A 102,303-nucleotide genomic window follows, 5' to 3' on the forward strand; every position below is an offset into this window, starting at 1 on the left:
CATAAAACGCCAGGGCTGTCAGCAAGCACGCCAGCCAGACGAAGATCCCGGCCCAGAAGGTGTGGGACATGTAGTGCCAGCCTTGCAGAACGCGCGTGGTGCCGTAGACGAAACCAAGAATCAACGAGCCCCACAACACGGCTTTGGAAAAACGCCATTGGTAACGGCGTGCCACGAAGTACAGCGCGAGCATGGTGAAACCACCCGACGCATGACCACCGGGCCAGCAACGACCGTCGCCGGCTTCCCTGAACAGCTGGAAGTTGTTGTACCACTCCATGTGGGCAATTTTGCCGCCATACAGAGTCGTTTCAATCGGGCAGTACACGCTGGTGTGCGCCTTGAGGAAATGGATCACGCCGGTGCAAACGGAAAACGCCACCACCACGAAGATGAAGTCACGGCGATGCTCGTAGGTAAACCGCAGCACGGAAGCGGCTTTGCTGCGTTCCAGAAAACCGCCGAGGCGTGGATGTTTTTGCGTGTTGATTCGCGGCCAGACAAACGACAGTATCGCGCCGATCACGGCGATTTCGCCGGTCCAGTTGGGAATGATGCGCGCCCATTTGTGGGTGAGCTTCTCAAAGAAGTGCACCTTGTCGAGCGGGAAAGTCTGGCTGACCGGATCAAAAAGAAGGTTGCTGAACGCGATGTCAATGGTGGTCATGTCGAACATCAGGAAAACCACGGCCGCGCAAACCAGCGCAATACCAAAGTTCACCCAGTAAAAGCGGTGTCGGGAAAAATTCAGCATTGTGTGTCCTGATCCAGATAAAAAGTTATTCGGTGGTCACCGCGCTCCAGTCGGAGGCCTCAATGAAACCCAGCATGTGAGCCGATTGCGGTGTTGGAGCGGAGATAAACAGCGAAGCGCCGTAATCCAGGGTGGAGACTGGCAACTTGAGGTCTTTTTCAAGTTGATCCATGCATTCACTGTGGGTCACCAGAACCAGATTGCGGCCCGCCGCTTTGTGCGCCAGCGCATCACGCAACATAGTGCCCTTGCAGATGATTAGCCAGTCTTCGCCGACGCCTGCCTTGTTAAACATATAACTGGCGGTTTGCGCAGCCCGCAGGATCGGGCTGTGATAAATGTCGGTTTTGTCCAGTCCGAGCCGTTGGAAGTGCGCGCCCACACTGGCCGCGACGCCTCGGGAACGCTCGGTGATGCCATCGTTTCCAACCAGGCAAGGGGCGGTGGAGTGATCGCAGCGCTCGACATGGCGCACCAGCACGATCATGTCGCCCTTGGTCCAACCGGCCGCCAATGCCTTGGCACCGACAAAATTGCCATGGGCCAAGTCTGGCACGGCGGCAGGCTGCAACAGCCACAGCGTCAACGGGATCACCAGCAGCGCCGAGGCAAGCACCACCGCCGCATTACGAAAACGGGCATAGCGGCTCAAATCAATCGAGCGCTTTATCCCGAATAGATTCAGTCTCAATTCCACATCAGGCCGCCTCGCCGGCACGTACCACTGTCATTTAATCCCGGGAAGTTAGCGAGGCGTGCGTTGGCAGCAAGTGAAAGTCATGTGAAAAAAAGCTGAAACCCGCGCAAAGTCTTGTTACAGGATCCGTCCTACAAAATCCTTTCAGCTCTCGCGAATGCGGCCGATACAGACCTGCTACCTACTTTGCTGGCTCCCAAAAACAACAATCTTCCAGCCAACTGACGATCAAGAAACACAATGTTCCTGGAGGAATTGATGAATAGCTGGTTCGGCAATATCAGCGTGAACATGAAACTGGGCCTGGGGTTCGGCCTGGTCCTGGCTCTGACCTGCGTCCTGGCCCTGACCGGCTGGACAAGCCTGGGCAGCCTGATTGACCGCAGCAACTGGATGAGCGACATCACCCAGCTCAACGCCGGCCTGACCAAGTTGCGCGTGGTTCGCCTGCAATACATGCTGACCAACGGCGACGAAACCGCAGCGCAGAGTGTGCAGACCACCCTTGACGCCTTTTCCGCTCAGCAGCAGGCATTGCTGACCAAGTTCAAGAGCCCGGAAAACCTCAAGCTGCTCAAGGAACAAGGCAGCGTCATTGCGGCGTACCAGACGTCCCTGAACAAAATGCGCAGCGCCTACCGCACCGGCAATGGTGCCCGCGACGCCATGGGCGCCAATGCTGAAACTGCCGGCACGCTGATCGAAACCATCAGCACCCGCGTGCAGCAAATGCCGCTGAGCGATCAGCGTTTCGAACAATTCCAGGCCATCACCGCCGCCAAGGAAGCGTTCATCCTCGCCCGTTACGAAGTGCGCGGCTACACCGCCGCCACCAACGCCGAAACCGAGCAAAAAGCCGTCGGCCAACTGGATGCGGCGATTGCCAGCCTCAAAACGCTCAATGCGCAATTCGCCGACACTCAGCAAGACGCCTTGCGTCAGCTTGAAACCGCGCTGAACAATTACCGCAGCGCCTTGCAGGCCTACAAATCGGCCAGTTCCGACGCTGTGCAGGCTCGCAAGGAAATGACCGACCAGGGCGCCGCCATCGTGACCCTTAGCGATCAGCTGTATCAGATCCAGCTCGACCGCCGGGACGCCGAGAGCGCCCAGGCCCGCACCCTGCAATTGATCAGCATCTTGCTCGCGTTGCTGGTTGGCGTGATTGCCGCCGTGATCATCACCCGTCAAATCACCGGTCCGATTCGTGACACCCTGGCCGTGGTTGAACGCATTGCCAGCGGTGACCTGTCCCAGGACATCAAAGTCACCCGCCGTGACGAACTCGGCGTGTTGCAGCAAGGCATCGCGCGCATGGGTGTGACCCTGCGCGACCTGATCAGCGGCATCCGCGATGGCGTCACGCAAATTGCCAGCGCCGCCGAAGAACTGTCGGCCGTGACCGAACAAACCAGTGCCGGGGTGAACAGCCAGAAGATCGAGACCGACCAGGTCGCCACGGCCATGCACGAGATGACGGCCACCGTGCAGGAAGTCGCGCGCAATGCTGAAGAAGCCTCGCAAGCCGCCGCAGCGGCAGACGGCGAAGCCCGCGAAGGCGACAAAGTGGTCAACGAAGCCATCGCCCAGATCGAGCGTCTGGCCAGCGAAGTGGTGCGTTCCACCGAAGCCATGAGCGTGCTGCAACAGGAAAGCGACAAGATCGGCAGTGTCATGGACGTGATCAAAGCCGTCGCCGAGCAGACCAACCTGCTGGCGCTCAACGCTGCGATTGAAGCGGCCCGTGCCGGTGAAGCCGGTCGTGGTTTTGCGGTGGTGGCCGATGAAGTGCGGGGCCTGGCCCAGCGTACGCAGAAATCCACCGAAGAAATCGAAGGCCTGGTGGCCGCTCTGCAGAACGGTACGCAACAAGTGTCGGCGGTGATGAACAACAGCCGTGCGCTCACCGACAGCAGCGTCGCCCTGACCCGCAAGGCCGGCGCGTCGCTGGAGAACATCACCCGCACGGTGTCCAACATCCAGTCGATGAACCAGCAGATCGCCGCCGCTGCCGAACAGCAAAGCGCGGTGGCCGAAGAAATCAGCCGCAGCATCATCAACGTGCGCGATGTGTCCGAACAGACCGCCGCCGCCAGCGACGAAACCGCCGCCTCCAGTGTTGAACTGGCGCGGTTGGGTGGTCAATTGCAGCAGATGGTCAGCCACTTCCGCGTTTGACGCTCCGTCAGCGCTGAGTCAACGATCCAATCGCGAGCAAGCTCGCTCCCACAGGTACGGGGTCGAACCACAGAATTTGTGAACGACCCCAAGTCCTCTGTGGGAGCGAGCTTGCTCGCGAATGCGTCAGGTAAGTTACCGCGTCCCGCGCTGACGCAAGGCCGACGGCATGAAGTACGCGTCTTCCGGCACCGATTGGGCGAAGTCCACGGTTTCCGGTTCTTCGTTGTCCAGGTTCTGCACGTAGTAACGACGCGCCTGCAAGTCGTGGAAGACGTCCAGTGCACTCCAGGTGGTGGGCAGGTCGTAGAAGTTTTTCAGGTAGGCCATCGACACCCGCCACAACTCCCCTCGCCCGTCATATTGATCCACCAGCGCGGCGCCCCAACTGTCCTCGTCCAGAAACAGCACGCGCTTGGAATAGATGTGCCGCGCACCTGGCTTGAGTGTGCCTTCGACCACCCAGACCCGATGCAACTCATAACGGGTGTATTGCGGGTTGAGGTGGCACGGCGTGAGCAACTGCGCGTACTTCACCTCAGGGCTGCCGACTTTGTAGCTGTTGTAGGGAATGTAGACCTCTTGCTTGCCCTTGAGCTTCCAGTCGTAACGGTCCGGCGAGCCGTTGAACAGGTCGGTATCGTCCGCCGTGCGCAAGCCGTCGGATGAGGCGATCGGCGTGTCATACGCCAGGTTCGGCGCCCGCCGCACACGGCGTTGGCCGGCGTCGTAGACCCAGGCCTGGCGCGGGTCCTTGAGCTGGTCCAGGGTCTCGTGAATCAACGCCGCACCGCCGGCCAGCCGGGCCGGGCTCTTCACGAATGCCAGGTAGTAAAACAGGATGTTTTTCAGGTCGGCGAACTGACCGCCCGGACGGTAGTAGTTGAACATCCCTTCCTGCTGCGACGTCACCAGCGCGAAGCTGCCGTTGCGCTGTACCGGCGCTTCGGAGGCACGACGGACCACGTAGATGCCGCGATAACGGGTGATGTGGTTCCACAACGCCTCGACGCCATCCTTGGGCACGGGGAACGGCACGCCGCCATAGGCATCGGCAAAACCGGTTCCGCCGTCGAGCAGCTTGGCCGAGGTCGCATTCTTCAAGGTGTTGTCATACAGCCACTGCGGCGCCGAACCCGAGCGACGAGAGGTATAGACCGGCATCTGGAAGGTGTCGGGGTAGCTGTTGAACAGCGCGATCTGGCCCGGGCTGAGGTGGGCCTTGTACTGGTCAAGGTTGGCCTTGGTGATGGTGAACAAGGGCTTGTCCGCCGCATACGGGTCCGGATGATGCTGGCCCGGTTTGTAGCCGGCCGGCGCCTGGGTGATACCGCCGCTCCAGGCCGGAATGGTCCCGGCCGCGTTGCCGGCACGCTCGGCGCCCAGCGGCGTCAGCGTGGTTTTCAATTGCTCGGCTTGTTGCGGCGTGATGGCGGCCATTGCGCTGCCGGTGGCCATGCTCAGGGCCAGCACCAGTGCGGTCTTGGTGAGTCGTGAAGTGTGAAACATGATCGTTCTCCGAAATACAAAAACCTGTGGGAGCGGGCTTGCCCGCGATTGCGGTGGGTCAGCCAACATTGATGTCGAATGTGCTGCCGTCATCGCGGGCAAGTCGGATCGCCGCACCGCCGCTCCCACAGGGAGATGAGCTGCCGCGATGTTTGTTCTTGGCAATCAAAGGAAGTACTTGAGGTTGAAGCCGACGTTGTCTCGGTCGCGAACACCGTTGTCCTGCCCGCCGCCGTAGAACTCGGTGTATTGCAGCTCGGCCTCCAGCTTGTTCTGGTAGTTGGCCTTGATCCCCAGGGTGTAGGCCTTGCGGCCGTCGATCGTGTTGCCCGCCTGATAGCTGTTGCCCTTGAAGTCATCCTTGTAGACGACGTAGGGCGAGACGTTGACCCCGGCGTACACGTCGTTCCAGGTGCCGTTGAGCATCGCGGTGTAGCTGTAGGAGTTGCGGTTGACCTGGTCGCTGCGCTCACCGCCGGACACATAGGAAAAGTTGCCGGTGCCCGCGTAGTAACGGGTGCTGCCGTCAAAAGCGGTGTATTGCAGATCGCTGCCGCGCAAGTGCTCGGAGGCGAGTTCGAACACGCCGAACATCGAGTCGAACGACAGGCTCGGGCCAAAGTTGTAGATGGTGCCCAGGGACGTGTTGAACGCTTCCACCCGCTCGGCGTTATTGATCTGGCTGTCGAGCGTGACCATCTGCCCGCCAATGTTGATGGTCTTGCCGGACGCGGCAGCAGCTGCGCCATTGGCCAGGTCGCCGATCAGGTCGTTGGTGGCGGCGACACCGATGGGCAGGTTCGGCCGATACGCGACTTCACCGAACACTGACGCCTCGCCCAGGGTGGTGTTGAAGCTGAAGCCGTACATGCGGATGTCTTCGGCGTAGCGACGATGGGCCTGAATACTGCCCAACACATCAATGGTCGTCAGGCCGTTGGCCAGTTGCCCCGCCTGACTGCCCGCCACACCGGACAACACGTTAGTCAGCGCGTTGATGTCGACGCCTTGGTACCCGCCCAGGTCGGCGGAAATGGTCGGTTCCTTGGCGTGGTAATTGACCATGTACACGCCGAACTCGGTGCTGTTGAGTTCTTCTGCAATGTAGCGAAAGGCAAAGCCGAACTGACCGTCGTTGCGCGCGTTGTAATCCTTGCCGACCGAGGCCACCTTGAGGGTGTTGCCGAAAGCCGGGGTCACGCCGTTGGCGTAAAGGCCAGTGGTGCTCAGGGCCTGGTTGAGCAACGGATTGTTGCCCAGTGCGGTGTACAGTCCGATCACGTTGCCGAAGCCGGGAACCGGCGTGTCCAGCGCGGTGTTGCTGAAATTGTTGTAGCCGGTGTTACCACCGTCGGCGAACAGGTCCGTCTGCGAGTAGAAGGTGCCGACCGGGTCGATACGGGTTTCCTTCCAGTTCGTCTGGTAGAAGCTTTCCAGGGTCAGGCTGTCGGTCAGGCCAATGTTGAAGCTGAGCGCTTCCACCGGCACCAGCACTTCCTTGACTTCGGCCCCGGGCAACCGGTACTTGGCGGCGTCTACCGGGTTGGTGGTGTTGATCCCGCCACGGTAGAAAATCCCCTCGCCCCAGTTGAACACCTGGCGCCCGACACGGGCCGTGACAGGCATTTGCGCAACGTCCCAGTTGCCATAAAGGTAGGCATCGAGCATCTCCACCCGGCTGCCGGCGATGTCGCGGGTCTGGCCAGTGAAGTGGTCGTCCTGGGGGTAACTCTGGCTAGGTTGCGACGGGTTGTTGTTGCGGTAGTAATCGTTGCGCTTGTCCATCAGTTGGGTGTCATAGAACGCGGTGCCGCGCATGAACATCCCGTAGTTCTGATAGTTGGCCTCAAGTTCCGAAGTGATCTTGTACACCTCGGAAACCAGCCCGGTGTCGAAGTTGCGATTACCGTCGTTGGTGTTGACGTCATCGTTGTTTTTGTCCCGGCCCTGGACCCGCCACAAGCGGCCATAAGACAAGGTACTGTCGAACGAACCCGTGACCTGTTTGTCCAGCACACTGAATTCCACGGCCTGCACGCCGTCGACCGCGCACAGTTGCAGCAGCCCTGCCAGGCCGACGCCAGGTAGCGCCGCGCCAGACAGGCGTAATCGAGTGCTCATGATCTGTTCCTCTTCCCTGGGTTTATTGTTTTTATGATTGCTGTGTGAGTGGGCAACGCTGCCGCGATGGCTAGGGCGCCAACCCCGCATTGACATAAATCCGGCTGTGCGCGCCGAAATGTCCCAGCAGCGTGAACATCTGCTGATTCAGTGCCGGGTGGTCGTAGTCTTCGCGCTTCACTTGATTACTGGCGCTGAAATCGCTGGTGACCGGTGCCGTGTCCAGCCACTGCCCGATGGCTTCATCGAACGCGGCGGATTCCTCGGCAGACTCGGCACTCACCACCTCGCGCAGGTAGTCCACCGAGTACGGCGGGTAGCGAACGTCTTGTACGAGGTCGGCGTAAGCCTTGAGCATCGGGTGTGGCTGGCCTTCGCGCAGCAAGCGACGCAGCCAGGTCGACTGATATTTCTCCACTTCCATGTGCCGGGTCGCGACCCGTTCAATGGCCGCGTGCTTGTCGGCATCGAAGCCGGCCAACGCCTTGCTTTCCAACAGCAACAGGCTCGCCAGTTCGACGCCGGGCAGCGGCTTGGCGTGATAAGGCTGGGTCAAGTCCTGGACGTGGTGCAGGCCCCAACCGAGAAAGCGATAACCCCAATACGGATGGCCACTGACGAACGCCAATCGCGCCAACCCCATGTATTGGTAGGCGCGCCAGTCCGGCCAGCTGCGCTGAAGAAACCCGGCGGCGGCATACACCACCGGGCTCTCATGGAAGAACCCCATATGGAACGGCGCCTGGGAGCTGTACTGAAACCGCGCGTCGCCGAAAGACTGCGGACCGAAGCCGTACAACGCGCCCACCAAGCCTGGGTTGTCGCTGAACAGGTTGATGTCGTGGCCGTAATCCGGTTCATCGGCGGCGCTGGCCAACACGGCCAGGGGCGCGACTTTTTCGCCGTCCGCCACACGGATGAAACGCTGGCGGTTCCAGGGTGAGAGCGTCTGCTCGACCATGACCTGTTCGGCTTTCAGGTGTTCACGCTCGGGCAAATCCTTGCCCGGCAATGGCTGGATAACCATGGCCAGATGAATGTGGGGATTGATCCGCAACGCGGTGAGGAAGTCGTGTCGCAGATTGTCCCCAGGCTCGGCTGGCAGCCGCAGGTTATCGGGGCGCGGCGGGTACTGGGCGAAGTGCTCGCGGGCGAAGCGTTCCTGCTCGTCCAGCAGCGCGATCACGGCGGGGTATTGTTGCGCGAGAAACTGCTCCAGCGGCTCGACTTCAACCTGAGGGGCTTCGCGCAAGGCCGGCAAATCCTGCAACGCCAGGTAGCTGCCCACCGTATGGTTGGACCAACCCCACGCCATCGGGGCGGTTCCACAAAGCAGCAGCAGGAGAAAGGTCAGCTTCATTGCTTTTGGTTCTTATTGGATGTGCTGTGGGGTTGAGCCTAACAACCGACCCTGTCCCTGACACTGTCCAATCTCACCAGAAAAGTTCTCCGATAGCGCCACGCCCAAGGTGCAAAAAACACCACGGATCAATGTGGGAGCGGGCTTGCTCGCGAATGCGCAGTGTCAGTCACTACTGATTTCACTGACCCACCGCAATCGCGGGCAAGCCCGCTCCCACAGGGGTTTTCGGTGTTGTTCTAAGCGGGGTAACCGGTGATTTTGCGGATGCTTTGGTACAACGGCTTGAGCTGTCGGTACATGCGCAAGTACACCTCTTTGTACAGTCGCTCATAGACCTGCTGCGCCTCGGGTTGTGGCATGAACACCGCACCGACCCGCGTCATGGCCGCCATCGCCGTGGGAAAGTCCGCGTACAGACCCAGCCCCACCGCGCAGCAAATCGCTGCGCCCAGACCGGACGCTTCATAGACATGCGGACGCTCGGCCGGCAGGCCGAAAATGTCGGCCGTGAGCTGCATCGCCGCATCACTCTGGGAGCCACCACCGGCAACACGCAAACGCGTGACGGAGACTTTCGAGCGCTTCTCGATTTTCTCCAGGCCCTGACGCAAGGCATACGCCAGGCCTTCGAGGATCGCCCGATAGATATGCGCGCGGGTATGCACATCACCGAAGCCGATCATCGCGCCCTTGGCCTCCACACCCGGTTCGCGGATGCCGGGCGACCAGTAGGGTTGCAACATCAGCCCCATGGAGCCCGGCGGCACCGCATTGACCAGCGCATCGAAGAGTTGCTCGGGCTCGATGCCCTGCGCCTTGGCCTGCTGCATTTCCCGCAGGCCGAACTCGTTCTTGAACCAGCTGACCATCCAGTAGCCGCGATAGATCATCACTTCGCAGTTGTATTGATCCGGCAGCGCAGACGGGTAAGGCGGAATCAACGGGACGATTTCCAGGTAGCGCGACCGAGTGCTGGTAATCGTCGCCGTGGTGCCGTAGGACAGGCACACCGTGCTCGCGTCGACGACGCCGGAACCCACCACTTCGCAAGCCTTGTCGGCACCCGCGGCGATCAGCGGCAACCCTTCGGGAATACCGGTGTGGCGGCTGGCTTCAGCGGTGATGAAACCCAGGGTTTCGCCGGGCTTGTGCAGGCTCGGCAATTGCTCGGGGCGCACCGCCAATGCCTGCCATTTCCAGTCGCTGGGCGCGGCCCATTTCAGACGTTTGAAATCGAACGGCAGGTAACCGACGCAACAGCCCACGGAATCGACAAAGCGCCCGCACAGGCGATGGGTGAGAAACCCCGAGAGCAACAAAAACTTGTCGGTCGCCGCCCACACTTCAGGCTGGTGCTTCGCGATCCAGTTGGCCTCGGCCTGGGCGCGGAAATAATCCACGGTGGCTTGCGCGCCGACCAGTTTGAACAGCCAGCCCCACGGCCCCTTGATGCCGCCTTCGACTTCAGTCTGGCGTTGATCGAGCCACAGGATCGCCGGGCGCAGCGGCTTGCCTTGGGCATCGACGTTGATCAAAGTACCGCGCTGGGTGGTCAGGGAAACGCCGGCAATCTGCGACCGATCGATACCGGTTTGCTGCCACACCTGCTGGCAGGCCTCCCCCAGTTTCGCCCAGTAATACTCCGGGTCCTGCTCGGCCCAGCCCGGTTGAGTCGAATAATAGGCCTGCAACTCGACCTTGCCTTTGCCCAGCAAATTGCCCTGCAGGTCGAAGAGCAGCGCGCGCACGCTCTGGGTGCCATTGTCGATGGCCAGCAGGTAACGCTTGTTCGGGTGGTTATCCATGGAGCTCTCTTCAATGGGCATGGGTGGCGCGCATTCCTGAATGTTCTAATCCGTAGCAGCTGTCGAGCGAAGCGAGGCTGCGTCCGAGGACAACGTCCTCGCAATCACGGGGGCGACGGCTTCGCCGCCGAACGCTGCCTCGCTGCGCTCGACAGCTGCTACAGGGCTGCAGGGTCGCAGGGCAAACCGTGATGACGTTGCCACAACGCCTGGTAGCGCTGCTGCTCCTGCTGCCAACGCTCGTCGTCCCAGCCCAGTCGTGGTTGGCAGAGTTGGCGAATCGCAGTGAAATAATCCTCGCCACCGTGCGGCAGCAACAGGCCCAGACGGGTTCGGCGCAGCAGCAGGTCATCCAGGTGCAGGACCATTTCCGACTCGCAGGCAAAGGCCAGCTCCGCCCACAACGTATCCGTGACGCCAACCGTGTCATGACCCAACTCGGCGAGCAGTTGCGCCAGCCTCGGCAGATCACGGCCATGCCGCCCCGCCAGACGTCGCCACTGGCTGCCACTGAGCCCCGGGATCGCCAGCGGCGGTACGGCGGCAAACACCGGCCCGGCGTCATCATCGAAGGGACGTTCGAGCATGTTCGCGCAGGCCTTGAGCACTTCGATGGCCTGCGGGCGAAAGGTGGTCAACTTGCCGCCGGCCAGGGTCACGCAGCCAGGCTCCTGCCACAGCACATGCTCGCGGGTTTCATTCGACGGTTTGCCTTGATGTTCACCCGCCGCACTGCCCACCACCGGGCGCACCCCGGACCAGGTCGACAGCACGTCGTCAGCGACTACCTCTGCGTGGGGAAATTGTTGAGTACAGGCCGCCAGCAAATAGTCGAGCTCCTCGCGGCTGATGCTCGCGCTCTGGTCCAGGTCTTCGTGATGATCGAGGTCCGTGGTGCCGACCACCGTGGCGCCCTCCCAAGGAAAAACGAACACCGGTCGACGGTCGCGCTCGTGCAGGAAGGTGAAAGCCTGCGCCACGGGCAGACGCCAGCCCGGTAGCAACAAGTGACTGCCCCGCAACGGGCGCAACTGACGAGGGGCATCGGGCAGGCGCAAGCGCTCGGCCCAGGCGCCAGTGGCCACGGCCAGCACACCACAACGCAAGGTCAGCAATCCGTCACCCTCGCAGTCCTTGACCTGAACCCCGCAAACGCGCCCCTCTTCACGCAGCAATCGCTCCACGCGCACGCCGTTGAGTACCACGGCGCCGTCGCCTCGCGCCTCGCCTAAAACGCGCATCACCAGACGCGCATCATCGGTCAGCGCATCGACAAAACAGGTGCCGCCCAGCAGGTCATCTTCCTTCACGCCCGGCGCCAGATAATGCAGTTGTTGCGCGTCATGGAAGCGATGGCTGCGCCGCCCGGCCAACGCGTCATAGATGGACAACAAACCACCCAGCACCCGTGGGCCGGGAAAGCCGCCACGGTAATGCGGCATCATGAAACTCATCGGTTCCACCAGCCCCGGCGCTTCGTCGAGCAGGCGCTGGCGTTCGCGCACCGAATCACGGGTCAGGCGCCACTGGCCCTTGGCGATGTAACGCAAACCGCCATGGACCATTTTCGAGGATCGGCTGGAGGTGCCCCAGGCGAAATCGCGCTGTTCCAGCAGCAGGCAGCGCCAGCCACGGCGCGCCGCCTCGCGCAGGATACCGGCGCCGCTGATGCCGCCGCCGATCACGATCAGGTCCCAGGTTTCATCCGCCAGCGTCGGCAATACGTGCTGTCGCCACGCGGCGTTCCAGTCCAGGCTCATGGCCGTCACTCCTGCAACAGCGTGCCAGGGTTGAGGCGCCCGGCCGGATCAAAATGTCGGCTCAGCGCCTGCAAGGTGTCCATCGCCAGCGCGCCCTTCTCGCGCAGCAGGTACGGCGCGTGGTCCTTGCCCACGCCATGCTGGTGACTGATGGTGCCGTGGTTGTCGACGATGGTCTGGCTGGCCGCGTGCTTGAGCGCCTGCCAGCGCGCCAGGGTGGCGGGATAGTCCGCCGCCGGGCGAAACACATAGGTGGTGTAGATGCTCGACCCTTCGCCGTAGACATGCGACAGGTGAGTGAACACGTGCACCCGCTCGCCCTCAGCCGCCAAGGCGTCGCGCAGGCTGTTTTCGATCAGGGTGAGCAGGTTGTCGACATTGCTCCAGTCGGTAGCGGTTTCCAGGGTGTCGACCACGTAACCGGCGTTCCACAAGTTCTCGCGCAGGTAGGGAAAACGGAAGCGGTTCTGCGCCCACTTCTTGCCGAGCAAGGTGCCGGTAAACACTCCGCCGAACGCCTTGAGGTGCTGGCGGGCCTGGCTCAGGGACAGCGCATTTTGCTTGCGATTACCGGTCACGCCGAAGGTCAACAGGCATTTGCCCGCACCGGCGCCGCGCAGGTTCAGGTACTTTTCCAGCCAGGCGATCTGCTGCGGGTGACCGGCCAACGCCAACTGGGTTTCGGTTTCCACCGCGTTGGACAGGCGCAGCATCGACAGCGGCACGCGCGCCTGGGCCAACTGGCGGATGGCTTGCAGCGCCTGGGTCCAATCGGGCAGAAAGACCCCGTAGAAACGTTCATCAGCGGGCAATGCACTGACCCGCACCTTGACCTCGGAAATAATCCCGAAACGGCCTTCACAACCCAGCACCACCTCGCGCAGATCGGGGCCGGCAGCCGAGGCCGGGAAGGTCGGGATCTCCAGAGGTCCGGCGAAGGTTTCCAGAGTGCCGCCAGCGAACAGTTGCTCGATTCGCCCATAGCGCAGCGACTGCTGGCCACTGGAGCGGCTGGCGACCCAACCACCCAGAGTCGAGAGCTCCCACGACTGCGGAAAATGCCCCAGCGTATAACCCCGGGCGCGCAGCTGACTTTCCACCTGCGGCCCACTGGCGCCAGGGCCGAAGGTGGCCAGCAAGCTGTGTTCGTCGAGGTCCAGCAGGCGATTCATGCGGGCCAGGGACACCGTCACCACCGGCCGCGCGGAACTTGGCGGGTTGATGTGCCCGGCCACCGAGGTGCCGCCGCCATAAGGAATCAGGCACAGGTCCTGCTGCTGCGCGAGCGCCAACAACTGGCGAATCTGTTCAGCCGTCTCGGGAAAGGCCACGGCGTCGGGATAAATCCCCAGAGCCCCTTCGCGCAACGCCAGCCAGTCCGGCAGGCTCTGCCCCCGTGCATGCAGCAAACGATCATGGGCATCCACGCTCAAAAGCGGGTGTTCCTGCAACCGCGATGCCGGCACACGGGCCAATGCCGTCTCAAGCGTGGCATCGGGCAGCGCTCGACCGTCACCCAACCGTTGCGCGAGAAAACTCGCGCCCTGGGCCGGCAGTTCGACCACCGTGGTTGCATCTCCCCAGCCGTTCCAGCGTCGCATGCGTGTGTCCTTTTGCGGTTCTGATCAGTGAAATTTCAGGCCCCCATACTAATCAGCGGCCCGAAAGTGTCACGGTCGCATCCGGCCAGTTCGAGTAGCCAATTGAGTCAAACGTCGCGCAGGTGTCAGCCATTTACTTTAGCCGTGGTTTCAAATTACCTTTCACGGGCATTCATCCGCGCATGCGGGCCTTGATCAAAGGAAGACGATCATGCAATCCCTGGGCTTCACTTCAGTTCCGCCGCTGCTCAAATACCTGCGTCATGCCGAACAACTGGGCGTGGCCATCGAGCCTGCGTTGGCGGCGGCCGGGTTGCAGGCGCAGCAGTTGAGCGATAACAGCCTGCGGCTGCCGGGTGAAGCCCATGAACGGTTACTCGATTATTTCTGCGAACACTCGGGCGATCCGTTGTTCGGTCTCAATGCCGCGCGTTTTGTATTGCCCAACTCCTGGAGTGTGCTGGGTTACATCACCATGAACTGCGCGACCCTGGGCGATGCCATGAGCCGCATCATGCCCTTCGAGAAGCTGGTGGGCGACATGGGCGTCAGCCGCGCCGAGGTGCAAGGCAGCGAGGTGCACCTGATCTGGGCCTGCCGCCATCAACGCCCGCGCATTCGCCGGCACCTGGTGGAAAACGTGCTCGGTTCCTGGCTGCAATACGCACGCTGGATCGCCGATACCCATCTGTCGCCGGCCGCCGTCTGGCTGGAACATCCACGCCCGGCTGACACGGCGCTGGCGCAATACGAGCAGTTTTTCGACTGCCCGGTCCTGTTCGACCAGCCCTACTCGGCGCTGATTGTGCCGTTGCCGTACTTGCAGCTGCCCTTGCGCCAGGCCGATGCGCAATTGCTGCGCACCCTGGAAGAACACGCGATGGGATTGATGGCCACGCTGGAGGACGCGTCGCTGGAACAGCGGGTCAAGAACATCCTGCGCCAGTTACTCAAGGAAGGCCTGCCACGCAAGGAACAAGTGGCCGAGCATCTCGCCGTGTCGGTGCGCACGCTGCAACGCCAGTTGCATCAGGCCGGCACCTCGTACCAGCAGATCCTCGATGACCTGCGCCAGGAATTGGCCGAGCATTACTTGCTCAACAGCACCTTGCCGATCCAGGACATCGCCCAGTACCTGGGTTTCACCGAACCGCGCTCGTTTCACCGCACGTTCAAAAGCCGGCGCGGGATGCCGCCCGGTGAGTTTCGCCAGACTCATCGGGGGTGACTGCGCTGGCCTCTTCGCGAGCAAGCTCGCTCCCACAGTGGATCTTCATTGACCACCGATTTTGTGAACCACACAAAATCCCTGTGGGAGCGGGCTTGCTCGCGAAGGCGTCAGTCGCTACAGCGCAAATAAACACCTTTCAGTGCGGGTGTTTAAAGACACTCAGCGTTACGTGACAACGCCCACAGATCCTTGCGCCGCTGCCTACGACTGCGCCAGAATCCGCCGGCTTGTGCGCTTGGGGGCTGCTCGGTAACTTGGATCGGGTCACTGATTCCCAGTGATCGGGTTTAGCAGCCCGGCTATGTTCGCTCCTGGTTGCACAAGTATCATCCAGTCAGGCATTTGCCTACGCTTGATGGTGGCTGTGCGCATGGCACCTTCGGGTGCGCCGGGATGGGATGCGACCGGTCTGCTAACTTGCGCATAGCCGCCACCCATTCGCTTAGCAGCGAAAGGGATGCGGCCTTACAAGGTACGCTCCCATGTTCAAAGTTACGCCAAACCCACCGGACACCGATCCGGCATCCCCCTACGAAACCCCTGAGTCAAAGAAATTCCACGAAGCCGCCGAGCGCGCGCTCAACCACTATCTTGGTCCTCCTCCGGCCGCCCAGATCATGGCGACGCCCTACCAACCGAACCGCCTCTACATGGCCAACCCGGCGTCCGGCACGGAACCCTTGCTGGCCGACGCCAGCGAAACCCTGGGCTCAGCCACCGTCATGCTCAACGACTTCGCCGCCCTGCTCCAGGGCTCGCACCGCAAAACCGTGCAAGGTATCGCCCAAGTGGTCATGGTGGCGGAAATGGCGGTCAATCAAGTGCTGGATAAATTAGTGCCTACAGAGTGATCAATGCGCTGGCGCTTGCCACATTGACCGCCGATCCCTGAACGAAAAAGCCCGCGGCCAAACCGCAATGGTTTGGCAGCGGGCTTCTTTGTGCGGCGGGGGCTTTTCAGCTCAAAGGCTGATCGCGTTAGTGAACACCAACCGGTTGCCGAACGGATCGGCGATGGTCATGTCCTGGCTGCCCCACGGCATGGCCTGAATCTGTGGATGCGAAAACGCGTATTCCTTGGCAATCAATTGCTGCTGGAAGGCTTCCAGTTCACCGGTCTCGATGCGCAGGGCCGAACCCGGCGTGGCGTCGCCATGGTGTTCGGACAGGTGCAGCACGCATTCGCCACGAGACACCTGCAAGTACAACGGGAAGTTCGCTTCGAAACGGTGCTGCCAGTCGACTTTGAAACCCAGGAAGTCGACGTAAAACTCCAACGCCTTGGCTTCATCGAAAATCCGCAGGATCGGGGTGGTTTTACCGAAACTCATGCAGTTACTCCCTGACTGAAATGACGCCCAGTGTAGCTAGGCCGATTGTCAGCGCTTCGGCTTGGTAGCGGCTTTCTTTAGTTGCAATGTGCCACTAGTGTGACAGACCACTAAAAATGCTCACACAAACCCATCACGCAAATCGCCTTGCCGCGCCAGGAACCGCCCTTCCCTTTGACCGTTCGCCTGCCCTTCGCTGTAACTCAATACACCGTTGACCCACACGCCATCGATGCCTTCTGCCGCCCGTTGCGGGTCATTGAAATCCGCCACGTCACGAATGGTCACCGGGTTGAACAACACCAGATCCGCCCAGTTGCCTTCACGAATCTCGCCACGCTCTTTCAAGCCAAACCGCGCCGCCGACAGCCCGGTCATCTTGTGTACCGCCGTGTGCAACGGAAACAACCCGACATCGCGACTGAAATGCCCGAGTACCCGTGGAAATGCGCCCCACAATCGCGGATGCGGGAACGGGTCTTCCGGCAATCCGTCAGAGCCGACCATCGATAGCGGATGCGCGAGGATTCTGCGGACATCCGCTTCGTCCATTCCGTAGTACACCGCACCCGCCGGTTGCAGTTGGCGGGCGGCGTCGAGTAACGACAGGTTCCACTCGGCGGCGATGTCCATCAGGTCGCGGCCGCCCATTTCCGGGTGCGGTGTCGACCAGGTGATGGTGATACGGTGCGCATCGGTGACTTGCTTCAAATCCAGCGTCGAAGAACTGGCCGCGTAGGGATAGCAGTCGCAGCCCACCGGGTGGGTTTTCGCCGCGTGTTCAAGGGACGCCAGCAATTGCGAGCTGCGCCCCCAGTTACCGGCACCCGCGCATTTGAGGTGGGAAATGATCACCGGGGATTTCGAATGACGACCAATCTGGAAAGCCTCGTCCATGGCCTCCAGCACCGGTTCGAATTCGCTGCGCAAATGGGTGGTGTACACCGCACCGAACGCCGTCAGCTCTTCGGTCAGTTGCTTCACTTCATCGGTGGACGCCGAGAACGCGCTGGCGTACGCCAGGCCTGTGGATAACCCCAACGCGCCGGCCTCAAGGCTCTCGCGCAGTTGCTCGCGCATTGCGCTGATTTCATCCGCCGTGGCCGTGCGGAACAAGTCGTCGAGGTGGTTGCTGCGCAACGCGGTGTGCCCGACCAGCGCTGCAACGTTCAACGTGGTGTTCGCCGCTTCGACTGCCGCGCGGTAGTCGCTGAACGTCGGATAAACAAAGGCTGCGGCGGTGCCGAGCAGGTTCATCGGGTCCGGCGGATTGCCCTTCAAGCTCACCGGTGAAGCGCTGATCCCGCAGTTGCCGACGATCACCGTGGTCACACCCTGGCTGAGCTTGGGCAGCATCTGCGGTTGGCGGATGACGACCGTGTCGTCATGGGTGTGCACATCGATAAAACCCGGCGCCAGCACGCGGCCGGCGGCGTCGATTTCTTCGGTGGCCGTGGCATCGTGCAAATCGCCGATGCGCTCGATGCGCCCGTCCAGGATCGCCACATCGGCGGGGTAGCCAGGACGATTGCTGCCGTCGATGACCAGGGCGTTGCGAATCAGCGTGTCGTACATCATGTCAGTCTCCCAGCGGCAAGTGATCGTCGCCGCCGCGGTAATCGTCCAGGGCGAGTTTTATTCGCCGCAGACGCTCTTGATTGTCTTCAGGGTTAGCCAGCGCCAGCTCGGTGGCCAGCACGTCGATCGCCAGCAGCATGCCGTAGCGTGCCGCGGTCGGTTTGTAGATAAAGGACGTCTCGGCGCTTTGCAGCGGCAGCAGCACATCGGCCAGTTGCGCCAGCGCCGAGTCGGCCCGGGTGATCGCCAGAATTCGCGCGCCGTAGCTGCGGGCCAGTTCAACGGCTTGAAGCAGCTCGGGGGTAATGCCGGTCAGCGAGCAGACGATGACCGCGTGCTCGGCGCCAAGGCTGGCGGCGGTGACGCGCATCATCACCGGGTCGTGGCACACGGCAATCGGATAACCGAGCCGCACCAGCCGCACTTGCAGCTCATCACTGCACAAGGTCGAGCAGCCGCCCATGCCGAATGCATGAATCATGCGCGCCTTGCCCAGCAGCTTCACCGCATCGGTGAAGCGAGTCTCGTCGAACGCCGACAGATGCTGGTGCAAGGTCGACTCGATATCACCGACGATCTGCCGGTAAAACGCCGACTGGTCCGGCGTGCCGGCCGGGTCGAGAAAACGGCTGCCGACGCCACTGGCCTGGGCCAGTTGCAGGCGCAAATCGCGCAAATCCCGGCACCCTACCGTGCGGGCGAAACGCGACAGGGTGGCCGTGCTGACTTCCGCTCTCAGCGCCAGCTCATCAAGGCTGGCGGACGAGGCAAAGCCTACGTCGTCGAGCATCAGACGAGCGATGCGTCCTTCACCGGCACTGAAGGAATCCTGGCGGGCGCGGATCTGGTAGAGGATGTCCATGGCAGGCGACTCCGGTTAAATCAGGTAGGAAAGGCCCACGGTCAGACCGAACGCGACCACCGAAATAATAGTCTCCAGCACGGTCCAGGTCTTGAAGGTCTGGGCGACGCTCATGTTGAAGTATTCCTTGATCAACCAGAAGCCACCGTCGTTGACGTGGGAAAAGATCACCGACCCGGCGCCGGTCGCCAGCACCAGCAATTCTGGATGCGGATAGCCGAGCCCAATGGCCACCGGCGCGACAATCCCCGAAGCGGTGGTCATCGCCACCGTCGCAGAACCGGTGGCGATGCGCATCAACGCGGCGAACAACCAGCCCATGATCAGCGGCGACAGGTGAAATTCGTGGGCCAGGCTGACGATCTGGTCGGTGACGCCGGCGTCCACCAGAATCCGGTTGAGGCCGCCACCGGCGCCCACCAGCAAGGTGATGCTCGCGGTCGGGGCCAGGCATTCGTTGGTGAATTTAAGGATCGATTCGCGGCTAAATCCCTGGGCGATGCCGAGGGTCCAGAAGCTCAGCAGCGTGGCCAGCAGCAAGGCGATCACCGAGTTGCCGATGAACAACAAAAACTGGTTGAGGCCGCTGCCTGGCGTGGAGATCAGGTTGGCCCAGCCACCAATCAGCATCAGCACCACCGGCAACAGAATGGTCGCCATGGTGATGCCGAAGCCCGGCAGGCTGTCGCGCGGTTCGCGCTCAAGGAACTGGCGTTCCAGCGGGTTTTCCGCCGGCAACTGAATGCGCGGCACGATGAACTTGGCGTACAGCGGACCGGCGATGATCGCCGTCGGAATGCCGATCAGAATCGCGTACATCAACGTCTGCCCGACCGACGCCCCATACACCTGCACCGCGAGCATCGCCGCCGGGTGCGGTGGCACCAGCGCATGCACCACCGAGAGCCCGGCGACCATCGGCAAACCGACCATCAGAATCGACACGCCCACACGCCGCGCCACGGTAAAAGCGATCGGCACCAGCAACACAAAACCGACCTCGAAGAACAGCGGCAGCCCGACCAGGAATGCAATGCAGACCATCGCCCAGTGCGCGTTCTTCTCGCCGAAGCGGTCGATCAAGGTCCGCGCCACCTGCTCGGCGCCGCCGGACTCGGCCATCATCTTGCCGAGCATCGTCCCCAGCGCCACCACCAGCGCAATGTGCCCCAGGGTTTTGCCGACCCCGGCCTCGTACGCGCCCACCACGCCGGACGCCGGCATCCCGGCCAGCAAGGCCAGGCCGATGGACACCAGGGTGATGACGATAAAGGGATTGAGCCGGTAACGGGCGATCAGAACGATCAGTGCAATGATGGCGATGGCGGCATACACCAGCAGCCAATAGCCGAAGGACAGGGTCATGCGGTACTCCTCGAAAGGGTCACGTCGAATGGATTGTGAAACTCTTAAAACATTTCGAGAGGTGATTTTCAAACGAGGTGAAAGTAATTTTCGCGAAGGGGTAAGGGTTGTCGTTGAGAGATATGCGCGGTCGAGGATTATGAAAATCGGGCAGGCGGATTTTCATCCCTTCACGCTGATCGTTCCTACGCTCCGCGTGGGAATGCAGCCAGGGACGCTCTGCGTCCCAAAGTGGACGCGGAGCGTCCGGTGAGGAATTCCCACGCAGAGCGTGGGAACGATCTCGAGGTGGGCTCAGTCGTGACTCACGCGGGCGCGTTTCAGCAGTTTTTTGCAACGCTCCGACACGTGCAGCACGCGCAGGTGCTTGCCGGCCTTGGTGTAGCGTTCGCGCAGCGTATCCAGCGCGGAGATGGCCGAGTAATCAACGAAGCTCAAATGACGGCAATCGAGCGTGACCTGGGCAGGATCATTGGCCGGATCGAATTGATTGAGGAAAGGGGTCGTCGAGGCAAAGAACAGCGTGCCATGCACCCGGTAGAGTTTGCTGCCGTCGTTCTCCAGATGACTGTCGGCGTACAGCTGCCGAGCCTGCTGCCAGGCAAAGTTGAGCGCCGCGATGATGATCCCGCACATCACAGCGGTGGCCAGATCGGTGAACACGGTGATGACCGTCACCGCGATGATCACCAGCACGTCGTTCAACGGCACTTTGTTCACCACCCGCAGCGAGGCCCAGGCGAACGTCTGCTGGGACACCACAAACATCACCCCGACCAGCGCCGCCAGCGGGATACGCTCGATCAGCGGCGAAAGAAACAGGATGAACAGCAGAATCAGCACCCCGGCCACCACTCCGGATAACCGGCCGCGCCCACCGGAGCTGAGGTTGATCACGGTCTGGCCGATCATCGCGCAGCCCCCCATGCCACCGAATACGCCCGAGACCATGTTGGCCGCGCCCAGCGCCACGCACTCGCGATCCGGGAAGCCGCGGCTCTCGGTGATTTCGTCGGTCAGGTTCAGGGTCAGCAGGGTTTCCAGCAGGCCGACCAGCGCCATCAATATCGCGTAGGGGGCGATGATGCGCAGGGTTTCCAGGCTCCAGGGAATGTCTGGCAGCGCAAAGGTCGGCAGGCCACCGGCGATGTGCGCCATGTCACCCAGCGTGCGGGTCGGCAAGCCCAGCAGATACACCGCCAGGCCCACGCTCAGAATCGCCACCAGTGCCGGCGGCACGGCACGCGTGAGGCGCGGCAGCAGATAAACAATGGCCATCGTCACGGCCACCAGCCCCGTCATCAAGGACAGCGGCGTGCCGCTGAGCCAGGTCTCTCCGCTTTTGAAATGCTCCAGCTGCGCCAGGGCAATGATGATCGCCAGGCCGTTGACGAAACCGAGCATCACCGGGTGCGGGACCATGCGCACCAGTTTGCCCAACTTCAGCAGCCCGAACGCCAACATGATCAACCCACCCAGCAGCACCGTGGCCAGCAAATACTGCACGCCGTGTTGCACCACCAGTGCCACGATCACCACGGCCATCGATCCGGCAGCCCCCGAGACCATCCCCGGCCGCCCGCCGAACAGCGCGGTCAGGGTGCAAATGATGAACGCCCCGTAAAGCCCCATCAGCGGGTTGAGATGCGCGACCAGCGCGAAGGCGATGCACTCGGGGAGCAAGGCAAAAGACGTGGTGAGCCCGGCCAGGACATCGGCGCGTAGACGTTTTGGTTTCATGGGGGACCGATAACAACAGGAAAATAGGCAGCGGATGTTACGGAATCGAGCTCGGCCCGACCAGTTGTGGCGTTGCTGAAAACGCCATCGCGGGCAAGCCCGCTCCCACAAGTTTTGTGTCGTTCGCAAAATTGACGAACGACACCCTTCCAGTGGGAGCGGGCTTGCCCGCGAAAAACGATGACGCGGTTTAAGGCGAACTCAAACCATCTCGTCACGAATCCAGTCAATCACCGACGTCCGCTGCGGCACCCAGCCCAGCAGTTCACGCGCCTTTTGACCACGCACCCGGCTGTTGGAACCCAAACCATAGTTGGCCATTTCATACCCCCACTCGGCTTCGGCATCTTTGAGCGGCCAGTCTTGCGCGGCGCCCAGCTTCAGCGCCTGGGCCATCACCGTGGTCATGTCAATGAACGACGCTTCACCGCTTTCAACGAAGTAGAACGTGCCCGGTACGTTCTTGGTCAACGCCAACAGATACAGGGACACCACGTCTTCGATGTGCACGTTGGACCAGATGTTTTGCCCCGGGCCGACATGCCGGACCACGCCACTTTTGCGCGCCTGTTTGAGCAAGCGCGGCAGTTGCACGCTGTCGCGACTGACACCCAGGCTGTGGCCGTAGATCAGGGTGTTGCAGATCACGGCCGAGTTCACGCCGTCGTTCGCCGCGGCGAGGATCAGGTTGTCGATGGCCACGCGGGCAGCCTTGTCGGCAGTCGGTTCCGGCAAGTTGTCTTCGAAGTAGATGACGTCACTTGATTTGCCGCCCGACGCATCGCCGACGATGCTCGAACCGCTGGTGTGCAGGAACACTTTGTTGGAGCCACGCAGGGCGTTGAGCAACGCCTCGACGGCGCCACGATGGTCGCTGCTGGCGGCGTTGATAACGGCGTCGGCAGTGCGAGCCTGTTCGGCGAGCAGGGCGTTGTCGTCGAGCGTGCCGATCACTGGGGTGATGCCCAAGGCGCTCAGTTCATTGGCTTGTTCAGCGCTGCGCACCAGGCCGGTGACGGTGTGGCCGGCACGGATCAGACCGGTGGCGATGGAACCGCCGATAAAACCGGCAGCACCGGTAACGAATACGTTCATGGAGAAACTCCCTGCGTGGATAAGTGATGCAACGAGTATCCAGCAGGGATCACTGACGAATAATCCCCTCTGACCCAATTCACTCTTGCGCAGGAATCACGAATCAGCCCTTGAAATCCGAGTTCGCGTACTCCGCCAATTTGCTTTGGATAAAGTCCAGGAAACACTGAATCCGCAAGGCCAGTTGCGAGTTGCGGTAGTACACCGCGTTGATCGGCTGGCGATAGCCGCTGTTGAATTCGGCCAGCAGCACTTTCAAACGCCCGGCACGAATGTCTTCGATGGTCATGTAGTGCGACAGGCTGGCGATGCCCTGGCCTTCCAGCGCCAGATGGCGAATGGTCTCGCCGCTGGAAGCGCTGATCGACGCCTGTATCGGCCAGCGATCGCCATGCACATAACGCAGCGGCCACTGATTGAGGCCTTCATTCTGGGTAAACCCCAGTAGCGTGTGCTCACTCAAATCCGCAACTGCCTGCGGCGTACCGTGCTGCTCCAGGTACGCCGGGCTGGTGACGATATGCAACGGGCTGCACCCCAGGGAACGGGCATGCAACGTGGAGTCGGTCAGGGTGCCGATGCGGATGGCGATGTCGGTGCTTTGTTCCAGCAGATCGATGATCAGGTCATTGCTGTTGAGTTCCAGCTGAATGTCCGGGTAGAGCCGGCGGAATTCGTCGATGTACGGCACGATGGCGTGCAGCATGAACGGTGAGGCGGCATTGATCCGCAGCCGCCCGGACGGGGTTTGCTGGCGTGAGTTGAGGCGTTCTTCAAGCTCGTCCATCTGATCGAGAATCCGCTTGGCGTGCTCGAAGAAGTACTTGCCCTCCTCGGTCAGGTCCATGCGCCGCGTGGTGCGATTGATCAACGTGGTATCGAGCTTGGCCTCCAGCCGTGACAACGTGCGGCTGACCGCCGAGGGTGTTTGCCCGACCTGTTCAGCCGCAGCGGAGATAGACCCGCACTCAATCACGCAGACAAAAATCTGCAACTCATCGGATCTGGCTTTCACGGATGCCCCTCATTCAAAACTGGCTTGATAGTAGCTGGATGCGGGGCAAAAGGAACCTTACGCCGGCAGGCCGAACACCTCGGTCAAATGCTGCTCATAGCGCGCCACATCGGCTTCGATGTTCGGGCGTTTCATCACGTCGACGCTCAGGAAGGTCGGCAGGCCAGTCATGCCGAGAAACTCGTTGGCCTTGTGGAACGGGAAGTACACCGCGTCCACCCCTTTGCCTTCGAAGAAATCGCTCGGGTCATCGAACGCTTGTTGAGGTGCGTTCCAGGTCAGCGACAGCATGTATTGCTTGCCTTGAATCAGGCCGCCGCTGCCGTACTTTTGCGACGCGTCGGAACGGGTGCGGCCGTCGCTGGCGTAGAGGCTGCCATGGCCTTCGGTGAAGACTTCGTCGAGGTACTTTTTCACGGTCCACGGCGCGCCCATCCACCAGCCGGGCATTTGATAAATGATCACGTCGGCCCAGAGGAATTTGGCGACTTCATCGGCGATGTCGTAACCCTCGTCGATGAAGGTGGTTTTGATATCCATGCCGCCGCGATCCAGCACGCTCAGTGCAGCTTCATGCAGGGTGGTGTTGTAGCGGCCATCGGAGTGGGCGAATTTTTTACCGCCATTGAGCAACAGGACTTTTTTCATGAGAAATCTCGAAAGGTTCAGAAATTTGATGGCGGCAGGTTAACGGCTGGTCCCGCGCGGAATAAGCGCTGAATTCGCAAAATTCATTTGACTCATACGCACGAATCAACAGGCGATTGTTGCCATAAACTTGCGACGGTTCTTAACTTGAGGAGATTTCTGATGAGTGAAATGCAAGGCTTCATCCTGCACGCCAAGACCCACCCGGAAAAATCCGACGCCTTCGAAGCGTTTTTCCGTGGCTATGTGGAAGCGAGCCGCGCCGAGCCCGGTTGCATCGAGTACCACATGCTGCGCGACAAACAGGACCCGACGCTGTTTATCTTCTACGAGATCTGGCAGTCCCAGGCCCACCTTGATGTGCACTCGAATCTGCCGCACATGAAGCAGTTCCTCGACCAGCGCGATGAGTACCTGGAACGGGATTTCGATATCCGCGCCATCGACATGCTCAGCCCGTCGTCGGCTAACCGCTGATCAACAAATGGCCGCCGAGCACACCGAGGCCGATGAAAAACACACGCTTGAATAACGAAGCGCTGATCCGCTGACGCAGCCATTGGCCCAGCCACATACCGAGCACTGCCGGGATCAGCGCCAGCAACGAGGCGCTCAATTCACCACCGCCCAGAGTGCCGCGCCATAACAGGCCCGCGGCCAGCGCGAGGGTCGAAACGGTGAACGACAAACCCAGTGCCTGCACCAGTTCGTCCTTGCTCAAGCCGAGCGCTTGCAGATAAGGCACAGCGGGAATCACGAAGACACCGGTGGCCGAGGTGATGACGCCTGTCAGCACGCCACACAGCGGACCGAGCCAACGTTCGCTGCGACTGCCCACGCGCAAGGTTGGCAGGAACAAGCCGCTCAGCGCGTACAGCAACAACGCAGCCCCCAAGCCCCGCACCACCCAATGCCCTCCAGCCATGCCGATCCACAGCGTGCCCGCCCCCGTGCCGATGAAGATCGACAGCAACAGCGGCCATAGCCGTTTGATCAGCCCGCGCAAATGCCCACCGAACGCCAGTTGCCAGACATTGGTGAGCGTCGCGGGGATGATCAACAGCGCCGCTGCCTGCGACGGGGCCATAGCCAGGCCGAGAAGGCCCATGGCGATGGTGGGCAAGCCGAGGCCGATGACGCCCTTGATCATGCCGGCCAGCAGGAAGGTAGCGATGACCAGCAAAGAAAGGGCAAGCCCGAGGTTTTGGTAGAACGCGGCGAGTGTATTCATGGGGCTATCCTGAGCCCGGACGAGTCAGTTGAAAATCTGCCATATACTGAGTCAGCCTCTTGCCAAGCAAGAGGCAGTGATCGTTCCCACGCTCTGCGTGGGAATGCAGCCCGTGACGCTCCGCGTCACCTGCCGAAGCGGACGCAAAGCGTCCAGTGAGGCATTCCCACGCAGAGCGTGGGAACGATCTTGGGATAAAACATGCACTTTGACCTGACCGACCTGCGCCTCTACCTGAACATCCTCGACAGCGGCAACATCACCGCCGGCGCCGTGCGCAGTCATCTGTCCCTGGCAGCCGCAAGTGCAAGAATCCGCGCCATGGAGGCTTCGCTCGGTATCGAATTCCTGCAGCGTGGCCGGCGCGGCGTCACGCCCACCTCGGCGGGCAAAGCCTTGGCCAAACACGCCCGGGCCCTGCTGCAACAGGCCGAGCTCATGCAACAGGATCTGGCCGAGTACGCCAAAGGGGTCAAAGGCCAGGTGCGGTTGCTGTGCAACACCACGGCGATCACCGAGTACCTGCCGGAGTTGCTCGCGGACTTCCTGCACGAGCATCCGAATCTCGACATCGACCTTCAAGAACTCCCCAGTGCGCGCATCACTCACGCCTTGCGTCAGGGTGCGGCTGACTTGGGTATCGTCTCCGACGCCGTGGAAACCGATGACCTGCAAACCCGTGCGTTTCGCGACGATCCGCTGGTATTGCTGCTGCCCCGCGATCATCCGTTGGCGGACCGCGAATCCCTGAGTTTCGGCGACACCCTGCACCATGATTTCGTAGGACTGAACGCCAGCAGTGCCTTGGCCGTGTACCTCGAAGCACAAGCGCTGCACGCTGGCGTACGCCTGAAAATCCGCATCCGTGCCGACGGTTTTGATGGCGTCATGCGCATGGTCGCTCGGGGCGCGGGGCTGGCGATCGTGCCCCTCGCAGCCGTCGAGCGCTGGTCCGGCGAACAGCCTTTCCAGAGCATCGCACTGCAAGAGCCCTGGGCCCAACGCAAACTCCTGCTCTGTGCCCGGGACTTTGCCACGCTGCCCGGTTATGCCAGAGCCCTTCTGCATACCTTGACTCTCCCCTGAGGGGCAGACTTTACCCTTGAGGTTTCATCATCAAGGACAGAGACGATGGGCAAACGAATTCTGGTGATTCTCGGTCATCCTTCCAGCAACAGCTTCTGCGCCGCACTCGCCGAGCGCTACGCACAGTCGGCGTTGCGCGCCGGGCATGAAGTCCGCCAACTGTTTCTCGGCAGGATGGACTTCGACCCGGTGCTGCGCGAAGGCTATCAACAGATTCAACCTCTGGAAGCCGACTTGCGCCAGGCACAGGCCGACATCCTGTGGGCGGAGCATCTGACGCTGGTTTATCCAATCTGGTGGGGCGGGATTCCGGCCTTGCTCAAGGGCTTTTTTGATCGAGTATTCCTGCCCGGTTTCGCTTTCAAGTACCGTGAGGGCAACGCCTTTCCCGATAAATTGTTGCAGGGTCGCAGCGCGCATTTATTGGTGACCATGGACACGCCACCCTGGTATTACCGTTGGGTGTATCGCATGCCCGGGCTGCATCAGGTCCGCAAAACCACCCTCGCCTTCTGCGGTATCGAACCCAGGCGCACACTCACCTTCGGCCCGATTCTCGGCGCCAGCGCAGTCCAGCGTGAAGCCTGGCTGCTGCAAGCCCAGGCTATCGCCAGCCGCTGAGTCTGCCGATAATGCGCGGGGCTGTACCACGGCAAAAAAGGATTTTTCATGTACATCGGCCAAGCCGCGCAACGCTCCGGCACCACGATCAAGAGCATCCGCCATTACGAGTCGATCGGCTTGCTGCCTGAGGCCCGGCGCTTAGGGAAATACCGCGTCTATGACCAGCAAAGTGTCGACTTGCTGATTTTTATCAAGTGCGCCCAGCAACTGGGTTTCAGGCTCAAGGAATTGCAGGCGAGCTTCGCCGGCCATCAGGGTCAGTCAATGCCGTGGGAACTGGCGCGCCAGGCCATCGATGCCAAAAAGCGCGAGATCAGTGAGCGAATAACCGTGCTGTCGCACCAGCACGCACAATTGATCGCGTTCGAAGCCAGCCTCGAACAATCCAGGGCCGATTGCCCATTGGAAAGTCTTTGAGGTGTTGCGCGTTTCTGGACACCTGGATGTCGAGTTCAGACAACTGACCGGTGCATGGGGGCTATAGGGTGCGACTTCAGTTCTTGAGCCCACTGCCCGGAGTCATCATGACCGCACCGATTACCGTCCTTCGCGATACTCATCCACTGCCGGTACTAGACGCCTGCAAATGGGAAAAACTCGAAGGTGACCCGCACACCGTCAACCTCAACGCCTACACCAGCGAAGACGGCAGCAAGATCATGGGCACCTGGATCTGCACGCCGGGCAAGTGGTATGTGGAATATGTGAAGTGGGAATACTGCGATTTCCGCGAGGGCTACTGCATCATCACCCCGGAAGGCAAAGAGCCGATCCATCTGCGCGCCGGCGATATTTTCGTCATCGAGCCGGGGATGAAAGGCACGTGGGAAGTGGTTGAAACCGTGCGCAAGTATTTCGTGTTTGCCTGATGCAAAAAAACCGGGGGATCACCCGACGTGATCTCCCGGTAAATATCTCTATGTAAATGCAATCACTGTGGGAGCGAGCTTGCTCGCTCCCACAGGTCTTCGACCTCAAGCCCCACTCATCGCAATCGCTCTTTTACTGCGGTTTGCGATAGCTGTTGATGATCGCCGAGAAGTCTTTACCACCTTCCCCACGCTGGCTCATCGCCTGATACAACTGCTGGGCCACTGCGCCGAGCACCACCGGTTGATGCGCCTGACGGGCCGCTTCCGTGGCCAGTCCCAAATCCTTGAGCATCAGTTCGGCACCGAAGCCGCCGGTATAACCGCGCGAGGCCGGCGCTGTTTCAACGATGCCCGGCCACGGGTTGTACATTTCCGAGCTCCAGCAACGCCCGGTCGAGCTGTTGATGATCCCGGCCAGGACGGTCGTGTCGATCCCCAGTGCATCACCCAGCGCCATGGCTTCGCTGACGCCGACCATGGAAATCGCCAGCAGCAGGTTGTTGCAGATCTTGGCGATTTGCCCGGTGCCGACTTCACCGCAATGGACGATGTTGCGGCCCATCTGCGCCAACACCGGTTGCAGGGTGGCGAACAGTTCCGGGGTGGCGCCGACCATAAACGTCAGCGTGCCGGCCGCCGCACCGCCGGTGCCGCCAGAGACGGGCGCATCGGCCATGGCCACGCCTTGCTTGGCTGCGGCGGCGGCCACATCACGCGCGGTCTGTGGATCAATGGTGCTGCAATCCACGGCCGGTACGCCTTGGCCGATACCGGCGAGAACGCCGTCTTCACCCAGCCACACACTGCGAACATGCACAGCGGCGGGCAGCATGGTGATCACCAGTTCTGCACCTTGTGCCGCTTCACGCGCCGAAGCGCTGATGCTGCCGCCCAACTGCTCAAGTTCTGCCAGCACGGTTTTGTTCAGGTCGACCAGGCGCAGCGCGTGGCCGGCCTTGATCAGGTTGCGCGCCATCGGGGCGCCCATGTTGCCGAGACCGATAAAAGCGATTTTCATGTCCGGCTCCTTAACGCAAGTTGATGGTGGTGTTCACACCGTCGTTGACGCTGTCGTCATCGAACCAGCGGCTGGTGACGGTCTTGGTCTGAGTGTAGAACTGCACCACTTGCTTGCCATACGGGCCGAGGTCGCCGAGTTTGGAGCCGCGCGAACCGGTAAAGCTGAAGAACGGGACCGGCACCGGAATCGGGATGTTGATGCCGACCTGGCCGACGTCGATTTCGTTCTGGAATTTACGCGCCGCCGCACCGCTCTGGGTGAACAGGCCCGTGCCGTTGCCGAACGGGTTGGCGTTGACCAGCGCAATGGCTTCGTCGAGCGTATTCACTTCCAGTACGACCAGCACCGGGCCGAAGATTTCCTGGGTGTAGATCTGCATGTCGGTGGTCACGCCAGAGAACAGGGTCGGGCCGACAAAGTTGCCTTTCTCGTAACCCGGAACCGTGATCTCGCGACCGTCCAGCTCCAGCTTGGCGCCTTCCTTGATGCCGCTTTCGATCAGATCGAGAATCCGCGCCTTGGCTTTTTTCGAAATAACCGGCCCCACGTCGGTGCCCGGCTCGCTGCCCGCATTCACAGTCAGCTTCTGCGCCAGCGCTTTCAGATCCGGCAGCCATTGCTTGGCCGCGCCGACCAACACCACCACGGAGGTGGCCATGCAGCGTTGACCGGCGGCACCGAAACCGGCGCCGACCAGTGCGTTCAGCGCTTGCTCGCGATTGGCGTCCGGCAGCACCACGGCGTGGTTCTTCGCGCCCATCATCGATTGCACGCGTTTGCCGTGTTTGCCGGCCAAGTCGTAGACGTGCGTACCGACGGCGGTCGAACCGACGAAGGAAACTGCCTTGATGTCTTTGTGCGTACAGAGCGCGTCCACCACGTCCTTGCCACCATGCACGACGTTAAGCACGCCCGCCGGAACGCCGGCCTCGATCGCCAGTTCCACCAGGAGCATGGTCGACATCGGGTCCTGTTCGGACGGTTTGAGCACGAAGGTGTTGCCGCAGGCGATGGCCATCGGGAACATCCACAACGGAATCATCGCCGGGAAGTTGAACGGGGTGATGCCGGCGCAGACACCGATGGGTTGACGCAGGGTGTAGGTGTCGACACCGCCGGCCACGTTCTCGGCAAATTCGCCCATTTGCAGGCTGCCGATGGAGCAGGCGTGCTCGACCACTTCCAGGCCGCGGAAAATGTCGCCTTCAGCGTCGGCGATGGTTTTGCCCTGCTCGGCACTGAGGACCACGGCGATACGCTTGGAGTGTTCGCGAATCAATGCCTGGAGCTTGAGCATGATGCGCATCCGCGCGCCGATCGGGGTCAGTTTCCAGGTCTGGAAAGCACGATGGGCGGCGCTGATGGCGGCATCGACTTCTTCGGTGGTTGCAAACGGAACCTTGGCCAGCACTTGCTGGGTCGCAGGGTTGACGATGTCGTGCCACTCGGTGGACTTCGATTCGACCCACTGGCCGTCGATCAACAGCTTGACCTTCTGCACGGTGGTTTCGTTAGGCGTGAGCGATGCGTTCATGTGGGTCTCCGGATGCTTGTTTTTATCTTGGGAGCCAAGGCGAGTAAGTCGCCTTGAGATGAGGCGTGTGCCGCGAATTGGTTGTGGAGCTGTTTTTGGAGTATAGATGTGCAAACTTCTAATAAGAACGCACATAAAAGCCGGTCCATCATGCAAAAAAACATCACCTCGCTAGGCTCGCTGAACTGGGACGACCTGAAGTTTTTCCTCGAAGTCGCCCGCACCCGCAAGGCCAGCACCGCGGCCAAGCGCCTGGCGGTGGACTACACCACCGTGTCGCGACGGATCAGTTCGCTGGAAGCTTCATTGGGGACGTTGCTGTTCGAGAAATCCCGGACCAGCGGTTTTGTCCTGACCGCAGAAGGCCAGCGATTGCTGGGTTACGCCGAGTCGATCGAAAGCACGCTGCACATGGCCTGCGAGCAGGTTTCAGGATCGGGAGTCGCGCTGTCCGGGCACGTACGCATGGGTTGCACCGAAGGGTTCGGCAGCTTTTTCATCACCCCGCAACTGAGCCATTTCGTCGACGCCTACCCGGCCATCTCCGTCGACATCCTGCCGCTGCCACACTTCATCAGCCTGTCCAAGCGCGAAGCGGACATCGTCATCGCCCTGGAGCGCCCGGAACACGGGCCGTATGTCTGCTGCAAACTCTGCGACTACCGGTTGCAGCTGTACGCAACCCAGGAGTATCTCGACAAACACCCACCGATCCGCCGCCCGGCAGACCTGGGCAAGCATTCATTCATTAGTTATGTCGACGATTTGGCGTTCAGCTCGGAGCTGTTGTACCTGGCAAACGTACTGCCCGGCGCCAGCGCCAATCTGCGCAGCACCAGCGTGATCGCGCAATTCGTGGCGGCGCAGCAGGGACGCTCGCTGGCCATCCTGCCGTGCTTCCTGGCGGCGCAGGACTCACGATTACTGCCGGTGTTGCCGCAAGAGATCAACATTACGCGGCAGTTCTGGATGTACTGCCGCGAGGACCTGAGGAAGCTCAAGCGGATTACCCTGTTGTGGGATTACATCCGCGCTGTAACCGAGCAGAACCAAGGGTTGTTGATGGGGGAAAGTCGGGAAATGTTGTTCGCCGACTGAGGATTTTCAAGGAATCAGGTATCGAAATCGTCACGAGGCCAGCAGTCCTTTACCAATGCTTTGTAACAGCGGTTGATACGCAACTTGTAACACCGCTGACGACAGATCGGTACGTCCGGAGAGAGGCATGGCTACCACGCAAAATCTGACTCAAGAAACGCTATACGCAAATCCAGATGAAAGGTCATGGATTGTCATGAAGTGCTAAAGCGCTGTCGCCAAATGAAAGGCTGGAACTCCCCTCGCCTATAAACTCCTCATACGTTCTACGCGGCAAGCCCAGCTATTTACCGGCTCGCTCCATAATCGTGCTTTATGAGGCTGGAGCATGGCTGTGAGATGAACTCCTATCTTTAAGCCATATTAAAAGTGCGTCCAAGGAGAAAATCATGAAAGACATGGTTATCAGAACGCTCGATTTCCTTTCGAGTCTGTTGGTCGTCCTGGCCCTAATTGTGGGTGCGTTTTCCGCGTTTTCTGGACAGGGACCTTATGGTGTTCTGATTGGTGTAGGTATTTTCATTGGCGCCTGCTTTACGTGCGGGTTCTGGATGGCCTTGTCCAAGATCATTGAGAATCAAGAGCGAATGATAGTTATCAGTAAACGCTTGCTCCAATCCATCGATAATCTCGACGAAAATTTATCCTCCTCAACGACTAAAACGCTTTCGAGCCGTTAGTTCGGATCTGGCCCGACGAAGTCTGCCGCAGCTGACTCGTAAGAGACATCGTGCTTGAGAGGGGAGTGGCGATCTTCTTCACGCTTTTCGTGCAAGTGAGATATCGACCCCTGCCCACAGGACATGCCTACGTTGTGCGTTACTTGAATGTACTCCAGCGAGTTTTTCTCACGTAAACTCTTCGGAGTGATGCCGTTGAGCCACCACCCGTAAAAAAGGAAGACTGTATGAGAAAGACGTTGTTTTTGGCAATTGTGACTACAGCAGTAGCACTTTCCGGAAATGTATATGCTCGTGGCAGTAGTTATGGCGGGCAATCTTCGTACAAATCTAGTTACTCCTATGGAAGTCGCTCTGATCATACCGTCAGTGGATATACGCGAAGTAATGGAACGTATGTCCAACCCTCCCATGCTACAAATCCAGACTCCACTAGAAACAACAACTACAGTACTAGAGGGAATATGAATCCGTACACCGGAAAATACGGCACTAAACCTCGTGATAGCAGGTAGTTATGGAATTGCTTTACTGGTTTGACAATTCACAGCGAGGTTGACGATGAAAACGTTGTATGCAATGGCGCTGCTTGTATCGATGCTAAATAGCACAATTGCATCTGCAGATACGTTTGACGACTACGAATGCACGGATGACTGCTCAGGGCATCAAGCGGGGTATGACTGGGCCGAAGAAAAGGGGATTGTTGATGAGGATTCCTGTAGCACACCGTCTCAATCATTCAACGAAGGATGTCAGTCGTTCGTTCAAGGTGGCAGTGGGACTATCTCATCGGATGACGATGACGATGAATGAGCTATCTAATGGCTGCTTGGGCAGAGGGCACTACTGAAAGTAGCGCCAACTCCTATAAGACAGATAACTCGTCCAATTTTTTCAGACCAAAAACGACACTACCTGCGTAAAGTGGAGGCGCCTCCGATTTTTAATATTATTTCCCCGGACGATACTATTCCCATGGCGCAAGTTGAAGCGGATTACCCTGTTGTGGGATTACATCCGTTCGGTCACTGAGCAGAATCAGCGGCTGTTGATGGGGGAAAGTCGGGAAATGTTGTTCGCCGACTAGTCGGCGCTCACCACGATCGACACTCGGCGGTTCTCGGTGCGGCCTGTTGTGCTGTCGTTAGACGCCACCGGTTCGCTGCTGCCGAAACCGCGCAACTGGATGTTCTGTTCTTGCATGCCGACGGTGGTCAGCACCTTGCCGACACTTTTCGCCCGGCGCAGGGAAAGCTTTTCGTTATAGGCCTCTTTGCCTGACGCATCGGTGTGGCCATCGACCCGCACGCGCTCAATGCCAACACCCAACAACGCCTTGCCAATGCGTTCGACGATTTCGGTACTGGCAGGGTTCAGGCTGTCGTCGTCACTGCCGAACAGGACTTTGCCGGACAGACCAAATGCCCAGCCTTCCTCGGTCAGTTCAAAACCTTGCTGTTTCAGCACGGCAATTTGCGCCGGCGTCAGGCCCTTTTGCGGGGCCGTCTGGCAGCCGGTCAATGCCAGCAAGGCCATGAACACAGTCATCGCGAAAAATCGCAGGGAACGCGGGGTCATCGAGAACAAGAAGTCAGCTCCTGGTTTGATCATCGGCGACAGGATGCTCCGACCCTGCCGTGTGTTGCGCGCCACGAGAGACGCGCTTGGCTTGGTACATGGCCGCGTCGGCGGCGTGGAGCAGAGCGCCCGGTGTGAGGCCATGATCCGGGAAGACGGCGATGCCGATACTGAGCGAGGTCAGCACTTGGGTATTGCCCGGCAACGGGATCGGCAGTTCCATGCTGGCGAGAATCTTGTCGGCAATCCGTTCGGCGTCTTCGGTCTTGTGCAGCGGCGACAGCAGCACGGCAAACTCATCGCCACCCAGCCGCGCCACCAGGTCATCTTCACGAAGTTGTGCACGCACGCGAGTCGCTACCGCCGTCAATACCGCATCACCGGCCGCATGACCGAAGTTGTCGTTGATCTGTTTGAACCGGTCGCTGTCGAGAAACAGCACCGCCACCCGCTCGTTGAGTTTGTTGGCGTTGCGCAACTCACGAATCAGGCGGCCTTCGAAAAAGGCCCGATTGGGCAATCCGGTGAGGCTGTCATGGTTGGCCTGGTGCGCCAGGGTTTCGTTCTCGTTTTGCAGGTGGGTCTGCCAGGATTCCAACTCGTCGAGCAAGGCATTGAAGTCGTTGCCCAGATTGTCCAGTTCGGCGATGGCGGCGGGCGGTACACGACGGTCGAATGCACGCTCGCTGCGGGCGGCGTGAGCAACGGCGGCGAGGCTTCGCAGCGGACCGGTAATCCCGCGAAGTTGCCGCCGCGCCAGATACAGTGCCACCCAGGCACTGATCGCCGTACACAGGACAATGCCCACCAGACCACTGAGCAGAAAGCGCATCAGACTGTAGCCATGCCCTATGAGCTGGATGCTGCCGATTTCGCGGCCTTGATGAACAATCGGCATACCGATGGGCTTTTCCAGAATGATCTTGCCAATCTGTGATTCGAGGTCGGAGAGCAATCCGCTTTCCGAACGCTGCCAGCGCGCCAGCAACTGCCCTTTTGCGTCAAGCACCTGGGCATCGGCGACTTCCTCGGTGGATGCGATCATCGCCAGCGCTTCCGTCGCGGCGGCTTTGTCGTTGAACACCACGGCGGCTTCAACGGTGTAATTGATCGAACGCGCAATGAGGTGCAGGTTGTGGTCGGCATAGACCCGCAACGCCAAGACTCCCAGCAGCGTCAGCGACACACTGGCCATGGCCACGCCGACCAGCGCTACGACCAGATGCCCGCGACCGATGACCGAACGCAAGGTTGGGCGAGTACCGGGTTTGAACAGGCTCATGGTGCTACCGACTTGCGGCGCGACAGCTGCAACACACTGGGGTGAATGCGCACGCCACTGCGGGCGACGGAGTCGAGATTGACCTCGAAGGACACTTGATCATCGCTGACCCGCAGGCAAAACAGACTGCCGACGGTGCATTGATCGTCACTTTCGCTGATGCTCAGCACCGGATGCCCGATCAACGAGGCGAACAGCCGAGTGCGCTCATCAGCGATCAGTTTGCCGATGTACACCGCATCGCACTCCCCGACAATCGACGGATTGTCGGCCAGCAGGCGTTGCACGGTGACGGATCGGCCAGTGGCCTGGGTCGTGCCTTTGACCAGATCGTCGGTGTATTCAGTGGGGCCGACCACGCACAAACGCAGTTGCGCAGGTTCGACGGGCCAGCGGGCGTAACTGAGAATGCCGAGCACCACTTGAGTGACCGATTGGGCACGCTGGTCAGCCATGCTCGCCGGCGTTTGCGACTGCGCAAAAACGGCGCCGGACAGCCAGCAGAGTAGGCCAGCGAGCAACACTTGCTTGCCGCCAATGACGCGTCCTGTCGTCCAGGCAGCCACCTTCATGCAGTGATTCTCTTCGATCATAGCGAAATAATGTCGCACGATAGCATAGCGATGAAACGCCCGCGAGGCCGCGTACTACGGTCCTTTGGACGGTTTTTTGGCGCCGGGAACTCGCGCCTCAATCGCTCGGTGTACCCCCTTCTTCCAGCTCCAACATCAACCCGCTCAAGCGCTTGACCTTGCGTCGAACAGCCTCTTCAAATACGCCGGCGCGAGGCTCGATCAAGGTGAACCAGTGCTTGGCCCGGGTAATCCCGGTGTAGATCAGCTCCTTGGTGAGCACCGGGTTCAGGGCGTCCGGCAGAATCAGCGCCGTGTGGGCAAATTCCGAGCCCTGGGATTTGTGCACGGTCATGGCGTAGACAGTTTCGACATCATTGAGCCGGCTCGGCAGAACAAACCGCACGCCGCCCTGACCATCATTTCGCGGAAACGCTACACGCAGAACCTGTTTCCCTGCCTCAGGCCCGTCACGCTCCGGCAGTTTGAGGGCGATGCCGATGTCACCGTTCATCAACCCCAAGCCATAGTCGTTACGGGTCATCAACACCGGTCGCCCTTCGTACCACTGCTGATCACTGTCGATCAGCCCGGCCTTGAGCAACGCGGCGGTCACTCGCTGATTCAAACCTTCCACGCCCCATGGGCCTTTGCGCACGGCACACAGCAACTGGAATGCATCGAAGGCTTGCAACACCTCACGCGCCCACTCGGTCCAGCGCGGATCGTCGAGCGTGCTGTCGAGCGCTGGCCGCTGATTGAGAAGAAGGCTCAAGTAGTGGCGATAACCTTGTGGTCCGTCGCCATGTCCTTCGAGCAACAAACGCTCCAACGCCCGATCGTGCTCCCCTTTGAGCGAGAGGGAAAACACGTCGTCGTGGCTTCGAGCCGCCAGTAATGTGCGGGCTTGTTCGGGTTGTTGCTGATTGACCCAGCGCGCCAGTTGCCCAATGCCACTGCCCTCGCCGAATCGGCGCGAGTGGCGCAGCATCACGACTTGCTGGGCCAATGGATGAGTGCCTTGGGTGTCGGCCTGCAAACCACTGGTGTCCAGGTTTTCGCCACTGACCGCTTCCAGCCATTGGCGCGTCTGCGGGCTGTACCAACCGGCCTCGGCATCCCGACACAAATCGCCCAGCACCGCACCGGCCTCCACCGATGCCAGTTGATCCTTGTCCCCCAACAACACCAGCCGCGCGTGAGCCGGCATCGCATCCAGCAGGTTGGCCATCATTTCCAGGTCAATCATCGACGCTTCGTCCACCACCAGCACATCCAGTGGCAAGCGATTACCGGCATGGTGGCGGAAGTGTCGCGTGCCGGGTCGACTGCCCAGCAAACGGTGCACCGTGGTGACCTCAGACGGGATCTGGCCGCGAACCGATTCGGCGACTTCCAGGGTACGAATCTGTTGGCTGATGGACTCCGTCAGTCGGGCCGCCGCTTTGCCGGTGGGTGCCGCCAGGCGGATGCGCAGCGGTTTGCCAGCCTCCACGGCGGGCGCCTGGAGCAACGCCAGCAAACGCACCACGGTGGTGGTCTTGCCGGTTCCCGGGCCGCCGGTGACGATACTGAACGCACTGCGCGTCGCCAGGGCGCAAGCGAGTTTCTGCCAGTCGATCACGTCACCGGTTTTGGCTGAGCCGAACAAACCGGTCAGGCGCAGGGGCAAATCATTCGGCGTTGTTTCCTGTTCAGCCAGGCGCAGGCGCAGGGCATCGTCGATGCGTCGCTCGTAAGTCCAGTAGCGGCGCAGGTACAGACGCTTGCCCGATAAAACCAAGGGCCGCGATTGCGCCGCTTCACGACTGTCAGCCGCCAGGGCCACCAGCGGGCTGGAGGCCAGAACCTTGCACCAATGGGCACCGTCCAGCGCTTCAAGCAATTGCGACGGCAACACCATCGCGCCACCGTGTAGATCACCTTCAGGGGGCAGCGACAGGGCGAAATCCGGTTCTTTCAATGTTTCGAACACATCCAGGCACACATGACCGTGGCCCAGTTGGTGACTGGTCAGGGCGGCAGCGAGCAGCACCAATGGATCATCGTCGGGAGCGAGTTCATGAAGGAAGGCGACGAAGGCCTTGTCCAACGCTCGCAACCAGCCCCGTTCAACCCAGCGCGTCAGCAACAGCAACAGGTCATCGGCACGACTCAACGGTGCCAGGTCCGCCAGGCTTTCGGCCGCCAAGGGTGTGGGCAGCAAATCGGCGAAGGTACGGGTCATAGCAGTACTCCCTGTTCCCAGGCGGGTTCGGCGGCCTTGGGTTCTGGCTTGCCCTGGAACATTCGGTCCAGTTGCTCGATCAGTGCTTTGGGTGGACGGGCGAAATACACGCCTTGGCTGGCGGCACGCGTGCCACGCAAGAACAGATAGAGCGCCCCGCCAACATGCCGATCGTAGTCATAGTCGACAAGACGTGCCTTGAGTTGCCGGTGCAAGGCCAACAGGTACAACACGTATTGCAGGTCATAGCGGTTATCGAGAATCGACTGCTCCATGGCCTGTTCGGTATAGGCCGCGTCATCAACGCCCAGCCAGTTGGATTTGTAGTCGGCGACGTAGTAGCGCCCCTCGTGCTCGAAGGTGAGGTCGATAAAGCCCTTGAACATGCCGTTGAGCGTGACCGGTTCGGCAGCCACTCGGGCGACGCCGTTGTGGGTGTGCTGACGCACCAATTCATCCAGTTTGAGCACGTCGACTTTATGGCTGGCGAACCAGAACTCCATCTCGACGCGGTACTGGGTCAATTGCTCGAAGATGACCGGTGCCTGCCCGTCGCCGAGGTGCAGCGGGGACTTGAGCAAATGTTGCAGCCAATCGCTCAGCGTGGTGATCCAGCCTTCCCAGCCACGGCGGTTGCAACGGCGGGCAATGGCGTCTTCGACGGCTTGCGGGGCAGCGGCAAAACCTTCGTCACCGGCCCATTCCAGCAAGCCATGGAGAAAGGTGCCGGGATTCGGGCCACGGGGGAATCGGTGGATATCACCGCCACCGGCCATCACTTCTCGTGGTGCTTGCGGATCGAGGCGTTCGTCGTCGAAGAGCTTTTGCGCCTGCGGGCTCTCCGGGGCTTCGTCACTGCCCACACTCAAACTGTCGCCAATGCGCAAGGCGCTGTAGGAGGCAATCCACCAGTTTTCACTGGCCTTGCGTTTGGGGATGCGCAGTGCGAGCAACGTCGCCTGGTTCTGCGGCGGATCGAAGAGCCCATCTGTGGCGTCGGGTACTTCAGCGTAAATCAGCGCCGGGCAATCCTGTTGCACGTCTTCCAGCCAGCGCTTCAAGCCTGCCGACTCGGCTAAAGGCAACCCACCTCCCAACAAGTAACCCAACGCTGACAGGTGCAGCACCGAGCTGTTGTTGTTGCCGCGCTTGAGATCCGTCACACCGAGCCAGCACGCGTGTTGCGCGCGGGTCAGGGCGACATAAAGCAATCGCAGGTCCTCCGCCAGACGCTCGTCATCGGCCAGGGCAATCAATTCGGCTGTCGGCTTCAACGTCACTTGAGCCTTGCCGTCTGCGTCGTGGTAATGCAGCGGCAAACGGCTGCCATCCACCGGTTTCGCCGAACAAATGAAGGGCAGAAACACCAAGGGATACTCAAGGCCCTTGGACTTGTGGATGGTCACGACCTTGACCAATTGCTCGTCGCTCTCCAGTCGCAGGATTTGCTCTTCACCGGCCTGGCCGGACAACGCCAGATGCTCGGACAAATGACGAATCAGCGCTTGCTCGCCATCGAGCTCGGCCGCTGCCTGCTGCAGCAATTCGAACAGGTGCAGCAGGTTGGTCAGTACTCGCTCCCCATCGCTGCGCGCGATCAATGCCTGGGGTAACTGGAAGTCATGCAGCAGGCGTCGCAGCATCGGCAGCACACCTTGCTTGCGCCAGAGTTCGCGATACCCACGAAACTGCATGACCCGGGCTTCCCAGACCAGTTCGTCCTGATTCAATCGCTCCAGTTCGGCCAGCGACAGATCCAGCGTGATGCAGGCCAGCGCGGCTCGCAGTGGCCGCTCGGCATCGGGCTCCGCACAGGCCTTGAGCCAGGTCAGCACATCGTGAGCTTCTTGTGCGGCGAACACCGAGTCCTTGTCCGACAGATAGACGCTGCGCACACCGCGCGCCGACAGTTCGCCGCGCACCGCTTGAGCTTCCTTGCCATCGCGCACGAGGATTGCGATGTCCGCTGGCAGCAGGCCTCTGAAGTCCTTGCCATCCTCGGTGAAACCCGCTCGCCCTTGTTGTCCTGCGTTGAGCAATGCAGTGATTTCACTGGCGCACGCAGCGGCCAGTTTCTGCCGGTACACAGCACCCGACAGTGGCTGATCTGCGGATAGATGCCAGATGTTCAGGGCCGGGACCACCTGGCCTTCTACGTGCAAAACCTCGTCGCGTCCCTGGGATTGAACGGGCTGGAACGGCACAGGGTTTTCGCCGTTTTTTTCCCGAAACAGAAACGCGCCGCGCCCCAGTTCACGAGACTCGGCACGCTCGAACACATGGTTCACCGCGCTGACCATGCCATGGCTGGAGCGGAAGTTGGTGCCCAGTGTATGCAGTCGACCGGTGGTGGCCTGACGGGCGCGCAGGTAGGTGTAGATGTCGGCGCCACGGAACGCATAGATCGCCTGCTTCGGATCGCCGATCAGGAACAGACCACTCTCTGGATTGTTGTCTTCGATGCGATAGATGCTTTCGAAGATCCGGTATTGCACCGGGTCGGTGTCCTGAAACTCGTCGATCAATGCGACTGGGAACTGCTCGCGAATCAAGGTTGCCAGGCGCTCGCCGCCCTCGGACTGCAAGGCCGCATCCAGGCGCAGCAGCATGTCATCGAAACCCATCTCTGCGCGGCGACGCTTTTCTTCCTCGAAACGTGCTCCGACCCAGTGAGCGGCATGCTGCAAAACGGCAGCATCGGGGGTTGGCAGTTCGTCAAGGCTGGCCTTGAGGCCGGCCATCGCGTCCAATCCTGGATGGCGAGGCGCTTCGCCCTTCCAGGCTTCGTCCATGCCATCAGGTGTCAGGCGAGTGAAGCCGGTGCCGATATCCAGTTGCTCAAGGGATTCATCTTCGGCCCAGGCTTTGATTTTTTCGAACCAGGGTTCGAAATAGCGCGCCTGCATCTTTCGACCGTCGACGCTCTTGCTCGCCACGCCCTGGTGACAAATGACAAGCAGCTCGTCCGCCCATTGGCACCAAGGCTTCTTGAGTTCGAGCAAGGCGACTCGCCGCTCCTGCAAGCATTCGCTGATCAGCTCGGCAGGCTCTTTATCTTCAACTCGGTCACGCTCACTGGCAAACAACCCTCGCACCCGCGGCAGCAACGCCGCCGGACCGCCCCAATTGCTACGCACCCAATTCAACGCATCGCCTTGCATCGGGTAACAGAACAAGCGCCAGTAATCGCGCAGGACTTCGCCCAGCAAATCGCTGTGATCGGTTTCCAGGGTCTGGGTAAACAGGCTGCCGCTGTCGAACGCATGTTCGCGCAGCATGCGCTGACACCAGCTGTGAATGGTCGAGACGGCAGCCTCATCCATCCATTGCGCGGCGATGTCCAGACGGTTTGCGCAGCCGGACCATTGTTCGGGCAGGTACTGCTCACGCAAATCAGAAATGAGGCTATCCGGCGCCTTCGTCTCATCGCGGAAAAACCGCGCGGCCTCGGCCAGGCGAGTGCGGATACGTTCACGCAACTCTTTGGTGGCGGCATCAGTGAATGTCACAACAAGGATTTGCGGCGGTAACAATTCACGCCCGAAACCGCTCGCCTCACCACCGTGGCCAAGGACGAGGCGCAGATAAAGCGCGGAAATGGTGAAGGTCTTGCCGGTCCCGGCGCTGGCTTCGATCAGTTGGCTGCCGCGCAGTGGGAATGCCAGCGCCAGTGGTGTTTTTGTGGTCATCAACGAGCCTCCTCGCTGGTCAATGAACGCCAGGGGGCTTCAAGCATCGGTTTGTACAAGGCGTTGCACCAGTCGGGGAACGTTTCGTCAGCAATCAGCGCATCGAAGTCAGCAAACTGCCGGGTGAGTGCAGGGGTTTCACGGCGTTCACCGTCAGTGGTCTGGCCATCGCCTTCATAGGCTTTACGTGCAGCGGCGTCGGCTTTCAGCGGATCGGTCTGGCCAAGCCAGGCGAAAGCTGTTTTGACTGCAATTGGCAGTGGTTGACGCATACCCGCACGCCAGGCTTGCAGGAGGTGTCCCAGCGTTTGAAGTGCTGCGCCCTTCTCCAGCGGTTCCAGCAGCAGGCTGTCGTCGCTGGCGACCAGTGCGGTAGATATCGGTATGCCGCTGGCGCAGGCCACCAGATGATTGACCCAAGGCCGCGTCAAGCGGTGCCATTTACGGTTCTTGACTGAGCCAATGCTGTTGGGGATGGTCGTGACCGAGAGCAATCCGCCGTCTGCTCGTTGATGCAGACCACTGAGCCAACCTTCCAGACGCAGTCCTTCCAACTCAAGTGCCACCGGCAGCGCGCTGGCAAGCGGCGTAGGCCACAACGCCAGGAGTTGTTGATAGCGTTGCAGCAGATCCGGCAGCGGTTCGATCAATTCACGCTGCAGACATTCGCCGAAACCAGCCATGGGCAGTAGTCCGCTGTTTTGCAGGCGTTTTGCCTGATCTTCAAGTGCCTGATCGGCTTGATCAATTTCCCCCAAAGCAGCAGCCAGCAAGCTGTCGCTGAGGCTATAGCGTTGCAGCGCATCGAGAACGAAGGGTTCTTCATCGGCCAAGGGCACTTCAGCCGCCTCGAAGAACACCTTGAGCCGCTGGCTGAAAAAATGTCGCACGGGATTGCGCAGGAAATCCTGCAATTGACCAAGGCTGAGTGGCTCCTCCTGCGCGTAGGCCTCCAACACTTCGGCACCGGCCGTTTGGTCAGTGACCTGATGAAGAACTTGCCACTCATTGGCGTAGCTGAACAGCGCGTCACCTTCATGAAAGTAGCGAGCGCTGAAGGGTTGCAAAGGGTGCTCCTGAGTCATGGCCTTCAGCAGGTTCTCGCCTTCATTGCGCAGTCGCCAGCCGCTGGCGAGATGGTCACGTAACTGGCCAATCAGGACTGAGGCCGGGCGCTCACTGTTGTCGCGAATGCTGCGGCCAACCCAGCTGATATAGAGCTGATCGCGCGCCGACAGCAGCGCCTCCAGCAGAAGATAGCGGTCATCTTCGCGGCGGGATCGATCGCCAGGGCGGTAATCACTGCCCATGAGATCGAAATCCAGCGGCGGTTGCGCGCGGGGATAGTCCCCGTCATTCATGCCAAGCAGACAAACCCGTTTGAACGGGATCGCACGCATGGGCATCAAGGTACAGAAGTTGACGGCACCCGCCAGAAAACGCTGAGACAGACGGCCCTGATCCAGCCCCGCCAGCCAGGCTTCGCGAACGACGGTTAACGGCAATTCGTCGTGTAAACCTACGGAATCGCAGGTGTCGAGCCAGGTTTCACGCAGTTCTTCGAGCTGGGCCAGCAAGTAGTCGTCGTGCTCATTGCTTGCCTGGAAGAACAGCTGCACCAGTGCTTGCAAGCGCACGCCCCACTCTTTGGGCGGTGCAGGTTGAGCCAGTTCCTGGTGGGCGATTTCCAGCGCATCCAGCAGCGCCACCAACGGCCCAATGAGTGCGGCATCCAGGCCGCCAATTTCGTCATAAGGCTCGATGCCTTCGCATGCATTGGCGTTGCCCACGGCATAACCCAGCAGCATCCGGCGCAGGCCGAATCGCCAACTGTTTTGCTCCAGCGCTTCAGGCAATCCCAGACCCGCACGCTGTTCGGCATTCATTCCCCAGCGGATGCCAGCCCCTTCGATCCAGCGATGCAGCGTTGGCAGGTCACGCTCCTCGACTCCAAAGCGGGCACGTAGCGCTGGAACGTCCAGCAAGTCGAGGATCTCGCTGACAGGGAAACGGCTATCGGGGAGCTTGAGCAGGTGTTCGACAGCAATCAGCAGCGGATCGCGGCCGCGTTGGCCTTGGTCCGCGAGCGTGAACGGAATGAAGCGTGGATCCTGTCGGTCAAGTTGACCGAATACTGCTCGAATATGCGGTGCGTAACTGTCGATGTCCGGGACCATCACGATGATGTCGCGGGGCCTTAAGTCAGGGTCAGCGCTGAAGCGTGCCAGCAACTGATCATGGAGAATTTCTACTTCACGTTGAGCACTGTGTGCGATGTGAAAACGGATTGATTCGTCCTGCTCCAGATCGACGGCTGGCCAACACGCGCGCGTTTCGTTCAGGGGACGTAGTTCGAGAATATCGTCCTGCAATTGGTTGAGCATGTTCTGTGGCTGATTGTCGCTGAACAGGTCGATGCGTCCATCACGAAATGCCGAACTATAGCTATTGGGGTCGTCGTAACTGTCGAGAAGATTGATGTAGTCGCGCCCCTGTTTACCCCAGGCAGCCAACAGCGGATGGGCATGCTGGTGGAGCGTCTGCGGGTCGAGCACAACCGGCATTCCGCTCTTGCGGGCCTGGCGTTTGTATTGATGCCGCAGCAGGTCTTTATCGGCGACGATGTCGGCCCAATGGTGACGACATGGGTTATGTACGCACAGCAGAACCTGACTGAAACGGGCCAGCCCGGCGAGCGCTTCAAGGGCTTGAGCCGGTAGAGAGGAAATCCCGAAAACGATCACCCGCGAAGGCAATCCGCTGGGTGCGACGTCCAGGCTGTTGATGCGTTCGATAAACCGCTGATGAACACCGGCTCGGCTTTGCGCCATGCCTTCCTCACCCACATCCAGCAATAGCGCACGCCATAATTCCGCTTGCCAGCAGTTCGCCGGGGCCAGGGGTTTGGCTTCGCCTCTGCCGTTGCGTAGTTGGTGACGACCTTCTGCCCAATCTTCAAGCCAGTCGGCTCGATAGACCTGGTATTGGTCGAACAGATCCGCCAGTCGTTCAGCCAACTGGTAGCGCTTGCGCAGATCAGTGTCGTGGGTCAGGAAGCGCTGCAGCGGCTCGAAGTGCGGTTGGTTGATCAGTTGCGGAAGTAGCCGCATCAGACGCCAGGTCAGTGGGGCTTTATCGAGCAACGATTTGACCGGGATTTCATCCCGCCCGAGGACCATGCGATAGAGTTGCCACATGAAGCTGCCGGGTAACTGCACGTCGATGGCGGCTGCAATACCACAGCCGCCCAGGTCATCCTCTTCCGGGTCTTCGGCCAGTGCCAACTTAAGCCATTGCGCGATGCCATTGCTCTGCACCAGGGCAATTTCATTTTCCAAGGGAGCCAGCGGATATCGCCGCATGACGCTGATCACCAGGCTGCGCAGTTCATTCAGGCTGTTGCTTTGAACCACCATAAAAGCAGCATTGAGGGACGTGGCGTCCGGCATAAAGGCTTCCTTGGGAAAATACAAACGCTAGGGTCGAACCTTAGCATTGTCGGGAGACGGTGACAGCCGGGAGCTGTCCGGTAATGCTGTACGAACTTTTCTGCAGACAAAACAAAACCCCAACTGCTTTCGCAATTGGGGTTTCGGAATTTAATCTTGACGATGACCTACTCTCACATGGGGAAACCCCACACTACCATCGGCGATGCATCGTTTCACTGCTGAGTTCGGGATGGGATCAGGTGGTTCCAATGCTCTATGGTCGTCAAGAAATTCGGGTACCGAATCGTGGCCAGYYGGCCGCGCTTCAGCAAATTGGGTATGCGATGATGGGATCAGGTGGTTCCAATGCTCTATGGTCGTCAAGAAATTCGGGTACCGAATCGTGGCCAGYYGGCCGCGCTTCAGCAAATTGGGTATGCGATAGTTGGGTGTTTTGTGAGTATCTCGAACTTTCGGTTCGTTKCGTCTTCACACACCGCAATCTGGCCTTTCGACGCAAATTGCTTGGGTGTTATATGGTCAAGCCTCACGGGCAATTAGTATTGGTTAGCTCAACGCCTCACAGCGCTTACACACCCAACCTATCAACGTCGTAGTCTTCGACGGCCCTTCAGGGGACTCAAGGYCCCAGTGAGATCTCATCTTGAGGCTAGTTTCCCGCTTAGATGCTTTCAGCGGTTATCTATTCCGAACATAGCTACCCGGCAATGCCACTGGCGTGACAACCGGAACACCAGAGGTTCGTCCACTCCGGTCCTCTCGTACTAGGAGCAGCCCCTCTCAAATCTCAAACGTCCACGGCAGATAGGGACCGAACTGTCTCACGACGTTCTAAACCCAGCTCGCGTACCACTTTAAATGGCGAACAGCCATACCCTTGGGACCGGCTTCAGCCCCAGGATGTGATGAGCCGACATCGAGGTGCCAAACACCGCCGTCGATATGAACTCTTGGGCGGTATCAGCCTGTTATCCCCGGAGTACCTTTTATCCGTTGAGCGATGGCCCTTCCATACAGAACCACCGGATCACTAAGACCTACTTTCGTACCTGCTCGACGTGTCTGTCTCGCAGTCAAGCGCGCTTTTGCCTTTATACTCTACGACCGATTTCCGACCGGTCTGAGCGCACCTTCGTACTCCTCCGTTACTCTTTAGGAGGAGACCGCCCCAGTCAAACTACCCACCATACACTGTCCTCGATCCGGATAACGGACCTGAGTTAGAACCTCAAAGTTGCCAGGGTGGTATTTCAAGGTTGGCTCCACGCGAACTGGCGTCCACGCTTCAAAGCCTCCCACCTATCCTACACAAGCAAATTCAAAGTCCAGTGCAAAGCTATAGTAAAGGTTCACGGGGTCTTTCCGTCTAGCCGCGGATACACTGCATCTTCACAGCGATTTCAATTTCACTGAGTCTCGGGTGGAGACAGCGCCGCCATCGTTACGCCATTCGTGCAGGTCGGAACTTACCCGACAAGGAATTTCGCTACCTTAGGACCGTTATAGTTACGGCCGCCGTTTACCGGGGCTTCGATCAAGAGCTTCGCGTTAGCTAACCCCATCAATTAACCTTCCGGCACCGGGCAGGCGTCACACCCTATACGTCCACTTTCGTGTTTGCAGAGTGCTGTGTTTTTAATAAACAGTCGCAGCGGCCTGGTATCTTCGACCGGCATGGGCTTACGCAGTAAATGCTTCACCCTCACCGGCGCACCTTCTCCCGAAGTTACGGTGCCATTTTGCCTAGTTCCTTCACCCGAGTTCTCTCAAGCGCCTTGGTATTCTCTACCCAACCACCTGTGTCGGTTTGGGGTACGGTTCCTGGTTACCTGAAGCTTAGAAGCTTTTCTTGGAAGCATGGCATCAACCACTTCGTGTACTAAAAGTACACTCGTCATCAGCTCTCGGCCTTAGAATCCCGGATTTACCTAAGATTCCAGCCTACCACCTTAAACTTGGACAACCAACGCCAAGCTGGCCTAGCCTTCTCCGTCCCTCCATCGCAATAACCAGAAGTACAGGAATATTAACCTGTTTTCCATCGACTACGCTTTTCAGCCTCGCCTTAGGGACCGACTAACCCTGCGTCGATTAACGTTGCGCAGGAAACCTTGGTCTTTCGGCGTGGGTGTTTTTCACACCCATTGTCGTTACTCATGTCAGCATTCGCACTTCTGATACCTCCAGCAAGCTTCTCAACTCACCTTCACAGGCTTACAGAACGCTCCTCTACCGCATCACCTAAGTGATACCCGTAGCTTCGGTGTATGGTTTGAGCCCCGTTACATCTTCCGCGCAGGCCGACTCGACTAGTGAGCTATTACGCTTTCTTTAAAGGGTGGCTGCTTCTAAGCCAACCTCCTAGCTGTCTAAGCCTTCCCACATCGTTTCCCACTTAACCATAACTTTGGGACCTTAGCTGACGGTCTGGGTTGTTTCCCTTTTCACGACGGACGTTAGCACCCGCCGTGTGTCTCCCATGCTCGGCACTTGTAGGTATTCGGAGTTTGCATCGGTTTGGTAAGTCGGGATGACCCCCTAGCCGAAACAGTGCTCTACCCCCTACAGTGATACATGAGGCGCTACCTAAATAGCTTTCGAGGAGAACCAGCTATCTCCGAGCTTGATTAGCCTTTCACTCCGATCCACAGGTCATCCGCTAACTTTTCAACGGTAGTCGGTTCGGTCCTCCAGTTAGTGTTACCCAACCTTCAACCTGCCCATGGATAGATCGCCCGGTTTCGGGTCTATTCCCAGCGACTAGACGCCCTATTAAGACTCGCTTTCGCTACGCCTCCCCTATTCGGTTAAGCTCGCCACTGAAAATAAGTCGCTGACCCATTATACAAAAGGTACGCAGTCACCAGGCTCCCACTGCTTGTACGCATACGGTTTCAGGATCTATTTCACTCCCCTCTCCGGGGTTCTTTTCGCCTTTCCCTCACGGTACTAGTTCACTATCGGTCAGTCAGTAGTATTTAGCCTTGGAGGATGGTCCCCCCATATTCAGACAAAGTTTCTCGTGCTCCGTCCTACTCGATTTCATGACCAAGAGATTTTCGCGTACAGGGCTATCACCCACTATGGCCGCACTTTCCAGAGCGTTCCGCTAATCTCAAAGCCACTTAAGGGCTAGTCCCCGTTCGCTCGCCACTACTAAGGGAATCTCGGTTGATTTCTTTTCCTCAGGGTACTTAGATGTTTCAGTTCCCCTGGTTCGCCTCTTGCACCTATGTATTCAGTACAAGATAACCATCTTATGATGGCTGGGTTCCCCCATTCAGACATCTCCGGATCAAAGTCTGTTTGCCGACTCCCCGAAGCTTTTCGCAGGCTACCACGTCTTTCATCGCCTCTGACTGCCAAGGCATCCACCGTATGCGCTTCTTCACTTGACCATATAACCCCAAGCAATCTGGTTATACTGTGAAGACGACATTCGCCGAAAATTCGATAATACTCAATTAAGAGCAACTCACAAATTTTACCTTAGCCTGATCCGTTACCAGTGAAAGTAACGTTCAGTCTATCTTTCTATCACATACCCAAATTTTTAAAGAACGAACTAGTCAAAGACTAGAAATCAACATTCACCATCTCAACGATGGAATGCTCATTTCTAAGCTTTCAAACTTCAGAAGCAGTAGTGGTGGAGCCAAACGGGATCGAACCGTTGACCTCCTGCGTGCAAGGCAGGCGCTCTCCCAGCTGAGCTATGGCCCCGTATTTCTACAGGCGTTTCCCACACAAAATTGGTGGGTCTGGGCAGATTCGAACTGCCGACCTCACCCTTATCAGGGGTGCGCTCTAACCAACTGAGCTACAGACCCAATTTCGGGCTGCTTCTTTCGTCTTCTTCAATGAATCAAGCAATTCGTGTGGGAACTTATGGAGCAGCTGATGTCGTCGATTAAGGAGGTGATCCAGCCGCAGGTTCCCCTACGGCTACCTTGTTACGACTTCACCCCAGTCATGAATCACACCGTGGTAACCGTCCTCCCGAAGGTTAGACTAGCTACTTCTGGTGCAACCCACTCCCATGGTGTGACGGGCGGTGTGTACAAGGCCCGGGAACGTATTCACCGCGACATTCTGATTCGCGATTACTAGCGATTCCGACTTCACGCAGTCGAGTTGCAGACTGCGATCCGGACTACGATCGGTTTTCTGGGATTAGCTCCACCTCGCGGCTTGGCAACCCTCTGTACCGACCATTGTAGCACGTGTGTAGCCCAGGCCGTAAGGGCCATGATGACTTGACGTCATCCCCACCTTCCTCCGGTTTGTCACCGGCAGTCTCCTTAGAGTGCCCACCATAACGTGCTGGTAACTAAGGACAAGGGTTGCGCTCGTTACGGGACTTAACCCAACATCTCACGACACGAGCTGACGACAGCCATGCAGCACCTGTCTCAATGTTCCCGAAGGCACCGATCCATCTCTGGAAAGTTCATTGGATGTCAAGGCCTGGTAAGGTTCTTCGCGTTGCTTCGAATTAAACCACATGCTCCACCGCTTGTGCGGGCCCCCGTCAATTCATTTGAGTTTTAACCTTGCGGCCGTACTCCCCAGGCGGTCAACTTAATGCGTTAGCTGCGCCACTAAGAGCTCAAGGCTCCCAACGGCTAGTTGACATCGTTTACGGCGTGGACTACCAGGGTATCTAATCCTGTTTGCTCCCCACGCTTTCGCACCTCAGTGTCAGTATCAGTCCAGGTGGTCGCCTTCGCCACTGGTGTTCCTTCCTATATCTACGCATTTCACCGCTACACAGGAAATTCCACCACCCTCTACCATACTCTAGCTCGACAGTTTTGAATGCAGTTCCCAGGTTGAGCCCGGGGATTTCACATCCAACTTAACGAACCACCTACGCGCGCTTTACGCCCAGTAATTCCGATTAACGCTTGCACCCTCTGTATTACCGCGGCTGCTGGCACAGAGTTAGCCGGTGCTTATTCTGTCGGTAACGTCAAAATTGCAACGTATTAGGTTACAACCCTTCCTCCCAACTTAAAGTGCTTTACAATCCGAAGACCTTCTTCACACACGCGGCATGGCTGGATCAGGCTTTCGCCCATTGTCCAATATTCCCCACTGCTGCCTCCCGTAGGAGTCTGGACCGTGTCTCAGTTCCAGTGTGACTGATCATCCTCTCAGACCAGTTACGGATCGTCGCCTTGGTGAGCCATTACCTCACCAACTAGCTAATCCGACCTAGGCTCATCTGATAGCGCAAGGCCCGAAGGTCCCCTGCTTTCTCCCGTAGGACGTATGCGGTATTAGCGTCCGTTTCCGAACGTTATCCCCCACTACCAGGCAGATTCCTAGGCATTACTCACCCGTCCGCCGCTCTCAAGAGAAGCAAGCTTCTCTCTACCGCTCGACTTGCATGTGTTAGGCCTGCCGCCAGCGTTCAATCTGAGCCATGATCAAACTCTTCAGTTCAAACATCTTTGGGTTTTTAAGAAACCCTAAACTTGGCTCAGCAATCGTTGGTTACATCTTTGATTTCTCGCGGAGTAACTTGTGATGCTGATAATCTTGTTGACTATCAGTCTGACTCCACAAGCACCCACACGAATTGCTTGATTCAGTTGTTAAAGAGCGGTTGGTTAAGATCTTTCGTCTCAACCGAGGCGCGCATTCTACAGCAGCCTCGTGATGCTGATAATCTTGTTGACTATCAGTCTGACTCCACAAGCACCCACACGAATTGCTTGATTCAGTTGTTAAAGAGCGGTTGGTTAAGATCTTTCGTCTCAACCGAGGCGCGCATTCTACAGCAGCCTCTGTTGCTGTCAAGYGGTTATTTTCAGAAGTTTTCAAAGTTTCCTTTGTAACTTCAACCACTTGCGCTTCCGATCACTCGGTAGCGGGAGGCGAATTCTACAGTGATTCAATATTGCGTCAAGCCTCTTTTGAAACTTTCTTCACTACTTCAAACGTTTGTACATTAAGGACCTTTCCAGCCCTGCTTCAGCAAGGCTGCATCACTTGAAACGGCAGCCCTCCCAACCCGCTTTCGACTGGCGATCCCTACTCGGTCGTCCAGTCAAGATCGTCGTCCCACTCCTCATCATCCTCAAAGTCTTCCTCATCAACCTCCTCTTCTTCTGGATGGTTAAGGAGAAAGTCCTTACGGCTCTCAGTAATTGCCCGCCTTAGTTCCTCCCCCTTTACGGGGCAGTTGAGCATTTGGGCGATGCGATCGATTTTTTTCGCCACGGCTTCCTCCAACGCATCGGCTATGGCCCGATATTGCGCGCTTTCGGGCCTTGATGCCAAATGGCTGACCACCTGGCAACTCAGTTTTTGCGTAAATCTCCGAGTCGCCCGACGAGGTTTTCGGTTGGGAAGCGAAGATGCAATGCCTTTAACAAAGCATCTGCCGCCTGGGGCTGGCCGGCATCCTGCAGGCGAATCACCTCGCGCAATTGTTCATCCAGCTGATTCGGTGGCACCGCAGTACGTTTGCTGACTTTTGATTCCTCAGCCATTCCGGCGTTGATCGATTCGCTCTGCGCGGGCACAGCAATATCCGCCATCGGCGCAGGGGCCGCCAACGCGCGAGCAGCGGGCGCCGCCTCTTTTTTGGCAACCGGCGCGGACATTTTGGGCGCAGGGGCGAAGTCATAGTTCGGCGCTTGCTCCGGCGTACGTTGCACCAATGCCACCATCAAGGCGACACCCACCAGGCTGGCAAACGCCACCTGCCAGCGAGGCTTCTGGCAAACCTGAACCCAACGTTGCCAGACGCTTGGCTTCGGCATCGGGGTTTCCCTGTGGGCCACGCCAAGGATCAATGAATCCAGATGAGCCGACGGTTCACCCGCCGCATGTTCACGGTAGTGCTTCACCACTTCGTCTTCCGGTGTAGTACGGGCGTCAGTCATGTCAGTACCTCCTCGGCCAGCAGCCGACGCAGTTTTTGCTGGGCGTAGCGCAAACGGCTTTTGACCGTTTCCAGCGGTGTTGCGGTGAGTGTGGCGATCTGCGGCAGGTCGAGATCGCCATGTGTACGCAGCAGGAAGACCTCACGCTGGTCAGCAGGCAGATTTTGCAGGGCCGTTTCAAGACGCTGGCTGTCGCGGCTCAGGCTCAACAGAAGCTCCGGATCGGTCGCCTCATCAATTAAGGCGTGAGCCTGTTCGTCATAGCTGTCGTGCAACGGATGGTGGATACCGTGTTTGCGCCAGTGATCGATCAGTCGGTTGCGGGCGATCTGATAAAGCCACGTACGAAAATTCGCCCGACCTTGTGGCTGACTGGTACTGCGTATCAGGCTCAGCCAGGTTTCCTGATAAACCTCTTCGGCCAATTCGGTTTTACCGCTGAGGCCGAGCAGGAACCGGTAAAGTCCCTGCCGATGACGGGCGTATAAAATCTCGAACGCCGGCCCTTCGCCTCCGCGATATCGGGCCAGCAGCGCTTCATCGCTCGGTTCCGGCGCTGACATGTCAGTTGTAGCCTCCTTTAAGTGGCTCGCTGTTTAATGCCGTAGTGGTACGCAGGCTTTGCGCCAGCTCCACCAATTGCACGAACTCTGCACGCAGCCCGAATGGGTCCTCACCCCGCGCACCGCGAGCCAGCGCTTGGGTGTCTTTCAAGCTGAAATCACCGGTGTACCGTCCATCCCTGAGTTGCTGGGAAAATGCCGCCACGGCCGCCGCAAATCTCAGGTCATCGCTGGCTTTGGCCGTTTGACTGTTAATGATAGGCCGCTCGATCAAACGACTATTCCCACCCTCCGGTAGCTGATACCGCACTCGTAACATCGCCAGTTCTGCGGTATTCGCCGAAACAACTGCCTCAGGCTGCCCATAACGCAGCGGCTCCAGCCAGCCTTTCTCGCCTTTGGGTACGATTTCATACAGCGCCGTTACCGTGTGTCCTGCACCGATTTCGCCTGCATCGACTTTGTCGTTGCTGAAGTCCTCACGCTTCAACGCCCGATTTTCATACCCCAACAACCGATATTCGCTCACCTGCGCCGGATTGAATTCCACTTGCAGCTTGACGTTCTTCGCCACGACCGCAAGGGTCGAGCCCAGCTGATCGACCAACACCTTGCGCGCTTCACGCAAGTTGTCGATGTAGGCGTAGTTACCATCGCCGGCGTCGGCCAGTTGTTCCATCAGGTGTTCATTGTAGTTATCCACCCCAAAACCCAAGGTCGTCAGAGAGACGCCGGACTTGCGTTTATCCACCGCCATTTGTTTGAGGCTGTCGAAGTCGCTGATGCCGACATTGAAGTCACCGTCGGTGGCCAGCAGGATGCGGTTGATTCCTTTGGGGATAAACGCTTGTTGTGCCATTTGATAGGCCAACTCGATGCCCGACGCTCCAGCGGTCGAGCCGCCGGCGGTCAATTGATCGATAGCTGTACGAATTTTCGCCTTTTCGCGTCCGGAAGTCGGCTCCAGCACCACGCGCGAATCACCGGCATAGACCACCAATGAAACCCGGTCCTGCTCGCGTAATTGATCGACCAGCAATTTCAGGGTGCTTTTGACCAGCGGCAATCCTTCACGACGGTCCATTGAACCGGAGACGTCCACCAGAAACACCAGGTTCGCCGGGGCCAGTTCCGCCACCGCGCGGTCCGACGCCTTGATACCGATTCGCAGCAGTCGGGTATGCGGGTTCCATGGCGACGGCGCCAGCTCAGTGGTCACCCCAAACGGTGAGCCATCAGTGGGTTGGGCGTAGTCATAGGGAAAATAATTGACCATTTCCTCCAGCCGTACCGCGCCTTCGGGGGGCAATCGCCCCTGATTCAACAAACGCCGGACGTTGGCGTAAGCGCCGGTATCCACATCAGCACTGAAAGTCGAGACCGGTGCCTCGGTCACGCTGTGGATGGGGTTGTCCGCCAGCGCCTGGTATTGCTCTCGCTGTTCATCCCGATACCCGGGCGGGAACGACTCAGGTGCAAAACTCGCAACCGGCGCCGGGCGAACGCTGCGCTTGGCCATTGACGCATCCGCCATGCCCACCTCGCTGCGCACCAACTCTTCAAGCTTTACCTCGCTTTGAGCCGGTGGCGACACGTGCGCGGAATCAGGTGTGGAGGAAACGCCGCAACCGGCAACAGCCAATAGCAATCCGCTGGCGAATCCCAGGGCTGCCGGGCGAAGGTAAAGCAGAGGGAGGGACATGGGGGCTGACCTCAGGAAGAATTTGATCCATTCATCCTCTGAGACGAGCCCCCTTTCAGGTTCGGGTTAAACCGGCTGAAAATTAAACTCAGCGGTGATAACGACGTACCACGCTGCTGTTTTTCAGCACATGACCTTTGATCTTTTCCAGCAGTTGCGCGCGCGTAAGCCCGGCGGGCAGGGCCTCTGGAGCAAGGTCCAGTGCGTACAGCTGAATTATGTAGTGATGTGCACTGTCGCCAACCGGCGGGCAAGGCCCGACATAACCGGTGGTGCCTTTGCTGTTGGTGCCACCGACGCCTTCGAGTGCCGACTTTGCCCCGACACCGGCGGGGATCTGGTGAGTGGTGGCCTTGATGCCGTAATGCACCCAATGATCAGCACCCTGCCCCTTCTGCCCATCGGGGTCGTGCATGACCACGGCATAACTCAAGGTACCCTTCGGCCCGTCGTTCCAGTTCAATGCCGGTGACGCGTTGTGTCCGCCACAACCCGGAGCATCGCTGGCCGCGGCCGAGGTAAACAGCCGGTCATCCGTGACACCTGGAATGTTCAGGGTGAAACGTTCTTGGGCTTGCGCCGGAAATTGCACACAAATGGCGACTGCAATGGCCGCCAGCCAAGGGTTCAGAGAGGTCAATCGGGTCATTCCGGAGCACCTTGTGGGGTAGGGCCGTCGTCGGCTTGCGAACTATAGCTGTACCGTTCGTGCGGTGGCAGTGGGAATTGGCTGAACCTCGCATTACGCACCAAACTCTTAAGTGAAACGTCTGTCTGGAGAGCCGTCATGGCACTGCATCGTGTCGCCCGTTTCGCCGATGTGTCTGAAAACCGGGGCCTCGAAGTCCAGATTGAAGACACCAAAATTGTTTTGCTGCGGGTGGGCGATCAATTACGCGCCTATCAGGGTGAGTGCCCGCATGCCGGGGCACCGCTGGCGGAAGGTGCGCTGTGCCACGGACGTTTGATCTGCCCGTGGCACAAAGCGGCGTATCGAATCGAGGACGGGGCGTTGTGCGAGCCGCCGGCTCTGGACAGCCTCAAGCGTTATCCGTTGGAAATACGCGATGGCGACATCTGGGTCGATGACCAGCCGTTTGCCGATGCACACACTCCACCGGCAGACGACGAGCGCACGTTTGTGATCATCGGTGCCGGGGCGGCCGGTACGGCGTGTGCGGCGGCGTTACGCGAAAAGGGCTTCGGTGGCCTAGTGCTGCTGATCGACCGTGAAGCCGACGCCGGCTACGACCGCACCGTCCTGAGCAAATTTGTCATTGCCGGGCAGATGCCACTCGAAGAAGTCCCGCCGCTGCGCGATGACGCGTTTTATCGCGAACAGCGGATCGAACGCATGACCGGTGAAGTCGCCAGCCTGGATTCGTCGAATAAAACCGTGCGGCTAACCAATGGTCGATCGCTCAACTATGACGCGGCACTGCTTGCCACCGGCGGCAAGCCCAATCAACTCACGCTGCCTGGCGCCGATTTGCCGCAGGTGTTCGTACTGCGTTCAAAAGATCAGGCAAGCCAGATTCTGCAAGTGGCGAAACCTGGCCAGCGAGTGGTGATCATCGGTGACAGTTTTATTGCACTGGAGTCCGCCTCAGCCCTGCGGGAGCTCGGGTTGGACGTCACGATCCTGGCCCGGCATGCCATTCCCTTTGCCGCACAATTGGGCGAAGCCGTCGGCAACGCCATTCGCGCCCTACATGAAAGCAACGGCGTGGTGTTTCACACCGATGGCGAAGCCTTCTATATAGAAGGCACGGACCACGTAGAGGCGGTGTGCCTGGACAACGGTCAACGCTTGCCGGCGGATCTGGTACTGGCCGGCATCGGCGTCAGCCCCGCAACCGAGCCGTTTACCGATTTACCCAAGGAAAAAGACCGGTCGTTGAAGGTCGACGGCGGCATGCGCGTCACCGACGGGTTGTGGGCGGTAGGTGATATCGCGACGTTCCCGCTCAACGGCCAGCCTCAGCGCATCGAGCATTGGCGTCTGGCCCAGCAACAGGCGCGGATCGCCGCCGCGAATATGCTGGGCGCTGACGAGCATTACCTCGACGTGCCGTATTTCTGGACCTGGCACTTCGGTAAAAACTACGACTACCTCGGCCACGCCGAAGCCTGGGACGAGGTCGAGTTCAAGGGGGATCCGAACCATCCACCCTTTATCGGCTTGTTCGGCAAAAACGGCGTGGTGGCTGCCGCAGTTGCCTGCGATGAAGAACGGGCGATGGCGCTGCTGGCCGAACGCATGAAACAGCCACTGTCGGTGGACGAGGCGTGGCAGTTGATTCGGGACATTGGGTAGCGGGCACACACCCGACAGCAAAACGCCCGACCTGCGGGAGTCGCAGAGGCCGGGCGTTTTATTCAGCCGTGCGATTTATTCCTGGATTTCGGCACCGCCACCGAGCTTGCTCATCACGAAACCGACAAACTCTTCAACGGTCATTTTCTGGCCATTGAATTCCACCTGATTGTTGGCGTAATGCAATTTGCTGACGACGTTGTTGCCGTCCAGTTTGGCGAGCTGCGTGCCGACCGCCATGCTGCTGAACATGTCGGCAGTGGCTGTGGCCTGGTCGGCGATGAGCTTGGCATCGGTCTGACCGTCCAGTTGGCTTTGCACGGTGAGTAAATCGACGAGCATCGGCTTGGACACCTGCACGTTGATATCCAGCAGTGCGATCAACTGTTGGGTCAGTTGATCAGGCGGCAAGTCCATGGACTGCGGTTTGGTCAGGTCAAGCACCAGGTTGGCGCGGCTTTCACCATTGGTCGTGTTGAACGACAGGTTTTCCAGCGCCACTTGCGGGCCAGCAGCCAATAGCTTTTCGAGACCGGTTTTGACTTGCGCCTCCTCGGCCGGAGTCAGGACCAGTTCAGGAGAGGGCAGACCCGCAGCAGCAGCCTCTGCGGCCGCTTTCTCGTAAGGCTGCAGTTTGGTCTGATAGATCTGCATCAGCGACATCGTGGCCGGGATATCGAGGTTCTTCAGGCTCATGGCCATTTGCGCAGAGCCGACGGTCTTGCCGTTCAACGACACTTCACCCACCTTGTAGTCGGCACGTCCCGAAGCGCTGGTGCCCGACTCTTCGGTCTGGTTCTTCATTTCAAATTTCTTGATGCCCAGTACCGATTGCTTGGGGCCGAAAGTAGTTTTGCTGTCCGTCAGCTCAAGGGTGTTCTCGCCGGTGTAGTAGCCGTAGGTGCTTTTAACCAGGTTGCTGGCCAGGGTCAGGCCAGTGAGCTCGACCTTCACCGGGGTTTGATCTTCGGCCACGGTGCTCAGTGTCAGGCTGTCCATGTAGCCGTTGGCCTTGAGCTTTTGGACCTGGGGGCTGGCGTCGACGTCGAGGTTCAAACCGGTGAATTTCAGGTTGGACTTGTCATCCAGCGCAACGTCCAGCGGCTGCAACTGGAGGGTGCCGCTGGTGGAGTTGTCGTAACCGATGTTGACCACGCCGGTGAGCGGCGATTTGTCTTTGGCGGCGGCAAACCACTTTTCGGTGAGCGACGTGCGTTCAAGTTCGTAGTGACTGGTAGCCATGACCGGCAACCACTTCAACGCGACCAGGCGCGAGAACGGCAGCGGACCGTGTTCGATGTGGTCGACAAACTGCAATTCAACCGGGGTTTCACCAAACATCTCGCCTTCGCCTTTAAGGCGGTAGTGCGCGGTACTGCTGAACACGTGGCGCTCAAGCGACACCAGCTCCAGCGATGCCGTGCCATTGGAACCTACCAGCGCGGCCTTCAGCTCTTTGTTAGCGTCGGCGATCGAGGTGTTCAACACGCCTTCGATTTTGCTCCCGGTGAACCAGGCCCCCCCCGCGCTGATTGCGCCGATGGCTACGACAATTCCAAGAAGCACGCCTGCTGATTTATTCATGAATGACCCAGTCAATATCCGTTGTTTGAAGGTGTGGTCGTCTTCCCTGAACCCATGACGGGTTGCGGCTCGACTCCGCTAAATAGCTAAATAAAAGTGGAGTGGAGATTAGCACTCGGCGCGACGGGCGGCCCAATGATTAAAGGTTAAAGAGTGTCTATGGACTACTCAGGACGGTTGAGCGTTTCGACGGATATGAAATCGCCATCGCGAGCAGGCTCACGCCTACAAAGGTTATGTGTCGTTCACAGAACCCTTGTAGGCGTGAGCCTGCTCGCGATGGCGTCACTCCCGCCAACAAAAACTCAGGAATACTGCACTTCCATCTCATCCAGCTGATGATCAAAGCTCTTGAGCCGTGCCGTCCACGTATACACCAGCACTTCAAAATCCCGATTGATCACCGCCCCGCCCGTCACTTCGGCGCGCGGGTCGCAAACGTCCAGTTGATAGCGTTCTCGCGCCATGGCAGTGGCGACATCCGAGAGTTCACGGGCATTGTTGAGCCAGTGCCAGCCCTCCTCGGACACCTGTTTATCCAGTGCCAGGCATTGTTTTTTCAAGGTCTCGAGGCTTTTTTCCAGCGGTGTGCCGGTGAGCTCGCCCATGACTTCCTGGAACGTGCGCCCCGGCTGCCAGTAGCTGCCCCAGAAATATTGGTCAAACACCGTTTCGACACGACGCAACGCCACCTTGGTGTCCCAGATCAGCACCAGGGTTTTGCCTTGTTCGAGTTGTCTTTTTTTGATGCGCTGGCCTTGGACTGAAGCCCAGGCCACCACCACGATTGCCATCACGGCAATCAGCGCACTGGCGCTGTCGAGAAACACCAGAGCCTTGTCGATCTGGTGGGCCAGCATGATGCCGTAGAAATAGGTGGCCGACAGCAAAACCAATGCCGCAATAGCGCACCAAAAGCCAGGAGCATAAGGGTTTTTCATTATTAGAGTCCCCATGACCAACGCGAGCCTTGATTGATGAAATCAGAACGTGACTTCATCAAATCAAAGCATAGCAACGGCCTCAGGGTTTGCTGGTGTTCGAACCTTGCGTTCGTCCGCTTTCCCAGCCACCGCCCAGCGCGAGGAACAAATCGATCTGGCTGGCGGCAACCTGGGTGTTGGCCGCGGCCAGTTGCGCCGTGACATCCGTGTAGGTGCGGGTCGCTTGCAAGTCCGCCAGGAACGATTCGCGGCCGGCCTGGAAGAAACGGTGCGTCTGGTCCGCTGCCAGTCTTGCCGATTGCTCGGCGTCTGCCAGGGCGTCACGACGCTGCAACAATGCGGTGTACTGGACCAGGCTGGTCTGGGTTTCGCGAATGGCGTTGAGCACCACCCCATCGAAATGCGCCAGTGTCGCCTGGGTCACCGCTTCGGCTTCGCGGATGCGTGCCCGGGCGCCGTTGGTCGGCACGTTCCAGGTCAGCGACGGACCGAAGCCCCAACGGTTGGTGGACGGGTCACCGAGATCGTCGAGGATACCGACGGTGCCGATGGTCGCGCCGATGCTGATGTTCGGGTACAGCTCACCCGTGGCGACACCAATCCCGGCCGTCGCGGTCGCCAGCCGGCGCTCGGCCTGCCGCACATCGGGACGACGCTTGAGCAACGCGGCGCCATCGCCCACCGGAATCAATTGCGCGATTTTCGGCAGCTCGTCGCAGGTGGCGGTGCCGGCCGGCAGTTGATCCACCGGCTTGGCCAGCAACATTGACAGGCGATACAGCCCGGCCTGACGCGAGGCCTCATAGCGCGGCATGTCGGCGCGCAAGGATTTGAACTGGGTTTGCGAACGGGTGACCTGTGTTTCATCACCACGTCCGGCATCGCGCAGACGCTGGATCAGCGTGGTGCTCTGGGCCTGCAGGTCGAGGGAGTGCTGGGCAATCTCGCGCTCTTCATTGGCGGCGCACACCTGGGTGTAGGCCCGGACCACGTCGGCCACCACGGTGATGCGAGCCGTATCGGCCGCTGCCTGCGTCGCATCGGCGTTGGCCTTGGCCGCTTCGATGCCGCGCTGCAACGTGCCGAACAGATCGAACTGGTACGACGCGCTGATGCCGATATCTCCGACGTTGGCCACCGGCACTTTTTCCGGAATCAGGAACGCCTGGCCGGACTCCTGCAATCTCTGGGCGCCCATTTTCACGCCGCCGCTCCAGCCACCCGCCGCTTCTGCCTCATCGACCTGAGCGCGAGACCGCAACAGACTGGCCGCCGCCACGCGCAAATCGGTGTTGGACGCCATGGCCTGCTGCACCAACTGGTCGAGTCGCGGGTCCTTGTACAGGCGCCACCAATCGGCCGGCACCGGTGCGGACACCACCGTTTTACCGTCGACCGCCAGATCGCCCTGCAAATCGGGTCGATGGACCGCCGCCTCTTCGGGCAAATGATAATCCGGCCCGACCATCTGACACGCCGACAGCAGCAAGCCTAATCCGGCGACCGCCAAACCCGAGGCCTTGCTCATTGCGCCGGCTCCCGCTTCTGATCGTCGATGATCGATACCGTGGCGGTGCGCCCGGCGATCATGCGGAAATCTTCAGGCACATCATCAAAGACAATCCGCACCGGAATCCGCTGTGCCAGGCGCACCCAACTGAACGCAGGGTTGACGTTGGGCAGCAGGTTATTGCCGATGGTGCGGTCGCGGTCTTCGATGCCGGCGACGATGCTTTCCACATGGCCGCGCAGGCGCGCGCTGTCACCGATTACGCGGATGTCGACACTCTGGCCGACGTGAATGCCGTTCAGCTTGGTTTCTTCGAAATAGCCGTCGATGTGGAAAGAATTGCTGTCCACCACCGACAACACCGGCCGCCCGGCCGTGACGAACTCTTGCGCACGCGGCGCACGGTCGTTGATGTAGCCGTCGACCGGGCTGCGGATGGTCGAGCGGTCCAGGTTCAATTGAGCACTGTCCACCGCCACTTGAGCTTCCATCAACGCAACTTCAGCGCGCGCCACCCGGGACTGGCTTTCTTCCAGCTGTTCGCCAGGCACCAGATTGCCCAAGCCACGGTTACGCTTGGCTTCGCGTTGCGCCTGCGCCAGGGTTTCCTGACGGTCGGCGACTGCCGCTTTGGCTTGGCGCAAGGCCAGTTTGAAGCGGTCCTGATCAATGCTGAACAGCACCTGGCCACGTTTTACCCACTGGTTGTCGCGCACGTCCACTTGCTGGATCAGACCGGAGACGTCCGGGGCGATTTGCACGATGTCGGCACGGATATGCCCGTCGCGGGTCCACGGCGCAAACATGTAGTACATCACCATGCGCCAGACCACGACGACGGCGAAGGTCACGATCAACAGGGTCAGCACCACGCGACCCAAAGTCAAAAAAGGTTTTTTCATGTCATCAGGTATCGACTGAGTGAGTCCACGGCGCCGAGCAGCAAAGCGTAGAGAGCCACGTTGAACAATGCCCGGTGCCAGACCAGACGGTAAAAGTGCAAGCGCATCAGCAACCCGTGCACCAGCAGGAACAACACATACGTAATGCCCATCAATACCAGCAGCGTGGGCAAAAACACCCCGCTGATGTCCACATCACCGATCATAAAGGCGCTCCATCGATGCCATGGGGCAGCGGTTCTTCGAGTTCACCCACGCTTACGAATTCCACGCCGGGCAACAACGCCAGACGCAGGCCACTCAGGGCATGCAGTAAATTCAGACGGGTGTCCTCATCACAATCCACATCCAGCGAACGGCGGGCGCGGTCGAGGGTCATCAGCAACGGGCCCGGTGCCGGCAGACGCTCCCCCGCCTTCAGGCAGGCCTTGAAATACTCGCCGACTTCCGTCACTACCTGATGCAGCAGCGCTCGCGGCACTCCGTCCACTCGCGGTGTGTAAGCCAGCAGATCGAGCACGTTCAGCGCCACACGCACCTCACGCAACGCGATGCCGGTGTCCTGGCCGGTCATGGCCAGACGCGGCAAGTGCTGCATCAAACGATCGAGCACCTGTACGCCCAATTGCCGGTGCTCGGCCAAGTTGGCCGGTTCTGTGAGGCTGACGATGTCGCGCCAACTGAACCGGGTCAGCCGCTTGGCCGCCAGCTCCGCACCGAACGGCCGGGCGATCAGGGTCCAGATAAAGGCAAACAACAGCCCGATGGGGCCGGCCAGGTTGGAGTTGGCGAAGCTGAGGAAGTCCGCATCGTAGGCGCCCTGAATACTGATAAAGGACGAGGTGTTGACGAGGGTGAGCAGCATGCCCAGGTAAAACTGCGGCTTGACCGTCAGGGTGCCGATGCAGATAAACGGCACGGCAAACGCCAGCACCAGCATCGGGAAGTCGTGCAGGTTGGGCAGCACCAGAAACAGGTAAAGGCTGGCCAGTACCACCGACATCGCAGTCCAGAAAAAGAACCGGTAAATCTGCGGCGCCGGGTCATCCATCGAGGCGAAAAAGCTGCACGCCACGGCGGCGAGAATCACTGCCGAGCCGCCGTCGGTCCAGCCGAGCAGAATCCACAACACTGAAGCAACGATGATGGCCAGGACCGTGGATGCCGCCGAGTAGAGCATCAGGCCACGGTCGAGAAACGGCGACAGGCGACCGAGGCGCCAGTGGCGATACACCGCGCGCCAGCTGTCCTGGCTTTCGCACTCGATGGCGTATTGCAGGCTGCGGCAGTCCTGCCACACATCGATCCACTCGCCGAGTCGATACAGCGCGTTGGAGAACAGCAACTGCTTGCGATCATTCAGGGCTTCGGCGGAAGGTTGCAGGGCTTCAAGTTGGTCTTTCAGCGCCTGCCAGCGCGCCAGATCGGCGTCTTTGTGATTGAGCCATTCGGTGGTGGCGGCCAACAGCGGTGCGAATTTTTCGACCAGCTCCGGCGTGCGCCGCTCAAGGGCATACAGGGCATCGTCGAGGGCGTCGATCACCGGTAACAGGTGAATCATCCGCCCGCGCAGCTCTTTGGTATTACGTACGGTCTGCGCTCGCGCGCCCTCGTGCGGCAGCTGGCCGATCATCAATTCCAGCGTGTTGAAGGTCGTCACCATGGCGGAACGCAGCGCGCTGACTTCGTCTGGCTGCACCGTGCGGCTAAGGAACCGCAAACTGTACGTCGAGGCATCGGCAAACCATTTGCTCACCGCATCGTTGAACACCGGCGCCAGCCGCCGAGGCCAGAACATGGCACCGACCACCGCCGCCACGGCGATGCCAAGAAAGATCTCTTCAGTACGCGCTTCCGCCACGTCCCAAACCCCCAGCGGGTTGTTCACCACCGGCAGGGCGATCAGCGGCAAGGTGTAACCGGCGAGCATCAAGGCGTAGTTGTTGGCGGTACGCAGGTGCAAGGACAGGAACAGCAGGATCCCGGTCCACAGCGCGATGACCACCACCAATACGTAAGGGCTCTGGACGAACATCGGCACAAAAAAAACCGCCGCCGCCGCCCCGAAAAAAGTACCGATCGCGCGGTACAGGGCCTTGGAACTGGTCGGGCCGACAAAGGGGCTGGAAACGATGTATACCGTGGCCATCGCCCAATAGGGACGCGGCATTTGCATGAGCAGGGCGATGTACAACGCGATCATCGAGGCGGCAAAGGTGCGCACACCGTAGAACCAGTCCCGCGCCGAAGGCATACCGGTGAAAAATCCGCTCAAGGGTTGACCACCGACGGCGCATTGGCCGCTTCAAAGGCTCTCAATACCCGTAGCGTAGCTTCCAGATCGCTTTGGTCGATGCCTTCAAGCACTTCATGGCGCAATCGCACCAGCTCGATTTCGACGGCCTGCACCAATTCACGTCCGGTGTCGGTCAGGCTCAGGCACTTGGCGCGCCGGTCATGGGCATCTTCGGTGCGGCAGACATAACCGCTATGACACAACTGATCGAGCAACCGCACCAGGGACGGGCTCTCCATCCCCGCGGCATGGGCCACCGTCACCTGCCGCACACCCTCGCCCAGACGCCCGATCATCAATAGCGGGACGGCGCAGGCTTCGGAGATTCCATAGTTGACCAGCGTGGTCTGGCAGATTTTCCGCCAATGCCTGGCGGCCACCACCATGGAGCTGCTGATGTTCATCTGGAGAGCGTCGAGGTTCTTCGGCACGAGGGAAAACACACACTGTTAGTTTGCTAACTATCAATATGGCATTTGGAGGGAAAGGCGGTCAAGTTTTGAAACAAATTGATGGTCATCCGTCGCAGGATGTTGAGCATGAAATCAATTTAGTACTGACGATGTATATACTTCGTCAGTATGCGATTTGAGGACATAGTCATGTCAAAGCAAGCCGTTTTTACAATGAAACTTGAACCTGAGCTGCGCGAACAATTTATGGCCGAGGCAGAAGCCTCTCATCGGCCCGCTTCGCAAATCGTCAGGGATATGATGCGCCAGTACGTTCAAACACAACGAGAGTCGCGAGAGTACGAGGCGTTCCTGCAAAGGAAAGTCGACAGCGCGCGTATTTCCATGCAGGCCGGAGAGGGCTTGAGCAACGATGAAGTCGAAGCGCAGTTCGCGGCCAGGCGTGCACAGGCGGCCAAAAAAGGATGAGGATAATCTGGACGCCCGCAGCAGCACAGGATCGTGCAGAGATTTGGGATTACTTGTATGAACTCAATCCGATTGCCGCCATTGACATGGACAACCGCTTGCGCGATGCCATTGCTCGCCTTGCGCAACACCCCGAAAGCGGGCCAGCCGGAATCATTGCAGGTACTCGTGAGTTGATTCCCCACCAGAGCTATCGTGTGGTTTACCAACCAGAATCGGACGCTATCTGGATACTGGCACTGGTCCACACCTCCAGACTGTGGCCACCCAACAGTTAGATCTTCACACCCCCCGCCCCTTCCTCAACAACACATCCAGTTGATCCACCACTTCCGCCCAATCCGCGTCATCCAGAATATCGTCCCGCAAAAACTGCGCCTGACTCTTGCTCCAGAAAAACGCGTCCGCCAGGTGCAATTCGGGCTTGAGCGGTGAGTGGGTGGCGATGAATTTATCGATGCTCTCGGCGTCATCCGCCAGGCCGAGTTGTTTGAACAGATTGGGCAGTGTGTGGATGGGGGATTCCATGTCGGGCTCCTTTAGAAATGAATAGCTCGCTCCCACAGCAATTGCGTGAACCCTGTGGGAGCGAGCTTGCTCGCGATGACGGCAGCATTGACGACACAACACTCAGTCACTCAACTCCCGCACCTCGGCATGCGGCACCATTCTCAGGAATTCCGGCATGTCCATGCGCAGCAGGTTGATGTGGTTGCCGGCTTCCACATAGACGTCTTTCTGCCGGGTCAGCAGCGGGTCGATCACCACGTCCAGCCCATAGGCCTCGCCCAGGGCAGGTATGGCACCGCGTTCACAATCATCAAACAGGTGCGGCAAGTTGCTTTCCCGCGAGACCTGCCATTCGCCGCTGTTGCGGACTTTGCTCAGGTCCAGGTGACGGCTGGCGGGCAGCACCGCCATCAGGTAATGACCGTGGTGGTCGTCGAGGATGACCGACTTGGCCACCCGTTCTGCTGGAATGCCCGCAAGCCGTGCTGTTTCCAGGCTGCTGGCCGAATGGGGGTGGGCGACGATGTCATATTCGCATTGAGCCGTTTCCAGGCTTTTCTGCACGGTTCTTGCCATTCGCATGATGCACCTCGGTGTCCGCACCCGTGACGGGCGGACGATGGTTAATGCTTTTCTCCGTAGTGAAAGTCTAGGCCCGCCGGCACAAACCGGGGTGAAATCCGCCCATCGGACGCCGTCCAAAACCGTGCAGAATCCAGATAAGCCGCAGCTCTACTAAACTGTATACAGAGCCACTTCAAGACTCTCGCGGAGGGTCAAGTGAATACGCGTTGCTTCGCCGTTGCGCTGCTGTTGGCGTTGAGCGGATCGGTGTTCGCCGCCGATACCGTCGTGCTGCTGATGCCAAACCCCATCGGGATCTGGCTGATCACATTCGGCATCGCGTTTCTGATCGCCGAGGCGGCGTTGCCCAATTACGGCGTGATCGGTTTGGGCGGCATCGTCATGTTCGTGATCGGTGCGGTGATTCTGACCAATACCGAGGTGCCTGTACCTTTGATGATCGGCCTGGGACTGGTGAGTGCCCTGTTGCTGATTTTCCTGCTGATCCACGCCCTGAAAACCCGACCGCGCCGCACGGTCAGCGGCGATGCGGGGTTACTGGGCAGTGTGACGCCGGTCCTGTCGTTATTGCCCGGCAATGCGTGTAGTGGCTGGGTGCATCTGCAAGGGGAGCGCTGGCAGGTTTCAAGCTCGACTCCGCTACAGCCGGGACAACACGTGCGGGTGGTGGCGCGAAAAGGACTACTGTTGCAAGTGGCCGCGACTGACGCGGCGCCAGTTGGAGAATAGTCATGGGCCTGCAAGTAGGTTTCGCCGCACTACTGCTTCTGGTGATTGCACTGGCGGGGTCAACCTTCCGCATCCTGCGCGAATACGAGCGCGGCGTGGTGTTCCAGCTCGGGCGCTTCTGGCAGGTCAAGGGCCCGGGGTTGATCCTGCTGATCCCGGTGGTCCAGCAAATGGTCCGCGTCGACTTGCGGACTATCGTCCTCGATGTACCGCCGCAAGATGTCATCACCCGCGACAACGTTTCGGTCAAGGTCAACGCGGTGCTGTATTTCCGCGTGCTCGACCCGCAGAAGGCGATCATTCAGGTCGAGGACTTCCTTACGGCCACCAGTCAATTGGCCCAGACCACGTTGCGGGCGGTGCTGGGCAAGCATGAGCTCGACGAGCTGCTGGCCGAGCGCGAACGGTTGAACATCGACATCCAGCAAGTACTCGACGCCCAGACCGACGCCTGGGGCATCAAGGTCGCCAATGTCGAGATCAAACATGTGGACCTTAATGAATCGATGGTCCGCGCCATCGCTAAACAGGCCGAAGCCGAACGGGAGCGCCGGGCCAAGGTGATCCACGCCGAAGGCGAATTGCAGGCCTCGGAAAAACTCATGCAGGCCGCCGAAATGCTTGGCCGACAGCCGGGGGCCATGCAGCTGCGTTACATGCAAACGTTGAGTTCGATTGCCGGGGACAAGAGCTCGACCATCGTCTTCCCGCTGCCGATCGAATTGCTCAAGGGGATGGCAGATTTGTCCTCGAAGCCATAAATACTTGCCATCGCTTCAATGCAATACGAACAACTGCGCGTCAGCCCCGCCCGCCCGCGTTTTGTCAACGCTCTGCCAGCCACCGGGCAACGGCGAGAATTCGCCCGGCACATCGACGGTACTGATCAACCACACGCGATGAGTGCCTTTGGGCAAACTGTCGAGGCGGTCCAGATAAATGTCCTGGGTTACCAGCGTGCCAAAACCATAGGCATTCGGCCGACCCGACTTGCCATTGGCGTGCGGTGGGGTATACAGCAGTGGTTGAGTGGGCGCGCGGTTGTAATAGACGTAGCTGAGGTACCAGAGCATGTCGCTGGTCACGATTCGGTCACCCGCCACAAAGTGCCGGTTTACGTAATCGACCATAACGTTGACCTGATCGTTGGTGTCGACCCTGGTGTTGTTGTTCAAACCCACCAGTTCGATGCCGACAAACAGCATCAGCACGGTCAACGCCAGCACCCGCAAACCTGAATAGAGGCGATCAATGGCTAACGCGACAATCATCGGCAACCCCAGCATATAAGCCGTCAGGTAGCGTTCGACGAAGACGGGGGTGATGAACGAAACGCCAAACACCAACAGTAACGGCAGCGCCGCGTAGCTCACCAGCAGAACACTGCCGCGAATGACGCTACGGTCCCGCGCCAGCGCCACGCCGGTGATGGCCAGCAGCGCCAGCGGCATCGCGATAAAAATCGGCGTCGGCAGGGTTTCACCGTCGTCCTGGGTCAACATCGACCAGATTATCGACGGCAACGAGCCCAGCGTGACCGGCAACTCCCACCCCACATCGCCATTGGCCTTGAGCTGATCCAGGTGCTGGATCAGATCGATCAGGTTCGGCACCCAAGGCAGGTAAAGCAGCACAATCGCGCCATTGGCCAGCCACCAGCCGGGGCGTTGAATCACACGCAATCGGTACATTGGCAGGACACGAATCAGCCCAAGGTACAGCCAGTGGCACAACACGCACAGGGCGGTGAAATAGTGGGTGTAGAACGCGGCACTCATCAACAGCACGTACGCCACCAGATAGCGCGTGCGCCGGGGATACCTGATCCAGTAGACCAGCGCGATCGTGGCACCGATCAGCCACAGGCCCAGCAGCGAATACATCCGCACTTCCTGGCTGTATCGCACCGCCGTCGGCAGCAGCGCCAGCAGAAAACCGGCCAACAACGCGGCACGCCGGGTGGCGATCAAGTCCATCAACCAGATGCCAAGCCACACCGTAGCGATGCCGGGCAGAGCACTGAGGCAGCGGATCGAGAAGATGCCGTCGCCGAACACTTCGATCCAGCCATGCAGCAAAAGGAAATACAGCGGAGGGTGCACATCATGGGCGGCATGCCCCCATATATCAGCCAGTGAATACTGGCTCAGCAGCAGGCTCGACCCTTCGTCACCCCAAATCGCTGCCGCCGTCAGGTCGTAAAAACGCACCAACGCTGCCAACGCCAGGATCGGCAATAGCCAGTGCTCCTGCGCCCAGCGCAACCAGCGCTTTACAACCGCCCACCCACCGGGCACCGCGTGCGGTTCCTGGGTGCCGCCAAGCGAAGTTTCTCTGTGCGCTAGCATTGGCTCCCCCTGCAACTGGCTCGAAGTCACCAAGCCTGGTAATTACTTTAAGGCCGCGCAGGTTCGTCGTCGATGCTGGCTTTACGACCAACGCCATCGCTGAACGTATCTCCCAGAGGGATGAGTGGAGGTTTGGACCGCACGGGTGACGTCAGTGGAGGTTGGTTAGTGGATGGAATGTGTTGTTTAAAAAAGACAAACTTTTCAAAGTTATTGATTGTTCCCCTATCGAATCAGGTAATCGGTAAGGAATCCCACACAACAGTAGGAGCCCTCATTCAAATGACGTGCATGACGCACTCAATTTAGGGTCAGCCCACTACTCAACCCCGCACGCAGAGATTCAGTTCTCTGGCAGTTGGGGTGAAAAAACCGGCTTCGGCCGGTTTTTTCGTTTCTGAGGATTGGAATTGTGCGTACTGCGTTATTCGTCGACGGTAACAACGTCCAGCGATTCCCCGGTCGAGTTCTCGACAAACTGCTCCTGAGTCGCCAGCAATGCGCCCTGCACGGTCATCTGAATGAAAAAGGAAAACCAGACACCGAAAAACTTAACGCTGCATCCCCCACCGCTTCACCGTCACCCGCTCCAACGTGTCGAACACCAGGTTCTCCACCAGCAACCCGATCAGGATCACCACCGCCAACCCGGCAAAGACCTTGTCGGTGTACAGCTCATTGCGGTTCTGAAAGATGTACCAGCCCAACCCACCCTTGCCGCTGGTGGCGCCAAACACCAGTTCTGCGGCGATCAACGTGCGCCATGCAAACGCCCAGCCGATTTTCAACCCGGCGAGAATTGACGGCAGCGCGGCCGGAATCAGGATGAACAGCACGAAGCGCATGCCCTTGAGGCCGTAATTGCGCCCGGCCATGCGCAAGGTTTCCGAGACGCCGAGAAACCCGGCATAGGTGTTCAGGGCCAAGGCCCAAAGCACCGAATGCACCAGCACGAAAATCAGACTGTTCTGCCCCAGACCGAACCACAGCAATGCCAACGGCAGCAACGCAATCGCCGGCAGCGGGTTGAACATCGAGGTCAATGTACTGAGCAGGTCGCGACCGAACTGGGTCGATACCGCGAGGGTGGTCAGCGCGAACGCCAGGACGATGCCGATCAGGTACCCCTTGAGCAACACCACCAACGAAATCCAGACTTTGCCCAGCAGTTCACCACTGAGCAAGCCGTCGTACAGCGCACTAGCGGTTTGCACAAAACTCGGCAGCAACAGGTCGTTGCCTTGAACCCGGGCGACCACTTCCCACAGCACCGCCAACAACACAAGAATCAGGCTTTTACGAATCCAGCCCTGCTGCCACAGGCGTTGACCGAGCGGTAATTCACGCTCCAGCGGTACGCTTGTCAGCGGCTGTAAAACGGTTTCAAACTCTTCACGCGCAGATGATAAATGGCTCATCGGGCAGTCCTCTCAATGGCTCAATAAGCGATGCGAATGTCGGCGAAATCCAGCTCGCGTGCGGTTTCCGGCGACTGGCCTTCATCGAACAACAACCGATGAATGCGCCGCGCCGATTCCTGGAAAGCCACGCCGCCAAGGCTGTGCAAATCGTATTGATGGCTGTGGACTTCCGCCCGCACGCGCCCAGGGTGTGGCGACAGCAGCAGAATGCGATTGCCCACCACCAGCGCTTCTTCGATGGAGTGGGTGACGAACAGCAACGTGAAGCGCACCTCCTCCCAGAGCAGCAGCAATTCTTCCTGCATCTTGCGGCGAGTCAGTGCATCGAGGGCAGCGAAGGGTTCGTCCATCAGCAGGATTTTCGGTTGCATCGCCAGCGCCCGGGCAATCGCCACGCGTGCTTTCATGCCGCCGGACAACGTGTGCGGATAGGCATCGGCAAACGCCGCCAGACCGACCTTATCGAGGTAGTGCAGCGCCCGTTCTTCAGCCTCTTTGCGCTTCAGGGTTTTCGACGCGAGCAGCGGAAACATCACGTTCTGTTTGACGGTTTTCCACGGTGGCAGTTGATCGAATTCCTGGAACACCACGATCCGGTCCGGCCCCGGTGCGCTGACGGTCTGGCCTTGCAGGCGAATCTCGCCTTCACAGGGCTCGATGAACCCGGCGACCGCTTTGAGCAACGTCGATTTGCCGCAGCCGGAAGGGCCAAGCAATACGAAGCGGTCCGCCGGGTCGATTTCAAAACTGACTTGATGGGTCGCCCGAACCACACGCTGCGGCGTGCGGTATTCGAGGCTGACGTTGTCGACCGACAGCAGCGCCTGGGCTGCCGTGGCCGGATTGCTGACCGTGTGGCCTTGCAAAGGGGCGTTCATTTCGATCAGCTCCCTTGCAGTGGCTTGGTGTCCTGGAAGAAGTAGTCCTTCCACGAATCCGGTTTGTTTTTGATCGCGCCGACGCGGTAGAGGAATTCCGCCAACGGGTAGGTATTTTTCGGTGTGATGCTGAATTCGAACTGTGGGTTGTCGATGATTTTCAGCAGCGCAGCGCGGTCGATTTTCGCGTTGGTGACCCGGATGTAAGTGTCGGCGGCCGCGCCTTTATCGTGCTGAACAAACTCGGCCGCTTCAGACAGCGCGGCAATGAAGGCCTTGTAGGTTTTCGGGTTCTCGTCTCGGAATTTCTCGGTGGCGAACAGCACCGTCGGCGAGTTCGGGCCGAGCACGTCATAGGAGTTCAACACCACGTGGACGTTGGGATTGGCCAGCTCCTGATCCTGGAACGGCGGGTTGGAGAAGTGCCCGGACAATTCGGTGCCGCCGGCGACCAGCGCGGCCGTGGCATCCGGGTGCGGAACGGCGATGGTGTACTTGTCGAGGCGATTGAATTCCTTGTCGCCCCACTGCTTGGCAGCTGCGTATTGCAGGAACCGCGATTGCACCGACACCCCCACCGCAGGCACTGCAATGCGGTCCTTTTCGGTGAAATCGGCGATGGTTTTGACCTTGGGATTGTTGCTCACCAGGTAGTAAGGGAAGTTGCCGAGGGAGGCCACAGCCTTGACGTTCTGCTTGCCGTGGGTGCGGTCCCAGATGGTCAACAGCGGGCCGACGCCCGCGCCAGCGATATCAATCGAGCCGGAGAGCAGCGCATCGTTGACCGCCGCGCCGCCGGACAATTGAGTCCAGTCGACCTTGATGTCGATGCCTTCCTGCTTGCCGTACTTCTCGATCAGGTTCTGATCGCGCACCACGTTGAGCAACAGGTAGACGATGCCGAACTGCTCGGCAATGCGAATTTCACCTTCGGCGTGGGCCGCGGTCGGCGCCACCAGGCTGCCGGCGATCAGGCTGAAACCCAGGCCGATGGCAGCTGCCAGCGGTGCAAAGGGAAGACGTTTGGACATGATCAAATCTCCGACAAATCAGAAAGGCGCGTCGCCCTGGATGGTGGTGCGATACAGCTTGCGGCGCAGATGGCTTGGGCATCCGGCGGCAAGGTGAATCAGCGAGCGGTTGTCCCAGAACACCAGGTCGTGGGGCTGCCACTGATGGCGGTAGATGTTTTGCGGCAACACGCTGTGGGCGTAGAGCTCGTCGAGCAGTTGCTGGCTCTCGTCTTCCGGCAAACCGACGATGCGGGTGGTGAACCCTTCGCTGACAAACAACGCCTTGCGGCCGTTTTCCGGATGGGTGCGCACAATCGGATGAACCACTTCGGCGACCTGAGCCAGTTGCTCGGGCGTCAATGTCGGGCGCCAGTTGCCTTCGAATTTGGTTTCGCTGTAGCGCGCCGTGTAGGAGTGCGCCGCCGAGCGGCCTTCAACCGCATTGCGCAAGGCTTGCGGCAGGTTGTCCCAGGCTTTGTGCATATCGGCGAACAAGGTGTCGCCGCCCTCGGACGGCAGCTCCTGGGCGTGCAGCATCGAACCCAGGCTGGGCAGTTCTTTGTAGGAAAGGTCGGAGTGCCAGAACTTGCCAGCGTCGCCGAGACCGATGGATTGGCCGTTTTCGATGATGTTGGAAACGATGAGGATTTCCGGATGCCCGGCCAGCAGGAATTGTTTGAGCACGTGAATCTGCAACACACCAAAACGACGACTGAAGGCGATCTGCTGCTCGGGGGTAATGCGCTGTTCGCGGAACACCACGACGTGATGATCCAGGTGCGCGCGGTGGATGCGGGCAAAGTCCTGGTCATTGATCGGGCGAGACAGGTCGAGACCGATAATTTCGGTACCGACAGCGCCACTGAACGGGCGGATATCGAAGGTCTGTGGCGCGATGCCTTGAGCGGCATGCCCTGAAGAGAAAGAGACGGCTGACATAAAAATCACTCCCACGCACGGCACGCTCAAGGGCGCGCACGTCGATCAAGAAACTCACGGAGGTCCCGTGTTGGTTCGTGTCGTGCGGCGCGCCGATTGGTCGGCGGGTACGCAGGAGAGTGACTTTATAGATATAAGAATTGAAATTTAAATACCGTTAGCGAATAACGATATGGCTTTTGAGGTGTGTTGTCCTTGGCGCCGCCATCGCGAGCAAGCTCGGCTCCTACAGGAATTACCGGCGGCATTCCCACGCAGAGCGTGGGAATGATCATAACGCGATCCCTGTAGGAGCCGAGCTTGCTCGCGATGAGGCCGGCAGCCACAACCGGGAACTACCGCTCGTGCAGCGCCTCAGCCCGCGCCCGAATGATCGGCTTGAGCAAATAGCTGAGCACCGACTTCTTGCCGGTGATGATATCCACCGACGCCACCATCCCTGGAATGATCAGCAGCGGCTTTTCATCTGTCCCCAAGTGGCTGCGATCGGTGCGCAGCTTGATGATGTAGTACGTGGTTTTCTTGTCTTCATCGGTGATGGTGTCGGCACCGATCTGTTCGAGCTTGGCTTTGAGCCCACCATAAATGGTGTAGTCGTACGCCGTGAACTTCACCGTCGCCTCTTGCCCCGGGTGCAGGAAGGCGATGTCTTGCGGGCGGATTTTTGCCTCGACCAGCAAGGTGTCGTCCAACGGCACGATTTCCACCAGGTCGCTGCCCGGCTGGATGACCCCGCCAATGGTATTCACCAGCAACTTGTTGACGATGCCGCGCACCGGCGATGTCACCAGCGTCCGGCTGACCCGGTCTTCCAGCGCTTTGCCGGTGGCCTGGGCCTTGTTCAGATCGGTGCGCGCTTCGTTGAGTTGAGTCAGGGCTTCACTGCGGAATTTGCCGCGCGTCTCGTCGATCTTGCGCTGCACTTCCTTGATCGCCGATTCGGCGCGAGGAATGGCCAGCGTCGTGGCGTCCAGTTGCCCGCGGGTTTCGACTTCGGCGCGCTTGAGTCGCAACACCTCGACCGGCGACACCGCACCCTGGGCCACCAGCGGCTCGGACATGCTGATTTCCTGACGTTGCAACGCCAGACCATTTCGGTACTGCGACTGCTTGGAGGTGAACTCGCGCAGCTCTTGCTGACGCTGGATCAACTGCTCCTGCAAACCACCGATTTCATCGTGCAGTTGCTGGCGACGGCTGGTGTACAGCGACTCTTCACTGGCGGCCTGACCGGGTACGGCTTTGAGCACATCGGCCGGAAAATTCAGCGGTCGGTCGTCGACTTCCGCGCTCAATCGCTCCACCCGCAGCAACATCGACAAGCGATCCGCTTCGGTTTCACCGACGTTGGAGGCAAAGCGCGTGTCGTCCAGGCGAAGAAGCGGCGCACCCGCCTCAACGATCTGCCCTTCCTTGACGAACAGTTCGGAGACGATACCGCCTTCAAGGTTCTGGATTTTCTGGATCTTGGACGAAGGAATCGCCTTGCCGTCGCCCTTGGTGACCTCATCGATCACGGCGTAATTGGCCCAGAGCATCAGGAACACGAAGAAGGCGATGATCGCCCAGATCGTCAGCCGCACCACACGCGGGGCGTCTTCGATCAGGGCTTTTTTAACCTCAGGCAATGGCTGCTCATGCAGCGACTCGGAGCCTTTGAAGTAACGACCGATAGAATCCTTGAAACCCGTCTTAAGCAACACTGATCTGCCCCTTCTTCAACGCTTCCATCACGGCGGCTTTCGGGCCATCGGCGAGAATCTGTCCACGGTCGATAACGATCAGGCGGTCCACCAACGACAACAGTGACGCCCTGTGCGTGACCAGCACCACGGTCTTGCTTTCAATCACCGCCGCGAGGCGTTGTTTGAGGCGTTCTTCGCCGGTGTTATCCATGGCGCTAGTGGGTTCGTCGAGCAGCAGCACCGGCGGGTCGAGCAGCAATGCGCGGGCCAGCGCAACGTTCTGGCGCTGACCGCCGGACAGGTTCTGCCCACGCTCACCGACTTGCAGTTCATAGCCTTGCGGGTGCAGGCGAGCGAACTCATGCACGCCTGCCAGTTCGGCGGCTTGCAGGACCAATTCGTCTTCGACATAACGTGCGCCCGACACCAGGTTGTCGCGCAAGGTGCCTGCCAGCAATTGGATGTCCTGGGCCACGTAGCCGATGTTGTGGCGCAATTCGCTCACGTCGATCTGCCGGATATCGACGCCATCCACCAACAGCGCGCCGTCGTCCGGCTGATACAGCCCAACCACCAGTTTGGCCAGAGAGCTTTTGCCCGAACCGCTGCGCCCGATGATGCCAATCTTCTCGCCCGGTTTGATGGTCAGGTTGATGTTTTTCAGCGCCAGGTTCTGCTGGCCCGGGTAGGTGAAATTCAACTGCCGGCACTCGATGGCACCTTGCAGTGTCTTGCGGCTCAGTGGGCGCTCTTCGAAGTTGCGCTCTTGCGGCAGCTCCATCATTTGATCGACCGAGGTCATGGTCACTCGCGCCTGCTGGTAACGGGTCAGCAGGCCGGACAACGAAGCCAGCGGGCTGAGGGCGCGACCGCTGAGCATGTAGCAGGCAATCAGGCCGCCCATGCTCAGGTTGCCGGCGATGATCTGGTACACGCCGAAGACGATCATGATCACCCCGGCCAGTTGCTGGATCAGCAAGGTGATGTTCATCGCCAGGCCGGAGAGCATTTTCACCCGCAGTTCGAGGCGACTGAGGGTGCCGATGGTCTGCTCCCACTGATACTGGCGTTCGCTTTCGGCGTTGTTGACCTTCACCGCGTCAAGGCCGGCAAGGGTTTCGATCAGGCTCGATTGCCGCTCGGCGCCCAGGGCCATGGTTCGTTCCATGGTCGCCACCAGCGGTTTCTGCAGGGCATAACCGATCAACAAGGCAATCGGGAATGCCAACACCGGAATCCACACCAGGTGCCCGCCGAGAATGGCAATGACCATGAAGATCAGCAGTGTAAACGGCAGATCGATCAGGCTGGTCAGCGTCAGCGAGGCGAGGAAGTCGCGCAGGCTCTGAAACTCATGGATGTTCTGGGCAAAGCTGCCGACCCGGGCCGGTCGGTATTTCATGGCCATACCGACGATGCGCTCGAACAACGTGGCGGAGATGATCAGGTCGGTTTTTTTACCGGCCAGGTCCAGGCACAAGCTGCGCAAGCTTTTGAGGATCAGGTCGAACAAATAAGCGCCAGTGATGCCGATGGCCAAGACCCACAGGGTCGATTCGGCCTGGTTCGGTACAACGCGGTCGTAGACGTTCATCACGAACAGCGGCGCGGCCATGGCGATGATGTTGATCAGGAAACTCGCGGCGATGGCGTCGGCGTACAGCCAGCGCGAGCGCTTGAGGGTGTCGCGAAACCACGAGCGCGCGCGCGGGATCAGCGTGCCGTGATTGACGTCGAATTTATGCTGGGGTTGGGCGAAAAACACTTTGCCGGTGTAGTCGTCGGCCAGCAATTGGCGGCTGACAACACTTTCGCCACCATCGCTTTCGCTGAGCAACACGCGAGCCTGATCGTCACCCTGCCAGCCGAGGAGAACGGCGCTGCGACCCTCCTTGAGTAACAGCAACGCCGGCATCGCGATCGCCGGGATCTGCTCAAGCTTGCGTTGCAACACCCGCCCTTGCAGGCCGGCGCGCGCGGCTGCGCGGGGCAGCAATTCGACGCTCAGGCGTTGCTTGGGCAACGGCAGGCCGGTGGTCAACATCGCGGCGCTGGCCGGCTTCTGATGCAGAGTGCAGAGGGCTAGCAAGCCATCCAGTAACGGATCGTCATGCAGCGTGCGTGGATCATGGATGAGTTCGACTCGACTGACTTCTGATTCCACGCTCGACACTCTTGGCTAACGGTAAAAAGGGAGGACTCAATTCATCCCGGGGAGCTGAACCTGCGGCTTCACGTTGTTCCGCACAATGGCGGCCAACAGTGCGACCACTCCCTGGCCCTTGAGCAACTTGCCCATGGTCGCCTTGATTCGGTATTGAGTAAATAAATGAATGTTTTTGATCTCCGCGGATTATTGACGCCCCACTTCACTGGACGTCGAAAAGCCGTCGAAAACCTTTTGTGACAAACGCAAATTCGACTCGCTACGGTTCAGTGTCTCCCAACGACTATTATTTGAAGCCTCTCGCGTAGTGACGTTGTCACTGTCGTCACGAACATAACCGCCCAGCAGGTCAACCCGTGGAAGGTATCCCCCTTTAACCGCCTTTAACTGATAATCCGCGGCTAATCGACTATTAACACCTGCCTGGATTTCCGAATGGACATCCAGCGCCTGTTGCATGGTCTGCGCAATGGCTGTGCCTTAACAAACGTGGCGGCTAGAGCGAAGGGTAAAGCCTTGAACAGTTGCAGACGGACGGTTCGAATTTCCCGCAACTACTTGTCGTGAATCACCTCACAACGCACGGCCGCGGCGGATGATGGCATCTGGCGCGACCGTATGTCGGAAAGTTTAAAGTTCGAACTGGATCACACTCGGCAGGACAACTCTGCAGGCAAATATCAATGTGACATTACGGGGTCGAGTGTTTAGGATGACAACTGCAAGGTCAATAGTTTGGCATATAGTTAATAGCGAAAAAACATAGACGGTTTATTGACGAATAACCGCGTCAAAGTTGCGTCTACCCTGTTTCAATGTACGCCAGGACTGGTCAGGCAAAAGAGCCGGCAGGTCATGGAAGTCAACTGAATGCGTTACCCGGAGAGTCTTCAATGAGCAGTGTTGTTGCCATCGTCAAAAGCATTGTTGGTCAAGTTTTCGCGGTGTCCCCTGAGGGCGTCCGTCGTGTACTCATTGAAGGCGATCGGCTGTTGGTTGGCGATCAGATAGACACTGGCGCATCGGGTGCCGTAACGCTCGAACTGGCTGATGGCCGGACCCTGGACCTGGGCCGCGATACCCAGTGGAGCGGCAGCCAGCCAGACACCGGCGCCGACCTTGCGCAAGCAACCGCTCAAGCCGCGCCGTCGGTTGACGAACTGCAACAAGCCATCGTGGCCGGTGCCGACCCGACCACCGACCTCGAAGCCACCGCCGCCGGCCCTACCGCTGCCGGCACGGGCGGCGCGGCAGGTGGGGGCCACAGTTTCGTGATGCTGGATGCAACCGCTGGCCGGGTGGACCCGACCATTGGTTTCCCGACCGCAGGCTTTGGCACCGCGGCTTTGGCTGCACAGGACACTTTCGGCGGCCAGACAGCCGACACCAACCCGAACCCGCAACGTGAGTCGACCCTGAGCCTGAGCGCCACGCCGACCATCACCGAGGCCGGCGGCGTACTGGTTTACACCGCGACCCTGACCCAGGCGCCGCTGACCGACCTGACCATCACCTTGTCCAACGGCGCAGTGATCGTCATCCCGGCCGGCCAATTGACGGGCACCGTCAACGTGCCATTCGCGCCGAACGACACCGTTTATAACGACCCGACCCAGATCGACGTGACCGTTACCGGCACCACAGGCGGCAACGGCATCATCGTCACCCCGCCGACAACGCCAGCCGTGACCCAGGTCACCGACACCGTCGACACCACCACCGTCACCCTGAGCGCTGCCGCCAGCGTGACCGAAGGTGGCGTGATCACGTACACCGCGACCCTGACCAACCCGGCTCAGACCCCGGTGACCATCACCCTGTCCAACGGCTCGACCATCACCATCGACGCCGGCAACACCACGGGCACTGTCAACGTGCCTACCGCCGCCAACGACGTCTATAACAATGGCAGCACCGTCACCACCACGATTACCGGCGCCACGGGCGGCAACTTCGAGAACCTGGTGCCGAGTACGACACCGGCCGTGACCACCATCACCGATTCCAGGGACGACACAGGCCTCAGCCTGTCGGCGTCCTCCGAAGTGGCCGAAGGCGGCCAAATTCTATACACCGCGACCCTGACCAACCCGGCGGGCACCCCCGTCACCGTTACGTTGAGCAACGGTGCGGTGATCACCATCGCGGCCGGCGCCACTACGGGCAGCGTAAGCGTTCCGGCGCCAGCCGATGACGTCTACAAAGACGCCGGCAAAGTCGAAGTCACTATCAAGGACGCCGCAGGCGGCAACCTCGAAAACCTGGTCACCGACCCGGCGGCAGCAGTCACCAGCGTCACCGACACGATCGATACCAGCACCGTGTCGCTGACCGCCACCGCCGACGTTGCGGAGGGGGGCACGGTCGTTTACACCGCGTCCGTTACCGCGCCTGTGACCGGTTTGCCAGTGGTTGTGACCCTGTCCAACGGCCAGACCATCACCATTCCCGTCGGTGAAAGCAGCGCCAGCGTGAACTTCACTGCGCCGAACGATGCACTGGCCGGCGGCAGCTCTCTGAGCGTCACGATCGACGACGCCAAGGGCGGTAACTACGAGAAGCTGGAAGTCGACGGCAAGTCGGCGGACACCTCCGTCACCGATACCCAGGACACCACCACAGTCAGCTTGACGGCAACTGAGTCGGTCGCTGAAGGCGGTTCCATCGTCTACACCGCGAACCTGACCAACGCTGCCGGCACGGCCATGACCGTGACCCTGAGCAACGGCGCGGTGATCAACATCGCGGCAGGCGCCACCAGCGGCTCCGTGACCTTCGCCGCACCGAAAGATGACGTTTACAAAGACGCCGGCCAAGTCGAAGTCACCATCAAGGACACCACGGGCGGCAACTTCGAAAATCTGGTCAAGGATCCGTCAGCCGCAGTCACCAGCGTGACCGACACCGTCGACACCACCACCGTCTCTCTGACCGCCACCGGCAACGTCAACGAAGGTGGTTCGATTGTTTACACCGCGACCCTGACCAACCCGGCCGGCACGCCAGTGACCGTGACCCTGAGCAACGGCGCGACCATCACCATCGATGCCGGTAAAACCACCGGCACCGTCAAAGTCGATGCGCCGAAAGATGACGTCTACAAAGACGCCGGCAAAGTCGAAGTCACCATCAAGGATGCGGCTGGCGGCAACTTCGAAAACCTGGTCAAGGACCCGGCCCCGGCCGTGACCAACGTGGCTGATACCACCAACACCACACGCCTGAGCCTCAGCGCCGACTTGGTGGTCCTTGAAGGTTCGCACATCACCTACACCGCGACCCTGAGCAACGCCGCGCAAACCCCGGTGACCATCAAGCTGAGCAACGGCGAGACCATTACCATTGCCGCCGGCCAGACCAAAGGCTCGGTGACCATCGCGGCGCCGAGCGACGACGTCTACCGCGACCCTGATCTGCTCACCGTGAAGATGACCGACGCCAGCGGCGGCAACTTCGAAAAACTCGACGTCAGCAAGGTACCCGTCACCACCCTCGTCGTTGACACCATCAACACGACGTCGCTGTCCCTGTCGGCCAGCCACACCGTCAACGAAGGTGGCCAGATCACCTACACCGCCACCCTGAGCAACCCGACAGACACGGCCATGACCGTGAAGTTGAGCAACGGCGCGGTCATCCAGATCGCCGCCGGCGCGGCCAGCGGTTCGGTCAACTTCGCGGCACCGGCTGACACGCCGTACGTCGATGGCGGCAAAGTCGCAGCGATCATCGTCAGCCAAAGCGGTGGCAACTTCGAAAACGTCGCGGTCAATTACACCCCAGCGGTGACTACCGTCACCGATACAACAGACACCACCGGCCTGAAACTGAGCGCCACCGCTTCGGTGGCCGAAGGCGGCACTATCGTTTACACCGCGACGCTGACCAATGCCGCCGGCACCGCCATGAGCGTGACCCTGAGCAATGGCGCGGTGATCCATATTGCCAAGGGTGCGCTCACCGGTTCGGTGAACTACGCCGCGCCATCGGATGACGTTTACAAAGACGCCGGCCAAGTCCAAGCCAGCATCACCAAGACCTCGGGCGGCGACTTCGAGAACCTGGTCGCCGACAAGACACCAGCAGTCACTGACGTCACCGATACCATCAACAATGTAGTTGCCAAACTGACGGTGGATAACTCCAGCGTCACCGAAGGCGGCCAGATCACCTACACCGTGACCCTGACCAACGCCGATGGCCTGCCGGTCAACAATCACGGTGACCTGAGCTTCACCCTGACTGACGGCACCGTGGTTAACATCGCCGCTAACCAAATTAGCGGCAGCACCGTGGTGACCACCCAAGACAACCACTCCGTTAATCAGCCGGTGACGGTGGTTAATCAACTGACGGGCGTCACGGGCACCAACAACTACGAAAACCTGGTCCTCGGCACCGACAAGACCAGCGTCACCATCACCGACAACGACCACGCGCCAGTCTCCGCTGGCGGTGCGGTCACCGGCCTCGAAGATTCGACCATCACCCTGAGCTGGAACGACTTCAAGGTCACCGACGTCGATAACGACAGCCCGTTGGGCATCACCATCACTCAGGTCGAGGGCGGTGGCACCCTGTTCTTCAACGGCGTGCCGGTCACCTTGGGCCAGACCATCAGCCAGGCCGATATTGCCGCAGGCAAACTGACGCTCCACCCCGGCGTCAACGAATCAGGCGCGGACGGTTACGGTGGTTCGGACATCGGCAACAAGGCAGTCGACTACGCGCAGATCAAGTTCACGCCTACCGACGGTTTCAACCAGGGCACTGAAGCGACGTTGAAAGTCGACATCACCCCGGTGGCGGATTCGCCAACGCTGAACGTCGCCGGCAACAACGTCACTTCAACGGGCTTGATCAAGGACGTCTGGACCGGCCTGTCCGGCCTTGGCACCAGCGGGAGTGGTGCGCCATCCGATACGCTGAAATCGGTGATCGATGCCGCCGGCAAACCGAACAGCAGCAGCACCGTCAGCAACGTGCAATCCAGTGGCGACGTTGCCGCCGGCACCGCGTCGAAAACTTCCGGCCTGATCTACCTCGAAGCCGGCAAGACTTACACCTTCAGTGGCACCGGCGATGACAGCCTGCTGGTGACCATCGGTGGCAAGAACGTGGCGGCCATTACGTGGGGCGCGGGTGCGAACTTGAACGGTTCGTTCACCCCGAGCACCAGTGGTTACTACACCCTGGACATCTACCACCACAATCAGAATGGCCCGGGCAACTATGACGTCAACCTGTCGGTCAACGGTGGTGCGGCAGTCGACCTGAGCAGCGCTGGCGTGCCGCTGTACACCGGCGTGGCGGATCTGGCCGCTGCCGGCGTGACAGTTTCCGACCTGCACGGCAGCAATGGCGAAGGCTATTACGATGGCTACAAACTCAACGAAGGCGCGCAAGGTACCAGCGTTCATCTGTCCGCCATCAACACGGCGCTGACCGACACCGACGGCTCCGAAAGCCTGAGCGTGAAAATCAGCGGCATCCCGGCGGGCTCGGTACTCACCGATGGCGCCGGCCATACCTTCACCGCGACCGCGACCTCTGGCGAAGCCAACGTCAGCGGCTGGAACCTCGGTTCTCTGACCCTGACCCCGCCGGCGTCCTACACCGGCCAGTTCAACCTGACCGTGACGTCGACCTCCACCGAGTCCCTCGGCGGTTCGGCGCCAAGCACCGCGACGATCCCGGTCACGATTTACCCGCCGGCTTCCGTCAGCGAAGTGGTCGCGACCCTCACGGTGGATAAGACCACCGTGGCTGAAGGCGGCCAGATCACTTACACCGTGACCCTGTCCAATAAAGACGGCATCGCCATCAACAGTCACGGCGAACTGACCTTCAAACTGTCCGACGGCACCCTTGTCACCGTGCCAGCCGACAAGACGTCCGGCTCGTTCACCATCACCGCCCCGGACGACATTCTGATGGGCGGTCAACCGTCCATCGTCAACAAAATCGAAAGCGTCAGCGGTGCAGATCACTTCGAAGAACTGACCCTGAGTCAGAACTCGTTGAAAACCAATGTGACTGACGAAGCCGGTTCGGGAACCTCAATCGACAACCACGGCGACCAGGTCGGCATCACCATCGTCGGCAACGGCGCGGTGCTGGAAAACCAGGCCCCGAGCTTCACCGTCAAGCTCGACAAGGCCCAGGATGTTGCCCTGACCGTGACGTTGAGCAACGGCCAGACCGTGACCTTCGCCGCGGGCGAAACGGAAAAAACCCATACCCTGTCGCCTCAGGGCGAAGACGTCTACAACGACGGCAGCACCGTGACGCTGGGCATCAGCGGCGCGACTTCCGGTGGCACCGCACTGGAAAATCTGGTGATGGGTAACCCGGCGTCGGTGATCATCACCGACACCACCAGCGAAGTCATCGCCAAACTGACCGTGGACAAAACCACCGTCACCGAAGGCGGTCAGGTCACCTACACCGTGACCTTGACCAACAAGGACGGCATCGCCATCGGCAACCACGATGCGCTGACCTTCAAGCTCACCGACGGCACCTTCATCACCGTGCCGGCCAACAGCACCAGCGGTTCCGCGACCGTGGCCACCCATAACGACGTGTACACCGGCGGCCAGCCGTCGCTGGTCAACAAGCTCGAATCGGTGACAGGCAGCGGCAACTTCGAAAAGCTGACCCTGAGCGACACCCAACTGACCACCACGGTTACCGATGAGCCTTCGGACCAAGGCGACAGGACCACCGTGGGTATCAGCGGCGACACGTCGGTGAACGAAGGCCAGGCTGCGCATTACACACTGACCCTGAGTAATACCGCTCAGACCGATGTGTTCGTCACCCTGAAGTACAGCGGCACCGCGACCAATGGCGTGGACTACTCCGGTGTGCTCGTCGTCAAGATTGCGGCCAACAGCAATAGCGCCGGGTTCGATATCAACACCGCGCATGACAAGCTGGTCGAAGGAACCGAGAACTTCAAGGTCACCATTGATTCGGTCAGCGGCGGCAACTTCGAGAACCTGGGTATCGACTCGGGCCACAAAGATGTCAGCACAAACATCATCGACAACGACCACGCGCCCGTCTCCGCCGGCGGTGCGGTCACCGGCCTCGAAGATTCGACCATCACCCTGACCTGGAACGACTTCAAGGTCACCGACGTCGATAATGACAGCCCACTGGGCATCACCATCACTCAGGTGGCGGGCGGTGGCACCCTGTTCTTCAACGGTGTGCCGGTCAGCTTGGGCCAGACCATCAGCCAGGCCGATATTGCCGCCGGCAAACTGACGTTCCGCCCCGGCGTCAACGAATCAGGCGCGGACGGTTACGGTGGCTCGGGCATCGGCAACAAGGCCGCCGACTACGCGCAAATCAAGTTCACGCCTACCGACGGCTTCAACCAGGGCACCGAAGCGACCCTGAAAGTCGATATCACCCCGGTGGCGGATGCGCCAACACTGAACGTCGCCAGCAACAACGTCACTTCGACGGGCTTGATCAAGGACGTCTGGACCGGCCTGACCGGCCTGGGCACCAACGGCAACGGCGCGCCAACCGATACGCTGAAATCGGTGATCGATGCCGCCGGCAAACCGAACAGCAGCAGCACCGTCAGTAACGTGCAATCCAGTGGCGATGTTGCCTCTGGCACCGCCTCGAAAACCTCCGGCCTGATCTACCTCGAAGCCGGCAAGACTTACACTTTCAGCGGCACCGGCGATGACAGTCTGCTAGTGACCATCGGCGGCAAAAGTGTGGCCAGCGCCTTGTGGGGCGCGGGTGGCGGCTTGAACGGTTCGTTCACCCCGACCACCAGCGGTTACTACACCCTGGACATCTACCACCACAACCAAAGCGGCCCGGGCAGCTATGACGTCAACCTGTCGGTCAACGGCGGTGCGGCAGTCGACCTGAGCAGCGCGGGCGTGCCGCTGTATACCGGCGTGGCGGACCTGGCGGCTGCCGGCGTGACGGTTTCCGACCTGCACGGCACCAACGGTGAAGGCTATTACGATGGATACAAACTCAACACCGGCGCCGAAGGCGCCAGCGTTCATCTGTCCGCAATCACCACGAATCTGACCGACACCGACGGCTCCGAAAGCCTGAGCGTGAAAATCAGTGGCATCCCGGCGGGCTCGGTACTCACCGATGGCGCCGGTCACACCTTCACCGCCACCGCGACGTCCGGCGAAGCCAACGTCACCGGCTGGAACCTCGGCTCCCTGAGCGTGACCCCGCCGCCGTACTACAACGGTCAGTTCAACCTGACCGTGACGTCGACCGCCACCGAGTCTCTCGGCGGCTCGGCGCCAAGCACCGCGACGATACCGGTCACGGTTTACCCGGCGGTCTATAACGCGGTCACAGCCACGGCAGCCAGTGACACCCTCACCGGCACTGACGGCAACGACATCATAGTCGCCGACATCGGCGGCCTGACCGTGGTCCCAGGCACCAACTACAACATCGCGTTCATGGTCGACAGTTCGGGCAGCATGAGTTCGTCGTCGATCAACGCCGCCAAAGACTCGCTGACGTCGGTGTTCAACACCCTCAAGCAGAGCATGGGCGGCAACTCAGGAACGGTGAACATCTTCCTGGTGGACTTCGATACCCAGGTCAACAGATCGGTATCGGTCGACCTGAAAAATCCGGATGCCCTGACCTTGCTCAAATCGGTACTGGACTCGATGTCGTCCGGCGGCGTGACCAACTACGAAGATGTATTCAAAACCACGGCCAACTGGTTCCAGAGCGCCGCCGCCGTGGCCAACACCGGGGCGAAGAACCTCACGTACTTCATCACCGACGGCCAGCCGAACTACTACCAGACGGGCGAGCAGCCCAACCCGACGCTGTACGGTAGCGTGAAGCTCGATGACGTGGTGAAAACCAGCAATTACAAGCCGGGCGATACCTTCTCCACGACAATCGACAGTACTCACAAACTGACCATCGACAGTGACGGGTTTGCGACGCTGTACACCTTGGTAGGCTCCAAGAACTGGAAAGCCAGCGACGTGGGCACCATTCACGCGCAGGGCGATGGTACTTACGAGTTGTCGACCCTGACGGACAGCGGCAATACACAGACCCTCGTCGATAACTCCACCTCCAGCTTCGCGCTGCTGAGCAATGTGTCCAACGTTGAAGCCATTGGTCTGAACAAGGGTGTCACCCTTACCGACCTGAAACCGTACGACTCGGACCATGCGCCGCAAACCAACATTGATCCGAGTAACCTGGCCAACTCGATCATCGGTCACACCGAAGCGACACAACCAGGTTCCGACACGGTCAATGGCGGTGACGGCAATGACATCCTGTTCGGCGACCTCGTGAGCTTCAACGGCGTTGCCGGCGAGGGTTATCAGGCGATGCAGGCGTTCGTTGCCCAGCAGACCGGCGTCGACGTCAGCAAAGTCACCACCAGCAACGTGCACCAGTTCATCACCGAGCACTACACCGCGTTTGATGTGTCCGGCGCCCATGACGGCAGCGACACATTGTTGGGCGGCGCGGGTAACGACATCCTCTTCGGCTCGGGGGGCAACGACAACCTCGACGGCGGCAAGGGCAATGACATCCTGCTCGGCGGCACTGGCAACGACTCGCTGATGGGCGGCCAGGGCAACGACATCCTGATTGGCGGTTCGGGTGGCGACACCTTCGTGTGGAAGTCTGGCGACACCGGTAATGACGTGATCAAGGACTTCAAGGCCAGCGAAGGTGACCGCATTGACCTGGGTGATCTGTTGCAGGGCGAGAGCGGCAGCACCATCGACAACTTCCTGAAAATCAGCACCGTCGATGGCGTGTCGTCGCTGCAAGTCAGCTCGGGCGGCAAGTTCAACTCCGGCGACGCGGCAGCCGCGACACCGGACGTGACGATCAAGCTCGAAGGCAACAACTGGTCCAGCGCCAACATCAACTCGTTGATTGCCGGCAGCGACCCGACCATCAAAATCGACCACAACAATAGCTGATCAAACGAAAAACGGCCGCCCTTATGGGGCGGCCGTCACGTTTGCGACCTTCACCACGGTGACGATTTCGTCGCCGCACCGCATACTCGCGTCCAGTTGGCCTATGCTGCTGACAGCATGACGCTGGTCCATTTCTGAGGGATGCTCAATGTTCTACGTGCAACGCGATGCGCAAGGCCAGTTAGTGCGCGTGGAAGCCGCGGCCTACGCCGAGGCCACGGAAACGCTGCCGGCTGACCACCATGAAATCCAGGCCTGGTATGCCAACGAAGTGATGGAGACCAGCCTCAAACAGCTCAAGCAGAGCGACCTGGAAATGATCCGGGTACTCGACGACTTGATCCAGGTGCTGACCAGCAAAGGCGTGATCCGCGTCACCGACCTGCCGCCAGCGGCACAGGCCAAGTTGATGGACCGGACCCAGGCCCGTGAAGCCTTGGGCGGATTGAGTCATTTGATTGATGATGAAGAGACGGGGTTGATCTAAGGCCCCGCCTTTTTTGGTGTCTGTTCTGGCGCCATCGCGAGCAAGCTCGCTCCCACAGTTGATCTTCAGTGAACACAGTTTGTGTGAACGACTGAAGTCCAATGTGGGAGCGAGCTTGCTCGCGATGGCGGCCTTCAATTCACCTCAAAACCATCCCGCTAAACCTTGACCGACCCCGGCGCCAACTCTGGCGATTCAAGGAGATCCAGCGCTCGCTCCACCAATAAATGAACCCCATCGGCCATTCGGCTAATCGCTAGCGCAACGCAGCGGCGTGAGCCTTCTACATCGTCTGCAAGATCGGCGGCGATGGCGCTGATGGAGCGCAGGTCTTCGGAGGCGTTGGCGAGAAGGGCTTCGGTGGGGATGTCGGGGGAGACGGTGAAGAGATGGCCTCTGCGGGGAGAAGGCGGATTTGGCGTTACTTTGAACATAAGAAAAACTCCTAAACAGTAAGTTGAGACCGTCACCGTTCACTTGCACGCGAATAGGGTGGCGGCCGTGCGCAGGTGTGCAAGACCGGGACTGTTTAGGACACCCAGCAGATCCGAAGATCTCCTGCGCGCAGCCGCCATAAAGCAGCGAGCATACAAATGCTCATCGTGAGATATGGCAATACGCAACCTAAACAGTTTGGTCGGACTTGCACGTCCGTGTCACCGAATTTTCAGTGACAAAGCCAGACTAGACCTGCGCATTACCCGGAACAAGTTCACCAAAACCGACGCAACTCGCAGGAAATCTCCTAGGAATTTGCCTTCAGATTTTTCGGTGACTGCACTGACGCCATCGCGAGCAAGCTCGGCTCCTACAGGGATTTCGGTCGTTCCAGATCGTTCCCACGCTCCGCGTGGGAATGCCTCAAGGGACGCTCCGCGTTCCGGTTCCAGCCTCGCCACCGGCATTTCGCCTGGCACCGATGTGACGCAGAGCGTCACGGGCTGCGTTCCCACGCAGAGCGTGGGAACGATCAAGAACTAGCCTGGCAATCCTTCCGAACCCGGCGCCAACTCTGGCGATTCAAGGTGATCCAGCGCCCGCTCCACCAATAAATGAACCCCATCGGCTATCCGGCTAAGCCCCAGCGCTAAACAGCGGCGTGAGCCTTCGACATCGTCTGCAAGATCGGCGGCGATGGCGCTGATGGAGCGCAGGTCTTCGGAGGTGTTGGCGAGAAGGGCTTCGGTGGGGATGTCGGGGGAGACGGTGAAGAGATGGCCTCTGCGGGGAGAAGGCGGATTGGGCGTTACTTTGAACATGGCGTGGTCTCAATGATTACAAAGAGGCTGACCCGGTTCGCTTGCACGCGAATAAGGTGGCAGCTATGTGCGGGGTGCAAGACCGAGTAACCGACGCCCTAACCTCGGCAGACCCGAAGGTCTCCCGCACACAGCCGCCATAAAGCAATCGCAACAAGCATGAAAAATGCCTGATGAACGGCCAGAGGCAGTGTTTGGATGTGGTTTTTACCCGGACTTGCACGTCCGTGTCACCGATTATTCAGTGACAAGGCCAGACTAGACCTGCGCATTACCCGGAACAAGTTCACCAAAACCGACGCAACTCTAAGGAAATCTCCTAGGAGTTTTCCTTCAGATTTCCCAGTGTTTGCACGGACGCCTTCGCGAGCAAGCCCGCTCCCACATTGGATCCCTGTCGTTCACAAATACTGTGTTTGCTGAAAATCCAATGTGGGAGCGGGCTTGCTCGCGAAGACGGACTGGCTGACGACTGATATCAAAAATTTATTGCCAAGGCTTGGGCTCACCAAACAACTGCCCCTGAACCCCATAGATCCCCATTTCCCGAATCACCGACAACTCCCCTTCAGTCTCGACCCGCTCGGCAATCAACGGCAAATCGATACTGTGCGCCGCGCGCTGGATCGCCTCGATGAACAGACGCTTGTCGCTCTCCTGATCAATCGCCCGAATGTACCCACCATCGATCTTCAGGTACGCCAACCCCAGCCGCGCCAGGTTGCCGATCATGCTGAAGCGGCCGCCAAAGCGCTGCAGGCTCAAGGAGAAGCCGAGTTCTCGCAGGCGCCGCGTCAGCTCTTCCAGCATCGCTTGCTCTGGCAGTTGTTCCTCGCCGATTTCCAGCGTCAGGCGCGGGCCCAGATTGGAATGGGCGCGCAAAATCTCGAAGATTTTATTCAGCGCCTGCGGATCGCCCAACGTCGCCGACGACAGGTTCAACGCCAGCGACTCTTCGTGGTCGGCCATCTGCTCAAGCACCAATTCCAGCATCAGTCGATCCAGCCGCGCGGTCCAGCCAAAACGCTCCAGCCATGGCAGGAAGCGCCCGGCGGGAATGGTCTGCCCCTGTTCGTCGAGCAAACGCGAAAGCACTTTGTAATGCAGCACCAACTGGGTGTCCTGGCTGGCCACGACCGGCTGGAAATACAACTGGAACCGCCGCTGCTCCAACGCCTGGTCCAGCAAGTTGTTCCACGCATGATGGTCATCGCCGACACTGGCCGATGCGCTGTGATCCAGGCACGCCCAACTCGGCTCGCCCTGGGCTTCCGCCTGGGCCAACGCCTGATCACCCAGCCCGAGCACCGCTTGCGGCGAGTCGCCATGAACGAAAGGCGCCAACCCGATCGACGCCACCGAGGCTACATCGGTGGCGCCTGTCGCATGCAGGCTCGCCAAGGCACTGTCGAGGTTCTGCGCCAGTTGCAACGCTTCTTCACGCACCAGCCCCGGCGCCAGCACAGCGAACTCACCGCCGCGAATCCGCGTGACGAGGTTTTGGGTTTCGGGGTACTTGGCACACTCGCGGGACAACTGCTCGCCCACGGCTTTCAACAACTGGTCGGTACGCTGGCCGCCCAACCGCTGGTTCAATCCGGCCAGGTCCTTGACCCGCAACAGCAGCAGATATCCCGAACTGGCCTGCTCCGGGTTGCTCACCCGGGCGTTCAATTGCATCTCGAAATAACGACGGTTGGCCAGCCCGGTCAGGTTGTCCTGATAGCTCTCGACCCGCAGTTTTTCACTGCGCTCGGCCTGCTCCTGGAACAGCGCCTTGAGCTTCTCGACCATCTGGTTCATTGCCTGCACCACGCGGCGCAGTTCCGGGGTGCGTGGCAGTTCCGGCAGGCTGAGGAACTCGCGGCGGGCGATGGCGTGGGATTGCTGGACCATGTAGTCCAGCGGCTTCAATTGCCGGCGCAACAACAACGCGCCCAGCGCCGCGCTCACAGCGCCGCAAAGCAACAACCAGCCCAGACTGCCCAACGCGCTCTGCCACAACTTGGCCAACGCGAACATCGGGTGGCTGACCACCTCGACCCGTGCCGCCTGCTCCCAGCCCCGGCTGACAATCGCATCGCCGCCCGCGGCTTCAAGGCCGATCATTTTGACGAACCAGTCCGGCACGTTGTTCACCGCCGGAATCCCGCTGCGTTCGACGATGGTTTTGTCGTTGCTCAGGTCGACCACGCGGATGTTCGCGTAGTAACCGCTGTCGAAAATCGAGCTCACCAACAGCTCGACCATCGCCGGGTCGTCGATGTTCGGCGTCAGGGACAGCGCCAGTGCCGTCGCGGCGTCCTGGGCGTGGGAGCGCAACTGGTTGACGTACTGCGTGCGCGAGCTTTCCAGACTGACCATGAAGCTACCGGTGAAGGCGACGACCAGGAACAGACAGATTGCGATCAACAGCTGTTTGAACAAAGACATCTGAGCGCGTGCTCCTAGTTAGTCGTTTCGACCGGGAAACCTTCGGCCTGCATTTTCTTCAACACGTCCTGCCAGCGGGACAGGCGCTTGGTGTCGCCGACTTTTTTATTGCCCTTGGCGCCGGGCAAATACAGACCTTCGGCATTGAAAGAGTAGACGGGTAACAGATCGGTCCGCTGGCTGGCTGGTTTTATCTCGTTGATCAGGCTGTCGAGCACCAGCGGCATGGCCTCGGGGCTCGAATAGTAGGTCAACACCATGTGCGCCCGATTCTGGCGCAACGCCTTGACGTAGGTGATGCGTAACTTGTCACTGGAGACGCCGAGATGACGCAGGCTGAAATACTTGGCAATCGCATAATCTTCGCAATCACCGGCGCCCTTCCACAGCGCTTCGATGGGCGTTTCCCAATAGTCGACCTCGTGCCACAGGTCGATATCCTCGACGTAACGCACCTGCTTGTTGAAGAACAGGTTGACCACTTTGAGCTGTTCTTGCTCGCTGACTTGCTTCTGAGTGGCCAGCAAATGCTGCCAGGCATCGATCCGTTGCTGCCCTTCACCTAACGGTCCGTATAAGGCTTGCGCACGGCGGCTAATCAGCGAAAAATCCCAATCGGCCTGCAAGCCGCCCAGCATGAGGCCGGCCAGTAGCAGCGCACAGCACAGCCGGCGCAAAGTCCGTGGGATCGCGAAACGTACCGCCAATGCGAGGCATCCAGATCAGGCAAATGGTATTCGGTCGATGGTGCAGGTTAGCCCGATAAAAGACAATGGCACGGTGCAATCACGAACGGCACGCTAGACTTGTATTGTGATTGACATAAAAAGAGTGCGATTGAAAACCTGACTTGTTTGACAAGCTCCATTGCAGTCTCTAGTGTCCATTTGGATCCAAATATTTCAGTCGAATAGGGTGCGTAGTAGTGCCACAAAAGACCAACCCTCTCAGCAGCATCAAGGTCAGCGGGCCTATTCCCGCCCACCTTGCACGTTCGGTGATCGAAGAAACGCTGCGCGCGGCGATTCTCGATGGACGCATCCCTTGCGGCACTGCATTGCGCCAGCAAGACCTGGCCGATTTGTTCGGGGTTAGCCGCATGCCCGTGCGCGAAGCCTTGCGCCAGCTCGAAGCCCAGGCGCTGCTCAACGTAGTCGCCCACAAAGGCGCCGTCGTCGCACCGCTGGTGCAGGGCGATGCGGTTGAAACCTATGCACTGCGGATTTTGTTGGAATCTGAAGCGCTGCGACTGTCGATTCCACTGCTTGAGAAAGAAGACTTCGAAGCAGCGGCCCGTCATATCGACGACATGGAGACAGAGCACGACTACTCGGAGATCGGTCGGCTCAATCGCCTGTTCCACATGTCGCTGTACGTCAAGGCGCCTAACCGTCGCCTTCTCGGTCTGATAGAAGAAGGGTTGAACGAGGAAGAACGCTTCCTGCGCTTCAACCTCGAAGCGATGGGCTTGGGCAAACTGTCCCAGGATGATCACCGAGCGATGTTACTGGCGGTGGAAGACCGCGACATCGAGCGCGCGGTAACGATGCTCGAGAATCACCTCAATCGGGGTGTCGAGGTCATTACACGCTACCTCGCCAGCCCTGAAGCGCTGAACAAGAAAACCTCCCGGTAAACCGTTCTGGCAAGTTGAGCGAGCAGATCAAACTGCTCGTTTTCGCTTGTCACGACGGCGCAGAACCCCACGCTAAAGCCTTGCCCTCGATTTCCCCCTCCCAAGCCCCGTTATTGCACTGAGAAGATGACATCTCAGCGATAGCGGCTGCCGTGATTTACGCTCACTCTTGGACTGCCAACAACCAATGAACGGGCGACGCTGCGCACCTGTGCAACAGTCCCCGCACCAAGAACCTAAGGAAGGAGTCTTGTCACGGGAACGGAAGCACCGGCGTTGGTCCCGGCCAACTTCCACCCTCTAAAGTCACCTCATTGATTTATCTAAGAAAGTTGCTACGAGTGAGGCATTCACTCTTCATTTGAATTTTGACTTTCATTAGTCGAAAGGAGCAGCTACGTCCAAATAAAACTTAAACCCAAAGTTTTATCGGAACTTGTCGCACTCGAAAAATATGAACTTTCATTTAATTAAAAAATAACTTGCCGGATACTTTATTCGTGTATTAGTTTTTGTTCGCCCCACTGAACACAGGCCTGCAACCCTTTATCTGCGGACCACTACTCACTCATACAGCCCCATTAGCCTGAGGCCTTTGCTCGCCCACAGAAAACTTTAAACGACAGAGGCTTATTGGCCGAAACTTCCTTAATCGCACTTTCGATCACATATAGGTTCGCTCATGAAACCGAACAAAGACCGCCTCAACCAGAAGAAAGCAGAACTTAGTGCGCACCCGATCTTTTCTGAAATACATTCGCTGTCGGTACTTCAACGCTTTATGGAAACCCATGTATTTGCCGTGTGGGATTTCATGTCGCTGACCAAGCGCCTGCAACAAGAACTGACCTGCGTTCAGCTGCCCTGGCTACCGCCACGAGATCCGCAGGCCGCGCGCCTGATCAATGAAATCGTGTTGGGTGAAGAGTCCGATGATCGTCCTGCCCACGGTCATTACAGCCATTTTGAGTTGTATCTGGATGCGATGCGCGAAGTCGGCGCCAGTACGGTCGCGGTGGAGCGCTTTGTCGCGTTGCAACAAGAAGGCGTTAGCTACGACGTCGCGTTGCAAAGCGTGGACGTTGATCCGGCGGCGGCGCAGTTCGTTCGGCACACCTTGCACACGGCGTTGCATGCCCCGGGGCACAGTGTTGCCGCGGCGTTTTTACATGGTCGTGAGAGTGTGATTCCGCAGATGTTCCAGCGCATTCTCGACGATTGGGGTATTGGCATCGAACAAGCGCCGACCTTCCGTTACTACCTGGAGCGGCACATCGAAGTTGACTCCGAAGACCACGGCCCGGCAGCGGAAAAACTGCTCGCCCGGTTGGTCGATGGCAATCCGCAACGCGAAGAAGACGTCTACGCCAGCGCCATTGCCGCCGTAGAAAGTCGCATCGCACTGTGGGACGGCCTGCGTCTGAGCATGGGCGAGCCTTTGCCGGAGGTGAGCGCATGAACGCCGCCGACTACCAATCCTTCGCCGACGCCTGGGAAAGCCGCGCGACGATCCGCACTCGCCCACGGCGGATGTTGGAAAACGACGACAAGCTGATCTATCCCTTGAGTCGCCAACCGCTGGTGCTGAGCGAAACCTTCCTGCGCGAATGCCCGGAGCAACGGGACTTCGCCTTGGTGCAGACGCTCTACAAGTTCATCAATGATGTGGTGATTTTCGAAACCGAGATCGTCGACAAGACCGCTCGCAGCATCGCCAAGAATCGCTTCGCCGTGGCGTTCCCGTTCGCTTGCCGTTACGACGCCATGACCGTGGTGGTGGACGAGGATTACCACGCCTTGGTCGCCATGGACTTCATGCAGCAGACCATTGCCCTGACCGGCATTGCGCCGATGGTGCTGCCAGATGAAATCGAACTCAGTCGAGCCATCCCGGCAGCCGTGGCGCTCGCGCCGGAGCACCTGCGCAGCCCCGTCGAATTGATTTGCGTGGCCATTGCCGAGAACACCGTGACCGGCGATGTCGCGGCGTTTGCCAAGGACGACACGGTCAAGCAGTCGATCAAAGGCCTGATGGCCGATCACTTGCTCGACGAAGGTCGCCACTCCGGCTTCTGGGCGCGGCTGGTGCGCATCTACTGGCACACCGCGAGCGAAGACGATCGCCATTGCATTGCGCAGATTCTGCCGGTGTTCATTGGCCATTACCTGACCAACGATATTCAGAAGTCCTTCGACTTGCGCCTGATCGAGTCCTTGCAGATCAGCGAGACGGCTCGTCAGGCACTCAAGCGCGAAGTCTCGGGACTGGCCTTCCCGATCAACCGTCATCACCCGTTAGTCGCCAACATCGTTCGGTTTTTCCGCAGCAGTTCGCTGCTCGATTCGCCGTGCGTGCAAGACGCCCTCTGCGACTACCTGGTTTAACGAGGAGAACACCATGAGACGTCTCGACATTTTACTCATTGGGCAAAGCCAGGCCTTGACCGACCTGGCGCTGGAACTTGAACAGCACGGTCATTCGTTAGTGCGGTTCGACGCGCTCAACGAGCAGTCGTCGTTTGATTTGCTGATCGACGATGCGAGTCTGCCGTTTGCCGGCTTCGACGCAACACCGCGACTGACGCTGCAACTGGGTGTCGGCGCATCGCAGGCTTGCGGTTTGCCGCCGCTGGACGTGTTGTGCACGTATAACTCTGCCTTGTTCACTCGCGTACCGATCACCGACGAACCTGGCGGCAATGGCCAGGCATTGCGCCTGCGAGCCGTGGCAGAGTTGCTGGATCACGTCGGGCTGCTGGTCAGCCGCTTCTCCCGCGATGCCGACTATTTCCTGCACACCGAACCGGCCGCTCCCGCTCATTTTGAGCGGGTGGAAAACCTGCTGTTTCTGGAACACCTGGCCTTCGTCCACGCGCTCAACCTGACCGAGCAATCCTGGCTGCGGAAGCTGGCTCAGATCCCGATGATCGAGCGTCTCGAACAACGCCTCCACCAGTCGGCCGAGCGTCCCGCGCTGACGATCGGCGAGACGACGCTGAGCTATCGGCAATTGCACGCGCACAGCCGTGCTATTCAGCAGCGGTTACAGCCACTGCTCGATCAACATGAAGGGCCGTTGGTGGTCGCAATCTGCCTGCCCAAATGCAGCGCGCTGTATGCGGGGATCCTGGCGATTCTCGGCAGCGGCGCGGTGTATTTGCCGCTGGAGCCGAGCCATCCTCTGCAACGTCAGCAGTACATTCTTTCCAATGCCGGGGCCGTGTTGTTGCTGCATGACGGCCAGCATCCACTTGCCGATGACACGCCGGGGCTGGACATCAGCCGTATCAACGCCGAAGACGCGGACCTCGAACAAGCGTTGATGCGCCACCGACCCGATCTCGATGCGCCGTGCATGGCGCTCTATACCTCGGGCACCACCGGGCATCCCAAAGGCGTGCTGCTCAGTCAGGCCAACCTCGCGCATTTCACGGCGTGGTATGCCGACTACGTACAACTCACCGAGCACAGTCGGGTGCTGCAGTTTTCTTCGTTGAGTTTCGACTCATCGCTGATCGACATTTTCCCGACCTTGCTTCAGGGCGCCGAACTGGTCGTGCCCAGTGACGATCAACGTCGTGACCCCTTGCAACTGGTCGAACTGATCCGCCACCGACAACTCAGCCACGGTTTTTTGCCACCGGCCTTGTTGAGCATTCTGCCGCTGGATCAGTTGCAGGTGCTGGATCATGTGATGACTGGCGGCGACGTTTGCGAACCCTGGGTAATCGAGCAACTGACGCGCCAGGGCAAGCTCTACAACCTGTATGGCCCGACCGAAGCCACGGTGCTGATTACCGCGCGACAGTTGCGTACCGGTGACAGCAATCGAACCCTCGGCGCGCCAATTGCCAACAGCCAGGTGCTGATCCTCGATGAAGACTTGCAACCGGTCACTGACCACACGGTAGGCGAGTTGTACATCGTCGGGCCGGGGGTGTGCCTGGGGTATCTGAACAACCCGCAGCAGACCGCCGAGCGCTATCTGGAGCTGAATGTGCCGGGTGGCAAAACCCTGCGCGCCTACCGTACCGGCGACATGGCGAAGTGGACCGGCGACGGCGTTGAGTTGTGTGGGCGCCGGGATAATCAGGTGAAGATTCGCGGCTTTCGGGTGGAACCGGAAGAGATCGAGCGCTGCCTGCGCGACAGCCAGTTGTACCGCCAGGTGGCGGTGGTCATCGACAGTCAGCGGCGAATTCTGGCCTTCCTCGCGCAGCCTCAGGAAGACCGGCCCGGCGCCGCTCGCGAAGCCTTGAAGGCTCACGCGGTGCAGTTTTTGCCGGACTACATGCAACCCGGCGCCTGGACCGAATTGCAAAGCATGCCGTTCGCCAGCAACGGCAAAGTCGACCGCAAGGCGTTGCTTTCAATGTCGGTCAGCGTCTTGGAAAACACCACGCGACGTTTGCCGGCCAGTGCCGATGAGGGGCTGCTGTTGGAGATCTGGGCCGAGTTGCTGGAGCTGCCGGCCAGCGATATTTCTACCGACGAAAGCTTCTTCAATCTGGGCGGCCACTCGATTCTGTTGTCGCGCATGTTGCTGCGATTACGCGAGGAGTTTGGTCGCAGCATCTCCATCAATCGCTTCATCGAGCTGCCGACCATTGCGAAGTTGGCGACCTTGGTGCGTGGCTCTGGTACTGAAGAAGTGCTGAGCGAAAAGGCACTGGCCGATGCTTTCCGTGAGCTGGATATTCAGCCGTTGCCGGTCAGCAAAATGGGCGATGTGCACAAGGTGATCGTCACCGGCGCCAACAGTTTTGTGGGTGTGCACATTGTCGAGGCGCTGTTGGGTTGGGGCGCCACGGAAGTCGCGTGCCTGGTGCGCGATGGCGGGGGGCAAACGGCGGCTGAGCGCTTTGCTCATGCCTTGCGCGAAAACCGCTTGGAGCATCTGGACCTGAGTCGGGTGCGGGTTTACGCAGCGGACATTGCCCGTCCATTCCTGGGGCTTTCCAGTGAAGTTTACGAGCGCCTCGACCAAGAGTTTGGTGCACTGGTGCACAACGCGGCCAACGTCAATCACGTACTCGATTACGAGTCGCTGGCGCGGGACAACGTCGAGCCGATTTTCGAGTGTCTGAGGTTGTGTGAAGGGCGCAGCAAGAAAATTTTCAATTTCGTCTCCACGCTCTCGGCCTCCAGCACGATTACCGCCGATGGCCGAGTCCTGGAGTTACCCGCCGCGCCGACCCCGCCGATCTACATCAAGAATGGCTACAACCTCTCCAAGTGGGTTGGCGAACGGATTCTTGAACGGGCGCGCGAGCGTGGGGTGCGGGTCAACCTATATCGCCCCGGCAACATCAGTTTCAACAGCCTGACCGGCGTCTGCCAGCCGCATAAAAACCGCTTGATGCTGATGCTCAAAGGCTCGATCCAGCTCGGTCGTGTACCGGAGTTCGCGCTGAATTTCGACCTGATGCCGGTGGATTTTCTCGCCCGCTTCATCGCCTTCCATGCCAGCCGCTATCAGCCTGAAAAAGCGGTGTTCAACCTGCACAACCCCGAGCCCCTGAGCTGGGACGACTACGTGGCGTCCTTTCGCGAGGCCGGGCGGGAGTTCTCCATGGTCAGCGTCGCCGACTGGCAGCAGCAACTGGACCGGGTCGACAGCGACAACGCTCTGTTCGGCGTGCTCGGGTTTTACCTCAACGGCTTTGAAGAAGACATCGGCGACATCTCGATGATCGGCCACGACAACGCCCAGGCCGGCGTGCGGCAAATGGGTGCGCATTACCCGGAAAAATCCCCGGCGCTGCTGCGTCGTGGCTGCGACTACCTGAAAGAAATCAACTTCATCTGATTCAACCCAAACGGAGCAAAACCATGAGCACTCTGCAACCCGATACCCTGATCAAAAATCCTCAAGGCTGCCACGTCGTGTCCTCGGTGGAAGTGCCGGCCGATGCCAAGGAAGTCTGGGCAATCGTCGGCAACTTTGCCGGCTTCGATCGGTTCATTCCGGCGCTGTCGCACATCGAAATGACGGGTGAAGGCGTGTCGTCCTTGCGCAAGAAATTCTTCAAGGACGGCAACCTCGTGGTCGAACAACTCAACTCGCGAAATGACCACGCGTTGAACATGACCTGGACCACGATCTACAACACGTTGGGCGTGGCCAATTTGTGGGCAGCGATGAGCGTTGAGCCCCTGGGCGCGGGCAAGTCCCGCGCGACCTGGACCATCATCGCCGAGCCGGCGCAGGGAGGTGCCGAGGCACTGCCGGGCTTCAAGGACTTTGTGCAGGGGTTTGCCGATGATGCGATGAACAATGTGTTGAAGTTATTTGCGTAGGGCTTTCGTTCGGTGGTGATTGATCTACCGCCATAGCGGGCAAGTCTGCTTCCACAGGGATCACCGGAAACCTGTGGGAGCGGCGGTGCGACTTGCCCGCGATTGAACGATAACGCGGTTTTGAATCAGATTTTGAAGCTATCAACCAACTGCTTCAACCGGTTCGCCTGCTGAGACAAGGCATCGCAATCCTTCAATGTTTCATTGAGGTTGGCCACGCTCTGCTGGTTCAGCAGGTTGATCTGATTGACGTCGACGTTGAGCGTTTCCACCACGGCGGTCTGCTCTTCGGTGGCCGCCGCGACTGATTGGTTCATACCGTCGATTTCGCCGATGCGCCGGGTCACGCTGACCAGTCGCAGGCCCGCCTGGTTAGCCACTTCGACGCTCTGTTCACTGGAGAGCTGACTGGCGTTCATGGTGGTCACCGCTTCACGAGAACCGATCTGCAGCGAGGTGATCATCTTGTGGATCTCCTCCGCTGACTCCTGCGTGCGGTGCGCCAGGTTGCGTACCTCATCCGCCACCACCGCAAAACCACGACCCGCTTCACCGGCACGGGCCGCTTCGATGGCCGCGTTCAGGGCCAGCAAATTAGTCTGCTGGGAGATGCCTTTGATCACATCGAGAATGTGCCCGATGTTATCGGTGCTGGCGTTCAGGGTTTCGATTTGGGTGCAGGACAGGCTGATTTTCTGCGACAGTTCGGTCATCGCCAGAATCGTTCGCTCAACCACCTGACGACCATCGTCCGCCTGCTCGCTGGCACCACTGGCATGCTGCGAAGCGTCAGCAGCGTTGCGTGCAATTTCCTGGGTAGCAGCACCCAATTGGTTAATCGCTGCGGCCACACTGTTGGTGCGAGCGCTTTGCTCGTCGGAGCCGATGATCGAGGCGTTGGACGATGTCATGACCCGTTGCGACAGGTCATGAACCTGGCGGGTGGCCGAAGACACTTCGCTGATCGAGGCGTGAATACGTTCCACAAACTGATTGAATGAACCGCCCAATTCACCGAACTCGTCGTTGCTTTCGACGGATAGCCGTCGGGTCAGGTCGCCTTCACCCTGAGCGATGTCCTGCATCGCGCGGCCCATGGTCGTCAACGGACGCATCAGCACATTGATCAGCAAGCTCAGCAGCACTGCAATGGCCGTCACGGCGATGAACATTGCGATCAATGCCGAGGTGCGGAACTGGCTCAATGGCGCGTAGGCCTTGTCCTTATCAATCGACAGACCGATGTACCACTGGGCATTCGGCAAACCACTCACCGGGGTGAACGAGAGGATGCGATCCTGCTTGTTCAACGTGACGTTCTGATTGCCCTTCTCGATCCGCACACCGGCGTTCGGGTAGATATCCTTCAGGTTCTTCATGACATGGTCTTTGTCCGGACTGACGATCACCTGGCCGTCGGCGCTGACCAGGAACGCGTGACCGATACCACCGAAGTCCACTGAGTTGATGATCTTCACCAAGGTCTCCAGGCTCAGGTCACCGCCGACTACACCAAGCAACTCGCCGTTCTTTTTCACCGGCATGGCGATGGTCACCACCAGACCGCCAACGGCTGCCATGTAAGGTGGGGTCAGCATGGTCTTGTCGACCGCAACGGCTTGTTTGTACCAGGGACGCTGACGCGGATCGTAGCCGTCCGGCATCTTCGCGACAGGACGCTGGGTGAACACGCCATTGGCCTGGCCAACGTAAGTGAACTGGAAGTTAGAGGTGAACGCCGGTTGGTCGATCAGGCCCGCAAGGTCCGCGCTGACGCCTTGGTGTGCAACGTTTTGCGCAAGGCTCTCCAGAACCAGCACCCGGCCACTGATCCAGTTCTGCACGCTGCTGGCGGTCAGATCACCGGCTTGCTGGACAGAGGTTTCGAGATTTTGCCGGATGGTGTTCCGCTGCAAATAGTCGTTGTACAAAGTGAACAACGCGAATGCCAGCACGACGACGCCGGAGGCGGCCAACAAGATTTTATGGCTGAACTTGAGATTCATTTCATAGGACTTCTTATGCAGAAAGTGGGGATGCGTTCCGAGTTGCAACATTCCATGTAACAGCGCAAACGGCATTCTGCGACCGCTCTACTTTGGTGCACGCATGTCTCAACAGTCTGTCGGCACCAGAGCGGGAAATCTTAGAAATTTGTATGAAATGCCCAGGACTCCGGTCGAACGGCGTACCAACGGGAATAGACACAAATAGAAAAGCCAGTTCCTGATTTCCAGAGGCTGGCTTTTTAGTTTCTGTGGTTTTTGGCGTCCTGAAACGACAAAACCCCTGTCTGCGTTAACAGACAGGGGTTTTGGAATTTAATCTTGACGATGACCTACTCTCACATGGGGAAACCCCACACTACCATCGGCGATGCATCGTTTCACTGCTGAGTTCGGGATGGGATCAGGTGGTTCCAATGCTCTATGGTCGTCAAGAAATTCTGTGACCAGCCCGTTACAGCCGTAACGTGCCAGCAAAATAGGTGACTTCTACTAAAACAAAACCCCAACTGCTTTCGCAATTGGGGTTTCGGAATTTAATCTTGACGATGACCTACTCTCACATGGGGAAACCCCACACTACCATCGGCGATGCATCGTTTCACTGCTGAGTTCGGGATGGGATCAGGTGGTTCCAATGCTCTATGGTCGTCAAGAAATTCGGGTACCGAATCGTGGCCAGTCGGCCGCGCTTCAGCAAATTGGGTATGCGATAGTTGGGTGTTTTGTGAGT

Annotated in this window: 74 protein-coding genes, 2 tRNA genes, 5 rRNA genes and 4 pseudogenes (1 of these 85 cut by a window edge); 26 read left to right on the forward strand and 59 right to left on the reverse strand. The window is 59.3% G+C overall.

Annotated elements, in window-relative coordinates; all coding sequences use genetic code 11:
- Together BMS17_RS10840 and BMS17_RS10845 are read right to left on the reverse strand one after the other, a co-directional pair.
- A protein-coding gene (locus BMS17_RS10840; protein WP_077430917.1) for a phosphatase PAP2 family protein crosses the window boundary here: on the reverse strand, positions 1-754 show its 5' portion. 110 nt of this gene lie to the left of the window's left edge; 754 of the gene's 864 nt are visible here — the first part of the coding sequence; the start codon lies at positions 752-754; the stop codon falls past the left edge of the window.
- A 25-nt stretch (positions 755-779) separates the two neighbouring features.
- Positions 780-1,451: a histidine phosphatase family protein gene (locus tag BMS17_RS10845; protein WP_077430918.1), complete on the reverse strand. Its 672-nt coding sequence runs from the start codon at positions 1,449-1,451 to the stop codon at positions 780-782.
- A gap of 393 nt (positions 1,452-1,844) precedes the next feature.
- On the opposite strand from BMS17_RS10845, the pseudogene BMS17_RS30910 reads away from it, so the two are divergent.
- Positions 1,845-2,723: pseudogene (locus BMS17_RS30910) on the forward strand (methyl-accepting chemotaxis protein); the annotation flags it as partial.
- Between the two features lie 201 nt (positions 2,724-2,924).
- Positions 2,925-3,629, forward strand: coding sequence for a methyl-accepting chemotaxis protein (locus BMS17_RS30915; RefSeq protein ID WP_371916723.1), 705 nt, complete (start codon positions 2,925-2,927; stop codon positions 3,627-3,629).
- Positions 3,630-3,764: 135 nt separating this feature from the next.
- Here the strand turns inward: BMS17_RS30915 and BMS17_RS10855 are convergent, their stop codons facing one another.
- From BMS17_RS10855 to BMS17_RS10880, 6 genes are all read right to left on the reverse strand, one after another.
- Positions 3,765-5,138 (reverse strand): DUF1329 domain-containing protein, encoded by a 1,374-nt coding sequence (locus tag BMS17_RS10855; protein ID WP_077430919.1) that lies wholly within the window; start codon positions 5,136-5,138, stop codon positions 3,765-3,767.
- 165 nt (positions 5,139-5,303) lie between these two features.
- Positions 5,304-7,259: a DUF1302 domain-containing protein gene (locus BMS17_RS10860; protein WP_175648961.1), complete on the reverse strand. Its 1,956-nt coding sequence runs from the start codon at positions 7,257-7,259 to the stop codon at positions 5,304-5,306.
- Positions 7,260-7,329: 70 nt separating this feature from the next.
- Positions 7,330-8,619 carry a phospholipase gene (locus BMS17_RS10865; protein WP_077430920.1) on the reverse strand — a complete coding sequence of 430 codons (1,290 nt, stop codon included), beginning with the start codon at positions 8,617-8,619 and terminating at the stop codon, positions 7,330-7,332.
- 239 nt (positions 8,620-8,858) lie between these two features.
- A complete protein-coding gene (locus BMS17_RS10870; RefSeq protein WP_046031958.1) occupies positions 8,859-10,427 on the reverse strand; it encodes an FGGY-family carbohydrate kinase in 1,569 nt (522 codons plus the stop codon).
- 158 nt (positions 10,428-10,585) lie between these two features.
- Positions 10,586-12,187 carry a glycerol-3-phosphate dehydrogenase/oxidase gene (locus BMS17_RS10875; protein ID WP_077430921.1) on the reverse strand — a complete coding sequence of 534 codons (1,602 nt, stop codon included), beginning with the start codon at positions 12,185-12,187 and terminating at the stop codon, positions 10,586-10,588.
- 5 nt (positions 12,188-12,192) lie between these two features.
- Entirely contained in the window at positions 12,193-13,788 is a 1,596-nt protein-coding gene (locus tag BMS17_RS10880) for an FAD-binding oxidoreductase (RefSeq protein WP_077430922.1), read from the reverse strand.
- A 211-nt stretch (positions 13,789-13,999) separates the two neighbouring features.
- Here BMS17_RS10880 and BMS17_RS10885 point away from each other — a divergent pair, with 211 nt between their 5' ends.
- Positions 14,000-15,016 carry an AraC family transcriptional regulator gene (locus tag BMS17_RS10885; RefSeq protein WP_077430923.1) on the forward strand — a complete coding sequence of 339 codons (1,017 nt, stop codon included), beginning with the start codon at positions 14,000-14,002 and terminating at the stop codon, positions 15,014-15,016.
- Positions 15,017-15,501: 485 nt separating this feature from the next.
- Positions 15,502-15,870 carry a DUF6124 family protein gene (locus tag BMS17_RS10890; RefSeq protein ID WP_046031861.1) on the forward strand — a complete coding sequence of 123 codons (369 nt, stop codon included), beginning with the start codon at positions 15,502-15,504 and terminating at the stop codon, positions 15,868-15,870.
- Positions 15,871-15,981: 111 nt separating this feature from the next.
- Here the strand turns inward: BMS17_RS10890 and BMS17_RS10895 are convergent, their stop codons facing one another.
- The 8 genes from BMS17_RS10895 to BMS17_RS10930 all read right to left on the reverse strand — a co-directional run bounded on the left by BMS17_RS10895 (position 15,982) and on the right by BMS17_RS10930 (position 24,653).
- On the reverse strand, positions 15,982-16,350 hold the full coding sequence (locus tag BMS17_RS10895) for a glyoxalase superfamily protein (protein ID WP_077430924.1): 369 nt from the start codon (positions 16,348-16,350) through the stop codon (positions 15,982-15,984).
- Between the two features lie 120 nt (positions 16,351-16,470).
- Positions 16,471-17,928 carry an amidohydrolase family protein gene (locus BMS17_RS10900; RefSeq protein ID WP_077430925.1) on the reverse strand — a complete coding sequence of 486 codons (1,458 nt, stop codon included), beginning with the start codon at positions 17,926-17,928 and terminating at the stop codon, positions 16,471-16,473.
- Position 17,929: 1 nt separating this feature from the next.
- Entirely contained in the window at positions 17,930-18,790 is an 861-nt protein-coding gene (locus tag BMS17_RS10905; RefSeq protein WP_046031858.1) for a MurR/RpiR family transcriptional regulator, read from the reverse strand.
- A 15-nt stretch (positions 18,791-18,805) separates the two neighbouring features.
- Positions 18,806-20,155 (reverse strand): gluconate:H+ symporter, encoded by a 1,350-nt coding sequence (locus BMS17_RS10910; protein ID WP_046031857.1) that lies wholly within the window; start codon positions 20,153-20,155, stop codon positions 18,806-18,808.
- A 294-nt stretch (positions 20,156-20,449) separates the two neighbouring features.
- A complete protein-coding gene (locus tag BMS17_RS10915) occupies positions 20,450-21,895 on the reverse strand; it encodes a SulP family inorganic anion transporter (RefSeq protein WP_046031856.1) in 1,446 nt (481 codons plus the stop codon).
- Positions 21,896-22,096: 201 nt separating this feature from the next.
- Positions 22,097-22,990, reverse strand: a complete 894-nt coding sequence (locus tag BMS17_RS10920; protein ID WP_077430926.1) for an NAD-dependent epimerase/dehydratase family protein — start codon at positions 22,988-22,990, stop codon at positions 22,097-22,099.
- A 103-nt stretch (positions 22,991-23,093) separates the two neighbouring features.
- Complete coding sequence (locus tag BMS17_RS10925) at positions 23,094-24,005, reverse strand: LysR family transcriptional regulator (RefSeq protein ID WP_077430927.1); 912 nt, start codon at positions 24,003-24,005, stop codon at positions 23,094-23,096.
- A 57-nt stretch (positions 24,006-24,062) separates the two neighbouring features.
- Positions 24,063-24,653, reverse strand: coding sequence for an NAD(P)H-dependent oxidoreductase (locus BMS17_RS10930; RefSeq protein ID WP_046031853.1), 591 nt, complete (start codon positions 24,651-24,653; stop codon positions 24,063-24,065).
- Positions 24,654-24,815: 162 nt separating this feature from the next.
- On the opposite strand from BMS17_RS10930, the gene BMS17_RS10935 reads away from it, so the two are divergent.
- Positions 24,816-25,130 (forward strand): putative quinol monooxygenase, encoded by a 315-nt coding sequence (locus BMS17_RS10935; RefSeq protein WP_046031852.1) that lies wholly within the window; start codon positions 24,816-24,818, stop codon positions 25,128-25,130.
- Here BMS17_RS10935 and BMS17_RS10940 read toward each other — a convergent pair.
- Complete coding sequence (locus tag BMS17_RS10940; RefSeq protein ID WP_046031851.1) at positions 25,120-25,884, reverse strand: sulfite exporter TauE/SafE family protein; 765 nt, start codon at positions 25,882-25,884, stop codon at positions 25,120-25,122. The genes BMS17_RS10935 and BMS17_RS10940 overlap by 11 nt on opposite strands.
- Before the next feature lie 201 nt (positions 25,885-26,085).
- Here BMS17_RS10940 and BMS17_RS10945 point away from each other — a divergent pair, with 201 nt between their 5' ends.
- The 4 genes from BMS17_RS10945 to BMS17_RS10960 all read left to right on the forward strand — a co-directional run bounded on the left by BMS17_RS10945 (position 26,086) and on the right by BMS17_RS10960 (position 28,463).
- On the forward strand, positions 26,086-26,970 hold the full coding sequence (locus BMS17_RS10945) for a LysR substrate-binding domain-containing protein (protein WP_046031850.1): 885 nt from the start codon (positions 26,086-26,088) through the stop codon (positions 26,968-26,970).
- Positions 26,971-27,015: 45 nt separating this feature from the next.
- Positions 27,016-27,591, forward strand: a complete 576-nt coding sequence (locus tag BMS17_RS10950; RefSeq protein ID WP_077430928.1) for an NAD(P)H-dependent oxidoreductase — start codon at positions 27,016-27,018, stop codon at positions 27,589-27,591.
- Between the two features lie 48 nt (positions 27,592-27,639).
- Positions 27,640-28,011: a MerR family transcriptional regulator gene (locus BMS17_RS10955; RefSeq protein ID WP_046031848.1), complete on the forward strand. Its 372-nt coding sequence runs from the start codon at positions 27,640-27,642 to the stop codon at positions 28,009-28,011.
- Between the two features lie 107 nt (positions 28,012-28,118).
- Positions 28,119-28,463 (forward strand): cupin domain-containing protein, encoded by a 345-nt coding sequence (locus tag BMS17_RS10960; RefSeq protein WP_007946320.1) that lies wholly within the window; start codon positions 28,119-28,121, stop codon positions 28,461-28,463.
- A 133-nt stretch (positions 28,464-28,596) separates the two neighbouring features.
- On the opposite strand, the gene mmsB is transcribed toward BMS17_RS10960, so the two are convergent.
- Entirely contained in the window at positions 28,597-29,484 is an 888-nt protein-coding gene (gene mmsB, locus BMS17_RS10965) for a 3-hydroxyisobutyrate dehydrogenase (RefSeq protein ID WP_046031847.1), read from the reverse strand.
- A gap of 10 nt (positions 29,485-29,494) precedes the next feature.
- Positions 29,495-31,021 carry a CoA-acylating methylmalonate-semialdehyde dehydrogenase gene (locus BMS17_RS10970; protein WP_046031846.1) on the reverse strand — a complete coding sequence of 509 codons (1,527 nt, stop codon included), beginning with the start codon at positions 31,019-31,021 and terminating at the stop codon, positions 29,495-29,497.
- Positions 31,022-31,171: 150 nt separating this feature from the next.
- On the opposite strand from BMS17_RS10970, the gene BMS17_RS10975 reads away from it, so the two are divergent.
- From BMS17_RS10975 to BMS17_RS10995, 4 genes and pseudogenes are all read left to right on the forward strand, one after another.
- A complete protein-coding gene (locus BMS17_RS10975; protein ID WP_046031845.1) occupies positions 31,172-32,119 on the forward strand; it encodes a LysR family transcriptional regulator in 948 nt (315 codons plus the stop codon).
- Between the two features lie 389 nt (positions 32,120-32,508).
- Positions 32,509-32,799, forward strand: coding sequence for a hypothetical protein (locus BMS17_RS10980; RefSeq protein WP_046031844.1), 291 nt, complete (start codon positions 32,509-32,511; stop codon positions 32,797-32,799).
- Positions 32,800-33,360: 561 nt separating this feature from the next.
- Positions 33,361-33,615 (forward strand): hypothetical protein, encoded by a 255-nt coding sequence (locus BMS17_RS10990; RefSeq protein WP_077430930.1) that lies wholly within the window; start codon positions 33,361-33,363, stop codon positions 33,613-33,615.
- A gap of 166 nt (positions 33,616-33,781) precedes the next feature.
- Positions 33,782-33,889, forward strand: a pseudogene (locus tag BMS17_RS10995) (LysR family transcriptional regulator); the annotation flags it as partial.
- Here the strand turns inward: BMS17_RS10995 and BMS17_RS11000 are convergent.
- The 16 genes from BMS17_RS11000 to BMS17_RS11075 all read right to left on the reverse strand — a co-directional run bounded on the left by BMS17_RS11000 (position 33,886) and on the right by BMS17_RS11075 (position 55,412).
- Positions 33,886-34,389 (reverse strand): OmpA family protein, encoded by a 504-nt coding sequence (locus tag BMS17_RS11000; protein WP_077430932.1) that lies wholly within the window; start codon positions 34,387-34,389, stop codon positions 33,886-33,888. The pseudogene BMS17_RS10995 and the gene BMS17_RS11000 overlap by 4 nt on opposite strands.
- 4 nt (positions 34,390-34,393) lie before the next feature.
- A complete protein-coding gene (locus BMS17_RS11005; RefSeq protein WP_077430933.1) occupies positions 34,394-35,662 on the reverse strand; it encodes a diguanylate cyclase domain-containing protein in 1,269 nt (422 codons plus the stop codon).
- The gene (locus tag BMS17_RS11010) at positions 35,659-36,234 is read right to left on the reverse strand and encodes a YfiR family protein (protein ID WP_046031840.1); all 576 of its coding nucleotides are present in this window, start codon (positions 36,232-36,234) and stop codon (positions 35,659-35,661) included. The genes BMS17_RS11005 and BMS17_RS11010 overlap by 4 nt, the downstream gene beginning before the upstream one ends.
- Before the next feature lie 118 nt (positions 36,235-36,352).
- Entirely contained in the window at positions 36,353-38,461 is a 2,109-nt protein-coding gene (gene recD / locus BMS17_RS11015) for an exodeoxyribonuclease V subunit alpha (protein ID WP_077430934.1), read from the reverse strand.
- Positions 38,458-42,150 (reverse strand): exodeoxyribonuclease V subunit beta, encoded by a 3,693-nt coding sequence (gene recB / locus BMS17_RS11020; protein ID WP_077430935.1) that lies wholly within the window; start codon positions 42,148-42,150, stop codon positions 38,458-38,460. The genes recD and recB overlap by 4 nt, the downstream gene beginning before the upstream one ends.
- Positions 42,150-45,599, reverse strand: coding sequence for an exodeoxyribonuclease V subunit gamma (recC, locus tag BMS17_RS11025; protein WP_077430936.1), 3,450 nt, complete (start codon positions 45,597-45,599; stop codon positions 42,150-42,152). The genes recB and recC overlap by 1 nt, the downstream gene beginning before the upstream one ends.
- 154 nt (positions 45,600-45,753) lie before the next feature.
- Positions 45,754-45,869 (reverse strand): 5S ribosomal RNA (gene rrf / locus BMS17_RS11030).
- A gap of 248 nt (positions 45,870-46,117) precedes the next feature.
- A 23S ribosomal RNA gene (locus BMS17_RS11035) occupies positions 46,118-49,000 on the reverse strand.
- Between the two features lie 249 nt (positions 49,001-49,249).
- Positions 49,250-49,325, reverse strand: a tRNA-Ala gene (locus tag BMS17_RS11040).
- A gap of 30 nt (positions 49,326-49,355) precedes the next feature.
- Positions 49,356-49,432 (reverse strand) — tRNA-Ile (locus BMS17_RS11045).
- 81 nt (positions 49,433-49,513) lie between these two features.
- Positions 49,514-51,050: ribosomal RNA gene (locus BMS17_RS11050) — 16S ribosomal RNA — on the reverse strand.
- Together the 16S, 23S and 5S rRNA genes with 2 tRNA genes alongside form the textbook arrangement of a ribosomal RNA operon.
- Before the next feature lie 591 nt (positions 51,051-51,641).
- On the reverse strand, positions 51,642-51,890 hold the full coding sequence (locus tag BMS17_RS11055) for a hypothetical protein (RefSeq protein WP_046033231.1): 249 nt from the start codon (positions 51,888-51,890) through the stop codon (positions 51,642-51,644).
- 20 nt (positions 51,891-51,910) lie between these two features.
- Complete coding sequence (locus tag BMS17_RS11060; RefSeq protein ID WP_046033230.1) at positions 51,911-52,498, reverse strand: hypothetical protein; 588 nt, start codon at positions 52,496-52,498, stop codon at positions 51,911-51,913.
- Entirely contained in the window at positions 52,495-53,061 is a 567-nt protein-coding gene (locus tag BMS17_RS11065) for an RNA polymerase sigma factor (protein ID WP_077430937.1), read from the reverse strand. The genes BMS17_RS11060 and BMS17_RS11065 overlap by 4 nt, the downstream gene beginning before the upstream one ends.
- Position 53,062: 1 nt before the next feature.
- Positions 53,063-54,763 (reverse strand): VWA domain-containing protein, encoded by a 1,701-nt coding sequence (locus BMS17_RS11070; protein WP_077430938.1) that lies wholly within the window; start codon positions 54,761-54,763, stop codon positions 53,063-53,065.
- Positions 54,764-54,851: 88 nt separating this feature from the next.
- A complete protein-coding gene (locus tag BMS17_RS11075; RefSeq protein ID WP_046033227.1) occupies positions 54,852-55,412 on the reverse strand; it encodes a YbhB/YbcL family Raf kinase inhibitor-like protein in 561 nt (186 codons plus the stop codon).
- Positions 55,413-55,550: 138 nt separating this feature from the next.
- Between BMS17_RS11075 and BMS17_RS11080 the strand changes: the two genes are divergently transcribed.
- Positions 55,551-57,080 (forward strand): FAD-dependent oxidoreductase, encoded by a 1,530-nt coding sequence (locus BMS17_RS11080; RefSeq protein ID WP_046033226.1) that lies wholly within the window; start codon positions 55,551-55,553, stop codon positions 57,078-57,080.
- A gap of 75 nt (positions 57,081-57,155) precedes the next feature.
- On the opposite strand, the gene BMS17_RS11085 is transcribed toward BMS17_RS11080, so the two are convergent.
- From BMS17_RS11085 to BMS17_RS11115, 7 genes are all read right to left on the reverse strand, one after another.
- Positions 57,156-58,664, reverse strand: coding sequence for a YdgA family protein (locus BMS17_RS11085; RefSeq protein ID WP_077430939.1), 1,509 nt, complete (start codon positions 58,662-58,664; stop codon positions 57,156-57,158).
- 305 nt (positions 58,665-58,969) lie between these two features.
- A complete protein-coding gene (locus tag BMS17_RS11090) occupies positions 58,970-59,605 on the reverse strand; it encodes a hypothetical protein (RefSeq protein ID WP_046033224.1) in 636 nt (211 codons plus the stop codon).
- Between the two features lie 82 nt (positions 59,606-59,687).
- The gene (locus BMS17_RS11095) at positions 59,688-61,136 is read right to left on the reverse strand and encodes an efflux transporter outer membrane subunit (protein ID WP_046033223.1); all 1,449 of its coding nucleotides are present in this window, start codon (positions 61,134-61,136) and stop codon (positions 59,688-59,690) included.
- Positions 61,133-62,020 (reverse strand): HlyD family secretion protein, encoded by an 888-nt coding sequence (locus tag BMS17_RS11100; protein ID WP_046033222.1) that lies wholly within the window; start codon positions 62,018-62,020, stop codon positions 61,133-61,135. The genes BMS17_RS11095 and BMS17_RS11100 overlap by 4 nt, the downstream gene beginning before the upstream one ends.
- Entirely contained in the window at positions 62,017-62,226 is a 210-nt protein-coding gene (locus BMS17_RS11105) for a DUF1656 domain-containing protein (RefSeq protein WP_046033221.1), read from the reverse strand. The genes BMS17_RS11100 and BMS17_RS11105 overlap by 4 nt, the downstream gene beginning before the upstream one ends.
- Positions 62,223-64,295 (reverse strand): FUSC family protein, encoded by a 2,073-nt coding sequence (locus BMS17_RS11110; RefSeq protein WP_077430940.1) that lies wholly within the window; start codon positions 64,293-64,295, stop codon positions 62,223-62,225. Before BMS17_RS11110 ends, BMS17_RS11105 begins: the two co-directional genes overlap by 4 nt.
- Entirely contained in the window at positions 64,292-64,720 is a 429-nt protein-coding gene (locus BMS17_RS11115) for a MarR family winged helix-turn-helix transcriptional regulator (RefSeq protein WP_046033219.1), read from the reverse strand. The genes BMS17_RS11110 and BMS17_RS11115 overlap by 4 nt, the downstream gene beginning before the upstream one ends.
- Before the next feature lie 198 nt (positions 64,721-64,918).
- On the opposite strand from BMS17_RS11115, the gene BMS17_RS11120 reads away from it, so the two are divergent.
- Both BMS17_RS11120 and BMS17_RS11125 read left to right on the forward strand, forming a co-directional pair.
- Positions 64,919-65,197: a hypothetical protein gene (locus BMS17_RS11120; RefSeq protein ID WP_046033218.1), complete on the forward strand. Its 279-nt coding sequence runs from the start codon at positions 64,919-64,921 to the stop codon at positions 65,195-65,197.
- Positions 65,194-65,475 carry a type II toxin-antitoxin system RelE/ParE family toxin gene (locus BMS17_RS11125; RefSeq protein WP_046033217.1) on the forward strand — a complete coding sequence of 94 codons (282 nt, stop codon included), beginning with the start codon at positions 65,194-65,196 and terminating at the stop codon, positions 65,473-65,475. Before BMS17_RS11120 ends, BMS17_RS11125 begins: the two co-directional genes overlap by 4 nt.
- A 4-nt stretch (positions 65,476-65,479) precedes the next feature.
- Here BMS17_RS11125 and BMS17_RS11130 read toward each other — a convergent pair whose 3' ends face one another.
- Positions 65,480-65,725: a DUF2789 domain-containing protein gene (locus BMS17_RS11130; RefSeq protein ID WP_046033216.1), complete on the reverse strand. Its 246-nt coding sequence runs from the start codon at positions 65,723-65,725 to the stop codon at positions 65,480-65,482.
- Between the two features lie 102 nt (positions 65,726-65,827).
- The gene (locus tag BMS17_RS11135) at positions 65,828-66,289 is read right to left on the reverse strand and encodes an aminoacyl-tRNA deacylase (protein ID WP_046033215.1); all 462 of its coding nucleotides are present in this window, start codon (positions 66,287-66,289) and stop codon (positions 65,828-65,830) included.
- A gap of 198 nt (positions 66,290-66,487) precedes the next feature.
- Here BMS17_RS11135 and BMS17_RS11140 point away from each other — a divergent pair, with 198 nt between their 5' ends.
- On the forward strand, positions 66,488-67,021 hold the full coding sequence (locus BMS17_RS11140) for an NfeD family protein (RefSeq protein WP_046033214.1): 534 nt from the start codon (positions 66,488-66,490) through the stop codon (positions 67,019-67,021).
- 2 nt (positions 67,022-67,023) lie between these two features.
- Positions 67,024-67,782, forward strand: a complete 759-nt coding sequence (locus BMS17_RS11145) for a slipin family protein (protein ID WP_046033213.1) — start codon at positions 67,024-67,026, stop codon at positions 67,780-67,782.
- A gap of 15 nt (positions 67,783-67,797) precedes the next feature.
- Here the strand turns inward: BMS17_RS11145 and BMS17_RS11150 are convergent, their stop codons facing one another.
- The 8 genes and pseudogenes from BMS17_RS11150 to BMS17_RS11185 form a co-directional block, all read right to left on the reverse strand.
- Positions 67,798-69,369, reverse strand: a complete 1,572-nt coding sequence (locus BMS17_RS11150) for a glycosyltransferase family 39 protein (RefSeq protein WP_046033212.1) — start codon at positions 69,367-69,369, stop codon at positions 67,798-67,800.
- Between the two features lie 551 nt (positions 69,370-69,920).
- Positions 69,921-70,787, reverse strand: coding sequence for an ABC transporter permease (locus tag BMS17_RS11155; RefSeq protein ID WP_077430941.1), 867 nt, complete (start codon positions 70,785-70,787; stop codon positions 69,921-69,923).
- Between the two features lie 20 nt (positions 70,788-70,807).
- A complete protein-coding gene (locus tag BMS17_RS11160) occupies positions 70,808-71,668 on the reverse strand; it encodes an ABC transporter ATP-binding protein (protein ID WP_046033210.1) in 861 nt (286 codons plus the stop codon).
- A 5-nt stretch (positions 71,669-71,673) separates the two neighbouring features.
- Positions 71,674-72,699 carry an ABC transporter substrate-binding protein gene (locus BMS17_RS11165; RefSeq protein WP_077430942.1) on the reverse strand — a complete coding sequence of 342 codons (1,026 nt, stop codon included), beginning with the start codon at positions 72,697-72,699 and terminating at the stop codon, positions 71,674-71,676.
- An 18-nt stretch (positions 72,700-72,717) separates the two neighbouring features.
- Positions 72,718-73,620, reverse strand: a complete 903-nt coding sequence (locus BMS17_RS11170; protein WP_046033208.1) for a TauD/TfdA family dioxygenase — start codon at positions 73,618-73,620, stop codon at positions 72,718-72,720.
- 335 nt (positions 73,621-73,955) lie between these two features.
- Positions 73,956-75,323 (reverse strand): HlyD family type I secretion periplasmic adaptor subunit, encoded by a 1,368-nt coding sequence (locus BMS17_RS11175; protein ID WP_046033207.1) that lies wholly within the window; start codon positions 75,321-75,323, stop codon positions 73,956-73,958.
- Entirely contained in the window at positions 75,313-77,469 is a 2,157-nt protein-coding gene (locus BMS17_RS11180; protein ID WP_077430943.1) for a type I secretion system permease/ATPase, read from the reverse strand. The genes BMS17_RS11175 and BMS17_RS11180 overlap by 11 nt, the downstream gene beginning before the upstream one ends.
- Positions 77,470-77,661: 192 nt before the next feature.
- Positions 77,662-78,017: pseudogene (locus BMS17_RS11185) on the reverse strand (TolC family protein); the annotation flags it as partial.
- 348 nt (positions 78,018-78,365) lie between these two features.
- Between BMS17_RS11185 and BMS17_RS30920 the strand changes: the two are divergent.
- The 3 genes and pseudogenes from BMS17_RS30920 to BMS17_RS11195 form a co-directional block, all read left to right on the forward strand.
- Positions 78,366-83,501 (forward strand): annotated as a pseudogene (locus tag BMS17_RS30920) (retention module-containing protein); the annotation flags it as partial.
- 3 nt (positions 83,502-83,504) lie between these two features.
- Positions 83,505-87,449 carry an immunoglobulin-like domain-containing protein gene (locus BMS17_RS30925; protein WP_371916724.1) on the forward strand — a complete coding sequence of 1,315 codons (3,945 nt, stop codon included), beginning with the start codon at positions 83,505-83,507 and terminating at the stop codon, positions 87,447-87,449.
- Between the two features lie 148 nt (positions 87,450-87,597).
- Positions 87,598-87,936, forward strand: coding sequence for a hypothetical protein (locus tag BMS17_RS11195; RefSeq protein ID WP_007948790.1), 339 nt, complete (start codon positions 87,598-87,600; stop codon positions 87,934-87,936).
- Between the two features lie 158 nt (positions 87,937-88,094).
- On the opposite strand, the gene BMS17_RS11200 is transcribed toward BMS17_RS11195, so the two are convergent.
- The 4 genes from BMS17_RS11200 to lapG all read right to left on the reverse strand — a co-directional run bounded on the left by BMS17_RS11200 (position 88,095) and on the right by lapG (position 92,335).
- Positions 88,095-88,370, reverse strand: coding sequence for a DUF6124 family protein (locus BMS17_RS11200; RefSeq protein WP_046033204.1), 276 nt, complete (start codon positions 88,368-88,370; stop codon positions 88,095-88,097).
- Positions 88,371-88,913: 543 nt separating this feature from the next.
- On the reverse strand, positions 88,914-89,195 hold the full coding sequence (locus BMS17_RS11205) for a DUF6124 family protein (RefSeq protein ID WP_077430945.1): 282 nt from the start codon (positions 89,193-89,195) through the stop codon (positions 88,914-88,916).
- 486 nt (positions 89,196-89,681) lie between these two features.
- Positions 89,682-91,628, reverse strand: a complete 1,947-nt coding sequence (gene lapD / locus BMS17_RS11210) for a cyclic di-GMP receptor LapD (protein WP_077430946.1) — start codon at positions 91,626-91,628, stop codon at positions 89,682-89,684.
- 14 nt (positions 91,629-91,642) lie between these two features.
- On the reverse strand, positions 91,643-92,335 hold the full coding sequence (lapG, locus tag BMS17_RS11215; protein WP_046033201.1) for a cysteine protease LapG: 693 nt from the start codon (positions 92,333-92,335) through the stop codon (positions 91,643-91,645).
- 218 nt (positions 92,336-92,553) lie between these two features.
- Here lapG and BMS17_RS11220 point away from each other — a divergent pair, with 218 nt between their 5' ends.
- From BMS17_RS11220 to BMS17_RS11240, 5 genes are all read left to right on the forward strand, one after another.
- A complete protein-coding gene (locus tag BMS17_RS11220) occupies positions 92,554-93,264 on the forward strand; it encodes a GntR family transcriptional regulator (protein ID WP_046033200.1) in 711 nt (236 codons plus the stop codon).
- Between the two features lie 682 nt (positions 93,265-93,946).
- Complete coding sequence (locus BMS17_RS11225; RefSeq protein WP_046033199.1) at positions 93,947-94,723, forward strand: DUF3050 domain-containing protein; 777 nt, start codon at positions 93,947-93,949, stop codon at positions 94,721-94,723.
- A complete protein-coding gene (locus tag BMS17_RS11230; protein ID WP_046033198.1) occupies positions 94,720-95,649 on the forward strand; it encodes a diiron oxygenase in 930 nt (309 codons plus the stop codon). Before BMS17_RS11225 ends, BMS17_RS11230 begins: the two co-directional genes overlap by 4 nt.
- Positions 95,650-95,662: 13 nt before the next feature.
- Positions 95,663-99,073, forward strand: a complete 3,411-nt coding sequence (locus BMS17_RS11235) for a non-ribosomal peptide synthetase (protein ID WP_077430947.1) — start codon at positions 95,663-95,665, stop codon at positions 99,071-99,073.
- A 23-nt stretch (positions 99,074-99,096) separates the two neighbouring features.
- The gene (locus BMS17_RS11240; protein ID WP_046033196.1) at positions 99,097-99,564 is read left to right on the forward strand and encodes an SRPBCC family protein; all 468 of its coding nucleotides are present in this window, start codon (positions 99,097-99,099) and stop codon (positions 99,562-99,564) included.
- A gap of 125 nt (positions 99,565-99,689) precedes the next feature.
- Here the strand turns inward: BMS17_RS11240 and BMS17_RS11245 are convergent, their stop codons facing one another.
- The 3 genes from BMS17_RS11245 to rrf (BMS17_RS11255) all read right to left on the reverse strand — a co-directional run bounded on the left by BMS17_RS11245 (position 99,690) and on the right by rrf (BMS17_RS11255) (position 102,226).
- Positions 99,690-101,570: a methyl-accepting chemotaxis protein gene (locus BMS17_RS11245; RefSeq protein ID WP_077430948.1), complete on the reverse strand. Its 1,881-nt coding sequence runs from the start codon at positions 101,568-101,570 to the stop codon at positions 99,690-99,692.
- A gap of 319 nt (positions 101,571-101,889) precedes the next feature.
- Positions 101,890-102,005: ribosomal RNA gene (rrf, locus tag BMS17_RS11250) — 5S ribosomal RNA — on the reverse strand.
- A gap of 105 nt (positions 102,006-102,110) precedes the next feature.
- Positions 102,111-102,226: ribosomal RNA gene (gene rrf / locus BMS17_RS11255) — 5S ribosomal RNA — on the reverse strand.
- Positions 102,227-102,303 lie beyond the last annotated feature (77 nt).

Origin of the sequence: Pseudomonas sp. C9 (assembly GCF_002000165.1) — a bacterium.
GTDB lineage: Bacteria > Pseudomonadota > Gammaproteobacteria > Pseudomonadales > Pseudomonadaceae > Aquipseudomonas.

Coding starts and splice junctions, on each gene's coding strand:
- BMS17_RS30915 (WP_371916723.1), top strand. CDS start 2,925: ATGACGGCCACCGTGCAGGAAGTCGCGCGCAATGCTGAAGAAGCCTCG.
- BMS17_RS10855 (WP_077430919.1), bottom strand. CDS start 5,138: ATGTTTCACACTTCACGACTCACCAAGACCGCACTGGTGCTGGCCCTG.
- BMS17_RS10860 (WP_175648961.1), bottom strand. CDS start 7,259: ATGAGCACTCGATTACGCCTGTCTGGCGCGGCGCTACCTGGCGTCGGC.
- BMS17_RS10865 (WP_077430920.1), bottom strand. CDS start 8,619: ATGAAGCTGACCTTTCTCCTGCTGCTGCTTTGTGGAACCGCCCCGATG.
- BMS17_RS10870 (WP_046031958.1), bottom strand. CDS start 10,427: ATGGATAACCACCCGAACAAGCGTTACCTGCTGGCCATCGACAATGGC.
- BMS17_RS10875 (WP_077430921.1), bottom strand. CDS start 12,187: ATGAGCCTGGACTGGAACGCCGCGTGGCGACAGCACGTATTGCCGACG.
- BMS17_RS10880 (WP_077430922.1), bottom strand. CDS start 13,788: ATGCGACGCTGGAACGGCTGGGGAGATGCAACCACGGTGGTCGAACTG.
- BMS17_RS10885 (WP_077430923.1), top strand. CDS start 14,000: ATGCAATCCCTGGGCTTCACTTCAGTTCCGCCGCTGCTCAAATACCTG.
- BMS17_RS10890 (WP_046031861.1), top strand. CDS start 15,502: ATGTTCAAAGTTACGCCAAACCCACCGGACACCGATCCGGCATCCCCC.
- BMS17_RS10895 (WP_077430924.1), bottom strand. CDS start 16,350: ATGAGTTTCGGTAAAACCACCCCGATCCTGCGGATTTTCGATGAAGCC.
- BMS17_RS10900 (WP_077430925.1), bottom strand. CDS start 17,928: ATGATGTACGACACGCTGATTCGCAACGCCCTGGTCATCGACGGCAGC.
- BMS17_RS10905 (WP_046031858.1), bottom strand. CDS start 18,790: ATGGACATCCTCTACCAGATCCGCGCCCGCCAGGATTCCTTCAGTGCC.
- BMS17_RS10910 (WP_046031857.1), bottom strand. CDS start 20,155: ATGACCCTGTCCTTCGGCTATTGGCTGCTGGTGTATGCCGCCATCGCC.
- BMS17_RS10915 (WP_046031856.1), bottom strand. CDS start 21,895: ATGAAACCAAAACGTCTACGCGCCGATGTCCTGGCCGGGCTCACCACG.
- BMS17_RS10920 (WP_077430926.1), bottom strand. CDS start 22,990: ATGAACGTATTCGTTACCGGTGCTGCCGGTTTTATCGGCGGTTCCATC.
- BMS17_RS10930 (WP_046031853.1), bottom strand. CDS start 24,653: ATGAAAAAAGTCCTGTTGCTCAATGGCGGTAAAAAATTCGCCCACTCC.
- BMS17_RS10935 (WP_046031852.1), top strand. CDS start 24,816: ATGAGTGAAATGCAAGGCTTCATCCTGCACGCCAAGACCCACCCGGAA.
- BMS17_RS10940 (WP_046031851.1), bottom strand. CDS start 25,884: ATGAATACACTCGCCGCGTTCTACCAAAACCTCGGGCTTGCCCTTTCT.
- BMS17_RS10945 (WP_046031850.1), top strand. CDS start 26,086: ATGCACTTTGACCTGACCGACCTGCGCCTCTACCTGAACATCCTCGAC.
- BMS17_RS10950 (WP_077430928.1), top strand. CDS start 27,016: ATGGGCAAACGAATTCTGGTGATTCTCGGTCATCCTTCCAGCAACAGC.
- BMS17_RS10955 (WP_046031848.1), top strand. CDS start 27,640: ATGTACATCGGCCAAGCCGCGCAACGCTCCGGCACCACGATCAAGAGC.
- BMS17_RS10960 (WP_007946320.1), top strand. CDS start 28,119: ATGACCGCACCGATTACCGTCCTTCGCGATACTCATCCACTGCCGGTA.
- mmsB (WP_046031847.1), bottom strand. CDS start 29,484: ATGAAAATCGCTTTTATCGGTCTCGGCAACATGGGCGCCCCGATGGCG.
- BMS17_RS10970 (WP_046031846.1), bottom strand. CDS start 31,021: ATGAACGCATCGCTCACGCCTAACGAAACCACCGTGCAGAAGGTCAAG.
- BMS17_RS10975 (WP_046031845.1), top strand. CDS start 31,172: ATGCAAAAAAACATCACCTCGCTAGGCTCGCTGAACTGGGACGACCTG.
- BMS17_RS10980 (WP_046031844.1), top strand. CDS start 32,509: ATGAAAGACATGGTTATCAGAACGCTCGATTTCCTTTCGAGTCTGTTG.
- BMS17_RS10990 (WP_077430930.1), top strand. CDS start 33,361: ATGAAAACGTTGTATGCAATGGCGCTGCTTGTATCGATGCTAAATAGC.
- BMS17_RS11005 (WP_077430933.1), bottom strand. CDS start 35,662: ATGAGCCTGTTCAAACCCGGTACTCGCCCAACCTTGCGTTCGGTCATC.
- BMS17_RS11010 (WP_046031840.1), bottom strand. CDS start 36,234: ATGAAGGTGGCTGCCTGGACGACAGGACGCGTCATTGGCGGCAAGCAA.
- recD (WP_077430934.1), bottom strand. CDS start 38,461: ATGACCCGTACCTTCGCCGATTTGCTGCCCACACCCTTGGCGGCCGAA.
- recB (WP_077430935.1), bottom strand. CDS start 42,150: ATGACCACAAAAACACCACTGGCGCTGGCATTCCCACTGCGCGGCAGC.
- recC (WP_077430936.1), bottom strand. CDS start 45,599: ATGCCGGACGCCACGTCCCTCAATGCTGCTTTTATGGTGGTTCAAAGC.
- BMS17_RS11060 (WP_046033230.1), bottom strand. CDS start 52,498: ATGACTGACGCCCGTACTACACCGGAAGACGAAGTGGTGAAGCACTAC.
- BMS17_RS11065 (WP_077430937.1), bottom strand. CDS start 53,061: ATGTCAGCGCCGGAACCGAGCGATGAAGCGCTGCTGGCCCGATATCGC.
- BMS17_RS11070 (WP_077430938.1), bottom strand. CDS start 54,763: ATGTCCCTCCCTCTGCTTTACCTTCGCCCGGCAGCCCTGGGATTCGCC.
- BMS17_RS11075 (WP_046033227.1), bottom strand. CDS start 55,412: ATGACCCGATTGACCTCTCTGAACCCTTGGCTGGCGGCCATTGCAGTC.
- BMS17_RS11080 (WP_046033226.1), top strand. CDS start 55,551: ATGGCACTGCATCGTGTCGCCCGTTTCGCCGATGTGTCTGAAAACCGG.
- BMS17_RS11085 (WP_077430939.1), bottom strand. CDS start 58,664: ATGAATAAATCAGCAGGCGTGCTTCTTGGAATTGTCGTAGCCATCGGC.
- BMS17_RS11090 (WP_046033224.1), bottom strand. CDS start 59,605: ATGAAAAACCCTTATGCTCCTGGCTTTTGGTGCGCTATTGCGGCATTG.
- BMS17_RS11095 (WP_046033223.1), bottom strand. CDS start 61,136: ATGAGCAAGGCCTCGGGTTTGGCGGTCGCCGGATTAGGCTTGCTGCTG.
- BMS17_RS11100 (WP_046033222.1), bottom strand. CDS start 62,020: ATGAAAAAACCTTTTTTGACTTTGGGTCGCGTGGTGCTGACCCTGTTG.
- BMS17_RS11105 (WP_046033221.1), bottom strand. CDS start 62,226: ATGATCGGTGATGTGGACATCAGCGGGGTGTTTTTGCCCACGCTGCTG.
- BMS17_RS11115 (WP_046033219.1), bottom strand. CDS start 64,720: ATGAACATCAGCAGCTCCATGGTGGTGGCCGCCAGGCATTGGCGGAAA.
- BMS17_RS11120 (WP_046033218.1), top strand. CDS start 64,919: ATGTCAAAGCAAGCCGTTTTTACAATGAAACTTGAACCTGAGCTGCGC.
- BMS17_RS11125 (WP_046033217.1), top strand. CDS start 65,194: ATGAGGATAATCTGGACGCCCGCAGCAGCACAGGATCGTGCAGAGATT.
- BMS17_RS11130 (WP_046033216.1), bottom strand. CDS start 65,725: ATGGAATCCCCCATCCACACACTGCCCAATCTGTTCAAACAACTCGGC.
- BMS17_RS11135 (WP_046033215.1), bottom strand. CDS start 66,289: ATGCGAATGGCAAGAACCGTGCAGAAAAGCCTGGAAACGGCTCAATGC.
- BMS17_RS11145 (WP_046033213.1), top strand. CDS start 67,024: ATGGGCCTGCAAGTAGGTTTCGCCGCACTACTGCTTCTGGTGATTGCA.
- BMS17_RS11150 (WP_046033212.1), bottom strand. CDS start 69,369: ATGCTAGCGCACAGAGAAACTTCGCTTGGCGGCACCCAGGAACCGCAC.
- BMS17_RS11155 (WP_077430941.1), bottom strand. CDS start 70,787: ATGAGCCATTTATCATCTGCGCGTGAAGAGTTTGAAACCGTTTTACAG.
- BMS17_RS11160 (WP_046033210.1), bottom strand. CDS start 71,668: ATGAACGCCCCTTTGCAAGGCCACACGGTCAGCAATCCGGCCACGGCA.
- BMS17_RS11165 (WP_077430942.1), bottom strand. CDS start 72,699: ATGTCCAAACGTCTTCCCTTTGCACCGCTGGCAGCTGCCATCGGCCTG.
- BMS17_RS11170 (WP_046033208.1), bottom strand. CDS start 73,620: ATGTCAGCCGTCTCTTTCTCTTCAGGGCATGCCGCTCAAGGCATCGCG.
- BMS17_RS11195 (WP_007948790.1), top strand. CDS start 87,598: ATGTTCTACGTGCAACGCGATGCGCAAGGCCAGTTAGTGCGCGTGGAA.
- BMS17_RS11200 (WP_046033204.1), bottom strand. CDS start 88,370: ATGTTCAAAGTAACGCCAAATCCGCCTTCTCCCCGCAGAGGCCATCTC.
- BMS17_RS11205 (WP_077430945.1), bottom strand. CDS start 89,195: ATGTTCAAAGTAACGCCCAATCCGCCTTCTCCCCGCAGAGGCCATCTC.
- lapD (WP_077430946.1), bottom strand. CDS start 91,628: ATGTCTTTGTTCAAACAGCTGTTGATCGCAATCTGTCTGTTCCTGGTC.
- BMS17_RS11225 (WP_046033199.1), top strand. CDS start 93,947: ATGAAACCGAACAAAGACCGCCTCAACCAGAAGAAAGCAGAACTTAGT.
- BMS17_RS11230 (WP_046033198.1), top strand. CDS start 94,720: ATGAACGCCGCCGACTACCAATCCTTCGCCGACGCCTGGGAAAGCCGC.
- BMS17_RS11235 (WP_077430947.1), top strand. CDS start 95,663: ATGAGACGTCTCGACATTTTACTCATTGGGCAAAGCCAGGCCTTGACC.
- BMS17_RS11240 (WP_046033196.1), top strand. CDS start 99,097: ATGAGCACTCTGCAACCCGATACCCTGATCAAAAATCCTCAAGGCTGC.
- BMS17_RS11245 (WP_077430948.1), bottom strand. CDS start 101,570: ATGAATCTCAAGTTCAGCCATAAAATCTTGTTGGCCGCCTCCGGCGTC.